The following is a 115,343-nucleotide window of genomic DNA, read 5'->3' as shown; positions in this document are numbered from 1 at the left end:
CAACGCACTTACATCATATTTAAAACGATAAAATGATCCCTGGTGAATTGGCCCGGCCGATTTACCGTTTAGCTTCACCTCTGTGTCGGTCATCGAGCCATCAAAAACAATGTTTATGGCTTTGCCCCGCCATGACGCCGGCACATTAAACTCATACTTATAAAGCCCTTGTTCCTTGCCTCTTAAACTATCCTTAGCAAGACCGTAGTTGTATTTTCCAAAACCCTGAAATTCCCAGTTTGAAGGCACCGGGATCGTTGTCCACTTGCCTGAATTGTTGCCCGCTGTACAATAAAACTGCCAGTTTACGGTATGGTCGCTCCCTGTACCCGACAGGAACAGCTTTTGTGTTTCCTGGGCACGGCTTACCGACCAGTTGATGACAAACAGCAAAGCAATCCATATTTTAAAGCAGGCAGATCTCATTTATATATTCAGTTAGCAGTTAAAGTAAATTTCAAAGGGTTATTCGTGCGAAATGGCGCGGCAGGTAACCCCTCCTTATTATAAAAATTAGGCTGAGCCGACTCCGACCAGGCAAAGCGCGCGGCTACAGGTTTGGCAACCGATTGGGCCGATACCTCAACCGTATTTCCTTTTATTATGGCGGTGGCGGTTACAAAATTTCCATCGGCACCAGCAATGGTGAAATCGGTGAGCGGTTTACCGTCGTGACTTACCAAGCCGACACCCACGTGATCAAACTCAAGGATGATCTTGTCGCCGTTTATTTTCATGCTTTTGTACATCGGGCCCGAAAAAACTACCGGCTTTTTGTAGGTATTGGCAAGTGCCTGTAATTCAAGCCTCCTGCCTATCTCCCATTTAAATGGCGGGTGGATGTTTTTAAGGTCATCATTCAGATCGGTAGTGATAATCATCCCCGTATGTGGGATCTGCAATGCAGCGGCCTGGGCGTCGCGCAATTCGGGTTCTGTAAATGGCGTATAAGTTACCGGCCCTTTTCCCTGGGTGTAATAATAAGGCGCTATCTGCACGTAATAGAATGGCAGCGTTTTATCGCCCCATAGCTTACGCCAGTTGTTGATGAGCGCCTCCATTTTATAGGTATAACTGATGGTTTCGCCTAAAAAGCAATTGCTTTCGCCCTGGTACCATAAAAAGCCCTTCAGCGCAAAGGGGGCAACCGGCTCAATCATTTTGGCGTAGAACTTACCGGGATCACCCTCAATTTTAATGTTGTTGGCCTTAAAATACGGAATGGCATCAAAACCCTCCTGTGATACCCAGGGCTCAATCCTGCTGCCGCTCACCGCCGATGAAATAATACCTACCGGCACTTTCAAATCATTCTGCAGGTTTTTAGCAAAGAAATACCCTGCCGCAGAAAAAGCCCTCAAAGCCGAATCTTCGGCCACACTCCATCCCGAATGGGTAGAATCGGGCTTCAACATATTTTTCTGCGTAACCAGGAAAATCTTGATCTGCGGGTTATGCGCGCGGTCAAGTTCATCAACAGGCGAGTTTGAAGTGCTGGTATCCGGCTTTTTCACTTTGCTGTTTTTGCGCATTTCGTACTGCATGTTCGACTGGCCTGAGCAAAGCCACACCTCGCCTACCAATATATTTTGCAGTTGAATAGTGTTGGTACCTTTTATAGTTAATGTTGATGGTTTGGCTGATGCGGGCATCGCGTCGAGCTTTACCATCCATTTACCCGCCGCATCGGCCGTAGTTGCCTTTGTTTGTTTAGCAAACTTTACTGTTACCTTTTCGCCCGGCGAGGCTGTTCCCCAAACGGGCACGGGAGCATTACGCTGCAATACCATATTGTTGCCCAATATTTTAGGCAAAACAACCTGCGCCCCTGCAAGTCCGGGGCTAAGCAGGCAGATCGTCAACCAACAATATTTTATTAAGCGTAACATTAATAATTGCTTGTTTTAAATGATTTGATGTAGAACACGGCTTGCTTCGCTGCTTCTCCGGCATTTGGCCGGTCGAAATCCTGATCGGTAGGCGTATCTGCATCCGGAAACCTTCGGATATCCCCGGTACGGAACACTACCCGGTTTACGCTTAGCACCGGGGCAAAAAACAGGCCTGTAAGCACATCCTTGCCGTTTACATTCACAGTATAAAAGCGGGTATCGGTATTCAGCTTAATCACTATATGATATTGCGTACCGGCTTCATACTTCATGAAGTTTTTGTTGCGATAGCCGGCCTTGGTCCTGAATTGCCCTGCAGAATCAAGCGTAAGCCTGATAGCAGCCGTGCCTTTTTCATCCTGAAATTCGATATCCAGTGTACCTGTATTATTTTGCCCGGCTGTGATAGTGAAATCGGTCATCAGTTTTTTTGAAACGGGGACAACCCGTTCTGCTTTGGCAAAGTCAAATGGGTCGCTATCTTTTAGGGTTAGGGCTCGTTCGCCATCAGGTGACTTGTCGATAGCGGCAGGAGCCCATTGCGGGCTGTAAGTATTCCATTTTTCCAATTCCTTACCAACTGGCAGTTCGTTAAAGACCTCATTGGCATGCGCGTTCGCCTTTTCGGTAACCGGCACCGGGATAGATGATACCCAGATATCCTCTTTGTTCATGCTATAGGTTACCCAAAGTTTACCATCCGGAGGGATTCCGTTACCCTCTTCAATGCCACGTGTATATTGTGGCCCGTATGATTTATAAGCGCCGCCGTAACGCATAGTGGTGATCTCGCCGTTAACTAACAGCAGGTTGGTATAATCTAATCCGTCCTTACTAACCGATAAGGCCAGCGGCCAGCGAAATTCCGAAGGGTTGTAAACCGTGGCATATTTACCGTCGGATGTGCGTTGTCCCCAGATTTTGGCGTTGGCGGTTACAAAACGCGGTGCGCGGGCGGCATTTGTTGGCCAGGTTTTGCCATTATCAGTACTGATAGCGGTAAGCGCGTATTTCCAAAGCCCAACCACCCGACCGTCTGGCAGGTGATAAAAGTTAAATGCTTTATAATCCTTATGCAGCGGAATTAGCGGATCTTTCCTGTCGGTTTCCTCAACCCATTGCATCATCATCAGCGGGTTGGCCATCAACTCATCGCAAGCTTGTACAAAACCTTTGTCCTTACTTGTTTTATAAAAAGGATACGAGGTATTCTTTTCGTTCCATTTTGGATTGTAATGGATAAAATAGATCGACCCAAATTTGCCGTTTGGCAATATCTCGCGCACTACGCGGCCAATACCCAAGCCATCATTCGGGTCATCATGACCATCCAGGCAAATCCCATAGAAACCAAGCACCAGCAGGCGTTTTGATTTCGACGTATAAAAACCCATACGCTGGTGCATCACCGAATACAGGTCTTTCGCCACGCCTGGGTGCCCCTCTTTGGTAGTTCCATCAGGAATTTTATACTGAGGAAAAACTACCGTTGGTTTTGACCATGCTTCACCACCTTTTGAGGTTATGAGCAGGGTTTGTCCCGGTGGCACGCTTTCGCCTACCTTGTCGCTCAGGTATTCTACATAAAAAGTATTGTTCCAGTAGGCCAGCATGGGCGCATGGTTGTAGGTAAAACCAAACCCATCGGCCAGTTCCGGATGTTCACGGTTAGCCCTGAAGATCTGCTGACTGTGCACGCCTATCACCGGGCTTAATTGCCCGTGATGGTAATCGACATTGGCTAAAGTATTGCCACTGTAATGCACGGTATCCTGCGCACTGGCTATCGCGGCCATCGATAAAAAAAACAATATGATGATGAACTTATTCATGTTTAGCTGCTTTGCTTTGCCCGGCTGCCTGTAAAAGCTGCCTAAGCTGTTTTTGGGTGACTTTAAAAATGGTACCGTGCTTATGCCCTACAGGCACGCTCACGCTATCGGCCAGGTCGGTAAAAGTTTTAAAATCGGTTGTACGCATGGCGCCATATCTTTTTAAACGGTACGAATCATAATAAATCAGCCAGTTATCACCGGCTTTGGTCATGCTGGGGCCTTCACTAAAAGGCTCGGTAAATCGCGGAGTATAATTGCTATAAGGCCCCAGAGGATTATTACTAAAGGCCACGAGGATATTACGGTTAGGCCGGGTATTATCCTTCATCACCAGTGCATAATCATTTTTGGCCCGCTTTACGATCTCAGCATCAATTACGCTAAAACCCGGATCAAGGAAAAGCTGTGAGGGGCTGAAAGTTTTAAAATCTTTAGTTGTGGTGTAATACAGTCGGTGATTGTTATTTTCATCCTCGTGTCCCTTCGGAAAGCGGAATGGTACGGTTGAAGCCCAAACAATGATGAAATATTTGTTATCCTCGTCATAAAACAACTCCGGTGCCCAGGCATTCACCGCGGTGGGCTCATTAGCCATCACCTCAATATGCTCTTCGGCCGACCAATGGATCAGATCGCTCGAGCTGGCATAGCCTATGCCTTTGTCGTTTTTCCAGCCGGTTGTCCACACCAAATGGTAAACTCCATCGGGGCCCTGGGCTATGGATGGGTCGCGCATGATCTTGGCATCGCCAACCTCCGGTTTAATGAAAATATGATCGATGGCATTCCAGTGATAGGCATCATTACTGTATAAAAAACGCAAACCCTCATTAGCAGGCTCATGAAACGAGGTAAAAAGGTACACGCTTTTACTGGCCTTGCACGAAAACATCAATGCAACGGCAAATAGTAAGATGATATGTTTAATCGCCCTTTTCATTTATATCGCATCGATAATGAGCACCCAGTCGTTACCGTTTGATATTTTGCCGGGTGGCTTAAATTTTATTGTTTTAGCTTTCGCGAAGATGCCGATAGCCGTAGTTTGCCCGTTGCGCGGGTTAAACCATGATGCTTTCAGTTTTGTGCCTTCCAGTTTACCAGCATTGATATTAATCTCACGGCCGGTATAGGTATAAACAAAAGCATAATTTTTACCGCGGGCAGCTATTAGCCTGTTATACTTTTCGCCATTATTACCGGCGATCAGCGATTGATCCGGTACACGGTCAAGATATGGACGAGAAAGCATCAGTTTTTTCAGATAAACCATCTGCTTAGCTCCCGGATCATTAATTGAATTATACCAATATCCTTTGGAACCATAAGCGCTGTTCTTATCAGTCGGTTTGTGCATTTGCATCACATCATTATCGCCATAGGTATACCCGCAGGCCCCGGCAAAAACCGACCAGTAACCATAACGCCTTACATCGGCTGCTGTCCAGCGGGGTAGCTTGGTATCATGCAGGCCGTAAGGGATCTTTTCGTACGATGGCTCGGCATCAAGAGTTGGTTTTATGGGTGACAGGTTGTAATCTGTTTCAACATAACGCCAGTTATCTTCGCCGTATTTTAAATCTTTTTTGGAGGTATCCTGCGCGTAAGTACGATGACCCGATTGGAAACAATTGAAATCTAACCAATTCTCGTTATGAAACCATTTTGATGATTGCGTACGGCCACGAGGGTGATAAGTTATCAGATGTTTTCCGTCCAGTTCATGTAAAGTGTTACCAATAGCATTCCAGGTTTTTAATGAATCTGAACCGGCAATGTCGCCGCCATTCATCCAGATCACATTGGGGTGATCGCGGTATCTTTTGGCCAAAAATCCGGCATAAGCTTTTGCTTTATCAGCACCAATATGGCTTTCCTTAACTACCGATCCCCAAACAGGAACCAAGGCAACATATAATCCTTTTTCGGCAGCTTTGGTGATGATCCAGTCGATATGATCCCAATAATCGTATTCGTTTCCCTTGCCAAAGGTATTGCCGGGAGTTGTTTTTGGCAATGTGATATTCTTATTGCTTAGGGCAGAATCGCCATAGGCATTGGTTTCTTTGATGCTATGCACCACCATTACCTGTATCACGTTAAAACCCTGTTTGGCACGGACATCAAGGTATTGCTCGGCCTCTTCTCTTTTCAGTTTAGAGAACAGCAGCCATCCTGTATCACCCAGCCAAAAAAATGGCTTATCACCAGCCATAAAATAGCGGTGGTTAGCGGATATGCTTAAACGAGGCATTACATCGTTGCTTTTGAATGAAAAAAGCAATAAAGCAATGGCAATTAATATGGTAGATTTTTTAAGCATAATTATAAATTTATCAAGTTCCCCTCTTGAGAGGGGGCGCGTTAGGTTGAGCGTTGGCAGGGGTGTGTTTCTTCGGCGTTCATTATCGCTTTGTTAAACACACCCCTCCGCCCCTCTCAAGAGGGGAATCGCACTGGCCCTTTCTTCTTTAATCCCTCTATTTTTTCGAGCTCCCCTCTTGAGAGGGGGCGCGTTTGGCTGAGCGTTGGCAGGGGTGTGTTTCGTCCGCGTTTATTACCGCTTTGTTAAATACACCCCTCCGCCCCTCTCGAGAGGGGAATCGTGCAAGCCCTCCGCTTTTATTTTTTCCTAACCTTTCAATTCCTGCTCAGCCACAAAATTGCAGCCCCATTCCCCTGTCCTTTAATTTCTGTATTTGCAGCACCTTTTATCGTTTCAGCACCGGGTAAAAGCTCGCCGGTTTTAGGGTCGATCCATTGCGCTTTGTAACTAACACCGGCCGATAAATCAAGGTGAATCCCACCGCCATTACTATAAACGATATACCCTTTTGATGAAGCTAACGCCCATTGATCTTTAGGCGAACCCGGCAGCTCGGCAGGTTTCATACCGCTCGCATCGGCTAAAAAAGCTTTATTGGTATTGGCAGGAAGGACCGGCAATGATCCGCCTGCAATAAATATCGCCCAGCCAAAATGATCATAACCATCAGCAGAATAAAGCACAGCTTTATCCGGGTATTTGGTACGGTACTCATGTACCGCACGATAAACCTGCTCAAATGATGAAGCCTTGGGTTTAAAGATGCGGGCTTGCTGGCGCGGGGCTAGGCTTTGGCCGCCAATGGGTTCATAGGCCGTTCCGTTGGCCTGGTAATACCAATAACGAATATCTATAACATTGATGACCGAAGCTGTTGCCGGATTGGACAGGATAGCATCCTGCACATCTTTTGTAGCGCTTAAAGCGATAATCTGTTTCTTTTTATGTGTGGTTTCCCATTGTTTAATGGTTTCTACCCAAAATTTCATGAAATGCAGCGGACCGGTAAACTCCGCTCCAATCTGCTGGATCACCCCGGTATTACCTGCAAAGTTGTCCATACATTTATTGATGTAGGCAATGTGAAGCTTGCGCCTTGCCGGGTCGGTTTCGTCATAAAACTGCTCAGCCATAAACTGGCGTTTGTCGCCGGCATAAGGTACAGGCTCCGGGAAACCGGTGCCATTAATATTATTTGCCGTGCGCCATGGAAAATCGGTATAGTGCGCCCCAGCCTCAATAATATTGTGCTGAAAATAATTTTGGTGAACCAATACAAAACCTTTCTCATCGGCCAAGTCAGCAAATTGTTTCAGGCGGTTCCAGTACCAGGTATTGTATTTAGTCAGGTCGTATTTGCTTAAGCCGTCGTAGGCCAGTTCTTTTCCGCTCCGGGCAAAAGGCAGTTCATAAAACGGAGCCCAAACATCGCCGTCCATCCGGCGGATACGCTCGTGATCATCGCGGCGGCGATCATACCATAAGCCATAGTTGTGTTCAAATACCACGATATTATCTTTCCGCATCCAATCGGTTACCGCGTTAAGATCATCCGTTAACCCTGTGCCGGTTTGGCCGGGTACCCAACGGGAGATGGCGGGTTTAGCTTCCTTTTCAGTATAATCGGGATGAACAGTGCCGTTCCACCACGGGGTTTCAAAATGCTTGCCTGTTAAAACGATGTTACCACGGGTGAGCCAGCCGTTGGTAACACTCATTTTGGGTGCCAATGTAGCAACAGCCGGGCGTTTATATCCTATTTCATCAATAGTTTTGGCACCTGCCGATTCAATGTTAATCGAATTTCTTTTAGGCGACTGATCAATCCAGTTACTGATGGTAAGTGCAGGTTTACGGGCCGCTGCCATCAGTTCGGCTGCCTGCTCAACTGTCGGGCTGCTTGATGGTTCGGTGGCCGGGTACAGGATATCGGCTTGTTTGCTTACATCTTTATTTAAGCGGTTAGCTAACTGCGTGTAATAAAAACTTCTTGGGCTTATGGTGCTGTTTGATGTACTCCAGTAGCCATCACCTGCAAATTGCGCCCAGGTACCAAAAGCCCAGTTTTGAGCCGTTGGCGGCTGATAGCAATCCACACGAGCTGCGGTACAATTCCAGAACAGGCTGTTGGCGGCGCTCCATCCGGCGCCTTGTCCGTCCTGTCCACGGTTCATATAGCTCAGGGGTTGACCATCTATGTTTGCGATATCAAATAAAACGCCCGAGGCCCAGCTATCAATACCTCCGCTAAAACCCAGCGAACCTACCGACATACATTGCACAAAAGCGTTTGGCCCCGGCGCGCAATACCCGGTAGCAAAATCATGAAAACCCTGTTCGGAGTATAAACGTTGAAAAAGGTTTTGCCCCCCCATAGTAAGAAACGTATTACGGCGCTGTCCCCCTATTTCTGAAACCGGAGCAAGCGATTTACAATCCTCAACCGTTACCCGGTTTCCGGTAACACCAACAAATACTGTCGAACCTGCAAAATGCTCAAAGGTTACCTGGCGTACCCAGGCATCGCTAACATTTTCCATTGTGATAGCCATCCAGCGGTGGGCTTCATCTTTTGCGTTTGAAGCATCGTAAGCTGATTGCAGTTTTAAGTTTTCGACCCCCACTTGCACAATTCTGCCGGGCCATTGGTAAGAGGCTATCAAACCACCGCCGTATGCAGTATCCAATGCTGTTGTTAAAGGTGCGTCAAGGGTTATGGTATTGCCATCTATTGCTGTTACCTTGCGGTCCCAGTAAATATCCCGTTCGCCGGGTTTCCAGGCCAGGGCGGTTAAATCGCCACCAAAATGATCGGTTTTGATGGCACTGATCCAGGCTTGTGTGCTCGGGCGATGGATCAAAACCAGATCTCCGGTTTTAATATTTGTGCCATCTGCAATATGTAAAGTGTTGGCATTTACCGGCACATAGGCGTCGGTAATTTTAATTTCTTTAGATGTTTGCCGGTCGTTTTTTCCGGTAACATGGATAAAGGTTTCCCTGTCGGTCCCGGCTGCAAATAGCGTGGTGCCGTTGACGCCCATTCCGCTTCCGCGTAAAACAACGCCGGATGCGTTAATTTTGAGGCTACCATTAACCTGATATACCCCTTTGTTAAGCAATACCGCTCCGCGAAAGCCATCGTTATCGGCAGGTAAACCAGCTACGTAATCTAAGGCAGCCTGGATCCTCAGTGTAGCATCCCCCGCTTTTATGGGCACTACAACTTTTACAGGCACAAAAGGGATAGGCTTTTCGGAAGCCATATATCCGCAATATGAAAAATCAGGAATGCGGTCGCCGTTGGGAGCAACCACATAATTTAGCTTGCCGTTTTTATCGGCAGCAACAGGCGGTTGGGGTTTAGGGGCTTTTTTCTTATCCTGTGCAAATAAGGGGGAATGCATAAACATCCCCCCAGTCATTAAACCAACCCAAAAATAAATCCTTATAAACCTCAATCCCCGCATTATAGTGTCTTTATTATTTTAACGAAGCCAATTTCTTTTCGCCTTTAGCGGCTACTGTATTTAAATATACTTCGATATTGGTATAACCGCCACCATTTTTTGCAGGCAGGGCCGAATCTTTACCATCTTTAGGGTTTAAGCCATGAGCCAGTTCCCAATTGTCGGGCAAGCCATCATTGTCCGAATCTTTGTAAGGCGTGCCTTTATATTCAGGATAACCACCAACCTGCCATGGAGCAGTGATGATACCCAGTTTGTACGAGTCTTTAGGTAATTTACGCACTTTAAACTGGTAAGCAGTATCGGTGTTCATTTCTTTGTAAGTGATCTTACCTGTACGTACCTGTTCGGTGATGCGCACATCAACCGGATCGCGTTTTGGCAGTGTTGCGCCGGCATTAGCGATAACAAATTTAAAGGCATCCTTTGCCGATAGGATAGTCATCGGAGGCATCGGGAACGGAACATCCGATTTCATGTAATCCTTGTATTGGCCGGCGTCAGGCAATTCTTTGCCACCAGGGCCTTCAACCTGGATGCCACCGTTCCACGCATCTTTAGTTACTTCGGGATAACCTTCCATAATATTACCTGATGCATAAACACGACCAAATACTTTTTCCTTCAGCTTGCTCCTGCCCGATTCCGGTTTCAGGATACGGTGACCAACCGGCTCATCTTTAGGTGTAACCGGACCAGGTTTAAAGTAGTTATTGATCACGTTGTAATTGGTGGTATAATCGCCGCCGTCCATTGAACGGTGATGCCAGTTAAATACCACATTGTTTACAAAGTTGTATACGCCATTCCAGCCAACAGATGGGTTACGACCAGTGTTATCTGCCCAAAGGTTACGCATTAATGAACTGTTTTCGCCGCCTGTTGTTGAACCGAAAGCATGGTTCCAGTAATCCAATGATTCTGAGTAGATACAGTTCTGGATGGTGATGTTCACGGTACCCAGCTTTTCTTCTTTCGAGCCATCCCCCGGATCAAACATGTGACGGTACATGGAAAAGTTTTCGTCCAGGCCCCAGCTTGCAGATACGTGATCGGCAATGATGTTGCCCACCGGGTTGCCACCCAAAGCATCATCACGGCGGCCAACATTGGTTTCGCCGCGGCGGAAACGCATATAACGGATCACAACATCATGTGTATTCACCCAAAATGATTCGCCTGCAATACAAACGCCATCACCCGGAGCAGTTTGGCCTTCAATAGTAATATACGGAGCCCTCACGATAATCGGTGTTTTGATGCGGATAATGCCCGCAACATTAAATACCACAATACGCGCGCCGCCTTTTTCGCAGGCCTCGCGCAAAGTGCCGGGACCGCTATCTGCTAAACTGGTAACTACATATACCTTACCACCGCGGCCCCCAAAAGTAAATTTGCCACCGCCCTCGGCACCCGGGAATGCCGGGATCTTAGCCTGCGGCAGGTCGGTTGGACGCGCGGCCCATGGTACATATACCTTGCCTCGCCTTTGATCGGCCTGGATAATGGGCAGGGCAACCGCCCATGCTGAATCTGAACGACGGGTAGCCTCTTTCATCAAAGCCTCACTCTCTGCTTTAACCTTTTCTGGTATTTCCGGGTATTGGGCAAAAGCCGGTTTAGCTAAACCCAATGCCGCTGCTACTAAAAATAAAGCTGTGTGTTTTTTCATATCTGTATTCGTAATCTTCTTTTGTTAAATGGTTAGCAGGCACCCATCGTTCAATTAATTTATTATTGAAGCGGATCAAACGGCCCACCCCAGGTGTTATTTTGCTGTAAATTGATATTATTTAACAATGCCGCCGAAGGGATCCCGAAAAAGTAATCGCCCGACTGAACCGCAATGTTATAAGAATCCATAGTTTTAGTTTTAACGGTGAAAGATGTGCTGTACAGGGCATCCAATGATGCAGCTGCTAAAGCATCTCTTGTACCGGTAAGATAATCTTTACCGCTTGCGTTGTTATTAAGGGTAACTGTAAGCCCCGTTCTCTTTTTACCGTTCAATGTACTTTCGAGCAGTTTACGGCGACGAAGGTCCCAATAGCGTTTACCTTCAAAGGCAAATTCAATTTTACGTTCATTCATGATAGCGTTGATCATCTGGTCAGGGCTCATACCTGCGTCTAAACCGTACAGGTTATCAGCACCAGCTTCAATACCCGCGCGTTTCCTGATGGCGGCAATATTGGTATAACCGGTAGTTACGTTACCTAACGCGGCGGCACATTCGGCCTGGTTCAATAAAACTTCGGCATAACGGATCTCCATCCAATCTGTACCAACATATGGTGTATTTGCCACACTGACGTTAGGGTCAATAGCTTTGCGCAGGTAGAAACCTGAGCCTGTTGCTGATGCCGGTTCAGTGGTTTTAACACCGGAACCATCCGCTTTATTGTAATAAAAGTAAGTCCACAAACGATAAGAGCTATTGCCGTTTATAGGCCAGTTACAACCGTTGTAGGCAATAGTTTTGTTAAACCTTGGATCGCGGTTATCAAAAAACTTTGCATCATCATATGTATACTTTAAGGAGGTACCTGGTGCTTTTCCGTCAAGCATCGGGTATGATTTTACAATATCCCATGTAGGTTGATTGGAGCCGCCTTTAGTACCTAAATAGGCCGGACGAGTCGCGTTATCATAGGTATTGTTATTCTGGTTTTGATCGGTTGATGATGTGTTAAAACCTGTTATCAAAATTGCTTCCGGATTGCTGCTGTTTTCGGTAAACCACATATTGTCATACGAAGGGTTTAAACCGTAGTTATTAGCGGACAATATCTGCATTGCCTTATCATTGGCATCAGCAGCTGTTTGCCAGCGGGCCGCATCATTGCTGGGGTTAAACTGAGGACTTGCATACGTTAGCAACACCCTTCCTTTAAACGCAGCAGCAGCAGCCGATGAAATACGACCGTAATCGCTGCCACTCCATTTGGCGGGCAGATATTTTATGCAGCTGTCCAGATCGCTCACAATTTGTTTAAAACATTCTGAGGTTTTGTTACGAGGCAAAAGCGCCGCGTTTTTGGCGTCCTGACCAATAGCATCAAGCGGTTTTAATACCAATGGAACACCTCCATATAACCTTACCAGGTCAAAATACCTGAAAGCCCTCCAAAAATAAGCCTGTGCTTTATACCTGTTTTTGGTAGAGGCAGGCAAGGTGCTGGCGTCGAGATCCTGCAGGGTTTGGTTAATGTTACGGATCCGGCCGTAGTTATTGCTGATATTCACCGAGGTACCGATGTCACCAACAGTTTCGATGGTAACCGTGCCTTTTACGTATGCGTTATCGCTGTAAAATTCGTCGCATTTGTCGCCCCCGCTGCCAATAGCGCCGCCGGTATCGCCAAACCAGCCAGGCTGGTTTGCTGTATACAGGTAATTGATGTTTAAAATAGCCACCGTTGAGTCATTAAAAATCTGACCGGGGGTGCTGTGTGTAAGATCTTCCTTATCAAGCACTTTTTTACAGTTTGTAAACAGGGCTGATACGATCAAAGCTGCAAATATGGTTTTAAATAATTTCATGTCTTTCAAAGTTTAGAAGCCTAAGTTTAAACCAAAAGATACTGTGCGTAAGTTGGGATATGCCCCAAATGGTGATGAAATATCACGATAATGTTCGGGGAACGGGTTTACAAAGTTGATTGGGTTTGTAGCTACCACATACGCCCTTATGCTTGACATGCCGAGCCTTTTGGTGATGGAAGCAGGCAGGGTATAGCTTAAGTTAGCACTGGAGATATTCCAGGTGAAGGGGCTAACAAACCAAAAATCACTTGTAGCACTCACATCGTCCGAGTAATAAGGGTCGGGATATTTAGCATTTGGATTAGATGGGGTCCAGTGATCGGCCCAGAATACAGGCCTGTTCTGGTTAGCCGTGGCTTGTTTAATGGCGGCGCTCTCAATTGATTGGTTGCCACCCCAGCTCATTCCCATAACCACATTTAAGCTTAAAGTTTTATACGCACCGCCAAAGTTCAGACCAAGATTGTAGTGGTTTGATGATTTCTTACCTAAATAAAACTGGTCGTTGAGATCGTTTTGTTTGATAACACCGTCGCCGTTTTTGTCAACGTAATTGATCATACCAGGTGAAGGCACGTAACCAAAAATCTTAACGTTTTGCGCGCCACCAGCTGCTGCGGCCCTTTCTGCAATGATCGCGTCGGCATCGGCTTGTGTACGGATAATACCGAGTGATTTGTATCCCAGTGTTCCCTGATCGCTTGATTTACCGGTCAAATCCTGAATGGTACCCACCTGCGCTGCAGCGATATCGTATTTAATGTATTTATTATCACTCCAGGAAAAGAACGGGCTAAAATTATAGCTAAAATTAGAACCGATTTTGTCTTTCCAGCTTACAGAGATCTCGTATCCGAAAGTATTGACAATACCATAATTTTCGGCAGATGGCGCTGCGCCTATAGTTACAGGAACTGAAGTGTTCAGCGATGCAAGCATATCATAGCGGTGCTCCCAGAAATAATCGGCCGAAACTGATAAGCGGTTACCCAGGAAAGCGGCATCTAAACCGTAGTTTGTTTTCAGGTCATGGTCCCAGGTTAAATTAGCGTTCGGGATAGCGATATTTAGCAGTGCGCCGAGGCCCCTGTCGCTATTGCCGCCGAAAACAGCACCGCCTTTGTTGCCGGTACCAAACTGGTAGTTAACCGCGTATAAGAATGACGGTGTATTATCAGAACCCAACAAACCTACCGAACCTCTGAATTTCAAAAGATCAACAAAGCTTACTGATTTAAAGAAGTTTTCTTTTGAAACTACCCAGCCTGCTGAAGCCGAAGGGAAATATCCCCACTGGTGGCCCGGTGCAAAGTTGGTATTGGCATCCGCCCTCATGGCCAATTCAACCAGGTATTTATCGGCGTAGGCATAATTTATCCTACCTGCAACAGCTTTACGGCCATATTCCTTCACCAATGTGGCCTGGTTTGACGATTGATCACCGATGGTGAATGTTTGGTTATCTTTTCCGCCTACAATTACTCCGTCGGCTTCGGCAGCTACACCTTCACTATATGACTCATATTGCTCATACAAAGCCAGTGCAGTAATTTCATGCGCCCCAAAACGTTTATGGTAAGTAAGGTTGGCGTTGAACTGGTAATTATCTGCCATTGTAGGGGTAAGGCGCACCCTGTCGCCATTTTTAATAGCTTTTACGCCTACCACAGTTCCTCCCGGAATATGGTTATTGTCGCCTTCGCCCGAGTATTGGTTGTAATAAAACGTTGAGCCATATTGCTTGTTAAAGGCATTATTAAGATTACGGTTGTAGCTAACATTGGCAGTTAAGCCGCTAATACCCGGAATTTCGTAACTCAAATTGGCTAAACCATTAAATACAGTGTTATTGTTACCTGTGTAGTTGTTAGAATTTTGAACAGCAAAAAAGTTAAGGTTATCGTTATTGCTGGTTCCTAAATATACAGGATGCCCGTCGATAAAATATTTTTGCCATGGTGGTGCCTGGTTAAGCGACAGAAAGTCGTTATCGGGGCTTTCGCTGGTACTTGATAGTTTATACCAGTAAATTTTGCTTTTGGCAAGATCTTCGCTCAATGACAATGACAGTTTTAAACCTTTCGCCACTTTTGCATCAACACTGGCCCTGAAGCCGAAGCGGTTGGTATTTACCCCTTTAAAGTTAGAGTTTTGGTTAACATAGTTGGCACCTGCAAAATAGGTAACCTTATCATTACCGCCGGTTATGCTAAGCGCGTTCCTGCTGGTTACTGCCGGTTTAAACGCCTGCTCCAGGAAATTTTGGTTATTAGCTTTAAAATACTCAAGCTCATCAGGCGTATAATATTTTAAGTCTTTATTGCTTAAATCGCCGTTGATATAACCTTCGGGTGTTATGGTGTGGTTATACCTGGTTTGCTCAATATCATTCAAATAAGTAGCCATCTGAAAGCCCGACATCATTTTAGGAAGCTGAATTGCATCGGCAATACCTACTGATGAACTGAAGCTTACCTTTGGCCCGCCGGCCTGGCCGCGTTTGGTTGTTACAACGATAACGCCATTCGCGCCTAAAATACCGTATATGGCAGCGGCAGCATCTTTCAATATCGAAATGTTCTCCACCTCACTTTGATCAAGCAGGTTGAAATCTGCTTCACTACGTTGTACACCATCAATAATGTACAATGGTGTTGTACTTCCACCATTCTTTGCCAGAAAGACTGGGTTACGGATAGTGATGGTTCCGCTTTGGCCTGGCCTTGCAATACCACCGGTAACACTTACCGCAGCATTGGTTCCGCGTAATGCGGCAGCAAGATTAGTGGTTGGTATATCCTGGATAGTTTTCATATCCACCGCGGCAACAGCACCTGTTAAGTGGACCTTCTTTTGAGTACCGTAACCTACTACCACAACCTCATCGAGGGCATTTTGTGATGGTACCATTTTAAAGTCGGCATTCATTTCGCCAATCTTCAGTGTTTTTTCCTGGTAATTGTATCCAAGAAATTTAGCCCCAACCACAATGGCCTGCAGATTAGTAGCCTTAATTGAATATTTACCATCGGCATTGGTGATAGTACCTGTAGTACTGCCCTTTACCTGGATGGCAACCCCTGGCAGGGGAGCACCTTTTTCGTCCGTAACCGTACCTGTTATATTACGGTCCTGGGCTTTTAGCGCGCTGCCTAAGCACAGCAACACCGAAAGTAAGAGGAAAAGTTTTCTCATAAACTTGATAATTTAATTTTCATGATCAGGTTAATTAATTAGTATAATTGGTTTGCCCGGCTAAAGCTTATTTCATGATACCGGGATATTTAGGTTAGTTCAAAAATTATTGTTTTGCTGCCTGCCGCTCTTTGATCCGTTTTTGCCACTCTTCACCCTCCTTTTTCATATCGTAGCCCTGTGCGGATAGGTAATTATTAATGCGGCCCTTAAACTTCCCAAACCAGGCATGTTTTTTCTCTGCCGATTCGGCATCTATAGCATTCTCCCTGGCTTCAAGCAGCCATCCTTTAATTTTGTCTTTTTGCTCCCCGGTAAGGGTAGGTATTTCATCCTGGTAAGCGGTATAAGTGATTGGATAAATGCGGTAGGTCATACCGTCTTTTATTTTATCAACCTCATCAGCGCTTAATTCCTTATTCAGCTTATTGATATATGAGGTATGTAAAACCTTAACCTGCTTAGCCACATTACTATCTACAAGGGCGATTTTGGCATTGGCACCTGCTTTATCATCGGGCATCTGGGTTTTAATATCATTTACTTTCGCTTTACGCGCATCATAAATGGTGTTCAAATCACTGTACTGGGCAACTACAATATCACGCACTTTCTTAAATTTTACCGAGTCGGTGATGCCTGCTCCTGTAATAATTTTGTTTGAACGTTCGGTTATAACTTTTATGTAGTTGTTATCCACTGGTGCCTGCGCGAAAGCCTCACTGATTGCAACTGATAATAACAATATCACTATGTATTTAAAGTGTTTCATGGTTGTTTCAATTGGTTAAATTCTTTACAGTTTTTATAAAAGCCTTAAAAAAAGTATATAGTATCCTGCCATTTTTTACACAATTAATTGTTCATATCACAATTAATCAACTGTTAAAATCTTGTCAGTTCTAAAAGCCTGATAAAAAGTATAATTAATTTTATTGGTTTATATTTCCTGGTATCCTGCAGCCTGATTTACAAGTTGCTTTAACAAATATCAATGGTTAGCCTTTGCCTTTCCTATTTGTATTTATCTATTTATTATACAATCTTATCATAACCCGCTTTTCGTGTTAACGTAATTTTTTGTCAAAAGAAAATTACATTGGTGCAAATTGAGTTTGATTAAAAATTACTACTTTTAAAATATAAACCAGCGCGACGCATACTTAATTGTCCGCTCACCTGCTAATCTTTATTGATTTTTACAAAATGAAGCCCCATTTTCTCAAGGTTGCGGTTAAACCGCAAAATTCATTCAGTATCAGGCATGATATTTTGCCCACCTTCCGGGGTATCTGGCACTACCATCCCGAGCTTGAATTACACTACGTAATAAAGGGCGAAGGGGTTAGGTTTATTGGTGATAATATCAGCAATTTTTCGCCAGGCGAAATCACATTGCTGGGAGAGGCCCTACCACACTGCTGGCGCTGCAAGGATGAATATTTTTTGCCCGAATCCGGATTGAATGTTGAGGTGATCGTGATCCATTTTTTGCCCGACTGCCTTGGTCGTTATTTGTTAAACTTACCTGAAGCGTTCATGTTGCCCAAGCTTTTTGAAAAGGCCAAAAGTGGTATGGTAATTAAGGGTGAAGCAAGAACCGAGCTGGCCAAACTGATGCGGCAGGCGGCTGAAGCTACCAACCTCGACAGGATCATTATCCTGCTATCGATACTTAAAGTGCTGGCCGAAAACGAGGACTTTGAACCGATAACATTATCGCACAGCGACTTCCACCAATCAAACGAATCGGATACTATCCGCCTTAATAAAGTATGCTCCTATACGCTGGCCAACTATAAACAGGAGATCAGCCTGGAAAAAATAGCGGCCATTGGCAACCTCAGTGTCACCTCCTTTTGCCGGTATTTTAAACTGATGACCAAGAAAACGTATTTTGATTTTTTAACCGAGATCAGGATCAGTCATGCCTGCCGGTTTTTGATTGAGGACAAATTACCCACCGAGGTTTTGTGCTTTGAATGTGGTTACAACAACATTTCAAACTTTTACCGTCATTTTAAAAGGGTAACCGGCATGACTCCGCTTGAGTATAAACGCCGGTATATTAAAGGACAAAAGCAGGCAATTTCTGCTTGATTTTTGTTAAGTCTCAAGTCCTTAGTCGAAAGTCTTAAGTCAAATCATGACTTCTTACTTAGAACTTAAGGCTTTCGACTTAAGACTAATAGATACCGATCTCACTTTGAAGTGTAGTGTAATTAGCGTACAGATCTTCTATTTTATTGCGGATGGCCGGCGAAAAGTAACCAACATCGCGCCGGGTGGTGGTTGTAATTTTAAGCCCACGTTTAGTAAGATAATATTTAGCAATAACCGGGTAAACATTGTGCATTACATCCATGTTTTCGGTTAAAAATTCCTGCACCATGGCAACCTCATGCTGCCGCGATGCATCGGCATAATGATCACACAACCAAACAATAAGCTCCGGAAAAAAATTTCCCTGAATGCATGACAACCCGGCCGAACCTGCTATAAGTGATTCAACCGCGTGAACCATATAAGCATCATACAGCCCAAACGCCGGATTAACTTTGCTTGCCTCCAATTTCTGTTTTACCACGTCAATTTTAAGGCAGGTATCTTTATGATATATTACCCTGCCTGTTGCTGCAAAATGATGAAGCTGTTCTGCCGATAATAACCTTTTGTATGGCACCGGGCATTCGTAAAAGCCTAAAGGGATATTTTCAGTATGATTGAACAGTTCAAAAACACGGTCATTAAGTACAGCATCCGGTTCATCGGCATCAGCCAGCAAACTTGTAATGGCAATCACCGCCGAAGTACCTGTATCATATACCTTTTTTATAAAATCGGCTTGTTTTTCAATTGGCCCGCCAAAGGTACCGGTGGCCACGACAGGAACAGCGCCGTCAACAGTTTCAACCACGTGTTTGATAATTGCTAACCGCTCCTCACCACTCAATTCAAACATTTCGCTCGACAGGCAATTGGCAAACACACCAGCCGCACCCGCGCGCAGGTACATTTCGGTTAAGCGGGTCAGCGCTGCATAATCAATAGCACCGTTATCTTTAAAAGGCGTTAACATTACCGGGATAAAACCCTTTTTTGATTGTTCCATTTGATGATTATTAAACTGTTAACTGCCTTGTTTTGGTTAAAAATATTCCCGTTAAAAATATAGCGAGGGTACCCGCAACAATGATCATGTTGGTATTGAGCGTACTGCGAAGAACGGCGTATTGCTCGGGAATGAGTGACGGAAAAGTAAGCCAAAGGATCACCAAAACACCTATGATACTGGCAATGATGGCCTCATGGTTACGGGTTTGCCTGCTGATAATGCCCAGCAAAAACAAACCGAGCATACCTGCTGCAAAAATCCCCGAAAGCTGCCACCATAAATCAAGAATGCTTTTTACCCCTATCATGGCTATCCCGGCGGCCATACCCGCAAAGCCAAAAAGTACGGTACCAATGTGCAGGGCGTTCAATGTATTTTTATCATTGAGTTTCGGCTTAAAGTACCGTTTGTAAATGTCGATGGTAAAAACGGTAGCTGATGAGTTCATGCCCGAACTGATGGTGCTCATGGCAGCTGATAAAATAGCAGCTACAATAATACCAACCAATCCTGCCGGGATTTTGGTAACCATAAAATGCGGCATGATCTTATCACCGTAATCGGCAGGGGTTAATTTGTTCATAAATGCCGAAACATCGGTTGCCGAAGCCGTTGCAGGCAGGCGCTCGATAGCTACCTGGTGCTTAAGGCTTAAGATCAGATCAGGATGCTGGCTGTAGTAAGCATATAAGCATGACCCTATTACAAAAAACAGAAAAGATGCCGGCACATAAATACCAACACAAAGCCAAACTGATTTGGCAGCCTGCTTAGTAGATGTAGCCGCATGATAACGCTGGATATAATTTTGATCCATCCCAAAATTATTTAGATTGATGAAGAAACCGTAGAACAGGATCACCCAAAAAGTTGGTTCGGTAAGGTTCAATGAAAAACTACCCAGACTGAATTTGTGATCAGCTTTGCCAATTTCTACGATCTTATCAAAGCCGCCGGGGATGCTGTTTACGACCAAATAAATGATCAGCAGCGCTCCTAAAGTCTTGATGATGGCCTGCACGACTTCTGTCCAGATCACAGCTTTGATCCCTCCTGATACTGTGTACAGGATAATAGAGATTCCCATTACCACCATAATGGACTTCATAGACAGACCGGTAAGCGCCTGCAGACTTAACGCTATACCAAAAAATACAGATCCCATGCGGGCTATCTGCGTAAGCAAAAAACAAATAACCGCATAAACCCTGGCCCATGGACCAAAGCGTTTTTCGAAATGTGTATAGGCTGAAATATTGCCGGTATTACGATAAAATGGTATAAAATATTTTACGGCTATCCAGGCTGCAAATGGCATCGATAAGCTAAACACAAAAGCGTTCCAGTTGCCGCCGTAGGCTTTGCCGGGTACCCCTAAAAAGGTGTTACTGCTTAAAAAAGTAGCATAAATTGATAAACCGATAGCCCAGCCCGGTATTAAACCAGATGCAACGGTGAACTGCTCGGCATTTTTATTTTTACGCGAAAAATAAAAACCCACCAGCACCATAGCTATAAGGTAAATACCTATAATGGTAAAATCTAACACGGGCAACACTTTCATGCGTTAATCGGGTAGTACAGTAAATTTAATGTTATGGTTTATAAATTGCATAACAAATGTAACGTACTGCTGTTAGCCTTTACTGTAATATTTTCGCCTGCTATTGTAGGATATTATCACCAACAAATAAATATACAAACAAAAAACGCCGCCGCTTGGCTCCGGCTGAGTGGCAACTATTCTCCGGCCTCCGGCCGGTATACACCACACTTGTTTACGGCGGCCAGAGGCCGCTTGATAGCTGCCACTCAGCCGGAGCCAAGCGGCGGCTGCAATTTTTTTCACTTTTTTTTAAAGAATAAAATAATCAGACCTATTGTTATGGGGATAAGGGAAATGAAATATGTATCTAAACCGATCCTTCCAGATTCACCTTCAATTTCCGGGTCATTCAGCATTCTTAAAAAGATAAAGAAAAGAACTCCTATAATTATAAAAACTACACCTGAAACTATTTTTAAGGACTTCATATTCACTTTTTATTTTTGTAATTGTAATTTAAAAGCGATACGGTTACTTTCAATAATTAAGTGAGCCGGTTTCAGTCCACCAGCCGTAGCAGTAATGGTAATTTCCCCGGCAACAGCTTTAGATTGAATAATAGCCAATCCCAAACCATTAAACAGGTGATGCTGATCAGATACAAAAGGTTCCAGATCTGTTTGTGAACCGTTATCCACACCTTTTAGTATTCCCTGCCCGGTTACTTTAAATTTCACCAACTGATTAGCATCGGGCACCGGAACGTTGTTTTTATCCAAAACAGATACGGTAATGTACGAAAGATCTTTACCATCGGCTTTAATTTTATCCCGATCTGCTTTTAGCTGTATTTTATAAGGCTCGCCCGCTGTAACCACTTCCGTTGCCAACACCACTTCACCATTACGGCGCGATACCGCTTTCAAAACTCCCGGTTCATATTTCACACGCCACATCACATGCAGATCTTCGCCATTTTTTTTCCTCACACCTATCGACTTGCCATTCAGAAATGCTTCTACTTCATCGGCATTGTTGTAATAAGCCCATACATCAATCATTTGTCCGGGTTTCCAGTTCCAGTGCGGTAAAAGATGTAAAACCGGCTTATTTGTCCACTCGCTTTGGTACATGTAATAAATATCTTTCGGAAAACCGGCCAAATCAACAATGCCAAAGTACGAACTGCGGGCCGGCCATAAGTACGGGGTTGGTTCGCCGATGTAATCAAAGCCTGTCCACACAAAAAGCCCTGAAAGAAAATCATACTTTTTGATGATCTTCCAGGTTTCCTCGTGCGTTGAGCCCCAATAGGCTGAAACATTATCGTAGGCTGATACCGTCAAATCAGCATTGCCATCCTTCAAAGGTGTTTTGCCATCTTTGGGCCAGCGTCTGATACTATCCGACGGCATATCATAATGCCCCCTTGTTGCCAGGGCCGACATATTTTCGGTACCGATAAACTTTTGACCGGGGTAGTTTTTCTTAAAATCTGCATAAACCTCCTGGTGATAATTTAAGCCAATTAGGTCAAGCGCGCCCGACTGATAAATGAAATTCTTTTTAGGATCGGCATCGCTCAGTGCCGATGTAACCGGCCTGGTATTATCCAGTTGCTTTACAATTTTAACCAGCTCGCGACCAATACTTACACCTGTACTATCAAACTGTTCCCTTATTTCGTTACCAATACTCCAGGCAAAAACGGACGGATGGTTCCGGTCGCGCAAAACCTGGTCTTGCAGGTCCTTTACGTGCCACTCGTCCCAATCCTCGTGATAATCATGTTTGCTTTTTTTCTTCTTCCACATATCAAAAGCCTCGTCCATTACCAGGAAACCCATTTTATCACACAGGTCAAGCAACTCGGGTGCGGGCGGATTATGCGAGGTGCGGATAGCATTACAGCCCATATCTTTTAAGATCTGCAATTGCCGCTCAATTGCACGGGTATTAACAGCCGTGCCCAAAGCCCCCTGGTCATGGTGCAGGCATACGCCATGAATTTTCATCGGCTCACCATTCAGGCTAAATCCTTTGTCTGCATCGAAGTTGAAATAACGGATCCCGGTAGTAGTTGTGTAATCGTCGATAACCTTATCAGCCGCTAACAACTGCAGCTTTACTTTATACAGATAAGGGTGATTTATCGACCATAATTGAGGATTGTTTACCTGAATGCTTTGCTGAATTATAGTGTCCTTTACGGTGGTAGTGACAGATCCAACAATCTTGCCATTATCATCCAAAACAGAAGCTTTAAGCTTAAACTTTGAGTTAACAGAAACCGGCAAAACCGTACGAATATAAATCTCTGCTTTTTGATGATCAACCTGCGGCGTGGTTATAAATGACGACCATTGCGGCAGATGGATTTTATTGGCAGTGGTTAGCCAAACATTGCGGTAAATGCCCGAACCTGTATACCAGCGTGAGTTGGGCTGATCGCTGTTATCTACCCGAACGGCAATCACATTTTGTTGTGTACCGAATTTAAGGTAAGGCGTTAAATCATACCTGAACGAGATATAGCCGTTAGGCCGTTTGGCTAAATAATGGCCGTTTATCCAAACTTCGCTGTTATGAAAAACGCCGTCAAAATCAATGAGAATAGTTTTTGTTTTTGATGATGCAGGGATCAAAAAGCTTTTACGATACCAGCCAATGCCGGCTGGCAATCCGCCTTCAGCCTGTGTAGTAGGGTTTTTACTGTCGAATTTACCTTCAATGCTCCAGTCATGCGGCAAATCAAGCTTTCGCCAGCGGCTATCATCATATTTTACATTGTTCGCCGTCGAATCGTCACCTAAAAAAAACTTCCAGTTGGAGTTAAAACTTTCTGTTTTGCGCACGTTTTGAGCAGATGCAAAACCAGCCACGAAAAGCGTTAAACACAGTGTATATAGATAACGGAACCTCATTTCGTTTTGCTTTTCTTTAAAGGCGCCGCAACAAAGTTCAGTTCGCTTTTACCCAGATCTTTTGATACAGCTACCGCTATACCACGCTGATCGGCTTTGTTTACGGCGCAATAAAAGTGATAAACCACGCCTTTATATTTTACCACACACGATTTATGGGCAAACATGTTATCATAAGGTTCGGACGATTGAATGAGCTTCTCCCCTGTCCAATCAGTCCAGTGCACCAGGTCATACGAGCAGGCAAAGCGGTTAAACACGCCTGAGTCGCCGGTTTTCCAGAAAGCGCCGAAATAAAACATGACATATACATTTCCTATTTGCTGAATGTACGGGTCGCCGGTAATACCGTCGCCGTGATTCAATACCGGGTCTTTACCGAAGCGTTTCCAGTGCAGCATATCATCAGACACAGCCATGCCAATGCGCTCCGCTCCTCGCTTTTTATTAACGCTGTCGCCATTGGCGTTGTAGTACATAATGAACGGGTGACCGGTTAGCTTCTTTTTATCCCAGATCACGGTTTGTTTGTATTGCGTGTGGTTATCCCACCAGCTTACATCTTTATCAATACTTGACAATACCGGGTGATCTAATCCCTGCCACTCGTGAACCGTACCCGGATCTTTATCGGTAGAAGCCACACTTACGGATAGCAAACCTTTCTCATAGCCTTTGCTTTGCCCGCCAAAATACGATAACCAATATTTGCCATTATACTGCTGCAATTTGTACGAGCCGCCCCATTTATAATCCTGCAAACCGACATAACCGGCTTTTTGGTTATTGTCCCATTTGGTAGTATCATCCGAAAATGAAAGGATGCGGCCCCGTGTTTTCCAGTGCAGCAGGTCCCTACTATCGGCCAGCCAGGTTTCATAACCGCGACCGTTAAAAATAATATAGCTCATATACCAGCTGTCACCCTGGCGAAAAACCGTAGGGCAATCAGCCTTCTGGCTATTATCTTCCGGAGCTATCACCAGGCCATATTTGTAAGGCGTTTTAACCTGCTCGTAAATATCTTTCATCACCTTTTCGGGTACTTCCTGGGCATGTGCCCTAAGTAGTAACAAAGTGCAGATAAGGAGTGCAGATGATTTAAAAATGTGTCTCATTTTAGTTTTAATTTGGCGATGAATGTATAGTTGCCTGAACCAGCCTTGATCTCTGCCTTCCCATCGTGATAACCTACAAATTTGATATCATGACGGGTTTTGATATTTTGCCCGTCGACCATTATAGTCGCATTATTTTTTACGGGCAGAAAGATACTTGCAGTAGTATTTGCCGGGATACTTACCTCCAGTTTAAACTGCCCCCGCCCCTTCTCCCAACTGCTTGAAATATTGCCATAGGGCGATTTATAATTAGCCTTAGTCCAGGTTACATTGCCCACAGTTTCGGGCCTGATCTCGATTTTATTAAATGCGATGGCATCATCTGCCGGACGGATCCCGGCCAGGCCGCTGTAAAACCACTCCATCAGGTGCCCCAACATAAAATGGTTGTTGGATACCGAAGGCAATGCCGCCCACGATTCGGTTAAGGCAGTGGCACCGTGAGCCAGTTGATAACCATAGCCCGGCACATCGGCACGACTGTTCATATCATAGATCACATCCGAGCGGCCTTCATCATCCAAAACCCGTAACAGGTAGCGATAACCGATGTCCCCTGCGGTAAGGGCATTCCCTCTGCCGCGGATATCTTTTACGATATTATTCACTACAGCTGCTTTATATTGTGGCTCAACCAAACCGGTATAAACCGACATAGCGTTGGCCGCCTGACTGCCTGTGCCGTATTGTTTAGTGTCAGTATTAAAAAACGTTTTGTTATAGGCCTGTTTTACTTCATCAGCCAGTTTCCTGTAAGATGCGGCATCATCGTTTTTGCCAAGCAGCGTAGCTATTTTTCCGGCTATATCAAGGTCATAATAATACAGCGAAGTTGCCGTAATTCCTTGTGGTGTTAACTGCGAAACGCCGGGAGGATTTGGACCAAGATCATACCAATCGCCCAACCCCTGATACAGCAAATGATTTTTTGATTTTTTATCGAGATAGGCCAGGTAACGCTTGATCATATCATAGTTCTGCGCAAGCACCTCTTTATCGCCGTACCACTGGTACACATACCATGGCAGGATCACCGCGTTGCTCCCCCACTCAGGCGAATCGCGAAAAGGCTCGTCAAACTTTACATATTCGGGTGAGATCTCAGGGATTAACCCATCTTCTGTTTGGGAGATACGCATATCGTTGATACACTTACGTGCCAGACCTACGATGTCATAATTGTAATGCAGGGAACTGCCAACCAGATGTGCTTCCTCCAACCAGCCCAATTTTTCGCGGTGAGGACAATCGGTAAACACGCTGGCCATATTGCTTTTCATGGCCCAGTCAATCAGTTTAAACGTTTTGTTAAACAGCTCATTTGAGCTGACAAAGCTTCCCACCGTTTCAGCTGAGTTACGGGTGTGCAATCCTTTGATATCAACAATTACAGGCTGTTGTTGGGCATTGGTTTCATCTTGCGGAACAGCACCCTGCACCTGCAAATACCTGAAACCGTAATAAGTAAACAAGGGATGCCAGGTTTCAACACCATCGCCCTTCAACACGTAATCATAATAATGCGGACTACCCGAGGCTTTCTGATTTGCGCTGCCGTCCTCATTCAGCAATTCGGCAGGGATAATACGAATGGTATCCCCCTTTTTACCTTGCACAGTAATTTGCGGGGTTCCTGAAAAGTTCTGGCCCAAATCATAGATCCATGCACCATTAGCCAGTTGCTTTTTACTTCGAGGCTTCAACACCTGCATGATCTTCAAAGGCTCCGCCATTTGCGCGCTCAGCCCGGGTATGCCGTCAACCTTGACCACATTGCGCCATTTAGAATCATCAAAGTTGTTGGTATCCCAGCCCGGTTGTTCCAAATTGGCATTATAATCCTCACCTCCATAAATACTGCTGAAAGTAACCGGCGAGGGTGCGGTTTTCCATGAACCATCACTCACCACATTGTCTATCTTTCCATTGTCATACTCCAATATTAAACGACAGATCATTTTAGGATAGCCAAAAGCACCGGTAAGCTTGCGGTAACGCCTGTCGCGCGGGATATAGTAAAACCCGTTGCCCAGCATTACGCCTATGGTATTTTTTCCGGCGGTAAGCTGCTTAGTTACATCAAAAGGCACATATAGTGCCTGTTTATCATATTTTGTCCACCCGGGATCAAGGAAATGATCGTCCACTTTCTTACCGTTCAGGTTCAGCTCAAAATGACCTAACCCGCACAAATAAAGCGTGGCTTTTTTCAATTTGGCCTCAACATTGAAAGCCTTGCGCATTAAAGGCAAAACATCATTGGCCACTCCCAGTTTTTTTGGTCCTTTACCATGATAAAACGGCACAATAGCCGAAGAATCGGGTAATCTGTCATAAGCAATCCAGTCGGCACCGTTCCAGTCTCTTTTTGTAAGCAAGCCCATTTGCCAGCTGGCGGTATTGCTCCATGCCGACGCTTTACCATGGTTGTCCCAAACCATTACCTTCCAGTAATAAGTTTTGGCTGCCTGCATAGGTTTACCAATGCACGAAACCTGTAGCGACGCGTTTGAAAGTACCTTGCCCGAATCCCAGATATCAGCATTGTTGCTTGCCAGTTTAGCCACGTCACCGGCAACCAAAACCCTGTAAGCGGTTTGCATGGTGTTACGGGTATCGCTTTGTATTTGCCAGCTTAGCTTTGGCTTAAGCGATTCGATACCCCACGGATTGGTTTTGTACTCGCATTGCAGGTTTAAAACCTTCAGGCTTTGCGCAAAAGCGCCGAAGGGCAGTAACAAAAACAGCAGGCTGATACTTTTTTTCATGTTAATATTTTATTGCATTTCGATACCCGAAACAGCCAAACCATCAGCCTTAATGCCCGTGATTACCAGCTTATAATTACCCGCGTTGATACTTGTGCCCGTATTGGTTGCAACCGTGCCCGATTTATTTTTGGCAACCGGTTTAAAACTCAGCTCTTCTTCCTTCATCACCGTACCATCGGCGGCCAGTAATTGCATTTTTGCCGTAAAAGTTTGATTGCTCTGGTTATAATATTTTATGCGCAAGGCGTACAGATCGGCAACACCCGGTGTTAACGCGAATGCCACACTGCCGCTTGCCACGCTGTTAAATTTAATTACTTTTTTTCCGTTCAGCGTGTCGGCTTTTAAGCCATCGCCTTTTATCTCAGCCGTCTCCGCCTTATAACTTATGGTTTTACGAAGATCGGTAGCAGGTTGTAGCGAAGTAACGGGCAGTACTACCACGGTGTACATGAACCTGCCTTTGTTTTCGCCTAACGTAACTACATCAGCCTTTTTAAAACGCTTCCTGTAAACAGGTAGCTGATGGCCTCCATCAGCATCTGTTTTTACAAACAAGCCGGTATTTTCATAATCAGCAAGCCATGCTGGTCGTTGCAAGGCGGGCACATCCATGGCAACGTAAACATCGGCATCAGCATTTAAAGTAAAAGCCGCCTCTAAATCTCCCCCGGTAGGGGAGACTTTTAAAGCCCTCCCTTCCGGTGAGGGTTGGGTGGGGCTTATCCAATCGGCCCCGTAAAATATGGGAGGCAGATCATTAAAGGTTACCCCGGCATCAGTATATTGTTTTTGGCCGATATCCATCCAGCTTTTTATCGTCCATTTATTATTGCCTTGCAATTGACCGATTATTCCTTTGCCTCCTTGTTGTGGCTTTGCCGTCTTATTTAAAGTACTGATGGCTATAGCTGATATGATCGCCTCACCTGCTGCTGCGTTTGGAAAAGATACGGTTAGCATCCCGCCTGTAACATGCGCAGTGATACTTTTTTTAAGCGCCTTGTCGTATCCTGCTTCTTTCCAGATATCCAGATTACGGATCATGGTTTTGCCGTTCACAGCTATATCAAATAAACGCCAGCCTGAACAATCCATTCCGCCGCCTGTACCATACCAGGGTTCGGTAAAATATAGTTCGATATGATAATCACCGTCCGGCACCGGGAAGTTGAATTTCAATTTATCCAAACCATACCTGAAAGTCTGGAACAAAGCATCATCAGCCGTATTACCAATTCTATCGAAAGTGCGTTGCTGACTGGCAAAAAACTGGGGCATACCCGGATCATCATCCGTCCATGATGTGGAGCCGGGTTGGTGTTGATTATCCTGATGTTTATCGGCCATCCAGGTATTGCCGTAGGTATCGGCATAATCCGGTCCGCCGCAATTGAGGCGGTACAAATAGTTGTAACCAGCTTCGGGTTTCAGGATAGCAGGATTCTCTTTTGGCAAATGGGGCGCTTGTGGCAGATGGTTCAGCATAATTTCATCATGTGTTACCAGCTTGCCATTAACATATCCTACGGCGTACAACACATTGTATTTGATATCCGCGCTATCCCATTGAAAATGTGTGCCTATGCCCCTCCGCTTTCTTTTGCCTAAAGATTCGTGGTTAATATCATTGAAAAGCTCAACCTCGTCGCAGTTGGAGTAAACAATGATACTATCCTTTTTACCCGGAGTAAGCCAGCGGTTTGGCCAGGTATGCGATACAATGTAAACCATCGGCTCGCTACCTTTAGGCGCATAATTAGCCCGGTACATGTAAAAAGCATCGGTTGGTTGCCCCCAGGGCGTAAACAAGCCTTTGTAATTAATTGGCCCTACCCTATCGAGCTCACGCTGTCCCTCGCCGCCTTGTGTGCGACCGGGGTTTTCATGCGAATAGAGCAGCCACTGAAAATGCCCGGCCACCTGATCTTTTACAGACCCGGCCAGGCGGACTTTAGTTTCCATCAATTGGGTCATGCGATCTTCACTCAGGGGCCCGTTTGCATTGAAAGGGCCTTCGGTATGTAAACCTAAACTACGCCATGCGCCGTATTCCCCCACTAAAATTTGTTTTTTCAAGTCATCGCCGTAGGTGAGCGGATTACCTCCGTAAGTGCCTGTCCAGTTTTGGGGCACGTCCCAATCGGTGCCTTCTCCGCCGTTGCAGGTTGTTATTTTGCGTTGCGATGAGGCTGTGGGGTCAAGCTTACGGATGAGATCGCTGCATTCGCGGGCAAAATCAGCCGGTAACTTGCTTTCGTTCTGTAATCCCCATAATATCACCGAAGGACTGTTGCGCCGCTCCTTTACCCAATCAACCAGTAAAGCTTTGTAATTGGCCCTGAACTCCGGCGAATCATACCAGATATGTGCCGAATATTGCGGCCACCATAAAATGCCCAGCTTATCCCAATACTGCTGATAGGCGAGGTTATGAGGCTGATGAGCATCCCGAAAAGCATTAAAACCAGCTGCTTTTACCTGCATTACCCTGGCTTTGATCTCCTCGGCTTCAAAAGCCTGACTTTTACCCATCAGGTGTTCATATTCAGCAATGCCATTGATAAAAACAGGTTTGCCATTGAGATAAAAACGATTGTCGTTATTATTTCTGCCAATTGGCCAGCTAATCCACCGGATACCGTAAGAGGTTTGAGTTCTGTCAATCAATTTTCCATCGGCCCAAATTTCCGTTACTACATGATACAGGTAAGGTTTTTCTAATGTCCATAGCTGCACGTTTTTAACATCGGAAAATTGTTGACTTACTGTATTAACCTCACCGGCTTTTAATATTTTTTTTGCTTTTGCTTGCGCGATAGTTTTGCCAGCGGCATCAACCATGCTGTTTGTCAAGGTTATTGCAGACGGCTTACCACTGTAGTTTTTAACTTCAGTTTCGAGATTAAGCGTGGCCGATCTTTCACGCACGGTAGTATCATTCCAGATATGTACACCAAAAGGCTCAATCCTGACGGCATTTGTGACCATCAAATGCACCGGTCTGAAAATACCCATCGGCTGCGAACCCTCCGAAAAGCCCGGATCATCAGAGCAGGCACCGCAAACCCAGGGCAGATCTTTAATAAACGAAGGGTGATCGGCCTTAACGCATAACAGGTTTTGTTTGCCTGCTTTGATAGCATCCGTTATATCAATTGTAAAAGATGTGCGTCCGCCGGCGTGGTAGCCTACCTGCTTGCAGTTGAGCCAGACTGTAGCGTAAGAACCAACGCCTTCAAACCAAAGGAAATAGCGCTTATCATTTTGCTTATTTTCAAGAGCGAATGTTTTACGGTACCATGCAGAGCCATGCCGGTTGCCATGTTTCAGGCGGCGATAGCCTCCGTAGATGTCCCAGTTATGGGGTACGTTTACTGTTTCCCATTGGGCATCATTAAAACCGGCTTGCTCAAAACCGGCATTCGCTTTTGGGTTGTTATCATCGGCAATACTTTTCCAGTTGGTATTTAATGAGATATCATTACGCTGTGCGAGAAGGGAACTATGAGAAAAAAGGAGCAAAAACAGCAGCGAGGCGATCAGTTTTAAAAAAGAGAAACACTCCTCTCTGCTCCTCTCAAGAGTAATAGTCAATGAATTGGCAATTCCCTCCCCTGGGAGGGGCGCGTTAGGATTGCGTGTTGGCAGGGAGGGGTTTATACGCCTTTGCAACGACAAGGCATTTCGCTGAAACCCCTCCCTACACCCTCCCAGGGGAGGGAATCGCGCAGCCCCCGGCGCTTTAAACCCAACTATTGTCTTTTTATGGGCTATTATTCTCTCAAGATAGGAATTGCACAATCCCAAAACAGATTGTTCTTTTCCAGTAATTTCGCTGTGATATTTTTGAGTTTCACCCATCTTTTACAATTGTTTCAGATCGGCGTCAAAGCGATAGCTTTTACCTTTTTGAGTTTCAATATTGATGATCTTTCCGGCGTAGTTTAACCGGCAAGTTTTACCCAGCTTGGAGATTACCTGCAGACTTTTCAAGCGCCCATTTTGCCATTCAAAATCCAGCATAAAACCACCTCTTGCGCAAATACCTTTGATGCTACCTTGCGGTAATGCAGTTGGCAAAGCTGGAAGCAGTTCAATAACATCACCCTGACTTTGTAAAAGCATTTCGGCCAAACCTGCGGCGCCGCCAAAATTTCCATCAATTTGGAACGGCGGATGCGCATCGAACAGGTTATGGTAAACGCCGCCTTTCTCCTTACCCGAGGTTACATCCGCGGGCGACAGTAGTTTAGTTAACATCAAATAAGCATGATCCCCCTCGTGCATCCGCGCCCAGATGTTTACTTTCCAGGCGATACTCCAGCCAGTGCCTTCATCCCGGCGGTATTTCATAGATTGTTCGGCAGCCTTTAACAGTTCGGGAGTTTTGAGCGAGATCTCAGTGCCGGGATAGACACCCCACATATGCGAAACATGCCGGTGGGTATCCGTGGTATCGTCCTTATCTTCCAGCCATTCCTGTAACTGGCCGTACCTGCCGATTTTATTAGGTGCTATCCGGCTGTATTTGAGTTTTAATGTATCGGCAAACGCCTTATCGATATTCAACACTTTGGCAGCTTCCATGCAGTTTTTGAAGAGATCGCGGATGATCTGGTGATCCATTGTTGGTCCAGCAACCAAACCTCCGTGCTCCGGCGAGTTGGATGGCGTGCTGATGAGGTAACCGGTTTTAGGATCTTTCACCAAAGAATGCACAAAGAACTCGGCTGCACCCTTCATTTCGGGATAAGCCCGTTTTTGCAGAAAATCCTTATCGCCGGTATACAAATAATGTTCCCATAACTGGTGGCAAAGCCAGGCAGCGCCGCTAACCCAAATGCCATGATTGGAAGCGTTAACAGGTGCAGTGCCGCGCCACAAATCCGTATTATGATGCAATACCCAGCCCGGTGCACCATAGTATTCAACCGCCGTTTCATGTCCGGTTTTGGCGAGATCATCAGCGATACTAAAAAACGGCTGACTGCAAGCCGATAAGTTAAGTACTTCGGCAGGCCAATAATTCATTTCGAGGTTGATATTGGTGGTGAACTTACTACCCCATGGTGGTGTAAGCAGGTTATTCCACAAACCCTGCAAATTCGCCGGACCGCCACCCGGTCGGGATGAGGAGATCAGTAAATACCTGCCATATTGCGCGTACAAACTAATAAACGAAGGATCGGGCGACTGGCTAAACTTCAGGATCCTTTCGTCTGTTGGCAGCTCCGCGTTTTCACCTTTACCTAAATCAATAGAAAAAGTATTGAAATACTTTTGATAATCTTTGATGTGGGCAGCTTTAATGACGGCATAGCTTTTATGCGATAGAGCTGCAATCTGAGCCTTACAGATAGCCTCGGGATTGCCCGAGACATTGTGATAGTTTTTAAAATTGGTTGCAGCTGTGAGGTAAAATGTAGCCTCGTTAGCTCCAGTAACCGATATGTTTTTTGAATCCACTACAACCTTACCACCCGCCGCCTGTACATGCAGATAACTTACGCCACGCAAAACACCACTTTTTACTTTTAAAGACAGCGCGAGTGTATAGTCATCAATTTTACGGGTTACATAGTTTCTATGCAGACTGCTCATTAACGCCTTCAACGTAATTTTACCCGGCTTATCGGCAGTAAGATGTACGGCCATCATCTGATCGGGCGCACTGCTGAAATACTCACGAGTGTAGGTAACACCCTCGGCTTTATAGCTTACATGGGAGGTGGCATTTGCAAGATCAAGATCACGTTTATAATTGGCTACATCCTGTTTGGGAAATTGCAGGTACAGATCGGCAAATGGTTGGTAATCGGCATTGTAACGGGGATATGCGGGTGGGCTATCATCCTGGATAAAATATTTCCATTGACCGGCCAAACTAATCGCATCACTTTCACTTCCTCCGGGATAAACCGATAAAGTTTTAGCGTTGCTTGTAAATCCACCTTTATCGTAAAAATTAACTACCTGTACAGCGATCCTGTTTTCGCCGATATGTACCTTATCAGAAGGGATAATGTATTTCCTGTAAGCGTTACCCGATGTTGTGCCGATGTAATCTCTGTTAAGCCAGGTTCGATCTATATCACGTATCCTGCCTAAACTAATTACGATATTTTTTCCTTTCCAACCAGAAGGAATATTAAAATACTTAATAAACCAAACTGCTCCATCCAAACCTTCAAAACCGGGTGTTATTTCCCAGCCCTGTTCAATTGGCAAATTGATAGTTCTGAGATTATTATCATGAAATAACACGTCCTGCGGTAAATGATACGAACTCATCATATTGAACCATTTCGCCGAATCAACCGCATAAGTGGCTTCATTGCTCTTCATCCCCATAAAATGCTGCTGGGCCAGGGCCTCTGCTTCGGCTTGCTTACCATCTGCAAGGAGCTTGCGGATAGGTTCCAGATATTTCACGGCGCCTTTGTGGTTATAGTCGCGCGGGCCGCCTGTCCATAGGCTTTGTTCGTTGTATTGGATATGGTCTTCAGTAAGGCCGCCGTAAATCATGCCCCCAATGCGGCCATTGCCAATGGGTAAGGCATCAGTCCATTTCTGGGCAGGTTGTTTATACCAAAGCTTCAGGGGCTGTTGGGCAAAAACCTGTACAACTCCAAACAATAAAATCGCAATACATAAACCCTTCCTGCTATTCATAAATATCAGTTAAAAAGCCAGCGTAAATCTTTGATATTACCTTCGTTGCTCAGGCCAGCGTCATATACCGGCACATTAGCGTCAGCATCAACAATGCCTAAAACCAAGGCCGCACCTTTACCTAAGGTAAGCGTATTTGAACCTGCTTTAAAGGTATAGGTATGAATATTTACCGGCGGCAAGCCATCAATTTGAATGGCATTGGCAATTTTAATATCGGCCTGCCCAAAATCATTGGCGCTGGCATCTGTTTCCAATTGCGGCTCGGGCAGGTATTGAGGCATTTTGCTATTGAAAAAGCCAACAAGCAGCTTTACTGGTCTATCATTTTTAAAACTGATTGTTGTGCCGTTCTTCTGCTGACCTGCTTTAGATAGTTTTACACCTTTTAGACCTGCCAGCTCTTTCGCGGTATTTTTTATCAGAGCGGTTGTATCGATATAAACCGTTTCGCCTGAATTTATCTGATAATTACTGACATTATCCTCAAGCTTCACAGGCGCATCTTTCAAAACGGTAACCTCTTTTTGCTTTTGCTGTATTTGAGGCGATTTCAATGAATCGATATTTCTTTTAAAATTATCCAGTTCCTTTTGGTAAACCGGCAAAAGCTCGGCCCAGGTTTTCATTTTGGCATCATTGCCTCCAACCGGGATTTTGCGTTGTTTGGTTTGCATGCTGTTGGCATACAGGTAAGCATTTTCAGTTAGTTTCACCAATTGCTTATAATAATCCAAACTGGTTTGCAACTCGGGTAAAGCCTTTTCCAGATCGGCAACATCATCTGAATATTTATAGCGCAACACCCATAAAGCTGCTTTTGCTTTGTAAGCATAATTATTGGCCATTGCGTTATAGCAATACATATCATTTTTTAAGCGGGCAAACTCGGCTTTATCTTTACTAATTTTCGCTGATGCTTCGTCGATAGCCTCAACAGCTTTTTTCCCTTGCACTATTACACTATCGATAACTTTTACCGGTGTTTCGCCTACGTGCGGCTGGCGCTTCCATTCCCTTTCGGCATATTCACTCATCATTTCACCAACAGGGCCTTCTGAATTGTATAACAGCGAAAACAAACCGTATTTTTCAGGATTTACCAGCTGGCTCATTAGCATGCCCAAGGTCATCGTTTGGCGGTTGCCATCAGTGATGCCGAAACGGCGCAACAACTCGGGTGAGATATTGCCTGATTGTTCATAAGCTCTTAAAATTGCTTCGCCATGAACCTGATCGCAGCCATACTTATCGGCCAATTGCTTTGCCCAATAGCTTATTTCGCCGACCCTTTCCCTTTTGCTATCCCAGGCATAGCGCGACCATGCCTTGTACCAGATCCAATCCCTCTCTAATTGCAACAGGCGCTTACCATCCGTTTTATCTGCTGTATAAGGCCAATCCCAGTACGACGCCTGCGGATACAGGTGCAGGGCATTTGCTCCATAAACAGTATGCATGGCCTGCACACATTTCTGAATAAAATCGGCCGAGCCATAGCGAAAAGGCTCCAGGTTGGCAAGGATATGTACATTTTCTATCTGCACGGTACCGATATTACTCAAAGTACGATGCAGATCAGCCCAGGGACCATGTGGTTCATAAGTAGTAAGCGCCTCGCCGTTGTATTTGGCCATGGTGTACAGATTGTGATATAAAGGTTTGGCGTATTTCATCACTGTGGGCGCATCGGTATCATGCGCACGGAGCACAATCGGCGGCTCATCCGTGCGACCCAAGGCTTTTAACCCGTCTTTTACGCCCGGAATAATGGTTTGCGTAAACCAGTCGATATCATCCTGACCCGCACCTTCCATAGCCTCGCCCAGTGTAATCAACAATCCAACGTGAGGGTATTTTTGTACAAAAGCAGCAATAGATTTACGGGTATAATCGGCAATGACGGGTACGATGTGTCGGTTCCTGTCCTGCGTTTTCAGGTTATTTTTTTCGGCGAAGGGTTTGGATACGATGATGTTATAAAAACCCTGAATAAGCCAGATGCCACGTTTATCAGCTTCCTCGGCCAAAAAACTATAGATCTCTTCGTTTTTTTTGAAAGTAGCGTCATCAACCTCAACAGCGTAAGGATATTCCTTTACCCGTACCAGCGAGGCAAAAGGGTGACCATTCCACAAATACAAAGAGTTCATTCGGTTATGCGCCAACGAATCCAGATAACGGATCCACAAAGCTTTATCATAAAACCATGGGAAATTTTGCGGCGTGTATGGGTACTCATAAGTACCCCGACCGGGAAGTAGCGCAGGCTTTTGCACCCCAATACAGGTACCCCGCAAAACCATTTCGGGCTGATCATGCAGGTTGATATTTACGGGAAGCTTGTTATTTAAATTGATCCTATCCGCCAGTTCAAGACAGCCATAAAGCGCACCTGAATTATCGGCACCTGCTATCAGGAGTTTATTTTTAAGGCCGCTATCACTGATGATAAAGCCCTCTTTTCGGGGTTGACTATTTGCAGCAGCCGCGAATTTCTTAACCGGAGCATCGGTAAGCAGCCCAATAACTATTGCGCTACCGGAAGGCATTGCGCCTTTATAAGTTTGTTCAGTAACTGAATATCCCGCATGCTGTAAAGCCTGAATCAACTTTTGTACGCCATAGCTTATCCTTGCATGATGCTTAGATAAGGTAACAATGGTGACTTTTTTTGACTTTCCCTGTGCGTTTAAATTTGAATGAAAACAAGAGATTAATATAAGCAACAGCAGCAGGAAACGGTTAAACATCTTCATTTTCATTGGTATTTAGACAGGCGTACGCAGAGCCGGTTTTCAATATTTGAAGCGAATTAGCTTCTTAAACCTACTCTTTAGTTTTGAACTTAATTGGTTGTATAGTATTCAAAAATATCAGTACGCTGCTGCAATTTCATCTGATATTTTCTCTATCTACTATACGATATTATCATCATTAAAGCCAACAAGCCAATAAAAGAGAGAAAATGAGTCAGGATTTAACCCGGGAGTTTCACCAGTACATGTTTCAGTTGCGTACTCCGGGATATTGCCTTACCATCGGCATAAATGATAAAACCTTTGCCTTTGTGATATTTAGTACCGGTTTTATCCCAAACTACGCTGATAGTATGCCCGTGATAAAGCACATTATCCAGCGCAAACCATTTCCATTGGTTTTGGGGGATGAGCGGGAAAATTTCGAGTAGATTATCTTCACGAGGTTTCAGGCCAACGAGATTGCTGATAACCAAATCGCAAAAACCGGAGTGGTTGTAATAGCTGCTTCTTGGGTTATCCCCTTTAAGCCAGTAACCTGTTTTTTCATCCTGATACTCGCCCAAATAAGGCAGTCCGCGTTTGATGTGCGAAAGAGCATATTTATGCAGTTCATTATAAAAAATACCGGGTGTCATAGCGCCTTTATTTTGATAAGCCGTAAGCAGGTTAGCCAAGCCCTTTAATGTTTGCGTAGTGGCAAAAGGCCATACCGCACCGTCCCACTCGCAGCCGTGCCCGGTACCATGGGTACGGAATAAAGGGTGCCTGCGTTCGGCAGTGGTAATGCCCCATGGAGCGTTAAAACCTTTGATATCGGTTAGTTGATCCCATTGTTTGGCATAAACAGGTTTATCATCGGGCAGGTTAAAATACCAGGGGATAAAGCCCAATTCCTCGCGGGCGTTGGCAAAATGCCCGTCGGGTTTACGTACTTCAAAAAAGAATGCGCTGTCGTTCCACAAACTATCCTGCACCAGTTTTTTTAGGTCGATAGCTTTTTGTGTGTATTTTGTTTTTAGTGAATCATTGCCGGTTAGGGCCGCCATTTTTGATAGTGCCACAGCATTGCCATACATGTAGCTGTTAATGGTAGGGCGGATGTTTTTCACCTTACGCCCCCCGCTAATACTTTCCTCCATAGCGTCGCGTACATCAAACTGCCAGAACAGTTTGGAAGGCAGCTGCTTTTCCGTTTCCCAAACGTGATAATCAGTATTGAGCAAAGGCAAAGCCTGTTCAACAATTTTTTTATCGAGGTTTACGAGATAATAATTATAAACAGCATCATCTATCCAACTACTGAAAGCATGCAGATGCGGCTTCTTTTGTTTGGGATCGACATATAGCCAAAAGTTGATGTATTGGTTGATGTATTGCGGATCATGCAGCCAGCGTCCTTCATAAATCTGGTGACCAAGCGCGCTGCTTGAACTATTGTAAACGCCGGTAAAGCTAACGGGCGTTATAAATTCGGTAAAAATGAAACCATCGGGCGTTTGTTTCAGATGTTTTCTGAACGTCCACCACCGGTAATAGTAGATCTTTTGAATGGCCGAGTCCGGGCAATCAAATAAAGGTACATTTTTGGCCAGCCATTCGTAAGCATGGTCATTGGTGACGTAGTTCTTTACCGTTTCGGTATCGGTTTTATTAAAGCTGTTCACATAGGTTTTCAGTTTATCAAAACCCAACACATGCTTTTGTTGCGCAAAAGCACTTCCTATCACGCAAAAAAAGAACCCGGTAAAAAACGTCTTCTTTATCATCATTTAATTTTTTTCTGTAGAGACGCATAATTGCGTCTCCCAGAGGACGAGCCGATTGCAAAAGCGTCTCAAACAAAGCCGCTTGCCCCGCGGGAGACGCAATTATGCGTCTCTACATTTATTTAAACAGCTTCCTATACCTCTACAATAGCTTTAATAACGCCATTTGCCGGGTTAAGCCAGCTTTCAAACTGATCTTTAACTTCATCAAAAGTTACCCGGTGGGTAATATAGGTTTGCGGGTTTACCAAACCATTTTTCATGGAACGGATCACGTGTTCAAAATCCTCGCGGGTAGCGTTGCGACTGCTCATCAACGTGCTTTCACGTTTGTGAAACTCGGGGTGACTTACAATAAGTTCGTCTCGTTGTAAACCAACCAACACATACCTGCCGCCATGCGCCAGGTACAAAAACGCGCCGTTTATAGCCTTTTGATTGCCTGTAGCATCAATCACCACGGTAGGCATATCGCCATTGGTGATCTCTTTCAGGCGCTCATTCACATCTTCGTTTTTTACGTTGATGGTATAATCAACCTTCAAATTTTCGCTGCAAAAATTAAGACGCTGTTCGTTCACATCGGCAGCAATGACTTTTGCTCCTGCAATGCGGGCAAATTCCATAATACCCAAACCTATAGGGCCGGCGCCAATAACCAGTACAAATTCGCCCGGCTTTACATCGGCCCGTCGTACCCCGTGGGCACCAATAGCAAGGGGCTCAACCAAGGCCAGTTCGTCAAAGCTCAAACCTTCGCCATGAACCAATAAATGTGATGGTACCTGCAGGTATTCGGCCATACCGCCATCGGTATGTACGCCGCAAACCTGGATATTTACACAACAATTTGGTTTGCCCGAGCGACAAGCGATACAATGCCCGCAATTGAAATACGGGATAAAAGTAACAGCCTCACCTTTTTCAAAGCCTTCGGCATCTCCGGCTTCAATCAGTTCGGCCGCAAGTTCGTGGCCTAAAATTCGTGGATAGCTAAAAAATGGCTGAGTACCTTCAAAGGCATGCAGATCGGTACCGCAAATGCCTATACGTTTTATTTTAAGCAGTGCATTACCCGGTTTTAATTGGGGTACATCAGCAGTGCCATAATCCAATTGACCGGGTGTTGTACAGGTTAGTATTTTCATTAGTGTTAAGTTAGTAGTACTAAGTCTGAACTCAAATTCAGGCTTTTCTTTTTTTTATGCTTAGAATCTGTTTAAAATGCAAAATATTCATTACCGTTGGTTAAAACCAACGGTAAAAAAAACTAAAATATTCTGGCTTTAGCCCAACTCTATAAGCGAATTTGGGCTGAAGCCCTCTTTTCGCGGCTCATTATTCCGTTGGTTAAAACCAACGGCGATGAAGTTTTATCTATGCTCATCTACCGGGTGTTCGTGTCTCCACGAACACGGAAATAAATATCAAATTAAAGTGAAACCCCTCTTTTCCAGGGAATAAAATCATCCTGACCGTGTCGTACAGCATGAACTTCAATTTCGCCGCTGGCTACTTTTACCACATAATCCAGTATGCGTTCGCCCGCCTGTTCAATGGTTTCGTCACCTTCAACAATAGTACCGGTATTGATATCAATAATATCGCTCATTCGGTTAAATAATGCAGTATTAGTGGCGATTTTTACAACCGGCGCTATCGGGTTACCTGTAGGCGTTCCTAAACCGGTAGTAAACAATACGATATTAGCGCCCGAGCCAACCTCGGCCGTGGTCGATTCCACGTCGTTACCCGGGGTACACAACAGGTTTAGCCCCGGCTGTATTACCTTTTCGGGATAATCCAATACATCGGCTACCGGTGATGTACCTCCTTTTTTGGCTGCCCCGGCAGATTTAATGGCATCAGTGATCAGGCCATCCTTAATATTACCCGGCGACGGGTTCATGTAAAAACCTGAACCTGCTTCTTCGGCCCGTTGGCTGTAGGTACGTACCAGATCGGCAAAGCGCTCAGCTTTAGTTTTATCCAAACAACGGTCAATCAGGTTTTGTTCAACCCCGCAAAGCTCCGGGAACTCAGCCAAAATAACTGAACCGCCCATGGCTACCAGCAGATCAGATGTGTAACCGATAGCCGGGTTTGCCGAAATGCCCGAAAAACCATCCGAACCACCGCACTCTAAACCAATGGTCAGCTTGCTCAAGGGAGCAGGTTTACGTGCAGACTGATTTGCCTGCATCAAACCGGCAAGCGTTTGCCTGATAGCCAGCTCCATTAAATCGGCTTCTTTACCTGTTTTCTGCTGATCTAAAATGTAAAGTGGTTTGTTAAACTCCGGCGAGCGTTTATTGATCTCCTCCTGTAGTGTTTTTACTTCTGCATTCTGGCAGCCAAGACTTAAAACCGTAGCCCCGGCAACGTTAGGGTGCGTTATATAACCGGCCAGCAAACCGCAAAGCGCAGTTGAATCCTGGCGGGTCCCCCCGCAACCGCCTGTATGCGTTAGAAATTTAATCCCATCAACATTAGGGAAAACTTTATTACCGGCGTTTTGAGCGGTGTCGCTACCTATTTCGGTATATAAAACCTCGTCTATCTCCGCGCCTGCTTTGATCTTACCGATCAACTCCTGCGCTTTGATCTCGTATGTTTTTTTGCGACCATAACCCAAAGGTTTTACCAGGGCCTCCTGCAATACTTCAATGTTACGGTTTTCGCAAAACACCATGGGTACAACCAGCCAATAATTCGCGGTGCCCACGCTGCCATCTCCGCGGTGATAGCCGTTAAATGTTTTACCCTCCCATTTACTGATATCAGGCCTGTGCCAATCAGTATGGCTTTGGCCTGTTAAAAAGCTGTTTGCCGCATGTTTTACATTGGCGGTACTAAGCAACCCTCCTACCGGGATCAGGCTTTGCGCCTTGCCGACCAATACGCCATACATGATAATTTCGCCGCCTTCGGGAATTTCGACTATAGCGAATTTATGCTTTGCCGGGATCAACTCTTTTACTATATAAGTTTCACCTTTGTAAGTAACCTGCTCGTTAGCCTGCAAATCGGTTAGTGCTACAAGCACATTATCGGCAGGGTGCACTTTTAATATATTCTGTTTCATCTGTCCTCCTATTTAAATATCGCTTATTTCCAGTTTTCCCTGTTCGTTAATAAGCTTAAACTGTGCTGTCACTGCTTCTGTAAAGCCGGGTAACGTTGTCAGATCGGTATCCCAAAGGCTTTTATTTTTAAGGATAGCTGCAATCGCTGTTTCCGCGTCAGCGCCGTTCCATGCTTTGCTCAAATTAGGTGCCTGGTCGTCAGTTACCACGTAATTATCCGAATGTGCTGTTCCGGTATATTTACCATCAGCCGTCTCGGTAATCTGCATAAAGCGGATAAAAGCTGCAAAACCAAGAGCCATCATTTGAGGCGCCTTATTATTTTGTTTGTAATAGTTCAATAATAACGGAACAACCCGCATTTTAATTTTAGTAGCGTACTGCACCGAAATGCTCAGCCACTCGTGCCTGATGTTAGGATTGCGGAACCTGTCGAGCACCTTGTTACCAAAATCACGGGCTACGTCTTCATCAATCTGGTATGGGATAGATGGCATGATCTCCGTAAACATCAGTTGAGTGATGAATTTGGTAAAATGCGCATCATCCATTGCTTCCTTCACTGTTTTAAAGCCGGATAGATAGGCTACGGCACAACTCAAGGTATGCGTTCCATTGAGCAGCCGGAGTTTCAACTCCCTGAACAGTTCAATATCAGGCGTGATTACAACACCCTTATCAGCCTGGGCAAAAGATAGCACTTCGGCTATTTTTTCATCGCCCTGAATAGCCCAAAGACTATAGGTTTCAGACATGATGCTGAGGTTATCGATATAACCGCGCTCGGTTTCCATGGCGTCACTTAATTGCTGATCCGGCCTGCCGGGCACAATCCTGTCCACCAGCGAGTTGCAGAAACTATTGCTGCTCTCCAGCCAGTCCATAAAGGCGGGCTCCAGTTTATTCAGGTGGGCAAGTTCCAATACTATGGCTTCCAGCTTTTTACCGTTATCAATAATCAGTTCGGTTGGGATGATCACCAAACCGGTATCGGGCCTTCCGTTAAAGGCCCTGTAACGCTCATATAAAATAGCCAGCAATTTGCCGGGGAATGATGCCGGCGGATGTTTACGTACATCTTCCTTCACCAACTGGATTCCAACTTCTGTGGTGTTTGAAATCACCACCTGTAAATTCTTGCTTCGTGCTATCTCCAGGATCTCTTCCCACTCGCTTGAGGCCGAAAGCACCCGGCTGATCGCCGAACAAATTACCTGCTCATTAACTTCTTCACCATTTTCAATGCCTTTTGAATAAATGGTGTACAAACCATCCTGCATATCGAAATCCGTCGTTGAACCTTTGTCGGTGGATTTAACAACCGCAACCCTGCCGTTGAAGATTCCGGCACGGTTAGCCTTGTCGATAAAATAATCGGGCAGGCCACGCAATAACACGCCGGTACCAAATTGCAGTACCTTTTCGGGCAGGTCGAATACATTGGCAGGAGGTAATTCTGCCGCCGGTACAGTTGTTTTGTTGAGGTTATATCTTGATAATATCATGTTCTTTTGAATTGTAATAAGTTACTATTTTTTTGTTTGAGGAATCTGCTTCACCAGCCAGCCTACCAAATCGTTGGCTGCTTTAAAGTTGTCATAGTCGGGTGGCAGCTTTCGGCCATCTGTATATTCGTTATAAAACCAGGGGTCGCCAACGGCAAACACAGTGCCTTTACCATATTTGGCGGTAGCTACAATTACATCTTTACCATTGATTAACTGCGAAACGGCGGGACTGGTTAATTGCAAAGTACTTAGCTCCTTAATGTAAACTTTACGGGCTGTTTTAAAGATGCTGTTATCCGCAGGAATATTTATTGCCCCTTGCTCAAAGTTACGACCAACTACACGGTTAACACTATTTTGATTAAAGCTGATACCAAATTTCGCCATTAGCTTGTTCAGATGTACAAATTCGGCATTACCGGTATCGTTATTTAAAACAACCAGTATCCCGCCATTTTTAACCCAGTTACTGATGGCTTTAATATGTGGTTCTTCGATATATTTAGCGTCCGGATTTTCTTTAGGAATATCAGGATCAACAATAATATAAGCAGCCGCTTTTTTCAGATTGACATCATCAGGTGCTTCATTTAAAGTTTGAGTATGTAATCCGTGATTATTGAAGATCTCCCCGAAAAACGAAAATCCATTATTATCCTGTTCCTCCCATTTGTAGTGGAACGGAATGTTTTTACCGGTAACATCTTTATGATATTCGTTATTGAAATAGCTATCTAAAAGTACGGTTTTGCCTTTACCTGCATTCAGATTGGCTAAACGTTCCATCTCTACACTGGCCAGCATAAATGAACCAACACCTTTGGTTTCGTTGGTGACAGTCTTTACTCCGGTATAGTATTCGTAACTGCCATCGCGATATGGTTCGCCGCCTACGCCTACAGCACCTGCCGTGCCTTTCAGGTTTACCTGTCCATCGGCATCGGTTTCGATAAAGTTTTTGATGATGCCATCATAAGCCTTTCGGGCAGCAGGCAAATATTTTTGAGGCAGATAGCCTTCCCTTACACCTTTAGCTAACGTATACACAAACATGCACGAAGCCGATGCTTCCAGGTAATTACCTTTTTTGTTACCCTTGTCGAGCACCTGGTACCACAAACCCGTGCCCTGGTCCTGGCAAGCTTGTATAGCCACCGCAAGGCGGTTTAAAATGGCAACGAGTGCCGCTCGTTTAGGATGATTGGCCGGGAAATACGGCAGCACATCAACCAGTGCCATAGCGTACCAGCCATCGGCACGGGCCCATAAACTGGCCGAAAGACCGGTTTGCGGGTTAGCCCAGCGATCTTTTTTGCTCTGGTCCCAGGCATGATACAACAACCCTGTTTTAGCATCGCGCGCATGCTGCTCCATCCAGATAAACTGATCGGCTATCTGATCAAAGTCCGCATCCTCATGGTAAACGGAAGCATATTCGGCATAAAAAGGCTCGGCCATGTACAAGCCATCGAGCCACATCTGATTAGTATATCTTTTTTTATGCCAGAAACCACCTTCGGGTGTTTTTGGTTGTTCGTCCAACTGTTTGCGAAGTAACGAAGCAGCTTTGTAGTATTTTTCAGTACCTAATACTTGTTGCAAAAACAACAGGCTCCGGCCGGATAAGATATTATCCAGCGTATAATCTTTAGCCTTGTAAGTACGGATGGATCCATCTGCCCCCACATACCTGTCCATCGCTTTTTGGATATAAGTAAAATATTCACTCCGGGTCGATTGCTGCCAAACGCTTTGCAGCCCCTGCAAAACAATCCCCTGGTCATACGACCAATTGGCGCCCGGTAACGAATCTGCCCAGATATATATAGCCGTGTTAGCCATCCGCTGTGACCATGGCAGCGTTTGTGCCCTTAGCCCCAGGCCCGCGAACAGGAAAGCACATAATAATAATATTTTCTTCATTATACAGCTCATTTTATTGACATTACATCCCAGTTATCATTCCCGGCAAGAATATTATTCAATGTATATTTTTTCATTTCGGCCTCAGTTAATTGGTGCGACCATGGCGCACGTTTGCTGATATTGGTGCCGCTGCTTTTATATTCGGCAAAAAAGGCGGTCTTTTCATTTTCCGGGTTACGCCAGTTATCCCAGCCCTGGGCGCAGATGTAGCTTCCCATTGTTGTATTGATAAAAACAGATCTGGCGTATGGCCGCCAGGGCCTGCCCAGGTAAACCTTTGTTACAGAGGTATCAGCTGCTTCAAGCCGGCAGTTTAAAAACACAAAACCAAATTGCTGTCGCGGTGTAGTTGCGGGAGCTGTAATAAAAGAGTTTCGGAGACTTTTGATCACACAGTTTTGGAAAACCGCAGTGGCTTCGCCGAAAATAAAATCGGTTGTACCTTCCATATAACAGTCTTTATAAAACTGGCGGCTGTTTTCGGTACCGGCATAAAGCGTATCCTGGTTGCCAAGCAGCCGGCAATTGATTATGGCACACCTGTCGCCCTCAACATGTAAAGCCACGGCCTGTCCTACGGGGCCTGCGGCATTTGCTATGGTTAAATTCCTGGCGATGAAATCATTTCCCTGCACCAAAACAGTGTAGGAAGTATAGGTTGTAAACTCGGCTTTTCCGAAGGCATCCTTACCCTGCGGGTTTGCTTTGCCCGAGAAATCGCTGTTGGTTATAATGGTGTTATCTTGGCCATCGCCTATCAGTTCGATATTACATTTCCAGGAGGGGATTACCAGTTTTTCGTGGTATACTCCGGCTTTTATGTAAATGCTAACCCTTTGCTGCGACAGGTCACGCACAGCATTTACAGCCTGTTGAATGGTTTTGAAATCGCCACTACCATCCAGTGCTACGGTAAAACGCTTTGGATATACAACCGCCTGCGCCAGCAATAGTGCCGGAGCAAAAACAATCCATATCAATAGCGCCGCTCTCTTCATTAATTTGAACCGGTTATTGCATTTTTGGTTGCTCCTGAAGCAAACTCAGCTTTGTTCTTAGCCTTGACGGCATCTGTATTCAGTAATTTTATTTGCTGCGACTTTTTACCGCTGACCTTAAACAACAACTCTGTATTGCCATAGGTAATATGATCAAACGCAAGGTTGTTGCTATTTTGAATATTTATGAGTGGGCTGGTTTCTTTGCTTTCGAGATGGATATTTTTCAGGAAGATGTTCTGTGCTTCTATTACATCTGCTCCTTTAACAGTTTTGAAGGTGCTGTTTTCGATGTGGATGTCTTTGATCCCCATTTCGGGTAGCCCCCGGATCATAAGCGCTTTTTCAGCACCGTTGCATACTACGTTATTTACATAAAACTTGCGAAACGAAGGTGTAGCTTCGGTTACCGGCACAACAGCCCGGTCATTTATATCATCCGCTTCGCCGGGCGATTTACCTCCGTAGTACATATCAAAAAGAATAGCCTCATGAAGAATATCCTTCATGGCAATATCCTTAATAAAGATATTTTCAACTACGCCTCCCCTGCCGCGGGTGGTTTTAAAACGCAGGCCAATGTCAGTACCAATAAACGTACAGTTAGACACGAAAATATTACGCGCCCCGCCCGACATTTCACTACCTATCACAAAACCGCCATGGGCACGGTAAACCACGTTATTCCGTACAATGACATTTTCAGTGGGCTTACCGCGTTTGCGGCCTTCTTCATCCCGGCCCGATTTAATACAGATGCCATCATCGCCGGCATCAAAAGTGCTGCCTTCAATTAACACATTCCGGCATGATTCTACATCGATTCCGTCACCGTTCTGGGCATTCCAGGGATTCCTGACCCTTGCGTTCTGTACGGTAAGATCTTCGCATAGTAAAGTATGGATATCCCATGCGGGCGAATTTTGAAGTGTAACGCCCTGCAGCAATACTTTTTTACAATTGGTAAGCACCAGCATATTAGGCCTGAAAAAATCTTTAAAAGGTTCGTTGTCAGCAATTGTTTTACCGTTACCTATCACCCCTGCTCCGGGTGTTTTTAACCCCTTAACGTAACTTTCAGAAGGATACCATGATTTGCCGTTTTCACTCACCACCCCACCCGAGGCTACTAATTTTTTCCATTCGGCTTCGGTAAGCCTTTCTTTACTGATAGCCCGCCAAACATCGCCGTGACCATCAATGATCCCTTCGCCGGTAATAGCGATATTGGTAAGGTTGGTACCCGATATCGGCGATTCATTGCGCACAGCGGCATGGCCTTCATAGTTACCTTCAACCAGTTTATACTGAGTTTTATCATCGGTAAACTGCAACAGCGCCGCCCTGCTTACGTGCAGGTTTACATTACTCTTCATCACCAGCGGCCCGGTTAGCCACAAGCCTTGCGGAATAAGCACTACCCCGCCCCCTTTGGCGCTACAGGCGCTTATCGCTTTATTGATACTTGTTGTATTTAACGTAATGCCATCCGCTTTGGCTCCGTATTTTAAAATGTTGATGGTATCCTTTTTAAATTCAGGTTTATTTACCCGCGGCAAATGTTGCCAGGAATACTGCTGACCCTGTACCCGCGATGTGACGCAACCCGCCAAAAGCAAAACCGCTATCCCTATCCTTGTTTTTACTACCGACATGTTTTTATTTTAAAACAGCTATTTATCGCCCTATAATTGGTGAAGGAACATTAAATCCTAAACAAGATTAAAGGCTGACGGCAATAAAAAAAAGGATTTGCCCAACTAAAACCGCGCAAACGTTCCCAGAAACGTTTGCGTAAATTTGAGCGGCCTAAAAGGAGTACCGGATTGCTTCAGTAAAACTCAAATCAACTCCGGTTTATGGTGATTTTATTTGATACCGCGCAATTAGGAAGCCGACCAGTGCACCATATCATAAGGATAATTTGGATGATTAGCGTAACCGCTATCATCAAGCCCCAATATCTTAGTTATCGCGCCTGCCTCCCAGCTCCAGTAGCCTTTATATGAGCCTTCTTTTTTGTGGTTTTCATACCATGAATCGTCTTTATGCAACCTGTACCATTTGTCGAGATAAAGTTTCATTTCGCGCTCCGCATCGGCTTTAGGCATTTTTGTTAAATCATAAATATCCCTGTAAGCTTCGGTAATAAGCGTATCCGGCTGCGGGCCGCTCCCCGGCTTTTTGGTGTTGATGATATACCATAGTAAAGCATCCGGTGTCCAGGTTGGGTAACTGGAACCACTATCCGACTGGCGAATATAATTAATAACGGGCTCGTATACCTCGTCGGGTACATCAAGTAGGCTGCCTAAGGCTACCATATCAATCATATCAGCATAGAACGCGTCGGCATCCCAACCTTCTCCGTAGTATCCGGCAGCTGTTATATATTCATTATAACACAGGCTGATATCATTCCCGGCAGAATAGTTTAAATAAACCAGGTCAAGATGTTCCATAGCAAGCACCCAGTTGTTTATCGGGCGAAACTTTTCCTGCTGCTTCAGGGTGACATTTTGTTCCTGGTACATTTTTATTATCGACTGCTTCTTATCAAACATTTTTTTAAAGAAAGCAGCGTCTTTATATTCTGCTCTTAACTGCGTTTCGGGTGTTGCCGTGGTTCCACCTCCGCCAAATAATTTATCAAAAAAACCCATTTTATAAATTGTTTAAATTTATGAGAACCATCCTGCAATTGATTTACCAATGCCGCTTCCGGCCAGGCCTCCGATAACCCCGCCAACAATACCACCAACCACCGTACCAACCCCGGGACATATAGCAGTACCTATCATTGCACCTATTTCGGCGCCGGCTATACCGCCGGCAAGGCCACCGGCAGCACCGCCTACCGCTTCTTTTGTTTTTTTGCCAAAACCGCCCTCTTCTTCATACGCCGAATAGATACTTACTGCATCAAGGGCGATACCAACAACTATAAGCCCCCGGCCGGCAACTTTGCCAGCCACACTTAAAGCCGGAGAACGTGCAATTGCCTGGCTTGCCTTAAACAGGCCGTCATTTGCGCCAGTGGCAATTCTGCTATTACGTACCGCCTGCGAAAAATTAGATTCGGACAAGGCTGTAAGAGGTTTTGAATTGAGCATGGACGACCTGACACCATTCATAAAATTGCCTGCCCTGCTGGTTTTTATCTCCAAAGCCTCACTTTGTCCGCGGGTAGCTTTAAAGCCGTTGGAGTTTATAGTTTCTGACTGCATGGTTCCGTCGGGCTTAACCCTGATCACCTCTCGGTTCAGGCTGCCATCTGTATTTGCCAGTCTAACCCCTGCTTCGTCTGCCGGGTTTATCGCCCCGTTATTGTCGATGTGATTTCGCGTCCATCGCTCACTTAACTCGCGGCCGGTTGTCGTATTTTGTATCGATGCTGTATTGTATTTACCGTCTGTAATTTTATACCCATTATCTTTGGCGTAAGCTCCATCAATGCCCGAAGCCGTAGGTTTATCAATATCAATTACAGGGTGCTCGCTTCTTACATCGCGAAAACCTTCCTGCCGATGATAAACGTTGTCCTTCATCTCCCCGTAATTACCATGCCTGCGGTAATCACTTTCGCTGTTGCTCCGTACCAGGCTTATCTTGCCGTTTTCAACATCATAAATGGTACCGCGCTGTAATATATCAAGGGTGTTGGTGTACGAACCATAGTTGAACGTTCCGGCACCGGCACCCGTAACAAGCGCCCCGGCTGTGCTCATACCGCTTGGCGCATTAAAGTCAACACTTATTTTGCCGCCTTGTTTGCATAACAGGTTCGCATCTTCAAATAATAATTTGTAGCCGTTAACCTTAACACCTTTATTGGTCTTGTCCCAGTAAATTGGGTCAAATTTGCAGCTGCCACCCGTTACCGAACACCTGCCCATAGGCAAAATATTTTCACCCGGTACCATATCGGCCTCACTGGCCAGGAACTCACCATAAATTTTCGTGTTGTTATGATGCGTTACCTTTAACCGCACAGGAGCCGACCCTTTATCGCACTTAAGGCAGCTATTGTTTGGAATATATTTTTTTGACATCGGATATTACTTTTTGTTAGTACTAAGCCTTCAGCCTTATACATGCAGTACACTGTTGCTTAACTCATTCTTATCAACGCGTTCCTTCGGAAGCTCATGCTGTTCAATCCGCCTGCATTGATGTGCCGTTACAACAGTATAAAATGAGGGCACATGTAATTGCAAAAACAAATCGGCCTCCTGTAGTATGTTGTTTTCAAATTTGTAAATCTCTTCCATTTCGGTCTGCAGGTCAACCTTCAGGTTATAGGTATTGGTAAGGTCTTTTAGCATCCTCACTAACACAGGTCTTTCAAAGCTTTCTTCGTCAACCTCGGCTTCGTTAGTTATGGTTACGGTGTTGCCTTGTTGCTGGGTAAAACTGTAGATGACGAGCGGCAGGTCAATTGTGCCGAAAAAACCTTTCAGTATCAGGGAAGAGCTTTCATTGGCTTGCCATTCCCTGTAAAACGGTTGAAAAAAGCACCGGTAATGGCTGTACCCCATAAATGATTGCAGAAAGCGTTTAGGATCCTGCAGCAATTTGTCTGTTTCGGACAGCATTACATCGATACCATCCTGCTGACGATATTTTTTGGCAATTTTTGACCGGAAGCCCTGCTGCCAGCAATTAGCGATACTATTAAAATTATTGATGCCGATAAATTTCCCTTCCAGATCTGTTATGATCTGTACCGGCGACTGGAACCATTCCATATCTGCTGCCCATTCATGGATCAGCGCCGAACCATCCATATTTTGCTCAAACAGGGTATATTCATAAACCCGTTGCTTATCGTCATGGCTAATGAGTTTTATTTCAATCCACCTGTCCTGCACAAACTCAAGTACTTTTGTGCCAATTATGGTACGGTTGGATGAGCTAAGCTGGTACCATGAGCTTTGAGCTGTATTTACCGGTAATATATTCATGATCATGATTGGTTAATTTCAACATCGCCTGCTATAATATGCGCAAGACTGCCGCCGTTGAGATGCATTTTGTCGGTCGAGCTGATCTCGGCCGATTTGCTGCTTGATGAAAGTTTGCCGGCCGCAGCATCAAAAGTGATGTCTTTGGCGGATGCGGAGAGTTTGATACTTTCGGTTTCGCTGGTAAAGGCAATATCTTTTTTCGCATTTGTAGTAATACCTTCATCCTGCGCCGCTACCGCTATCGATTTTTTGGCTGTAACATTGATAACACCGTCACCCCCGCCTTCTTTAGCCGGCGATGATGTTATGTTAATGCTATTACCCGCGTTAATGTTAATATCTTTTGATACCAGCGTTAAGGTGTTTGGCGCATAAATGGTTACCGTACCGTCGCCATTAAGGGTTACCACGTTACCGCTGGGATCTTTAACGTTAATGCTGCCATTGCTATCGTCCAGTATCACGGTGTTGCCGCTTCGGGTAGTAAGCGCTTTGGTTTTATTGGTTTGACTGCCGCCCGTACCTGTTTTACCACTAAACATGCTGCCAATAATAACTGGGCGGGCAATATTACCCTCCTCAAATGCTACCAGCACCTGGTCGCCAATTTCGGGGATAAAAACAAACCCGCGATTCTTGCTTACTTTATCCGAGCTGCCTGCATCAGGCGAAACTACCCTAAGCCACTCGGTAACATCATTCGCGGTACATTGCCATTTAAATTTTACTTTAACGCGGCCATGCCCATCCGGGTCGGCATTGTCGGTAACATCGGCCAGCTGCATATCCGGGTTTGGCTTTTCGGCTTCAGCAACCGGGATACGCTCCGTATCGGCAGTAACGCCTTCAAACGTATTTTGGTAATGGCCAACACCGTCGATCTGGTGATAAACCGCCGTAACCAGGAACTTGCCAAAATCCTGCAATTCAAAAGCACCTGTGCCCCTTACACTCATGCTTACATTAAGTATTTTGCCCAGGCCCACCATGGGGTTGTCGCCATTGCCTACAATGGTAACCAATTCGGATATCAGCGCTTTTTGCTGGTTATTAACAAAATCATCTATTTCTTTTTTGTTATTTACCCTAACAGCCAATGGTTCATTATAAACTTTGCTGAAAACTTTGTTTGACGCGCTGATGGCATGCGAAAGATCCGGCGTACTGCCCGAAGAGCCTTGCGGCTCCGACGAAAGCAGTTCATCCTGCCTGGGGTTGTAAGCAAACTTGTTATGCTTTAAAGGCGCTATCTGCATTGCATATTGCAGGCTGTGCAGATCACGCCCGTAAATTAGAGCAACCTCCTCCAGCTTATCAGGCTTACCGAAATTTAGTTTAGCACCATCGTAATAAAACCATTCGTAATACTCGGCCGAAAGACGGTTGATAAACTCAAAATCGCTTTCACGATATTGAATGATATAATCAATAGGCGAAGTATTGGTTGGTTTGATATTGAGGTTCAGATCATTTGCAGGTGCATCCTGCGTAGCTAACTGAATAATGCTGCTCAGGCTTTTGTTAAGGTACGAGCCGAGATCGGGGCCCCGGTCAATCAGGATGGTCGGACTAAAGCCGCTCACCAGGATATCGCCATGAAACCCATGGCTTTGCGAAAGCTCTACCTTGGTAACAATGCCGCTAAATTTATTTTCGCCGCTATCGGCTGTGCCAAATTGCACGGTAATGTTTTTACCAATAAAGTCCTTTGAGTTTTCGAGCGTAACAGCGTTGTACTCTTCAACCATATCATGGTTAAACCTGAGCTGAAAAGTATGGTGCTCATTAAAACGCTGGTCAAGGTTAAAGGTAGAGAAATGGGTGATCTGGGTACCTTCAATATTGATATCTACTTTTAGTTTCTTTTCCATAATTCGGCTATAAAATCCATTAACCTTTAACAGGCCATGGGCTGTAGTAACTTATAATTTTATATTGCCCGTTAACTTTGCCAAAAACAAACCCGTACGATGTTTCCCTGCCATTTTTTTGCTCATATTGTTGCTGCAACTCGTAAAGCTTGCTACCTTTATCTGTAACTTTTGCAATAACTTTATAATAGTTTTCGTCGGTAGCGGCGTCAATTTCCGACAGATCGTCTTCTGTGCTTTTGGGTATAAGACGAAGCGCGTCAGCATTCAATATAGTAGGCTCATACTGTGGATATTCTGCTCCGCTAACCAGCCCTTCAGCAGGGTTAATCTTAGCAGATCGTAAATCTTCGTTCGACCATTGGGGTGTTGTTTGCAGCGGGAAGTAAAACATGCCGGCCAGTTGCTTTTTATTTCTTTGCAGGGCAGCGGCTTTAAACTGTTTCAGGCAGGCTCGGAACAACTGCTCGTCGGTAAGGGCCGACTTATGTACGGTTCGGGAGGCCGACTTAGCTATGGTTTTGACAGTATCAGCAACCGGGGCTTTAGGGTTACCACTGCAGCCCACGGCCGAACCTGCCAACCCGGTAGCAAGCAGTAATAATACCATATATTTAACGATCCTTTTCATTGGTTAATTTCTGGGAATACTAATCAGCGCCCTGTCTTCCATGCGTTTAAGGATAACTGCCGCGCCCATTTGCTGGGATACCGCTTCGGCATCAAAAACACCGTCTTTGACATATTTGCCCTTGACATACTGGTTCGAAAAACTCCAGAGGTAAGGCGTGTGAATGCCCTTTTTGTTATAACCGAAACCATTATATCCCTCCAGCTTTTGCAAAATAAACGGCAGGCTCCAATTGGTTACCTTATCATACTTCATCAGTTTAATAGCATCAACAGCGCTCTCCTCAAAAGTAAACGGAGGGCCATGACCTACCTTTGGGCGATTGGCGGGCACCTGTACCGTGTAACCGGTAAGCGGATCGCCGTTGTGCAGGTGTTTTTTGAAACTGAACGAACACTCCATATAATGTACGCAGGCAATAAAATACCAGGGGATAGCTCCGCCGCCGCCAAAAAGGTTCATAAACGCGAACGGATCGTTTGGGGTAAACCTCCCGGTGTCAAAAAAATTAGCTCCCAAAAGGCCGGTTGTCATCTGCGGTTTGGTCATCATATCCAAAACACTTTCGGGTTTGGCATTAGCCGCCGTTGGGTTTAATGATAGCGGTGTAGTGTTATAACGATCAAAAAAAGGAGTGTAGACCGATGCGAAAAGATTTTTATTTCCGGCAGCCGACGGCGCATTAGTACCAAGGCGTACCAGGTTTGAAATACTTTCGTAACGGGGGCGGTTTACGGTTACCTTTTCATCGATGATCTTATCGACAGCAGCAATTTTTTCCTTTTTAATAACACAGGTATTAAAAAGCTGCACGTATTCCATGGGGGTTGGAACCGACGATTTTTTCACCTTTTTCTTTGTAGTGGGTAAGGCTGGGTTTATTATTCTCTTCTTTCTTTTCATAAGGTTTATAACTGAACCTAAACAAAAGCTGTAAAAAGAACACGGAGGAAAATATGTTACTATCTCCTCCGTATCTTTTTAAAAGACAGTACAAATCAATTGTACTGATATATTATTTAGGCCAGTCGTTTTCGTGCTCGGCGTTGCCTATTTTCAGCTTACGCGCCGATATCACAAAGCTTAACGACATTGGGTTGTTACCGATAATCGATATCCCCTCGTTATATTGAATGATGTAACCATCCTCAAAATTAAGCTCCTTCATTTTGGCATCTTCTTCAGATTTTTTGAAGGTAATAGTGCCGTGGATTGGTTTGTACTGACTGTTCACCATTGATTCGATAACCGAAGTATCTTCGGTTGATTCAACCTCAACCTGGATAGTACCACCATATACACCTGATGACGGACGGCCTTTTGAATCAACGTCCCTGTTTAATGAATAGCTGCATTGCAGCACATCGAATTCTTTCGATCCTAAACTAATTCTTGCTTTGAAAGCCATGATCAATAAAGTTTTAAGTAGATAAATAAATTAAGTGCCCCTTCGGCACAAACAGATAACAAAATCGGCCGGGCTTAGTTTTTACCTGGCCAATCGTTCACGTGCTCGGCGCTTCCCAGTTTCAACTTGCGGGCCGAGATCACAAACTTCAAACTCATTGGAGTTGCGCCTGTAATGTCGATACCTTCAGAATACTTCACGATGTAGCCATCTTCAAAAGACAACTCTTTCATTTTAGCGTCTTCCTCAGATTTTTTGATCAGCAAAGTTCCGGCAATCGGTTTGTACTGGTTGTTAACCATTGATTCGATAATGGAGGTGTCTTCAGTCGACTCGATCTCGATATCGATAGTACCGCCGTAAATACCCGAGGACGGGCGTCCTTTTGAGTCTACATCGCGGTTTAATGCATAGGAGCAAGTGAGCACATCGTAGTCCTTGCCCGAAAAATTTAATCTTGCTTTGAAAGCCATAATGATAAATTTTAAGAGGTTAATAATTTAAAGTAGATGCTTTGCGCATTACTTTAATAACTACAATGTAATTAATTTATTGTTTTGAGAAAATATTAAATATTTATTTAAATAAGTTTTAACCCAAAAGAATATAATTTTTGAATCCACTTTTTACTGTACTCATTATCGAGGTTATAGAGATGCCCGATGGTACTGGTATGCACAGGCTTGATGCCGCGCTTTTCGAGGGTTAGTTTTTTTACTGCCAGATAGGTTGGCTTCATATCAACCTGCCAGTCCTGCCAGGCAGCTTCATCCAATATAGAAACCACACGTCCTGACCGGCCATTGAAATTAACCGACGAGCCGCTGATAAAAACCTGGTCGGGCATAAAAACGCGATCAAAAAAACCTTTAATTTTTGAGTTGATCGAATCTTTATAAACCGGGCAAAATATAACCACATGCGATGCCCATTTTATCGCGTTTACAGCTTGCACCAGGTCGGGTTCGGGCTCGTTATTGCTTAGCGTGAATTGCTTGTTGGGATTAAATTTAAGATCGGCGATGGCTATCTCTTTTACTACAGCTTCGGCGGCCTGGGCCCCGTCTTTATAGGCATTGATCAATGCCGCTGTTGTTGGTGTTTTATCTATATCTGCATTAATGATCAATAGCTGCCTCATCAATGCAAACATAAACCATATTTAACAATAAATAAAGTTAGGCCTTCGGTTAAATTAACCTAAAATGCACACAGCGCTGGTTTAACGGTTGAATCTCGCTTTTAAAACCCACCTCCTAACAGGAGGCACCTACGGAGCCAATATATTGTTTTGCACATATCCGATATCGCTCCAGTAGGTGCTTCCTTATTTTAAAAGGGATTCATTACCACTTCACAACGTTGTGTACCGCGATATTACTGCTGTTTATATTCGCTGTTCCACGTTGGGCTTGCATCCTCACCTTTTTGCCCGTCAAGCTTTACCACAAAGCTTTTAGCGGGAAAATATGGCGTGATATTAATATCAAGGTGAATGCGGTCCTTTTGCTGTTCATCGCGCTCAAACCTGATTATTTTGAAGCGTTCGATAAGCCTGTCGGGCCCCTGGATGTTATCCAAAAACTTCACAATTTGCGAGCGCAGGTCCTGCTCTGTTTTTGAAGTCCAGTTTTCAAAAGCGCGGCGGTTCAAAAAGTCGAATAATACTTTGGTGATATAATCAAATACCCTCACTACCGAATAGGTTTGCAAACCGATATTATCGCCGTTAAACAAAGTTTTGGCCGAGAATGCCATTACCTTGCCGTACTCATTCACCATAGGTACCAGGCCAATGCGCTCCAGGTGCGAGATCTCGCTCTTTTTAAGGTCAAAGCGTACACCATCCACCTCGTTAACCGCTCCATGTTTTTTACCGGCGGTAACCTGCGACATCAGCGTATAATACATTTTACCCGCCAATGCTGCCGAGCCCGGGATATATAAGTCATCCTCTTCACCCGCTTCGGCAACTTTGCCGCGGCCTACCAGCCAGTTACAAGTCATGATGGTGTTTGATTTAAAGGCATCGCCGCCGGTTAAATTGGCTGATGTAAACAGGTCTATCACATCATCCGGTTGTTCAAGATCCGCAAAATCGGTCACCAGCATTACTTTATTATCATAGGCTATTTTTGACCAGCGTTCAACTACTTTGTTTGAGCCAAGGTAGCCGGGCACAACCAGGATTGAATAATTTTGACGAAGATCCAGCCTGTCATAATTTTGCTTGAGTTCATTTGCAGCATATTCAATAAAGCGCGGATTATCAAGCTCTTTCAACTGATCGATCGTGGCATTCATTAATACCACATTCTTCAGCTTATCCTGTTCGGTGTTTTTATAAAACAAATGCACTGTGCGGTAAGCCTGTTCAAGCTCGCGGGTGCTTTCCAATACATTGAGTAAATTTTTGTTCAGGTTTTCTTCAACGCTTTGCAGTTTTTCGGCGCTTTTCTGAATAGTATCGCTAACCGATTCGCCGCTTTCCAAAGCTTCTATCCATTGATTAAGCTTCAGCTTAAGTTCTTCGCGCTCCCCTTTCTTCTCATCATCAGTTAAAAAGATCTGTTTACGGGCTTTGCGTTCGGGGTTCAGGTTTTGAAGGCCATCAATAGTAGCTTCCAGCAAATCAAAACCACCAACTTTTGATAGTTTATCTAAACTGGTTGATAGAGGTGCCGCGCCGCTTCTTTCTTTTATTTTAAGAGCCTGGTCTGTTGAATTTTCATTCAGGATCTGCTCGTTTGGTGTTGCCATGATCGTGTTGTTAAATGTTTAGGATTAGCTAATTATTGGTCAAGCTCGGTTACTATATTTTTTAACGCCTCAATAAAGGCCTGTTTGGTTTCGGCGCTATCAAGGGTTGACTTCAGCGTTTTGTTGGTTTTCAGCTGCTTCATGATATTGAGGTACATCTCGCGCTGAATATTAAGTTTATGCAGGTATTTACTTTGTTGTACCAGGTTTTTGGGGGCAAAATCGCCAAGATTGTTAAAGTGCAGCGTTTCGGTAACATTTGATCCGTTTTCTCTTTCAAGCTCAACACTTACTTTTGGCTTGTAATGAGCAAAAACCTCTTCAACATTTTTAAGTCCCTCAACCTTCTCAGGTCTCAGCGGCTCATTATCAGTTAATTTTTGAATAAACAAAGTTTTATTGGGAGCTATCTCACCAAATGCTTCTGAGGAACCAACTTTTGTTTCGTTTCCCCCTATTTCGTAATTAAACATAGCTTTATTTAATAAATGATAAGTATGAAAGTGTTTATGTTATAATGCAATAACTATAAAATTGTTTTTAACAGTATGTATTTCAGTTAAATTACTTAACTAATGCTCCACAATAATTCAGTATCATCACTTTTTTTATCTATGGCGATAGTATTTCCTTTTTTCAGTTCGCCCGAAATAATATAGCGTGATATTGGCCTGCGCAATTGGTTACGGATCACCGCCGATAGCTGCCGTGCACCATATTTGGGTGTAAAACCGCTTAAAGCCAGCATATTTTTGGCTTCGGCACTTAACTGCATGTTTATGCCCATTTTTTCAAGCGCCTGTATAAGGCTTTTGAGCTGGATCTCAAAGATGCGTACTACATTTTCTTCATGTATAGGTGCAAAGGGTACAATTTCTGATAACCGCGCCAAAAACTCCGGCCTGAACTTATTGGCCATCACTTCCATCAATTGGTTTGATGTAGGCATATGCCCCCGGCTAATTTGCTCAGATACCCACTCGCTGCCAATGTTTGAGGTAAATAGCACCAGCGCGTTTGAAAAATCGCCTTGCTTGCCCAGCCTGTCGTGCATATGCCCTTCATCCAGGATCTGTAAAAAGATATCAAATACCGATGGGTGTGCCTTTTCAATTTCATCAAACAGCACAACCGAATAAGGTTGCTGCCTTATTTTGTTTACGAGCAAGCCGCCCTCTTCATACCCCACATAGCCCGGCGGCGCGCCATACAGCAATGCGGCCGAATGCTCCTCCTTAAACTCCGACATATCAAAGCGGATCATCGCTTTTTCGTCATTAAATAAAAACTCGGCTATTGATTTGGCCAGCTCCGTTTTACCGGTGCCTGTTGGGCCAAGCAAAAAGAATGAGCCGATGGGCTGCCCTTTTTTGTTCAGTCCGCTCCGCGATTCGAGTATGGCATCAGAAACGGCTTTCAACGCCTGGTCCTGCCCAACAACCCGTTTTTTCAGGAAGCCTTCCATGCCTAAAAGCCTTTCTTTCTCTTGTGCCTGGATCTTGCCTAACGGAATGCCTGTTTTATAGGAGATAATAGCGGCAATATCATGTTTATCTACTACCTCGGTTTTATTTTGAGCCAATTCCTCAAGCCGGCTCAAATTGCGTTCAAAGTAAGCGATGTATTCATCAGGCGTTTCAAAAGTATCAACCTGGGTTTCATCTTCCAGCTGACCTAACAACACCGCGCTTATTTTATTGCGATACACGGTGTAAAGCCATTTGTACGCTCCGATCAAATCACCCGCATCATTCAGTGCTTTTAATTCGTTCAGTTCGGTGCGGAGTTCGGAAAGGGCAGTATCGGTGGTATCGTTCATTAAACGGATAGCAGCCATGGTACGGTCGAGCAGGTCGAAGGCAGAGTCGGGCAGGCGACGGTCTTTCATATACCGCTGCGCCAGTCTAACGCACTCTTCGGCAGTATTATCGTCTATCTTTAAGTTGTGGTGCTCCTCATATTGGGGCACCAGTTTTTTAAGCATTTTTATAGCTGTAGGCGTATCGGGCTCATTTACCTGCAGCACCTCAAACCGGCGGCTAAATGCCTGTTCGGGCTCAATCACTTTGCGGTATTCGTCGATAGTAGTGGCACCAATCACCGTTATTTCGCCCCGGGCAAGCTCCGGTTTCAGCAGGTTGCCAACACCGCCGCCTATCGGCCCTTTATTATCGAGCAGGGTATGGATCTCATCAATGAACAGGATCGCTTTTTCAAACTGCTTTATCTCGCGCAGGATGTTTTTTAACCTGTCTTCAATTTCTCCTTTGTAAGATGCCCCCGCGATCAATGAACCCAGATCAAGTTCAAAAAGCTGTACATTCTTAAGCGATGCCGGTACCTGTCCGTTTACAATGCTAAGCGCGAACCCGTCAACCAGGGCTGTTTTGCCAACGCCCGCGTCGCCGGTGATCATTACATTGGGCTTGGTGCGCCGGCTCAGGATCTCCATCACCATCCGTGTTTCGCGCTCCCGGCCTATGATAGGATCTACCTTACCCTGTTTGGCCAGGCTTGTGCGGTCTACACAGTATTTGAGTAATGCTGTTGTTTGTTTGGGTGCATCGCTGCCGTTTGTGGCCTGCGCAGAGGGATTTACCGCATGGTTAACATCCTCATTACTCAAATAAATATCCAGTAACTCGCGTTCTTTTACCGGGAAGGATTTTAGCTGGTTAGCATCAAAACCCACATTGGGCTTTATTAACGCAATCAACACACAAACGGGCGTAATCAAATCCTGGCCTAATTTTATGCGCACATTATCGGCTTCTTCAAATACCTGCTTGACCTGGCTGTTACCTAACATTTCGTCGGGCACGGTTAACGCAGCCGAATAATCTTCAATGCGCACTTCGGCCCAATCGCTTATGTAAGCCGTGTCCTTCCCGATGGATTGAAGCAGGCTCTTCAACCCCACTTCCTGGTGCATCAAGCCTTTTAAAAGGTGGGCCGGACCGAATTCCTTATGGTGATATTCTTTGGCTAATGACTGCGCTACCCGCACCGCCGTTTTCACCGACTCGCTTAAATTAACTATATTCATATGCTATTGCAGGTTAGCCTGGGTTATATAATAATAGGTTTTGCCGTTTGACGTAAAGTGTTGGTTGGTAATAGCAGCCTGTTTAATAACATCACTGCTATGGATCAAATAGTGGATATATGCCTCAAATTGCGCCTGCGGCATATCATCGTTATGTTTAAGATCATTCACCTTTTTATTATAGAAATCTTTTTTGCCGGGTAAGGGCAAACTGGTAACCCGCAGAAAATAATCGGCCAGGGTCATGTCTTTAATATCACCGCCAGATAAGTTAAGTCCTAAATGCTTGGCAGCGATATCAACGTAGTTATCAACCAATTTTGAGCGATAATCGGACGCGTCCCGCTGCAGGTTTTCGCCTATCATGAGCGACAGCAGATCTGTCAGCTGCTTATAATCCTGCTCGTTCAATATCAGCAGATATTGCAGCTGCCCCTTGCTTTCGTTTACCAGGTTCCTGGGTGCTTCGGCGCTGAGGTAATATTTGAAAGCGTTATGCGGCATATTGTTTCCCAAATCGGTTGATGGCTGCCCCTGCTGCTGCATAACCAGCGGCTGTACATAACGGTTTTCGCGCCCGGTAAGCCTGAATGCGCTGTCGAGCGTATGGATCTGGTTACGGATATCATAATCGGTTTCGCGCATCAGGCGTTCAACTGCCAAACTCATGGCCTGGTTTGATTTTACTACTCTCTTGGGCGGAAATACCACAGCGCCCTGGATCAGGCTCTTTTTGGGATAATCGAGGTAGAAAGAAACCGAATCGGACAGTGATGTATTGAATTGCTGCACGTTGGTAAGGCCTTCTCCATTCACCATGCGCTGTTTTTTATAATCGGCCAGCTTTACCGCAGATTGTGATACAATTTGTCTTGCCTGGATTACGAAATCATTGTAGATAGGGTTATAATCGCTAAATACCTGGATAGCTAACAAGCGGGCGTTGGCGGCCGCTATCTGACTGGCCACCGTATTAACCCCTACCGAATTACGATCTAAAGCACCGGTGGCACCAATCAGGATGACCAGGTTGGTTTCGTCCGGATGATTGCCAAACAGGCTTAACCCCGTGCGGATGCCGTCAAAAACAGGTTGGGAACTTATCACCGGGGCGCAGTTACCTGTTACTGTTGACTGCGATTCGAGGTATTTTACCAGGTTACGATAATCGGCACTGAGCGGGGTTGACTGGATGCCCCCGGTTTGACAACCGGACGGGTTACGGTAAACTACAGCCCCATATCTAACCTGGTTACCCCTGGCATGCGCATCAAAAATATCTTCAAATGATTGAATAGTGCTTGTAATACCTGAAAAATAATTGCGCATAGGGCTACCGCCATCAACCACAAACACAATGTTAACGTGGTGAACATTGTTACGGATCTTGAGATAATCCTTATATGCTAAATGCCCGCCTTTGATATTGAGCACACTGTTATGGCTTTTATCATAAACATCGGTTGCGAAGCCGAGGCTAAGATTACCCGAAGCAGATGAGCTTACAGGCATGCTCAATAACAAGGGAGCATTATCGGCCAGTAAGGGGTCAAAAGCAAAATAGCCCGTACCTCCCTTGCTATTATTGGTTTTCAGGGAACTGTTGATATACTTCGCAATAGAATCATTGATCAACGGCTGATTTTCCCTTGCCGACCCGATATATAACCTATCGCCCCAGCTATGAACGGCGTCGGCGGCTATCCAGCCATAAACACTGCCAGCTGCATTATCGGCAATTAACTGCGGATCGGACCCTACCAATACTTTTTTCCCGTCGTCAGATTTTTTGTATACATAAACCACATTGTGCAGCGCCACTTTGGTTTTTTTCTGGCTTTGATCGGGACCGGCAAAAATGTATGCCGAATCAGTTTTGTCATAATAATAATCGGGCATAGTAAGCGGACCGGCACCACTTATAATGGTGATATATTTTTCGGGATAACCATTTGTGCTGGTAAAAGCCGACTGCCAGGGCAACACCTTTGAAATGCTGATCCATCCGTAACTTTGCGAGCCTTTTTTATTGGTAAGCTTTTTACCTTGTACCATGCCGGCCTGGTACTTAATTAGTTTTATAAACCCGTTTTTTTGTTCACTTACATAAAAAGGCTCCATGAAACTTATTTTTTTCATTACCAGCGTTCCGCCCGGCGAGGTATATGTATAATTTTCGGCCCTGTCCGAAAACACGATCCACGGCAAGGAAGTACGGTCGTCGGTATTGTAAATGCTGGTACGCTCATCAGGTTTTTCAAAAGCTTTGGGTAACGTTACCACCGTTTTGCCAAGCGATACCGGCGATTGCGCCCGGGCCGCAATTACTATACAGGTTAAAAAAATGAAGCTTAATATATTTTTCATGTTGGTTGATGCAAATAGGTTTTAAAATGGATTTATCTGGGCCTCTTTTCGGGGGCGGCAGTGGTTGCATGCTGCCTTACCGAAAGCATGCTTGAACAGTTTGATTTTGGCTTTAGGGTAACTTGTGCTTCGTCAACACTGATGCCACCTCCAAAAGTTAACCGCATACAGTAGGAGTAAAAGTCAGTCCGTTTGCTCTCACCGTTATCTTCAAGATTTACGGTAACTTTCTCGTCTCCGCAGAAATATCTCCTAACCAGGTAATAATAATGGCGGTTAAAATCACGGCCGTTGGCTATGGCCTGCAGGTGTGCCCTGATATCATCGATTACACGACGCTCGCTTTCACCTGGGTTTACGATCTGGTTGGCAAATGTTGAATCGGGGTTCGTAATACGCATGCGGTGATAGACCGGGCGCCTGCTTTTATCCGTGCTCAGTTTGATGAAATAGGTACCGGGGTTGTGAAAGGTGTAGAGTGCAGTTGGTCCTTTAACATCCACCCGGCCGGTTTCCCCAAACGACCATTCAAAAATCCGGGCATTACCCTGCGCCTCAAGCCTTACCTGTTCATTTACAATCCCTTGTGTGGGGCCGTTAATTGTAATCAGGGTATCGGCAGCTATGGTTGGGGTACTATCTTTTACGCTAACCGGGAATTGCTGCGTTAAATTGCCGTCAACGGTAAGCCGTATGATATAGTCGCCTGTTTTTTTAAAGTGGTAGCTCCCGTTTTGCTGAGTTGATTTATCGCCATTGCCAAACTCCCAAAGCCAGTTTTTTGCATTAGCCGTATTATCCGAGTAAACCAGGTGCTCGTCCAGGGCTATCTCATCCTTCAGGATACGGGCGTTGATCACTCTCTTTTCAAACAATGAACTCCGCAGCAGGAAAATGATACCGGCAATAACAACTACACCAGTAAAAATGTATAGAAAGGTGTAGGTGTTCCGGTTAGTATCGACGGGCCTCCCGTCGTTGTAATCGTTTTTCATTTTGCTTAGGTTATATATGGTAGATGTATGATGATGCTTACCGGGCCATGCTCATGTTTTGCTGCAATTGCCGCTGTGCAATGTGGCAGTCATCAACCGATCCTTTTATGTTCCTGATATCGTTATAATTGCCCGTTAGTTCGCGCTTATCATAAAAAAGTGCCTGCAACAGTTTTGAAGCGTGGATAAAGCATTTATACCGCGCATCATATGGGCGGCGGTTGTAATATGACTTTATGGCACCTATTGAACCGCTGATATCATTCTCCAAAAAAACGGCCTGCACGTTGGGGTTAAACTTTACTATTTTATGATACGTTGTATCAACGGTTGGTAACGCTTCGGTAACAAGGCTTTCAAACTGCTCTTCTTCGTTTACTTTTTTAGCAAACTCGCTTTTTGATACTAACCCTTCGTTGCCATAATTATAAAATATAGCCACGCACAATATCACCGACGTTACTAAAAACATCCCCATGAAAAACAAGAATTTTTCTCTCCGTTCTTTTAAACTAAATTTTAACATATGGCTTATTAATGCGGATAGTGATGGTTTAGCTGGTTAATAGCCGATTTATTTACCCGGCTGCACGACTCTAACTGTGAGCGAAGGCTTTCAATCTGGAAACGTGTGGTAAAAAGCGAATCTTTGATACTGGCAATGGTTTCAATATCGTTGCTGAGCTTTTTATACAACTCAAAACTTTTAAGCGGGTAAGGGTTACTTTGCAGCCGCTCCCGGATATGCTGATTGCTCTCCTGGATATCATTAAGCAGTACCGTTTGGTTATTAAGCTCCTGCGAATTCATTTTTGCATACTGCGAGAGTTGCTGCATGCGCAGGAGGATCAATTCAAAGCTGTTATTGATATCGGTACGGAGCGCTATCAGCTGATCTGTTTTTTTAACGCGGGCATTTAATAATTCAAGCTCACGGCCCGAGGTTGCAAAAAAGAAGTAAACGATAATGATGGCAAAACCCAGTAATGTAATAAGGTACATCATGAATTTGCGATAAGCCCGGTTTAGGTCGCTATTGTTTACAGGTTTCATCTAATATTATAGTATCGGTTCGGTTTATTTACAGCTAAAAAAGCTGCATTTATAATATTTAGCTCATATTTATTAATTAACCAATAGTGTAATAATTATCAAAAAATCAATACTTTATCAACTATTTGTAACCAATAAAACATATCTACAACTATTTTTGAAAATAAATGTTTATAAAAAGTTAAAATTTAACACAGACGCAATCCAATAATATCATTTATGCTAAACCCGCTTTATTCAAAACCGCTCCGCTTTAGCCATATCAATAATGGCCAGGACCTTGATAAACAAGACCTTGGCGCGTCTATATCGCAATACATCGAACTCATTATTTTTACCCGTTTTGGCGAGCACCGTTACAACCCCGAATTTGGCTGCGAGATTTGGGATATGGATTTTGAACTCATTATGAGTGAGACTATTTGGGAAGAAAAGCTGAGGCAATCGTTATTGCGCTCTATCAGCAAATTTGAAAATAGGATTTATGATATTGATATCAGCGTGAACATTACCGAGATCAACAAATTTTACCCCTTGCGCAACGTGAGCGAGATAAAAAAGAAAGTAGATATAACCATTAAAGGCAAACTGAACAAAACCGGCGAAACATATTTGTTCAAAACTGCATTATTCCTAAGCCCGCTATCAGCATAAACCTATGAGCACTATATTTTATAACTCAAAAGAAGAGATCAGGAACCGCATGCTGAAGAACGCTACCGAGTTTTGGGGCGTTCAAAACGTAAATGATGTTGATCCGCTGGTAAAGCTTTTGATTGAAGCCCTGAGCACCGAATTGTTTAATTTAAACAACGATGTTAAAAACCTGGAGCATCGCATCCTGAACAAAATATCCAGGATCCTGGCCTCCGACTATTTAACGGCTCCCCTTCCCGCCCATGCCATATTAAAAGGTAGACCCATCGAGGCTTCAGAAGTATTGAACATCGGCAACCATTTTTATTTCCGGAAACAGTTGGCAGCGGAGGTTGGCAAAACCAGCCCGGAACAACTGGACATTTATTTTACACCTGCTGGTGCTAACTCTGTATTTAATGCAGAAATAAAATACAGCTTCAACGGGGGCAGGCTGCAGGAACATATTGAAAATGGGCAGAAGAATACATTGCTAAACGTCCGCACTGGTGCTTTTGGCGAACCTAACACCCTTTGGATAGGCATTGAAACAGCAGTAGCATTGAATACTTTTAAAAATGCAGGAATCTATTTCGACTGGCCTGTTTACATCAGCAATACCGATTTTTACAGCCTGCTCCAGGTAACTAAATTTTATCTGGATGGTTCACAGCTTGATACTGAACCTGGCCTCATTTACGCTGATGAACAAGCCGACGATCAGAAACCTGTTTTTTATGATCAGCATATCATTAACCTTATAACGCGGGACATAAGGAGCTATTACAACAATCATTTTATTTCGCTCACCGATGAGCGGCTAAGTAATATTACCGCCTTCAAAGCAAACTATCCGGTTGAGTTGCTGTCGTTTTTTAACGAGCAGGATCTGAAAACGCTTAAACCCTGCTTGTGGTTCAAAATCGTATTCCCGGCGGCAATCCCGGCAAATGCCATTGATGAACTACAGTTACATTTAAACTGTTTCCCGGTAATGAGCAGGCGGCTTCACCAACAGAAATTCAGGATCAAGGAGATCAGCGATATCATCCCAATAAAACCAGGCGCTTATGATCATTTTTTATCGATCCATGAGCTGCATGACGACAATGACGTTCGGTATAACGAGATCCCGTATAGTCAGGCCGGTATTAATTATGAGGGCAGTTACTCCATCAGGAATGGCGGCGCCGAGCGTTTTGATGCACGTAACGCCAGGCAAACTATCGAATACCTGTTTGAGCTGCTTCGCGACGAAAAAGCGGCCTTTGCCGCATACGGAAGCGACTTTTTAACAACGGCCCTAAAAACACTGGAGCAGAATATCTCCGTTATCGAAAAAAAGTCCAAAAGCTCAAAAGATAATCATGAACTGGTAAATTACCTGGTACTAAAACCGGCAAACAAAGCGGCCATGTTATACCTCAGTTTTTGGACAACACTTGCCGATAATGCCAACAATATCCGCAAAGGGTCAAAGCTGCAACAGGCGGAAACCATTAAACTTAAGCCGGATAGTTTAAGGCTCCTTACCACGACCACCGGCGGCCGGAACAGCCTTGGGGCTTCCGAGCGGATCCAGGCTTATAAATATGGCCTCACCACTAAAGACCGCATAGTTACCCTTGCCGATCTAACAAGTTTCTGCAGATATGAGCTTGGAACAAAAATCAAAAACATCCGCGTAAGCAAAGGAGTAAGTATCTCAGCCAATCCCAGAGAAGGTTTTATTAAAACAACCGATATTTATATAACCCCGGCCGATCATGAACTTTCGGCACAGGAATGGGCCACGCTGCTTGAGCTGCTAAAATCAAAGCTGCAAAGCCGGAGTGTAATGGATGTTAATTATAGGGTGTTTGCGGAGTAAGATATACATATTGTACCGTCATCGCCCTTGTGTTCTTTTGTTATTAGGTGACTGGGCCTGCAAATCGCGCAGAATCACGGCCTGCATTATTTTGTCCCGCTTGCCCACCCTGCCCTATCGCGACATCGTAAATAACGCATAAAGCGGGATAATTTTAAAATATCCCGTTTTATGCGTTTTATAGAAAATCTTACAACGCTTTCTCTTTCGGCACAAAATCATTCATCACCGCCTCGCGGATCAATGCCGGCGGCAGGATCCCTTGCGACAGGATGAAATCATGGAAATGCAAAGCGTTGAATTTGTTGCCTAATGCAGCCTCGGTATCTTTGCGCAGGGCAATCATTTTGGTAAAACCATAAAAATAGCTATTGGCCTGGCCGGGAGCGTTAATGGTATAACGCTCAACTTCCTGGCGGGCAAAGGCACGCGATTGTACTACATCGTTCATCAATACATCAAGCGCCTGTTGCTGGGTTATCTTACCAGCCTGCAATTCAGGATCAAGGAAGGCGCGCGCGGCCCTGAGCAAGCGATAATCTAACGAAACCAACTGTCCTTCTAAAGGCATGTAAGGGCGGGTAATGTATTCGGAATATAAGCCCCAGCCTTCCACATTGGTGGAGTTAAAGGCGTACAGGGCGCGTGCCTGTGATACCCCTTCTTCCACCATTTTATCAAACTGTAATTCGTGCCCCGGCCTTGCTTCATGGGCTATGATGGTCCACGAGGCGGCATCAAAAGTAAAGTCATCGTACTTGTCTGTAGCTTTTTCGCCGGGTGATGCGGGCATGTTTAATGGCAGTACAAATACGCCACGCTGGCCGGTATTATTCAGAAACGGCGGTGGCACCATGTGTGGGGCCGGGCTCTGCGCAGTCTCGGCGGCCGTAGCTAAACGGATAATAGCCGGGCGGTTTGGCAGCGTTACCAGTTGATGATCGCGAATGATGCCTTCAATATCTTTTAAATGCTGCTCGTACAGCGGAATAATAGAATCTCCGTGGATCTGCTCTTTTTTAAGTTCACGAATTACAGCCCGATAGTCACCTGAGGGCAGGCCACGTTTTTTGGCTATCTGCCCGGCAATAGGCTTCATCTCGTCCTGGATCTGATTGAACAGGGCATGTGCCATTTCAGCTACTTTCGCAGGGGGAATATCTATACCATAAGCTTCGAGGTTCATAGCATACTCTTCGGGTGGGAGCCTGAAATCTGTACGGGCTTTCACCAGTACGTTTGCTTTTACCCATTTGTCATAATCTTCCAGCTGTTTTTTCAGGGTGGCATAAGGTTGTTCCCATCCGGTCACCTTGTATTTGGTACAAAGCTCGGCGATGCCGCTCACGATACTCGCATTGCGCGACAGATCGGTTTCCATGCGTTGCTTTGACGGATAGATCATGTTTTTGCCGCCCATCTGGTGCTGCAGGCGTTCCCTGTAAATGGTTGTCAATGGTTTATAACCTTTTTCCAGTCCTGCATATTTACGGATACGCATTACCGCTGCCTGGCGACGGGCTTCGGGGGTTTGATCGTCAAGCAGTGTTTCCAGTCCGCTGTAAATGGTTGAGGACGCATTCAAAAAAGGGACCTGGCGGCTCAACTCAAAGTCCTGCTGGCGAAAACCCAGTTTGAGGTGGGTTATAATGATATTGATATCCTGTTGAATAAAAGTATTTTTTTCAGTCTTAAGGGCTTCGGTAAGTTTAGCGACAACGGCCTCTTCATCCTTGCGTTCGGCCATGATGTTTTGGAGGGTTGGTATAGCTATGTCACTGTCATACTCGGCCAGGCCTTGTGATGATCCGTATTCGGGCGAGTATTTTTTATCCAGATCAATAATGATTTTGGTATACTCATTTGATTTGGCTACCCATGCTTTTGTTTCGGCTGATTGCTGCGCCCGGGCATTAATGCCGATACCAGTCAATAGCACTAACAAACCGGTGCTTTTAAGTAGATTTTTGTTCATGGTCAATTTAAATTATGAATGGCAAGTTACTTAATTTGACCGTTGATATTTTTGATTACGTTGATTTCGCTGATAATAGCACATTTTGACTCTTTCGGCATTGCTGGCGACGACATCAACAACGGCACAACGATATACGTTAAATGAAACAGCCTGTCTTTTCGTAGCGAAAAGACAGGCTGTACAACAGATCAACGCAATAAGCGTAATCAATCAAAAAAATCAACGGTTAAAAGCGGTACCCTAAAGTAAGGAATGCATTATTGTTAGTTTTTTTCAAATCGGCAAAAGGACTGGTTGCACCTACCTCATAAGGGAAAATGGTTTGCTTGCCGGTTACCCTGGCGTAAGTAGCGTCAACAAAATAAGCACCAAAATGAAAGCCTATACCGCCGCTAACTGTTTTAATATCACTGCCAAGGTCTTTCATCGGGTTACCCTGCTGGCTGTAACCGCCGCGCAGATAAACGAGGCTGTTCACGTTTACTTCGGCGCCCACATGAAGGTTCACTGTTGAACGGTAAAGTGATTTGATATCACTGTTGTCACCATCGGCAGTATAACTGTCGTTACTGCTTAAATGAGTAGTGGTATAATCGATATATTCAACATCGCCGCTTATGAAACCATATTTGCCTATGAAAACAGACGCGCCACCTGCTAATTTTAACGGCGTACGCAGATTGTAGCTTAGCTGATATGGTTCGGATTCGTTTTGATGACTCTTGCCACCTGTGTATTGCGTGGCAAGCCCTTCGGAATATGAATCATCAATATTATAAAACGTTGGTGAGGTAAATACAAAGCCCAGGCGTAAAGCTTGTATAGGTTTATAAATAATACCTAATTTGGCGTTAAAGCCCGAGCCTTTGGTGCTTTGGTCTTGCGCAAAAGTGGATGAAAAGTCGGTAGGGTTGCCGCCATTGGTTATAATGGCGTTGCCATTTTCGGTAAACCTGGCGTGCGAATTATACCTGATATCGGTAATAGCCAGTCCCAAACCTAAGTAAAGCTTATTGCTGTAATTGGCACCGAACGAAAGGTTAAACTCCGACTGGCCGCCGGTACGGGTAATCCCCGCCAATTGCCTTACCGGAACATTCACTGTGCTTGAATATGAGTTCGGGTCTGATGCCGGGCCGAAATTATCGATCAGGACATGATCATATGCCCATCCATCAAGGCCCTTAGGGTTAACACTGCCATATTGAGATACTTCGCGCTTGGCAATACCGGCATAGTAATCAGAAATAGAACTGGTTTGGTTTGTACCGCCGTAAGCAACGTTTTCATAAAAGTTATTGGTACGGCTGTAGCCCGCGCCATAATTGATGCTTAGCCAGCCTTTGCTTTTGTCGCGCCCACGGGTAGTTAGTTGCTGATAAAATACGATGGCTGCGTTGCTCATGTTCACATCGTTACGGTTGGCGCTGCCTGCCTGCCCAAAAAAGCTGGAGCTTATTTTGGAGTTATCATACTCAGGGGTAATACTAACCTCCGAGTGTGTAAAAAAGCCTAAGCCGGCAGGATTGCCGCTAACTGAGCTTAAATCGCCGCCTACAGCTGTGCCGGCGTTGCCAATAGCTTTGATACGTGAGGTTGAACCGGTTTGAAAGGTTGAAAACCTGATGGCATCCTGTGAGTATTGCGCAAAACTATCTTTAGTAATTGCTACTATAGCAATTATGCTTAGTAAATACTTGATTTTCATAAAATTCAGGTAAATAAAATATAAGATTTAGGTTTATGGTCTTGATGGTCTGCCGCCACCGCCGCCACTGCTGCTGCCGGTGCTGCGTGAACTGCCGCCGCTTGAGCTTGGTGATGGCGTATACGATGGTTGCTGCGATGTACGTTCAACCTGTGGCTGTCTGTAAACCGGCTGTGCATCACGGGTAGGCGCCGCGTCCGTACGGGCCGGGCGTGCATAGCGGGTGCCATTGTTATTATTATAACTGTTATTTCCGCTATTGCTGCTGCCGTTACTGTAAGTGTTCGTTCTGCTGCCCAATGGTCTGTTACGGCCTCCGGGAATGTAGCCTATACCGGAAGTGGCACTGCTGACAGGGCGGCGCCCGCTGCCTGCAAAAGGATTGCCATTACCACGATAGGGCCGTGCTGTACCTGACGAAGCATAGCCTCCACCATAGTAACCGCCATATCCACCGTATCCATAACCGCCGCCGTAATAACCACCGTATCCATAACCTCCATAACCCCAGCCACCATATCCGTAGCCTAATCCCCAACCGCCATATCCCCAGCCAAGGCCGTATCCGTATCCTGGTCCCCAGCCACCATAGCCTCCATAACCGAGGCCACCGTAATAGCCGCCTAAGCCACCATAACCAAGGCCGTAGTTGTAATAAGGATAGCTATTATATGCTGAATAAAAATCATCGTAATAACCAAATGGGGAAAAATAACTGAAACGGTTTATACGTGCCGAATAATCATCGTAGTAAAAGTAATCATCGTCGTCATCGCTATATCCATCCTCTGCAACCGGGGTTTGGTTGTAAGCCGGCTGTTGTGCATAAACAGGTTCATCGCCCGCTCGTGCATCAGAAAAATAAACGTTGTCATTACTTTGGTTTGATGCAAGCTTGGTTGTAGAGCAGGAACTCAATGCCATGGCACCGATGATAAACATTCCTATCGCGATGTTCCGTTTCATATGCAGGTTAGTAAAAAGTTCAAGGTCAAATAAGTTTTAAATTTATAAATTTGGCAGCAATATACAACAATTACACAAGTCCAAATTCTATCCAATCAATATGAGCAAAGGTGTTATTAGTAAAGACGAAGATTATTCGCAATGGTTTAACGACTTAGTAATTAAATCTGACATGGCCGAGTATTCGCCGGTTAGAGGCTGTATGATCATTAAACCGTACGGTTATTCGATATGGGAAAAGATCCAGGCGGTGCTTGACGAGATGTTTAAAGACACCGGCCACAGTAATGCTTATTTCCCTCTTTTAATACCCAAGTCGTTCTTTAGTAAAGAGGCCAGCCATGTTGACGGTTTTGCCAAAGAATGTGCTGTTGTAACTCATTACCGCCTCAAAAATGATGGCGAAGGAAATATTATTGTTGACGAAGAAGCCAAGCTTGAAGAGGAGCTCATCATCCGTCCGACATCAGAGACTATTATCTGGAACACTTACAAGGGCTGGATCCAATCATACCGCGACCTGCCTATCCTGGTTAACCAGTGGGCCAACGTAATGCGCTGGGAAATGCGTACCCGTTTGTTTTTACGCACCAGCGAATTTTTATGGCAGGAAGGCCACACCGCGCATGCAACGGCTGAAGAAGCGGTAGCCGAAACCGAGCAAATGCTGAACGTATATGCCGATTTTGCCGAAAACTGGATGGCATTGCCGGTAGTAAAAGGCCGTAAAACTGCTAATGAGCGTTTTGCCGGTGCTTTGGATACCTATTGTATTGAAGCTTTGATGCAGGACGGTAAAGCCTTACAGGCTGGTACATCGCACTTTTTAGGACAAAACTTTGCCAAAGCGTTTGACGTGAAATTCACCAATAAAGAAAATAAGCTCGATTATGTTTGGGCTACTTCATGGGGTGTTTCAACGCGTTTGATTGGCGCACTGATCATGGCGCATAGTGATGATGCCGGTTTGGTATTGCCTCCCAAAATTGCTCCTATCAAAGTTGTTGTGGTACCTATCTATAAGCACCAGGAAGAGCTTGATAACATTTCGGCGTACGTAGCAGCCCTGAGCAAAGAACTTAAGGCCAAAGGCATATCAGTTAAATTTGATAACCGCGATACTCATCGCCCGGGAGCTAAATTTGCTGAATACGAACTGAAAGGTGTTCCATTGCGTGTAGCGATAGGCAGCCGTGATATGCAGAACGGAACAGTTGAACTGGCCCGCCGTGATACCAAAACAAAAGAAACCGTTAACCAGGAAGGTCTTGCACAAACTATCGAAAACCTGCTTGAAGAGATCCAACAAAATATCTATAAAAAAGCATTTGATTTCCGTGCCGAAAACACCACCGAGGTGGACACCTGGGATGAATTTAAACGCATGCTCGATGAAGAGCCAGGTTTTATCAGTGCACACTGGGACGGTACATCCGAAACCGAACAAAAAATAAAAGAGGAAACTAAGGCGACAATCCGTTGCATACCTTTGGATAATAAACAGGAAGAGGGTAAATGTATCTTCACCGGTAAGCCATCTACGCAGCGGGTGTTATTTGCGAGGGCGTATTAGATTTGTAAAGTCCATAGTTTATGGTCGATAGTCCATAGCTATGAATAATTGTTTTTTTACTATGGTCCATGAACTATCGACTATGGACCGTGCTTACAGCACAACCATGAAATTCGCAACTAAAGCAATACATGCAGGGCAGGAGCCCGATCCAACTACTGGCGCTATCATGACGCCGATATATCAAACATCAACCTACTGGCAAAAATCGCCGGGAGATAATAAGGGCTATGAGTACTCGCGTGGTACCAACCCTACCCGTAAAGCGCTGGAAGATTGTTTGGCTGCCTTGGAAAATGCAAAGTTTGGCTTAGCGTTTTCGAGCGGAATGGGTGCAACTGATGCGGTGATGAAATTGCTTGCGCCCGGCGATGAGGTTATTACCGGCAACGATCTTTACGGAGGCTCGTACCGTATTTTCACCAAGATATTTGCTAACTACGGCATTAAGTTCCATTTTTTAGATCTGTCTGATCCGGAGCTTGTTCGCGCTCATGTGAATGATAAAACCAAGTTGGTTTGGATTGAAACACCAACCAATCCTACTATGCGCATTGTAGATGTGGAAGCCATCGGTAAGATCACCAAAGAAAAGAATCTGCTTTTTGTGGTTGATAATACCTTTGCATCACCATACCTGCAAAATCCTATAGATCTGGGTGCTGATATTGTAATGCATTCGGTAACCAAATACATTGGCGGCCATAGTGATGTGGTGATGGGCGCATTGATGCTGAACGATGAGGATCTTTATAAAAAGCTCTGGTTCATCTACAATGCCTGCGGTGCTACACCAGGACCTATGGATAGCTTTTTAGTTTTGCGTGGTATCAAAACCCTGCACCTGCGCATGAAAGCTCATTGCGAAAACGGAAAGCAGATAGCCGAGTTTTTGAAAGATCATCCAAAAGTTGAAAAGATCTACTGGCCGGGCTTTACCGATCATCCTAATCATGATATCGCCAAAAAACAAATGCGCGATTTTGGTGGCATGATCAGCATCGTATTGAAAGGTGCCGATCTGCAGGAGACTTTCCGTATTGCATCATCATTTAAAGTGTTTTCATTGGCCGAATCATTAGGAGGAGTTGAATCATTGATCAATCACCCGGTAAGCATGACCCACGGCTCAATTCCTAAAGCCGAACGTGAAAAAGCAGGCGTAGTTGATAACCTGCTGCGCCTGAGCGTAGGTGTAGAAGATATAGAAGATTTGCTGGAGGATATTAAACAGGCGTTAAGCTAAAAAATGAGCCTTTAATCAAAACTTTCTTATGGGGGATTGGATAAAGGAAGCTATTGCGTTTTGGGATGAATGTGAAGTAAAAATGAAGCCACCCGCAACTGCTGCGGATTTCGAGAAAGCTGAAACTATTCTAAGTTTTAGCTTTCCCGATGATTTTAAAGCGCTTTATGCTGTTGTAAACGGGTTTGATGATTATGAATGGCAAGAGTATATGTTTTCTTTTTGGTCACTCAATAGGATTATAGAAGAATTTGTCGAAAGCGAGAATAAGAATATTATAGGCTTTTGTGATTTTTTAATAATGAGCCACGTTATTGGCTTTAAGCGAAATGCAGTGGGCATTTTTAATGATTACTCAACCGACTACGAACCTATTGCTCTTACTTTTATGGAAGCAATAGGTATGATAAACAGTGGTTCACGTGAAATATATTAAATGTGAACATTTCGGCACATGGATATAGGATACAATAAGAACAGTTACCCCTTTAGGGGGGCAGGGGGCGAAGCTCTCAAAGCCTTCCTCGACGCTAAGGTTGCCCAATACAATCGCCCCGAATTTATTGAGAATGATCCGGTAACCATCCCGCACATGTTTAGCCAAAAGCAGGATATCGAGATCATGGGTTTTTGGGCTGCCACACTGGCCTGGGGACAACGGGTTACCATTATCAAAAAATGCAAAGAACTTATTACGTTGATGGATGGCGCGCCTTATGATTTCATCATCAATCATGAAGAGCCTGATCTGAAAAAGCTGTTAAAGTTCAAGCACCGCACTTTTAATGATGTGGATACTTTATATTTTATCGCTTTCTTCAGGCAGCATTATGAGCGCTTTGAGTCCCTCGAAGACGCGTTTATTCCCGAAGATGGCGATTACTCCCCCTTTAGGGGGTTGGGGGGCTTTCGATCATATTTCTTTTCTTTGCCCGATTTTCCGCATCGTACTAAAAAGCATGTATCGTCGCCATCGCAAAAATCAACCTGCAAAAGGCTGAATATGTTTTTACGCTGGATGGTGCGGAAGGACGATAACGGCGTTGATTTTGGCATCTGGAACCGCATCAAACCAGCCGATCTGATCTGCCCGCTTGATTTGCATGTTGACAGGGTATCGCGCAAACTCAATCTTATCGCCCGAAAACAAACCGACTGGCAAACCGCCGTTGAGCTAACCGAAAGGCTTCGCGAGTTTGACCCGAACGACCCGGTTAAATATGATTTTGCCTTGTTTGGGTTGGGGATTGAAGAGCGTTGGGGCGCGCAGTTTTGATCATTTATCGGTTATAAAGTGGCTGGTTTTTGCTCAACTACAACTATGGGTTTGGGTTCTTCTACTCGACGCATACGCACTAATTTACCATCATCAAAATAGTAATACATGTTTGCAATTACCCTTTGGGCATCGGCTTCAACAGTACGCTTGTAAATAGAATGGCCTGGTGTGGCTTCGACCAGCGAGAGGTTAAACCGTTGAGAGGCTGTAAAATCTTTTTCGCTCATGCCAAGTGCATATTGCGGAACGCCCCCATTTTGTAATACGCTGCAGCTTGTAATGACGAATAACAATGAGATGATTATGAATGACCTTTTCATTTGTGTGTTGTGATTTGGTTAGTAATACTGTGTTGTACCAGTATGACTTGTCACAAATGGAAAGGTTTACTAAACATCTGTTTGAAGATGCGATGTTGCAGTGTATCAGGTTTATTAAATTTTAAAGCTTAATCTTCTACGCCTCCTCCTTAAAATAAACCTTATAATAATTCATCGCCCTCCCATCGTCAAAACCTTTCTCAATCAGTTCCTTATCGCCATGAATATAGATGTGGAAGTTTTTATCAAGCTTTAAAACGCTTTTGTAAATACGAGCCTGCTTCTTTACCGCATTTTCTGATATAATAAAATTATCGGCAATAGGGCTGTCAAATTCCTGCTCGTACTGGTTTTTGAAAGTTTTGAATGATTCAATGGCCTGTTCGTTGCCGATCACTTCATTCGAAAACTCCTCCATATCAAAGGTTTCCTTTTCTTTAAAATACTTCATGGAGCGGTTCAGCAGGTCGATCTTATCGGCCTTGCTCATCTCAAATTCTTCGTCAATTTTTTCAGTGATGAAGTTTTTGTAAATGCCTAATGTGTTATTGGTTTGGTTGAAACTATCATTACGGATCTTTAACTGCAGAAAATCATCCTTCCAGAAACGGGCAGCTTCCTGCCCGCCGTTGGTTTTATCAACAACCACTACCTTGTAGCCGTTTTCTTTTTCGATATTGAAGATCAATACACCTTTATCCAACTTATTGATGTTGATGGCGTCCTGCTCATAATCAACCTGGAAACCGCCTTTGTCTGGGTAAACTTTAAGGTAAGTTTCCTTGGTTTCTGACTTGAAGATACCGATGGCATCCAGTGGGTTGCCTTCAATTTGAACTTTATTAAAGTAAACCACGTACAGCTCGCCGCCTTTAATGTTAGGGTGATTGGTAACCTTGTACAAATGTTTCGCTATTTTCTCAGATGCCTCGTGAAATTTAGTGTTGTCATCAAATACCTGTGTGGTAAAGTGATGCAGTTCGTTCAGTTCCAGGTCGCCACTGCTGTGCATCAGGTGATAAACCTCGTTAGCCTTTTCAAAAGGTTTCAGAAAATATTGCATAAGCAGGTTGGGAATAATCTCATCCTTTAATTCCAACGGCTGTTCGGAGAGTGCATACATCTCTTCCTGCGACTGATTACCAACGTGATGTACCGAAATAGTTTCGAGTGAAGCTTCAAAAAAAGTTACCATAATTGCCTGCGAAGGTAAAGATTTTAGTTAATGGTTCATGGATCATAGCTCATGGTGTGCCTGCGTTTTTCATGTTCAAGTCATATGGAGATGGATTAGAAGGAGTAGGTGAGAAAAATCACCGCGAAATAACGACCTTTGCACTTTGGTAAATTAGGCGGGCTTAGGCTATGATCTATGAACCATTAACCATCAACTAAAAAATGACAGATAATACCGATACCATAGTTGCCCTTGCCACACCAAACGGCGTGGGCGCCATTGCTGTGATTCGCCTTTCGGGCCCTGATGCCATAAACATAGCCAACAGTGTATTTAAAGGTAAAGACCTGAGCAAACAGGCATCGCATACTATCCATTTCGGCAGCATTGCCGATGGCGATTTGATTTTGGACGAGGTGCTGGTATCGTTGTTTGTTGGCCCGCGGTCATACACCCGCGAAAACGTGGTTGAGATCTCATGTCATGCTTCGGGTTATATTATTGAAAGTATCATTAAGCTGTTCATCAAAAAAGGTGCACGGTCGGCCAAACCCGGCGAATTTACGCTAAGGGCATTCCTGAATGGTCAGCTCGACCTGAGCCAGGCCGAGGCTGTTGCCGATCTGATCGCCTCCAATTCCAAAGCATCGCAGCAGGTGGCCCTGCAACAACTTCGCGGAGGTTTCAGCACTCAATTACAGGCCCTGCGCGAGCAACTGGTAAACTTTGCTTCGCTCATTGAACTGGAACTCGATTTTGCTGAGGAAGATGTAGAGTTTGCCAACCGTGATCAGCTGAAACAGTTGATCCACGAGATTACCAAAATTGTTGGCCGGTTAATTAATTCATTTGAGTTGGGTAACGCCATTAAAAACGGTGTAAACACGGTAATAGCAGGCAGACCAAATGCGGGCAAATCAACCCTGCTGAACGCCCTGCTTAATGAAGAGCGTGCCATAGTGAGCCACATCCCCGGAACCACAAGAGACACGATTGAAGAGGTGCTGAATATCCAGGGCATTAATTTCAGGCTGATTGATACTGCCGGGATCCGGGAAGCTACCGATGCCATTGAACAGATAGGCGTACAGCGCACCATGGAAAAGATCAGCCGGTCGGCCCTGTTGGTTTACGTTTTTGACGCCGCCAAAATTACTATTGAAGAACTGAATAGTGATATCGCCAGCCTACAAAAACCCGGGGTTACCATGTTAGTGGTAGCCAATAAAGCAGATTTGTTAAATAAGTCGGAAAGCCAGCAAGTCGAAAAGTCCGAAAGAAGCTTAGCTGATTTATTCGCTAATGCTTACAGTTTCGGGGAACGAAGTTTATTCACTTCTCCATCCCCTGACTTTCGGACTTTCGGACTTCCGGACATAATTTTTATCTCCGCCAAAGAAAAACATCATATTGACGATCTGAAACACAAGATCTACTCCTCTGCGGTAAAAGACCAACTCAGTGGTGACGAAACCCTGGTAACCAATATCCGCCACCTCGAAGCCTTACAAAAAACTGAAGAGGCGCTTGTAAGGGTATTGGGCGGTATTGATGGCAGCATAACTTCCGATTTTTTGTCGATGGATATTAAACAGGCGCTTCACTACCTCGGTGAGATCACCGGTGTTGTTACCACAGATGATTTGCTGGAGAATATATTTAGTAAGTTTTGTATCGGCAAATAGGCACGCAGAATAACACATACTAACGATAACTTATGACAAATAAATTCCTCATTGTTAATAAGTTATATTAACTCTTCTTGTCCAAATTCTTGGATATTTGACCCTGTTTTACTGACTTTTGTAACTCAGATGTAACCCAAATCTCTCTTTAGCGTGTTGCCGCAAAATCGAGTGGAAATTAAGTCGCTTAGGTCGCTTATTTACGCTTATTGATGCTTAACCACTATTAGCAGGGAAATTATGGGTGACTTCTCGACCAAAATTTGACAGGAAATTTTAACGGACATCATCCGTATTAAATTCTCCGGTTATTTCTCTTGATTGATTATCAGCAGGTTACAAACGCAAAAACAATGCTAATTTCCGGCAAAAGAGAGGAAAGAAAAGTAGGATCAAAAAACAAAAGATGAGTTCAAATTTCACCGTAAAAAGGATTTGCGAACATTGCGGGAGTACTTTTACCGCCAAAACTACCGTAACCAGGTTTTGCAGTATTAACGAAATAATTGATGGCGACAAAGGGGTAGTTTTAAAAACTCTTGAAAAAATTGCTGCCTTTTTCGGGCTAAAATATTATGAAATGGGCAATCCGAATTTTCCTATTCCCCCCGAGGACAAATTGCCCACTACCACAAAGTTGGTAATTGCAAAACGGAAGGTAGAGGGAGAACCTAAGAAATATAGTGATCACAGGTTAACAGAAGCGTTGGACGCAGTCCTAAGCGGAAGTTACTTGGAAGAACCAAGAACATCTAAGCAAATACTAACCCAACTCCCAGAAGACGTAAGAACTGCTATTAAAAACGAAGCCCGCCGAATTACTGACTTGTTAAAGCGGGAACCTCGCTGCTTTTTAGTGAAAAAATTCAAAATTGAGGGATCAAGGGAGTATTGATATCTGCTAATTGAATTTGCACGGCAATAGCGGCAATTTGGGACTAGTATAGCAGATAAGTTAAAGGTTGTTCAGTATCGCTGATTAACTAATTCAACTTAACATAGCGCTTACTTTTTTTCGCAATCTAACGGTTTCAATAAAACCGGTTTTATAACGAAATCGCATATCGTAGGCTATTTTTAACAACATTCCAAATACTACCCAGTATATAGAGAGACTTGAGTTTGGTTTGATCGCGGATATACATACAAGAGTTACAATCGCTAAAAAAAGGTGCCTAAAGCCAAGAAAAGCGATATTGTATGGAACTTTGTTTGAATTCATTAACCGTTGTTTAAATAACGGTTTACTGTATTCTTTTGCCCTTTTTTTGTAACTCAAATTATAGTTGTAGGTTTCAAATCTTTTGTTGAGATTTTTAAAAGATTCTCCTTGCCCCCCATTATTAAGAAACTCCTTTAATGTTGGCAACGTAAGCATCATAATTGAATAATATGATTTCACCGTTTCAAATGTTTGCATGCGACTGACAGGGTCGGATATACAATTAAAAGCCCATATATCTGCATGATATTCCGCTTCCAGTATCGTCGCATCATGGCTGCTAAACGCATAATAAAAAAGAGCTAAAGACAGCGGAAATATCAACCAGTAATTGCTTGTAGAAAATAAAAAGATGATTAAAACAACGATACATTGAAATATGGCTGTACTTCGCCTTGCCATTATTTTCGAATTACCTAAAGTTGCATGACCGAACTCATGCAATATGCCAAACCGTTGGTAGCTGGTCATTTTTGATAACCTCTCGCTTAAAAATATATAAGTTGGAGTATATAGCGAAGAATAAACAACATTTCCAGCCGCAAGTAAATTAGTGTCCTTTTCCAATGCAAAAAAACGCACCAAACCTTCAGGTATGAAGTCGTTATTTATTTTTTGCATATTCTTGCGAAAGAAAGGTTTCGCTTGAATACTAAAAAACGTATCAAGTTTTTGATTGCCGAATATTTCCTTCATAATTTCTTCAGCATCCATTTCATAAATGCATTCTTTTAATTTACCATCTGGCCCTCCAAATGATTCTATTAGTTTGCACAGTTCGATGTGACTTTGAAATTGTTTAAATACTTGTTCAGATGCAAAAACTATGACATAAGAAAGCAACATACAAAACACCAATGCCCAAGAGGGATGAACGCAAAATCCTAATAACGAAAAAAAAAGCAAAGGTTGATTCGGAATGGAAGAAAGTGTCAATTTTAGCAGCTCAAAAGGTAGTAGAATGTACTTGAGTTTCATCCCTTTTGAAGTTCTTCAATTAATTTCAAAACAGCGGTCACGATACTTATTATTGATTTGACTTTTGTAATCTGATTAATTCTTTCTTGTTTGACGGATTTTTTAACCTTTTCTTCAATTTGATCAGGCGACTTCAAGCCGCTATTATAAAGTGTAAGGATCGTTTTGGTAATAATTGCAGCGGTAGACAATACTTCTATTGCAATACGTGCATCAAACTTGGTACTTCCTTTAGTTTCAAGAAGCATCGTTTCAGGTTCGATATCATTATTTACATAAGTAATAACCTTACTGGTGGTCTCATTGCCAACAGGTTCAGTCCAAATACTAAACTCTTTTGAAATAAGGCGATTCGCCAATGTTGAAAATTCCATCGCAAATATGTTAGGTATTTTGATTCTTTTAGAGAAGCCACTAATATTGCAATATACTATTTTCTTATCTTACAACTAACTTAAAAGTTTTTTTAATATCTAATAATTACCACGTTACTTGACCTCGTCGGAGTTAGGACATACCTTTTTGAAGTATACCAAAGATTACTTCGAGCTTATAGTCGCTGCTATCACCGTACCATTTCATATTCTAACCAATATTTTCTTTGCCAGTGAACGCTTACGGCTAACAAGCAACTTTAGTATTGTAAATTTGCCTTCTAAGCATCAAAGCAACTGGAGAAACTAATGAGCCGAGTCGAAAGTTTATAATAAAGGCAAGCAATCTTTTACCCTCAATATATATTTTGAGCGTAAGAAAGTTGTTCAAAAGAAAAATTTATAGTAGTTACATTTGCTTTAGCCTCCGATTTGCCTGTGCTAAGCGCAGCCATACCCGCAACAGGAGTGTATGCCAATTGTTGAATATTTAAAAAAGCGGCTTCTAAGCCATTAGAGGTGGGCTTGTAATAAAGTGAAAAATATTTATTTTTTAAAAGTGTCCCTGCTTTTGCGATGAAATGATATTCCTCCGGTACGCCATTCGCATTTAAAATATCTTTTGTTATAACATTAAAATCCCATCCACATTCAAAACCACAACTATTGAACAATTGATAAGCTTTGCTTTCATCACCATTCTTTCTTCTATCACTCATGCATTTTAAAATATTACAAGGGCAAACGTTTACTATTGTTTTTTTAGTTTCAGCTTCATAATTACTGCTAAGAATAATGCTTCCATCTCTGGTTGGTTGATGTTCAAGATGAAACTTTAATTTTTCAACCTTCTCCTTTGCTTTTTTTATCTTAAACAATCTGTATCCGATAAAAAGGTCAATTCCACCTACAACAATTTCTTTTTCATTGCCCTTATCGAATTCACCTTCAATATCTACTTTAGTAAATAGCTTGCTAAGTTCTGCTTTGGCATTATTTAAGTTTGCTTTTTTTATAGTTAATTTAATCTTGTTAACCTTTAATGCGTCGTAAATAATCGAGTTACCGACATTGTTTTTTAGAATATTCACATCGTTAAAACCAACGATGCTCAAGGAAACCAAATCTAAAGATTGAGTAGATAGCGACTTAAAATATCCGCCACTTTTTAGAAAACTTAGCACTCCAAGTTGCAATTTTGTACTATTGGTATCTGAGCTTAAATAATTTAAGTTATCGAATGATTTCGTAACTATTATTTGTTGTTGAGAAGCCCCAAGCCCTACTGGACCAGTAACATCGTTCCAAGCAGCACCAACTGGCACATTGACTCTTGGTAACGACATCAATTTAAATCCCGCAATAGAAGTAGTGGAAACATTAATTTGCCCCTTACTGAAATGGCAATTAAAAACTATAAAAATAGAGATTAACAGGATTTTGCACATAGCGATAATGTTTACAGGTTAAAATTTCATCAGAGACAATATAGAAAATATTTCTTGGTTCTCAATACTTTACAAGCATTGTGCTAATATTTTGCTTTTGGTCGGTGTTTTCACCGCCCCATTTCATTCTTTAACCAAACTATAAAGCTCCATGTGATAAGGGACTTTTTAATAATGTGATAAATATTTCTCTGCCAGTGAAAAGCTAACGGCTAACAAGCGATTTTAGCATTGCAAATTTGATTTAAAAGCATCAAAGTAACCGCGCAAAGGCATTTCCTAAACTGCAGTAACGCCAATTATTTTTATCAACTCCTGTTCCTTATCATAACCATACTATTCGATATGTTCGCCAAAACTGAAGATAAAGGTAGATGACCTGGAAAAACCTTTTTATAAAAAATTATCATACTGGACTTCAATCGTAACGGTATTGATCGCGGTGTTTGGTTTTGGCTTGCAGAGTTATTTATCAAACATTCAAAATGCTAAGGCAGACCTTGATACCAAAATAGCTGAAGCAAAAAAAGATACATTAGACAGGCAAATTAAATTATATAATGATAGTCTTGGCAGGATCACCCATAGAGTGGATTCGGCCAATAAGTTGTACAAACAGGTTTCGGAGGCATATATAGAAGTAAAGAGTGCAATGGCATTTTCGATGAATGGCCTCAGTGAACTATCACAAAACAAATTTCAAACGGCAGACGATAAAGTATCCGGCGTTTATTGGAAACCAATTTTAAAACCATATTAAAAGCTGCGGTCGTTAAAATTTATTATTTACCTGCCCTCAAAGGAAAAGCAGAAAGTATCAATAAATTATTGACAGCAAACGGCGTACAGTCTAACTTAGATACCGCACCTTATGATATTTCGCACTCAAATAACCAGGTGGTATATTATAACGATCCGCAACTGGATTACAGTAAAGCAGCACTGTCATTGTTGAATAAAAACGGATGGCCTAATTTTGAATTAAGAAAAAGCAGCAAAGCAAACGTATCAACACAGTTTTTTAAAATCTACCTGACGAGTTGAAGTTTGCTTGTGGCCAGTGTTAACACCTCACTATATACCGTAAACGGTTTGCCTTGATTGAAACATCCATTGCAAATGTCGGTTCATATTTTTATAAACAAAGTTATTTTAAAGCATTGCCCAACGATATTCTGTTCTCCCAACACGATAATTGTATTCGTTTATCAATAAATGGTAATAGATACTTCCGTACCCCTGCTTTAATTTCGATAACTTCCTGCCATCAGCAAAACACTAACTTTTGTAGTGAAAAAAACAGTGTTAGTGGCCGAATATAGTATAGCTATATTTGGCTATTTTTTTGACAATTTAATTTTAAAATAATATTAATTGTCGTAATTTCAATGGCACAATCCACATAATACTCTATACCTATGCCTTTATGCACAACTATTACAGCTTTAAGAGCTTATACCAATTTTACCGATGTCGTTTTTGTACAGGGATATAGCTTGACCAGCGACGGCGGCGAAGGCCTTTTTTACTGGGACAGTACGGATAGCGTTTCGCCTGATAATGACGGTACAATTATCAAAGTTACTGGGGTGAGCAGCGGAAGATGGAAACGACTATATTCAGATTGCCTGAATGTTAAATGGTTCGGCGCAAAGGGTAACGATATCAATAATGATCAGCCATTCCTGCAAAAAGCCATTGACGCCGCACAGACCTTAAAACAAGCCTTAAGGTTGCCTGCCGGCAATTATTACATCGCCTCCGGCCTCGTTATCGGGAACATCGGTAATCCGACAATCACCGAAAAAATAACCGGGGACGGAAGAGCGAATACGGCCATCACTTATGATTCAACCGTTGCAGGGTTTACGGCAATAACAGTTCTGGGTGGCTCAGGCGGTCTGACCTCCGGTTACCTGAAGGATATCACTTTTAAGGACAAGATTGTTCCCGGCCCGAATACGCCCCCTTCTGTTGCGACCGCTGTAGAAGTTGCCGGAAAGGGAGGTTACCGGATCATTAACTGTTCTTTCGCCCGTAATAAGCTGGGCATTTATCTTCATAACAGGGTTATACACGAATTTACGGAATTCGTCGTAGCCGAACGGTGCGATTTTACAGTAGAATGCCTGCAGTCACTTCGCTATTATAATGAACCGGGAGTCGACAGTAGTTTTCACGGGTCCGGTCTTTTACGGTGTACAGTAAATATAGCCGACGTAAATAAACTTCCGGTCATAACGATCGACGGCAGTGCGTACCCTTACAATGCGCCGATGGATCTTCAGGTATGGTCCCTGGGAAGCGGGCAAACTGTGGTTCAAAACAATTCTTCCCGGATAGCACAATTCCATGGTGCTATTACATTTGAAGGTGGATATGACCCCGTTCAGCCTGATCAATCGGACGCTTGCAAAATTTTCAGAACCGCTGCGGCTCAGATATTTCATGTTGGTACAGTTCAGGGAATAACCTGGTTTAACGTTGGGGATGTAACACTTACAGACGCTCTGAATGTAACGGGCACAATGACGGGAAACCTCGTACGATATAATAAAAAGCCCTCTTCGAAAACTATAACCTTGAATCCGGGAGACAATGACACGGGAATAAACGTGGGGGAGTTTACAGACAGCGACCTCCTCAGGGTCACCTTCCAGGCGCCGAATTTTGACTGGCGTGATTTGCTGTGCGGTACCCACGACGGCTACGGGGGGCCTGCCGGCTATATCAATATTCTCGCCGCGATTAGACACTTTAATAATTATGGTTACCCGGCTCCTGTTTATACGGTCAACGCTTTGGGAAATCTGGTTATCTCTATGACAGGCATCACATCGGGAACCATAAAGGTAATCATCAACCTCATGCCCCTAACAAAAGTGCTGTAAAATCGGGGAATAAAAGCGTCGTTGGATGTATAACGAAATCTTGATTAACAACCAGACTAATTTCTGCTCTTGGTCGGTGTTAACTCCGCGCCATTTCCTGCAAACTGCAGTGTGAAAAGAAGTCCTGCATATTTGTGAATCGTTCAGCAAAGATCAAGTTTGAATAATGCCACAGCACTCAGTACCCCCAGCTTAAAAGATGTAAAAGCCCCGTAGAACTCGCTTCCCGGGGCTTTTTTTAAACCTTATCACAAATCAATATTTCATTGATTTTTCTACAAATCTACAAAGACCGTTCTAACAAATAGCCTTCTTGAGATTATTTGGAAAAAATGGGAATTTAAACCCGTGAAATTCTACTGTTGAGGCACCCATGCCTTACTGTTGGAATGATACATCATTGACTTAAAAGGAGATATTTCAAATCCAACAACATAAGCAGAACTATCTTTTGTTATCGCATAAAGAAAAGGATAATTATCAGGTAAGTTGAGATTCATATCATCCATATATTGGGGAAGTTATGGTGTTCTTTTTTATACGCTTCAACCTTATCAATTAAATAGCCAGCCTGCTTCTCCATGTTATTTAACTCTCGTGCATATTGAATTATTGGCCAATAAATAGCAGCGGCAACAATAAACGAAATAGAAATTACTATTATTAATATCAGTTTGCGTTTCATTCTAGGATGGCTTTTAATCGTTGAGCAAGATAATTAAACAGTTATTTTCCAAGATCCCGGCCTGCAAAAATGATTTTCCCATCTTTCGGTTCATGACTTCGCCTCCACCATGTTGGTCATGCATCGAGCCAATAACCGTCTAGTTTCCGCCCTCAGCCAAACTTGCGTCAAGTGGTTTTTCATCGTGGATTCTTTTTCGTACAACGACAACCAGACTGCGTCAGCTATTTCTATCTTAGTTTCTTAATTTGGAACTAAACCATCTAATTTAGATTTCTATCTACTTCGTCTTTCTATTCTTTATTTATTTCCACTGCCAACTATATTAAGTTGACGGCATACTTAACCAACATGTTGAAATATTACTATGATTCCAGATACGAAACAAGCAATACCAATAATTAGTAATTTAATATCTGAACCGAGGATACTTTCTCGTCCCTTCAAGATATTTTGTCCCTTTATATACGTTAACCAAGCGCCATAAATTGACACTGCGACTCCTCCAATGATATATATGTAATTCATACTGTTAATGTTTTTTTGTTTTAGGTTTAAAGAACTCCTGTACGTATTTATTATTTTGCGGATTACCTTTTGGCTTTTGTAAAACAGGCTTTGCCACAGACGTATTATCAGCCGCCAATTTATTTTTAACTTCATCTACAACCATGTCAGTTACTTTGCTATGAGCAAACATTGTTGCCCCTAGCACAAGTTTGCCCGTTTTGGTTATTGCCTTAGAGTCTTCTACAACCTTACCTAAAGCGCCGTACGCTTGATCTAAGACAATCGATGCTGCTGCACTTCCATAATTACCCTTAGACACATCATTGACAACCGAAACACCCGTGCTTGTTGAAAGCATTCCTTCACCTGCTCCGATCATAGGTACACCGAATTCAGGAAATCCTAAAAAACTAGACGCATATCCAACTCCTACTGTGATAGTACCACTTAATGATAGCGAACTTGAAAGATCGTCCGCACTTATGAATGGTATATTAGGATTATTATTGGGCTTTAGCCCGTTATTGTAACGACCGTTTGGTGCTTCTGGATGATCGATATTATTATTAAATATATGTTGTCCTGCTATTGTTGTATCCCTACCATCTGGGTCAATAAATCTAATAGGATTATCGACTGCATAATTATATGGTGTCCACCGAAGGTTTTTTTCCGCCAGAGGATCGACACTTGTCCAACGTGCGATTAGAGGATCATAAAACCTTGCGCCATAGTCATAAAGCCCCGTCTCTTCCTGCAGCTCCTTATGGTTATAAAGGTACTCATTTTTGGGAGATATGGTTTGTTGCATGGACTGGATCCCATATCCAAATGCGTAGTAATCATTCTCCTGTAACAGTTTTACTGTTTGCTGGGCGTTGTCAGCTGGATCAGGGGTTAAGGTTACCCTGGTGTTGCCCAAATGATCTTTCAGATCATACTCATACACATAAGCTAAACCGGTGTACCTTGCCCTGCCTTCTTCAGTTTGAATGAACGCGACCGTCGTAGTGCTGTTATCATACTGTATCCCGTTGTCGTACTCTGTGATGGTGGTATTACCGCCTGCGGTCAGTATTTTTCTCAGTTTGTTGCCTGATGCGTTATAAACATACGTCACCGTACTGCCGTCACCTTTGGTGATCGTTTGCGGCAGGTTGAGCAGGTTATAGGTAATGCTGCTGATACCTTTGTTCAAATCTTTCAGTTCATTGCCGTTTCCGTCATAGGTATACTCATTAGCTTGTTTTACCGGGTCCTGAAAGCCAGCCGTTCCCGCGTAAGACGATGCATCGTCAACCTGGGTCACCTTATAATTGCTATAGGTATATGCCAGTGTATCAATCTGCATTTTGCCGCTGATATTATCGTATCTGCCCAGGCCCCTAATGTTTCCCATATTGTCATAGGTCACATTCTCCCCATAGAGGTTGTCTTTGGGATTGCTGGTGCTCGTTGTCGATACTGCCGAGCGGAGACGATTCAGGTTATCATAGCCATAATCGTAGGTTTGCTTCACCGGTGTTATGGTTGTTCCGCCGATGACAATAGGGGCCGATTTCCATACCGCGGTGGCAATATTGCCGCCATATTGTTTGGCTGCCGTGGTGGCGCCGTCATAACTTAATTCTTCCCCAAACTTATCGCTGGAGTCATTGTTGGTCAATCCCCCGTCACTGTTCAGGTTCGCATTGTTGATGCTGCTCAGCCAACCCCTGGGGTTGTAACGGTAATCGATGATCTGTAAATAATTTGCCCCGCTGTTAATAGAATGCAGACGTTTAAATCTCAACTGGCCGACTTCATTATAATCTGTTCGGGACAATAAGACTGTCGCTTGCGTGGCATTGCTGCCGTCACGCATCTGGTTATTATTGGCCAATTTACGGCCCACATGATCGTAGCTGTAACTATTATTATCCGTCAGCGTCAAGGTACCGGCTGTGCCGGCTGCATTCTTCAGGTAGTGTCTGCGGCTTACAAATGTCGGAAGTTTCAGGAAGTTATACGTGGTAGAAACGTCATCATAATTGTATAAGCTCAGCGCTGATGATCCACCCACATAATGCTGACTGAAAGTCCTGATCACCTTTCCTTCATCATCGTAATACGGCACGCTCCACAAATAATCACCCGTAGTATTCAGTACCAGTGTTTTTGATGCGGTAAGCAGGCCCTGGGTCTGTTTGCTGTAACCAACTGTTGTATGCAGGTCATAATTGCCGGGAAAACCGGGGATACCCACATAACTATCATAGTAATTTACGTTTAAAGTTGTTGTCCATGCTTTAGGCCAGGTGTTTGCTGTATAACCAATGCCGGTGCTTACCGGCGTTTCCCACTGCTTGCTGGTGGTATCTGCTACCGTCTGCAAGGCTGCGTGATTGTCCGTCCCTGCGGTCGATCCCGTATGCTGATAAATGCCGGTCAGTACTGTTCTTCCCAGGGCATCATACTTGGTGATCGTCCATTCCTGCGGCGATTTCATGCGTTGCACCGAATCCTGAATCGCTACCGGCTGGTCCAGCTTATTATAAATAATGTATTCCCAACCTTTGCCCGGGATCTTCTTTTGTACTAACCTATTCAGGGCGTCATAGCGGTACTGGTAGCAACCGTTATCTATTGTCGACTGGCTCAGGGCTGTCGTAGCATCCGGATCCGCCCCCGGAGGTAACACAAAGGAGAGATTGCCCAGGTCATCGTAGACATAATAGGTGGACAGCATTTCTGCTGTTTTAACCGGGGAGGCTGTCGTTCCCGTTATTTTTAAATTATAAGTGCGTTTCAATACCACGTGGCCTTCTTTGTCCTTGTATTCTTCCATGGTATTGAAACAGCCGTCGCCCGGTTTCCAGTTCTCATTCCGGGTAATCGCTACAGATAACTGGTTGTTGCTATAGACTGCAGTGTTATTTGTCCGTCCAAGTTTGCGGCTTTGATTGGGATTGATTGCAGCCGTGTATAATGCCACTCGTCTGCTACCATTATTACCCGTTACGGCAGAAGTAAAGGTACTGTCGGTATTATTGGAGATCACCACCCGTACAGAGTGATTGTTGCTGCCCGTGCCTGTTGTGCTTGTCAATTGCCAGGCGGCGCCCGGTGCCCCCTGTTCGACAACCCGGTTCAGCGGTGATGGCTCAAACGCGGTTTGTGCGAATGGGAACGCCGTGTTCGGTATACCGTTAGCCTGCTGCGTTACCGTGGTTGCTGGATTTCCGGAGGGGTTATAGAATTGCGCAACACCGAAACCGGGATTCAGCGCGTCTGCCCTGTAGGCACCATACGCTGTAGAAGAAGCAGAATAAGGCAGATACTTTATAACTTCCCTTCCGAACTGATCATATGCAAAAGGCTGGACAATATCTTTTGCCGACGGCGAAGCTTGTCGCTGCACGGTTTGCAACGGCCTGCCTAAACCGTCCAGGTACTGGATAGTTGTTTGTACCGAGTCCTTGTTTGTTTTTAGCCCTTCAAGCCTGGTGTCCGTGTTGATACCCGATTTATTCGGCGTATAGGTCACAATATAATTCTGATCCTGGCTCGGACCAGGTATCACCGCCGCCGCGACTGTGATCGCCAGCGGTGCCGTAGCAGAATTGTAGTTATTGTTGGCGATGATCGTATAGGTCGCCTGTGCGGTAACTGCCGATGGTGTACCGCTGATCACACCTGTTGCGCTGTTCAGCGCCAAACCTGAAGGTAATGCGGGGCTTACCGTAAACGGCGTGGCCACGATCTTACGGATCAGGTCCGTCGTAAAGTCACCCACATATACCAGGCCGCCGGCATTGGCCGCAATCGCAAAGGGCAGGTTGAACGTCGATGCGGTACCGGCTCCGTTTGTGCTTCCTTGCCCGCCTGTACCGGATAGCGTTGTTACAATGCCCGCTGAGGTGACTTTCCTGATCCGGTTATTGGCTTCATCTGTTACATACAGGTTCCCCGCCTTATCGATTCCAAGGCCCGTAGGTGCATTGAAGCTTGCTGCAGTTCCCGTACCATCTGCGAAAGATGCCGTACCGCTGCCCGCTAATGTCGTCACCACGCCTGTCGGGGTCACTTTCCTGATCTTTGCCCCAACCCGGTCCGCTACATAGATATTTCCCGAGGCATCCGTCACCACACTGAAAGGCTGGTTGAATGTAGCCCCTGTGCCTGTGCCGTCTACCGAACTGGCAGTACCACTGCCCGCAAGCGTGCTGACCACACCTGCCGAGGTAATCTTTCTGATCTTGTTATTGAAAGCATCCGCTACGTACACGTTGCCGGAACCGTCTACCGCCACACCGCACGGGTAATAAAAGCTTGCAGAGCTTCCCGTACCGTCAGCGCTTCCCTGTGCGCCGCTCCCTGCAAAAGTTGTAACAACACCTGCCGGCGTGATTTTTCTGATCGCGTTATTATCCTCATCGGCAACGTAAATATTACCGGAAGCATCAGCCGCCAATCCTACCGGATGATAAAAGCTCGCCGCTGTTCCCGTTCCGTTCGTGAATCCCTGAGATCCGCTTCCCGCAAGGGTCGTTACGGCACCGGCCGGTGTGATTTTTCGGATCAAATGCGAACCTCCTTCGGCCACATAGATATTTCCTGATGCATCTACCGTAGCACCGAGCGGCTGGTTAAAGCTTGCGGATGTACCGGTACCGTCCGCCGAACCGGCGCTTCCCGTCCCCGCGAATGTTGAGGTCTGCCCCGCTGCGGATACCGCGCCGCCGACTGTGGGACTCAGCGCGGTAATTGCCGTTCCGGCCGAATAGGTCTGAGGGCCGGCATAATTGATCGTTAGCGGCGTAATGATGGTCACATCCAAAGCAAATATGATGGCCCCGGTATTTGCTGAATAACCCTCCGCAACCACATAGTAGGTCCCCGGCGCCAGGTTGGTAAAACTCAGCGATGACCGGTTGCTTGTACAGAGCGGACCACCGTCATCGTTGCTTGCTATCTCCGTACCGCTGCTGTTGAGCACGTGCAGGTAGGTATCAAAATTGCTTTCGCACAATGATACATTAACGGAGTTTGTGGAGCCTCCGATGGTAAAACTGTACCATACCTCCGGTGATGCCTGTCCGTAATTATTGATAAAACCATTGGCTGTCGAATTTGTCTTCGTATCCGAATAACTGCCCGATACACTGTAGCTTCCCGCATTGATCGCGGTGCCCATCGTGGTTCCCTGGGCGAGGATCCGGTTAGCTATGCCCGCAAACAACAGCAGCAGGCAAAATATCTTTCTCATTGTAATAAGGTTGAAGTGTATAGTGTGATTGTTATCAGTTCGTCTTCAGGGTTGTGTCCCGTTTCCAGGTACGCTTCCGCTCTGTCGTCGGTATGATCAGGTTACGCTGCGCCTCCGGCAGCAGCCCCTCCAACTGACGGTTCTTCTCATCCATCAGTGAATCGATCGCGGTGCGCTTCTGCCGGTCGGTCAGTGCCTCATTGCTTAAAACCAGCTTTAACGCCTGTTTGTAATTGTCCTGGATATCGCTGGCCCTCCGTGCTGTCGAAGTATCGGTCTTCAACAGGTTCCTGATATAACTTACCCGGTTTATTTTTACACTGTCAGCCTGCTGAGCAGAACTTTTTACTATGCTTACCGCCATCATGATGATGACTATGATCGTTCTTTTCATTCAGGTATATTTCTATTGTTCCTTGTAGTGGTATTCATCGTGTTTGACAATGTTTCCGTCTTTATCCTTAACATTTTTCAGACGCTGAAAATCATCATATTCATAATAAGTAGTCAGGTTTTTAGCATCTGTTGCACTGGTCATCCCGATCAGCGGTAAATAGGTATAGGTGCTCATTTGTGAATCGACCGGATAGATCCGGATATCATCATAGGCAGAACCGCCGGTAAGCGTATATGAACTGCCCGTATAAGGGATAGCATTTTGGAGTAGCCAGGAACCGTTGCTGAGATACCAATAGCTGATTACATAACTCCGGCTATTGGGACGCGTCCAGTTTACGGTATAACTGCCGTTATAAAATCTTGTGCCGGTATGGCCTGTCCCTGTGGTTACATTGGCCGCAGTGCTTTCTTCAAAGTTTTCAGCATAAAACTCATTGCTTGCGGCATTGGCGATCACTACGACCGGATATTGCTTGTTATATCCCCATTGATAGCTTTGGTAAGGCCCGTTCACTTTTTGCTGTTGGAGTATATCGCCATAAGCATCATAATTATTGAAACGCGTCCTGGTAACAATGGGATTGGTCAGGACCTGCTCGTCTACGGTTTGAGGCAACAGCAATTTACTGTTACCAAACCAGTCATAATAGTTGATATTGGCCAACGCAAGCTGATTACCGTTTTTGAGCTGCTGAAAGCGCACAACCGGCGAAATGATGTTCCTGTCCATCATCTTTTGATAAACGTTCCCGGCTGCTGCAAAGTCATGCGGATATTTGATAACGTTAGTCAGGTTGTCGCCGGTACTGGTAAACTGTTCTGTTTTTGTAGGGAAATTATGGGTACTGTCTTCGTAATACGAGTTGTGAACATCGAAGTATTTCCTGCCTGCATCATCCCATGTTGTGTCAGCCTGCGTTTTCAAAAGCAATGCCCCGGTACTCGTCGTGACTTGGTATAAATAAAAATGGGCACCGTAAATAGGGTTGAGCGGTCCGCTCCTGGTAATTGTGGTATCACCATAGATTTCGCACGAGCCTTCTTTGATGTACAGCGGTTTTACCTTCAGGCCAATTGTCTGATCGCTTCGGTGAAAGTCATAGAAGTTTTGCTGTACATGTACAGGCGTGTAGCTTCCGTTTTTAAGCTTATAGGTCGACCGTTTTTTCAGGAAACCATTAAGCCAGGAATTGGACGTAAGCAAAACACCGATTGTTCCAAAATCACCCAACTGCGATCCCTGCACGTCCTGTTCTACGGCATATTCATATACGATTTTCCCGTTCCGGGTATTTCCGGTACTATCGACATCAAATTCGGTTACCTTATCATAAGCGACGGGACTTCCACTGAACTGCGTTGCGGAATATATGCTATTGGCATGGTAAATATATGATTCATCGCCGAGCATCGTCGCACAGGTTTGCGGAAAGCTTGAAAAATGAGATTCGAAATACGTTTTCTCATAATTTGGCAGCAGATAGGATGATGGTGTTAGCAGGATACCTGCATTGTCTGAAACACCGTAGTTAAAAAACTTCCGGCTAATGAAACTGCCATCATTATCATAATTAGTGATGCTCTTTACCCGGAGCCCGCCGCCTTTGCCAACGTCATGAATTGTTGAAGTTCTACTCTGAACCCAGGTCACCGACATCCTTACTCGCACTGAAGCATTGGTCGTATAGGTAGAGCCAGTAACGACATAGGTATGGCCGGGTATAAGCGACACAGGTACGTTATCTTGAGAAATTGTTTGGTCACCATGAATGTTGGTAACGCGCAAGACTTCCTGCCCGGTAGTTTGATCGAAAATAATCGCCCGCGGATAATCCGTAACGCCTTGCTGAGCGCTGAATGTCGAAATATACACCGAGTATCGGTATTGTGAAGTAGTATCTCCGAGGGTAAATGTATCCTCCGTAGTTTGATGCACACCATCATGTAAATCAACACCGGCGATTATTGTTTGATCAATCCTATGCGGATCGGTGAAATATGTATGCGTCTCAAACTCAAACACTGATTTGCCTTTGGTCGGATACTGTATTGATTTAATCATACACGCCTGCATCTGGGTTGTATCTGGATACCGGTTCGCTTGCCCGATATTGTAATAGGCGTTTTGGTAATACACCGTTTGGGCAGGCATCAGAGAAGTATTAGTAGTCTTGTTATTGCTATACCCCCACGAGTCTTGCGCATAGGATTCATTGGGAGGAATCGGAATGTCGTTATACGCTACCCTGTATGATTGGCGCTGGCTACCGCTCACCGGAAGTACCGCGACCGAATCAAGCCGTAGGCGGTAATTCCTCCCGTCCGGCGTAGTATTGTACGGATTCGAAAAGAAATAGGACTGGTACAGCTTCATGCCTCTAATCAACTTATATGAGCCGTTTTGGAGTGTATATACCTTTACGCTGTCCAACCGCATTTCGGATGACCGGTCGCTACGGCCGGAAGCGTTGACAAAACGCACTTTTCCACCCCTCCACCTGATTTCTGAAGGATAAAGTTCTACGGGATGGCTAATTGTATGAATGGAACTGTTAAGCTGATTTACAAAAGTATTGCTGCCCGGCTCTTTCTTAACAGCAAGCGTATGGGTGAAGTTATGGGAAACCTCCGAATTACCACCAAGTACCGATTGATAACTAATGTAAACAGTGTCGGCCATCGTATGGTCGATGATCTTCGACAACCGCCAGGAACTTACGTAGTCCGTTGCAGCACCCGGCGATTCTGAAGGACTGTAGGTAGTTTCGCGCTGGTCGAAGATATAGGTTATCCCGTTTTCCGTGGTGATCTTGAAATCGGTGCCGTTGACTTTTTCGATCCGGTTGTTCGTAACGGGAATCTGAATAAACGTGCCGTTCTGCTTGTACATGAACTTCCCGCTGCTTCCGCCGACATCGTACGAAAACACATCTGGTTCCGTTTCCTTGATATTGTCCCGGATATCCTGGATCATCCCTGCAAATTTGTAGCTTTTCGCTGAACCGTAAAACGTGAAATTGTAGTAATTAAATACCGAATCGGTCGGTACGCGTAAGAAACCGCCGTAACTGTCCTCGTCTGGACGGCCGATCATGTTCCTGGAAACCATGCCAATCCCGTTGAGCGCCCAGCTTAACCCTACGCTCGACGCTATCTCATCCACCCGAACGCCCCCAGCATGATAATCGAGCGATAGGGGCAGCCGAATTTTACCTACCGTTATGTCGTAAATTGGGATATTGATTGAAGGAACACCTGTAGCGTAGCTAACAGGAACATTGCCGAATTTGCCGATACTTGCCACATCAGGGGCAGTAGTATTTACCGGGACTACGTTTTGAAAATCGTGGGCGGATGATTGCGCTGAACAAAGGGAATACAAAAACAGCGACGACAACGTTAGTATGATGCGTTTCATTATGAAGTGATAAGGTTATATTGAACACTTATATTTTTGCTTATACGTGTGAAACGCATAAGCGCACTAATATACAACGATAGTCAAAACACAAAAAATAAATATAATATTTTTCTTTTTCAAAGCCTCGAAGGATTCACTCCGAACCACTGGATATTGAACATTCCAGAATAAACCCTTTTCCATCTCCCGGTAACAACAGTCGAGACTTTAGTTATAGTTCCGTCATTGCGGGTTCCGAACTCACCGGATTCCAGTAAAACATCCCCTCCCCGTTATCATCGGCAGCACTGTATCCTCCGACAAAAACAGATTCAATTCCACAGGTACAAACAAAAGTTCTCAGTGCAGTATAATTGGTAATATTAGCCATGATGCGATATGATTTAGTAACAGCAAATATAACGTTGCACGGCTTAAAAAATATAAAAGCCCCTTAGAACTCGCTTCCCGGGGACTTTTTCTAAACCTTATCACAAATCAATATCAGATTGATTTATGGCAAATGTACAAACTATGATTTATTGTTAGCTGTGGTTAATTTAAAAAAGCCATCTCATTTGAGTTTGTGATCAACGGATAGCGAACCGAAAGAATGTTCATGTAAACGGTCTGTAACGAAATTATAGTGACGCAGCACTTTCGGTTTTAAATAAACCCGGATAAACTAACTTTGAAAAAAAAACAGCAAAGCCAATGTTTAACGCAGCTTTTTAAAGCTACTTAACGAGCTATACTTGGTTATTATAAGGCAATATGCAATTTTAAAACCGCGGGAAATTTTATATGACCATTTTAAATATTAATCATATTTACCTGAATAGCTCATTAGCTGACTTGCCGGCGAAGTCTGGAAAGACGTACCGGGTTTTGAAGGCTCATACCAGGCATCCAGCCTCGGAAGGGTAAAATCACTGGACAGGACTGTACCACACCCTCGAAAAGCGATGTCTGCAACACTCTCAAAAGATCAAGCAGCAGATTCATCCGAAAATGCACATCGCCGCTCTCTCAGGAGCTAGATTGTTCGTTCTGATTCGCCAAGGAAGCTATATTCTTGTGGTGTTAGGTTATGTGCATCGGATATTAAATATTTAAATAACCGCGGCGGCAACTTCGTCCCGCCGTGGTTCTCCCTCGGTGGTTCCCTGCCTCTCCCAATGCTTGGAAGGAATACTGGACTAGGCCATTCTTGCATTATTTCATAATGCTATTAGGCCTTTTATGAAGCACCAGTCGTATGCTTTTGTTGGAACTCGGTTAGATAAGTTCGTACTAATGGGGTAAGCCTAAATAGATCCGTATCGTCCTCGACATCCCAAAGAGCCCATCTATTAAGCAGTTCGTTGAACCTACCCGCATCTCTATCCAGAAGCTTTTCTATCCTATCCCATAGATATTTATCATGATCAGAGTGCTCTCCAAGATACTTATCATATGAATAAAGAATAAGTGCTATGAATGCGTATCTTATTTGAAACCAAATATCAAGCATCTCAGCCAAATAAAGAAACTCGATTATCCGATCACTATCAGCTACTTCCAGAGGCCACTCTTGCTCATCGCCGCTTGCTTTTAGATGCAGTAACTCATTTACTTGTGTAATTGTCTCTTTATTGAAAAACATATGCAATTTAATATTGAGGGTAAGTTGTATAAATATTCCCTTTGTCTGGGACAATTCGAATGGAGTTAGGTACACCGAACGAACCATCCGGGTTGACCATTCTCGCGGGAATCCTTTCAGACATTCAGTTGTTAGTCACAAGACACAACAACGGCTACCCGCAGAACACCAACGAAGGCGGTAAAAGCTAATAACAGATTATTCATTTACAAAAAATGCCAGATGTTGATTTCATCCGACATTATGCACTTTTATTTCTTTACATACTTACCACAAGGCACAGCCTTGCGGCAGCTGGGGGCTACCATGTTGGGCACACTGGGCACCGTACGCCAGCAAAGGGTAACTACCTTGACTAGAAAGCGTCGATATTTCATGTAATTGATATAAAGCCTCCATCTATTTCATAGTTTCTCTTCGTTGATAAATCCTCTCCATGAAAAGCATTAACTATTTCAACATAATCAGCTGTTATATGCGTTATAAATACCATGTCGAAATGCATAATAGACTCATATTGCTTTTTACTCTTCAAATCAACAATATTAAGAGTAAAATAATTGTCTTTCCGCCATTTCCCTATATTGTGATATCTGACAAATATTAACCTAGAATAATCGGGGTCATAAAGTACGTTATCAACGATACAACCTGTCGATATAAGTTTGTTGTCTATTTTTAAATCTCCTGTCCAAGGTCCGCCCATGCTGATAACTTGGTCAATATTATCTATAACTACGTTGTGGTGTGGTGTTTCTATAACTATCATTAGGGTATGGGTTTAATAAATGGAGTTGGTGTTGGGGTATAAATTTGTAGCCAGGTCCCGAAGCCCATGCCTTTTTGAGGGCCAACCAGTCCGATTTGAATTTGGCTCCCAGCTGGTATTACTTGGGGAGTCCATGGTCCAAGCTTTGGCTGGAACTCCGGTGTTATCTGCAACATATTTCTTCCAAAATTTTCTGTTTTGGTAAGTGCCTCAGGAGCTATTGTACTCCATTTAAAAGTGCCATATTTAAACGTATTCTCCGATGCATAAAGGCCAACACGTATGTCCATAGGGGTTGTAAATTTGAATGAACCAAACAGAAACCCTTCAGATGTTGTCAAAGATATACTTCTGCTTACATTTGCTGCAACCCCAAATCCCTTACTAATTAAAATGGTTTCCCCGGCCTTTTCCAATCCGTAACCAAAGCCATGTCCTAACTGGTCTTTATTCATAGTAGGAACCTTTGATGCTCCTTCAAATAGACCTATTACCTTCGTCGCAAAGTTCGAGCGGTTTTCAAACGAAGGAATCATACTTTCTATGCCCTTCCCAACATTTAGCCATCCTTGCCCAGTGCCCAAACTTTTGAGAAATTTAAGGGTGCTATTACCACCATCTTTGATTCCCTGCCATGAATTTGACAAAAAACCTTCACCCTTCAATATTGTATCTCTTCCGTCAGGGTCAGTTAGGTTAATAGGGTTATTGTAAACCATAGCGTATGGTGTCCATTCATTATGTTTTTCAATCAGTGGATCAACACTTGTCCATCTAGCAATTACAGGGTCATAAAACCGTGCGCCATAATCGTATTGTTTGTTGAGCACTTGCTGCTCTTCTTTACCATTGTAAAGGTATTTGTTTTCATTACCAATAACCGATACCGCGGCACGTAAGCCAAAAGCGTAGTAAGCATCCTGCTGAATAATCCTTGAGGATCCCTGGTATTCATCGATAGATCCCCATACGTTGCCCTGTTCATCAGCCAGGTCGTAAATATATTTATATTGCCCCCCGTTTGGTACGGCGCGGCCTTTAGGGGTTTGAACAAAGCTGATGCTTCCATTAACATAAACAATTCCGTCTATATATTCATAAACATCGTTCCCGCTTGGGTTATAAATCGTATTTCTTAGTTTTTGAGCGTCAGCGGTGTAAACATAATCTGATTTTAGTGTAGAACCGGCTTTTACAGTGCTCGGTAAATCCAGCAGGTTATACTCCAGAGACAGGCCGCTCCCGTCGGTGGTGGCATTTCCGTTTTGATCGTAATCGTAGGCCCTGCTGAAGTTTGTTCCGGTGATAGAAGCTATCTGGTTACTTAATCCGCTGTTTTTATAGGTATAGGTGAGTGTGCCGTAACCCACACCTGTTCTCGTGAGGGTGAGAATATTACCATTTTTATCATAAGTAAGTGTTTCGTTGCGCGCATTTTGATAGCTTATGGCACTGGTTAACCGGTTCAGCTTATCGTACACAAACGATTTACTGTCATACACTGAACCCAACGACACACTTTTAGAATTAAAATTGCCATTGTATTGAGGTCCATATTCAGTACCATAACCAATATTATGTTGTGACGAGTAAGAAAACTTTGGAAGGTTTCGCGCTGTATAATAACTGTTGATGGTTTCAATAAATGAACCGCCGTTATTTACCGAATGCAATTTGTCGAAATTTAAATGCCAGAGATCCGAATACTTCAACTGTGATAACAACGTTCGTGTGCCCCCGTTGATGGTTTCCCAGGTGTTGATCAATTTACCGGTATGTCCGTATTCAAACTCTACCAAAGAGGAGAATGCCTGTACATTGTTTACTTTATGCACGCGTAACGTGGTTAAAACGGCTCCGTTGAAATCATAGGTGTTTGTATAATCATCGTAATTCCCCGTATTCGGCGTACCGCCCCCTTTATAATGCTGCTTAAAGTTGCGGACTACGTTACCTTTTTTGTCATAATAAGTTACATGCCACAACATATTTGTTGTACCCAAAATAGCTGTTTTAGTCCCCGTTAGCAGTCCCCTGGTCATCCCGATATCGCCGCTGATCGGATATGGATTGCCTCCCGGAAACTGGTAGTTATCATAATAATTTATGGTTAAATTAGTAATACCTGAAGTGGGATACGTAGCGGAGGTATATCCGGTTCCCGTTGTCGCAGCATAGATCCTGTCTTCGAACTGTACGGCTACGCCATTGGCGGCCAGTTGAATGTTTGCTCTTGTATCGTTAAGGAAGCAGGTGCCCGTAAGTATCACCCTTCCCTGTCCGTCGTATTTGGTCACCGACCATTGCTTATCGGGGGTCATTGCCCGTTGCCTGCCGTCCTGGGTCAAAATAACCTGGTCCAAATCATTATATACAAAATATTCCCGGTCCTTACCCGGGAGTTTCTTTTCTATCAAACGATGGCGGCCATCGTACATGTACTGGTAGCAAAGGTTATCAAGCACAGATGGTGAAATAGCCGTGGTATTGTCGGGTTCTGCTTTGGGTGGTAAAACAAAAATCAGATCACCAAAGTCATCATATACGTAATAAGTCGAGTATTTTTCGATGTTGGTTCCATTGCTCATGTATTGCCTGCGCAAAATAAGACGGCCATCTTTGTCATGGTACTCCCTGGTTATTCCGGATTCTCCGTCTGCGGGAGTCCAGTTTTCATCCTTGATAGTCGTTTCTACAATTTGCAGGCTTCCGTAAACAGCATTATTATTAACACGATTTAAAGTGCGGGCACCGGTTGCCAGGTCGATATTGGCTGTATAAAGCGCCACATCTGACCCCGAGTTATAGCTGGTTTTTATGGTATGACCGCTGTTATAGTAGTCACCCGTCAACTGCCCCTCAGGCCCGTAAGCGAAACCTTGTTCAACTACCCGGGTATCTTCCGAATCTTCTATCCTGGCTTTAGCAAAAGGATATGGGTTTGATTGTATACCGAATACGGGCTGAGATACCTTTTGATGAAAATAATAGGTTTCGGCTACTGCGTTGTCACGAAAAACGCCATGATCATCTGTACTGAAAAGAGTAGTATAGGGTATAAATTTGACAGGTTGCTGGCCTGCATAATTATAGAGATAGGTCTGAACAATATCATTATACTTTGGTGTTGCTTTTAAGGCTACCGTCTGTTCCGGCCGCCCCATCGCGTCCAGATATTCGATCGTAGTACTCAATTCAGATGCGTCATAATTTGTCGAAAAGTTCGAAACACCTTCTTTGCGGGCATTGTAGGTTTGAATATAGTTGTGATTGGCACTCGGACTTTGCGCGGTCGTTGAAAATATCACGGCCTCGAAACTAACGCCAGGAGCGATTGAAAATCCATCTTTCAGGGTGATGCTGACGGGATCGACATACTTGCCCGAATAACTGGAACCAGCCAGTTCAATCTGCGCCATTAAATTCGAACAGAACAGGCAAAAAAAGGATAACAAGACTATTTTCTTCATATCGTGATGTATTTAGGTCCAGGGTTTGAATTAATTTCAAAAGCATTTGGTTATTTATCGCCAACACACAGCATACGGACGTACACCATTTGGCAATTGATCTTTATTTTTTAATAAATTGATCCGATCAATTCGCAGCAATTCAATTCTTAAGGTTATAGATTGTTCTCGTCAGGATGTTACCGTCCAAATCCTTCACCTGCCATAAGCGTTGCATCGGATCATACTCGTAGTAAACAGTTCTGCCATTTACGTCAGTAGTGCTGACCATTCCTAAGATCGGGTCATAATTGAACGTTTTTACACTGCTGCTTATCGGGTGCAGACGTAGTTCATCGATGTAACCGGAACCCGAAATACTAAGTGCCGAAGATCCGGTCACTTCGCGTTCATAGTATGTCCATCCGCCGGGGTACGTTCGTTTAACAGATGCCGTACCAATTGTTCCACCGGTAATAACAGGCGTCCCGTTCTTTGACCAGTAGCTTAAGATATAGGTGATTGCAGTATTGAGAGAAGCTTTGCTTATAGCCCCGCCGGAGAGGCTGTATGCATACCTCCCAGTAGGCGAAGCAACGATCCCAACATTAGCCGAATTATACTGCCAGTTACCCTTTTCCTCATCTTCAAAGCCGGAAAAGGCGATATCATTGAAGCTGTTATACGTCGGATCATTAAATCTTGGAACGGTAAACTGCGCCAATGGATTGATTCGTTTGCTATCCCATAACGTGGTGATCCTGGCACTGGCAGGTATGGCAGTTTGTTCAAAATTATTGAGCCTGGTTGTTCTTTGCTTAAGCTCGTAACGACTGTCGTTCAGGCCGGTATAAGCAGAAAAAACAATCGGTTTATTTCCTGTATTCAAAGCATAACTTTCATTATTATATAAAAGGTTTGCCGGGTCAAGGCTATACCGGGTTGCTGAACCGCCCAGAATATATTCGTTAGTACCAATATCCATTATCGACAAGGTTTCGATAGGGGTGCCACCCATTCCTTTACTGATCAACAACGAAGCATCAGCAGGCGCCGGGGATGGGAAATCATTTGGATAGCGCATTCTTACCTTCCTGTTCTTACCCATGGAATTGGTTTTTGTAACCATCATTGGCTGCATATGGCTAATGTTGCCATACCAGTAATCTTCCCGGGAGATTTGCATTACCTGCGCGTTACTATTATATTCTTGTTTTTCATGCCAGGATAATTTATAACAATTGGACATCCCGTCCATATTAAGCAACTGGCCATTATATTTATCGGGATAAAAAGTACTCTGTGATTCGGTCTCTAATGCCATATAGAAATAAGCATCAACGGCGACCGGCTTCGCAGGGTCCGGGCTGCAAGAAACATTAATCCATTGTTGTGTAATGCTGTCGTAAACCTGGTCGCAATGCTGGAACTTATCCGCTGAATTATAATATGCGTATTTGATACCGTTAACGCCTCCGAAATAAGCGTTCGTCGCACTGCCCAAACTCGGGGAAGAGTATCGGTCCCAAGTGAAATTTTCAATCGAAGCCTTATCAAAAAAAATACTTCCGTTAACCGTGCTTTTCCGGGTTATATACTTGATGATCTGCTTGGGTTTATCCAGCTTCACGTCATATTTAACACCAGGATTAATGTATCCGGTAGGAATCGCCATAGCCTCGGCATCTCCCTGAATATAATCCTGGATAATGTCACGGGATGGCGGCTCAAAAAAATACTGGGTCTTATATTGGTTTGTTGTCAACTCCGCGCCGATTGTATCTTTGATCACATACTCGGCTACAGATCCGTAGGTGGCATAGCTTCCCCCTGAGTACGTCATATCATTTACCGGATGCGATAACAGTGACAAATCCTGCACCTGCATAGGTGTCGCTGTACCCAGGGCGTCATTATATTCATAGAGCACATTTGTTGTCAGGGCGGTTAAAGGGTAATTGACCATGCCAATCCCGGACTCCAGGTCCGTGGACGTTTCGGATGTTCCCATTCCGTATTTATATATCTTCTTTAAAAGCGTTTTTCCTGACAGGTTATCCTTATGGAGGATTGACTTTATTCTGAACCCTCCGCCCGTACGTGTCTCTGAAGTATTGGCGGTTAACGAGGTCCATCTGGTATGTCGAAATGTATGAGGCTCATACTCATACTCGATTCGCTCACCGGTGGGGGTAATAACACTTGAAAGTGTGCCTTTGACCGCTTCATTAAAGACAAATTCCCGGTCAGCAAAAGGCATATCGTTTGTACCCATACCGAACAGCAACTGAGCTTCCCTGCTTTTTTTGGGTATCCCGGTAGCGGTTTGACCACTAGAACCGAGAATGGGGTAATGCTTTTTGGTTTGCAGGCAAAGCATATTTGCCGGATTCTCTATTAAATGTTTATTGGTGATTTTCCCGTTGTAAAAGCCCCATCGGTCGACGGCATATTCATCCTTAGTCGTATTGGTCGGAATACCGTATTGATCATACCCTATGGGTAAGTAATCACTCATATAGCCGAATTTCCAGCCATAAGCGTAGACCAAATTGGCGTCGTACACTTCGATCTGAGCTAAATAATGTCCGGCAATGTATTGGCCGCCCGGTTTTTTGCTGCCATACGTAAAAATAAAAGTTTTTAACACGGAGAAGTTACCCCCGCCGTTGTCCTTCATTACTTCCATTTTTTGCAAGGCATAACCGTTATTATTGTACGGCTGTGGCGCTTCATAAGTGAAGCTCACTTTTCCTCCCGGAAAATTGATTTGAGCCAGCCTTTTTTCCGTCACGCTTTCCATTGTTTGCGTGAGCATTGGCTCCCGTGTATGAAATGAATTGGTTTTCGTGAACGGATAATTGTTCGTATAAACATCCCTTGACACGGGCACCGTCATCAACGTCGATATTTTTCCTGCGGGCTGAGGGGGGTTAGCGAAATAATCGAATGTAACCTTCTGTTTATGATTAGCTGATGATATGGCAATAACGGGTTGCTCGTAATCGTAATCGGGATAGGGCTGCACCCAACTATCGTCATAAGCATAATCAGGACCTTGTTTAGAATGGAAACTCCTCTTGCTGATCGAACGCCTTGCGGCGGAACCAAAGTTGTAATACAGGCCGTCACCAAACGTCAAACCATCATCAGTGAACTTCATTAACGGGTTGTAAGGATAAGTAAGCTGAACTCCTGTCGGACGCATCATGCTTCCGCTGCCGGAAGGGGTGGATATGGCATAAGCATCCCAGGCTCCATCCGTCTTACCTTCTATCGCATTATACAGGAAAGCGCGGTGGGTGCTGTTGTTAACAGGGTCCAGAGCTCCCCCTATCCCGGCGCTTGGCATCGGGTTTCCGCCTGTCAAATAATTCATACCTTCGGAACCGTTATCCGGCCGTCCATTAATCTGAGCAACCATCCCCCCCCCCGCATTGAGTTCCCAACCCATTCCTACTACACTGGGTCGCTGGCCCGGCTTAATTCCTAATGCACTGTAATTTATTGAGATAGGTACCCGGATATCATTTACCCGGATCTCATAAAGCGTGATCCCGACTTTTAAGGTTCCGGAATTGTATTCGACATTATCATATCCTGCTGCATTAAACAATTTGCCGGTCTGCGGTGCGTCACCTATTGCACTGGCTCCGCGCTTTGGTAACGAAGCCTGGGCGTAACATTGGTTGACCGACACTAAGAGTAAGAAAAACAGGATAATTGTCAGGAAGATTTTAATTTTCATATAGGTGATAAGTTGGTACAAGGTGGATTTAATAGGTGATTAAAACTAACCAGGCTTAATTACAGAAATTAACGCAAAATGATGTCAGGATCTGCAGCGGTCCAATGGCCCTGCCAAAACCCAAACAGAAGAAGTACGATAGTATAGGTCAGCTTTTACATAAGTTAATAGTGGGCCGGACCTAAATTATTTTAGATTTCTTTAACGCTCTCATTTGCTTTTTTAACGCATTGATCTGTTGCTGCTGATCTTTTATTTGTTGCTGATGTTCGATCAGATACAAAGTCAATTCCTCTACCTTTTTCATCAACAACTTGTTCATTTCACTCACATCAAGTCCGTTCTTGGCCATCTCTTGCTCCGAAGGAATTTCGGGTAAATGTTGATTTTGGTCGATATAAGTTTTAACTTCTGATAAGGAAGGGAGTTGGTAAGAGGGCTTGAAAACATAGTCTGGCCAGGCAGAGTTAAGTTTTACTGTGACTGAAGTCGCAATAAAGCTACCGTTCACTGCAAGTTTATAGCCTTTGGTGTCTGACGTACCAATACCTACATTACCCGCATCTCTTTGTAAAGACAAAATCCCTCCAGTCGTAGCTCCTCCGCCAATAAACGTTTGTAATAATCCGTAACCCGCTGCCCCTCCAGCTGTTCCCGATATACGAAGGTTGGAGTGACTATCGTCTCCCGTAACTATTCCGTAGATATCAGTATTCGTGTATACATGAAATGGAGCAATCGGAGTTACGGTACCAATCCCAACATTACCTACAGAGCTTGGCCCGTTTGCAACTGCATTAATAACAAGTGTTGGAAGCGATGGATTTCCTATACCAAACTTACCCGCTCCCATACCCCATCCTCCGTGGCTTAAATACACAGAGGTCCCGTTATAAATAGTTTGGATACCGGTCTCCGACGTGTTGTTCAAAGTAAGTGGATAGCTTGGGGTTGTTGTTCCGATTCCTACTTTTCCGCCATTATAATAGATGTTTGCTCCATTCGCGGTCCATTGGGCAAAAAGACAGTTCGATATAAAAACGAACAGTGTTGTGATTAAGGTTAGCCTTTTCATGAGTTTAGTTAGAATTATTGTATTGTCCCTGGTAATTGATAATCAGTGTTAAGCGTCAGACCAAAGCTTTGACTTGCCTGGTGGGGCAAAAATTGTTTCTCGTGGTGTTTAAAGCGTGCAGTTGTAGCTTCTTTATGAGATCAGCAACCGTTATAACTGATCGTGAATTGATGAAAGCTATTTTTGTAAATGCTGTTGCGCAACTGTACCAGATGCTCTTTTTTAAGGAAAGTAGATCCTTGATTAATGGCCGCTATTGAACAAAAATCAGGATTGCAAAGGAAGATTAATGCAGATTTCATGTGACAAGTAAGGTTATTTCAAAATTCCATACAATGATATATAATCATATTTAACAATCAAAGGTATTATCGAAAATTTATGCTGTTTCCAGGCTCGCGCGTTTATTTATACAGCAAAGGCAGGATGGCTGGTGGTTCAGGGTGAAGCACCGGACACGTTTGCAAATTTTTACCCGTCGCTATGCTTTTGATAAACGGTTTTTCCGGGGTGGGCCATCGTAGAATAAATTTAATATCCAGCCACCTCTTCTTTAAATAGCCAAACCAGGAAAGGTCTCTGTGTTGAAAGACATAATCAACAGGCTAAAACAAATTAGAAATGATGTTCGACCAAGGATCGCCGATGGCTTATTTCACCATTGGGTCGACTACTACACATATATCCAGCAGCAACCTAAGTTACGGCGGCTTGGCTTGCAGCACCAGTTTTACTGTGCAGGTTCCCAACAAAAGTGCAACCTTCAACTGGACATCTCATGTTGACCAGAGCATGCCCACGGCTGATTTTTCTCAAATCCACACTTATTTGCAATATCAGGGTTAAAAAATCCGGGTTTACGAGGCAAATGTTGATTTCGGTCGATATAACTCTTAATTTTGTTAACGATGGGAGCCGATGTTCTTTTTTTAATACGTAATCATTCAGGTCGATTACTAAAGACTTAGCATGAACGCTACCGTTGACGGACAGCTTCAGATCGGGTGTTAGGGTGGATAAACCAAAGCATATTGACCCCTGTCGACCGATTTTAATCTGACCACATTCTATTATTGTAATCAAACACTTAGGAATGCAAACGAAATTGGTGAAGCAGGGTCAACCAAAATGGTTTTTCCAACCTACTTTACGATAACTTCAAAAAGCACGTCCAGTAATATCATCCTGCTATCAGAGATGCCCTCATTCCTTGTTGGCGCCCGAAGCGAACAGGAACGGATCCCACCCGTCCCGTTTGCTTGCTGTAACTGGTTCAGCAATTTCAGCAGTGAAAAATAATCGCCGGAAAAGGTCAGTTTTTGAAGGATATATTTTTCCGTATGATAGTTTTTATCCTGTAAGGGTGCGCTTACAAATTTGACGTTATTTTTTTCTGCCAGGAAGGCGATGGCATTGATCGCGCTGCTCCTGTACGTCAGCGTATCTGCACGGTACAGACTGATGATCCTGTCCAGATTAGCATTTTTCCGGTCCGTATACCCGGGTTGCTCAGTCGCATTGTTTTGTTGTGCGAGTTGCTCCCGCAGTTGTTTATTCAGGCTTTTGGCATGGAGCATATGCTTGAAGGCCAGGCCATAGCCTGCAGCAGCCAGCAAGACTGTCCCCAAGACCAGCAGATAAACTTTTTTAAAAGGCCAGTATCTCAGCATATCAATAGGTTAGCGTTATCGTGAATATACCTGTATTGAGTTCATTGTTGAAGTTGTAGCTTTCCAGTTCCACGTTTTTTGTCCATTTCTTTGATTTCAGCCGGGCTGCCCATTCATTGACCGGTATGATCTGCGCCGACTCCCCGCGGATTAATATCTTCCGTTCCCGGAATTTTATTCCACCAAATCCATGGTCAGCAGCGGCATCGACCGGATTGATGCTGATCTCTTTCAACGTAATCTCGGGTGGCATCATTGCCGCCGCCTGATCAATCAAACTGCTTTTATTAATCCCGCCGTCCCAGCCAAGCTCTTTCAACAACGATTCTTTCTGCCTGATTTCGTCATTCAAGGCTTGTTGATCCGTACTTGTCCTGGCCGAATTGCTTACTTCGGCTGCAAGCCTGGTATTTTCAGCATTCAGCCCTGAAAGCCACACAAAATTGCCCAGCAGCAAAACAAAGAAAACCAGCAGGATGGCCATACCGTTTACCTTAAATTTTCTGTCATTGATTAGTCTGTCAAATGCCGATGCCAGAACGGGTACATCTGCCTTAACTGCGTCAAGTTTACCCGACAGCAGCAACTGAAAAGCTGCCGCATATGGCAGCAACAGTTGTTGGTCTAATACTTCGCTTTCTACTTTAATGGTATAAGGTGCCTGGAATTCTTCATGAAAGCTGACCTTTTCCCAGTTTTTGTCTGCCGATCTTGCAATTTTTATACCTGCAAACAAGATTTCTTCATCATAGATATTCAATTGCGGCAGGATATGTACTATTGGAAATGGCCCAAGGCTCAGCATAAGCGGGGAAAGCCCCTGCTCCGAAATAGCTTCCAACCATTTGTCGGCCTCTGTTTTGCGGATCACGGACACAAAAGAATACTCGCCGGAAGGAAAATGCTGTACGTAAAAATCATCTATGGATGCGTTAGGCAATACGGAGGAGAAGTTCGAAGGGGTAATGTCCTCTATCCTCTCCAGTTGTTTATACAGCACCCCCCTGCCCGAGATATTAACACTGAGAGGTATACCCGCCTTAACTTGTTTTTTTATTACCGGCAAGCTTACCCCGATAAGTTTGTTTTCAAAGGAAAGATTTTTACCATCGAGTGATAGCTGGCAGCAATTAACTGTGGCGCTGCCATCTTTGCTAATAACAATACCCAGTCCTGCTGCCTCCTTAATTCCGTAAAAGCGATCCAACACTGCCATATACCTATCTGATAATGGTCGATTTAATAAACAATACGCTTACTACTTTTGATTTGGTTTTAGTCCTGCTGCTGAAGATCCATTTTAATACCGGGATCCTCGACAGAATAGGAATACCTGAGCCGCTTTCATCACTCTCCGTCCTCTCAATGCCGCCCAGTACAATGGTGTCTTCACTATGTACCCGCAAGCTGGTCTCGAACTTGCTGATCGACTGGGGCGGAGGTGAGCCGTCTGTTGGAATAGAGGTGAAGTCAGAAATATTGACGCTGATGCCAAGCGTAACCTCATCATTGCCCGACACGAGCGGTTTGATCCCAATCGACAGGTCGGCATTCACCGCCTCGTACACGTTGGAAAAAATGGATTGCGTCGCCGTCGTTGTGATCACATTCTGGGTTGTATTTTTATAATATCTTTTACTGCCGATGCTCATTTTAGCGGTATGCCCGTTCAGGGCGACCAGCTTGGGTACTGAACGAACATCGACATTATTGCTTTCCTCCAGCGCTTTGAGGCTGATATAAAAATTGGGGGTCACCCGGCCCAGGTTGATAGAGCTGTTTTTACTCAGGCTGCTCAGGAAGCCGTTGATCGATTTGGCCCCAAACGTATAGTCCAGGCCGGAAAGTACTGTTCCCCCTGTTTTTACACTATCGGAAACACCCGCAGAGATCCCGGTGGATATGGTATTGGATTTATGAATATCGATCAATGTCACCTCCACCAACACGCTTGGCACCAAAACATCCAACTGCTTGACAAAAGCTTCTACCTCGTTGATTTGAGCGTCCGACCCCGATACGAGCAGGATGTTCTGTTCACGAAATTCTTTGATCTCCAGGCCCCGTTTCCAGTCAGACGGGATCATCATCATCACCGTATCGATCGCGCGGTTCTGCAGGTGGATCGCCCGGTAAGACCTTAAACCCTCCTGTTTGCGGTCACCGATAATATAGATCCCTCCTTCGGCATGGAAAGTGTACTCCGTACTTTTAAACAGGAGGTTGAGGAAAGTATCATAACTTACGTCCGTTACATGCAGCGTAATATTTCCTTTGATCTCCGAGTAGATCGAATAGCTTTTGCCCGTTTCCTGCGAGGCTTGTTTAACCATGTCGTTAATTGGCGCGTTGACCGCATCAGCGGAGATCAGCTTTTGCCCGTTTACTATCCTCACGTACAAACCTGTCGCGCCCCCAGTAACAGCGCCAGCCGGCCGGAAATTTTTACGGACCGACGTATTTCTATCGCCATTGACATAGAGTTCCTCGTTCTCCCCGAGCGGTTGAAAAAGGTAAAAGCCATCTGCAGTCTTGACCATTTTTAATTCATTAGTGTAGGCCAGCTTTTCCAATGCTCCTTCAAACGGAGCGCCGGCAATAAAGGCCGTAACCAGCTTACCCTGTAATGAGCCCGGCACGATCACGTTTTTGCCGGAGACCTGGCTGATCTTTTTGGCTACCGCGGGCAGACTGTCATTCTGTAATTCAAGCGATAAGGTGTTATCAGTCTTGTTATACTTCGCGTTGATATCCTTTACCGGCGGCTTTACAAAACGATTGGGGTCCTGAAAGGGGGTCACGTAAATAATCGTTCCCACTACCGAGATATCCAGGTTATACTTTTGCGCCAGCAACATGAGAATATTGGCTGCTGTCGCATTGTTAAATGTATCGTAAACGATTACTGTCAGCGCCGGGTCAACGCTGATATTCAATTCATTGGCACGTGCCAATGAATTCAGGTATTCCCGGATCGAAACCCCGCTAACCCTCAGTTGTACACGCTGGCTCAGGCCAGGCACCTTGCCTGCCAGGTCATCCAGTTTCTGATGGATCCCTTGGATGCGTTCCGTTTCCTGAGCCATAGTTGGGCTCAGGCACCCGGCAGCAATGATAAAAAATAAAAAAAGTAAAAATCTTTTCCCCATATCTCCTTAATAATTAAATAACAGCGGGTAAATCTCATCAATTGAAGTATGTCCCTCGCTGAATACCTGAAATGCATTTTCTGCCAGTGTATGGATGCCGCGGTCCGTCAGTAGCCGGTGGATATTAGCGTTTCCTCTCTTAATCTCTTCGGCCAGCTCAAGATCAATCGGGATTACTTCATAAATCGCTTTCCTTCCTTTATAGCCTGTATAGTAACACTGTTCACAGCCATGCGGCTTGTAATGATGTGCTACATCACGTGAAGGCCGGTATTGGCGCGGATACATCGAGTTGTCAAAATCATGCAGCGTTTTGCAATGCGGGCACAATAGCCTGATCAAACGTTGCGCTGCCGTGGTGCTTAATGTGTTCGCCACCAAAAAAGGCGGGATCCCCATATCGATCAGGCGCGACACCGTTCCCCAGGCTGAATTGGTATGGATAGTTGACAATACCAGGTGACCGGTCAGTGCCGCCCTGATCGCCATATTGGCGGTTTCCGGGTCCCTGATCTCGCCGACCATGATCACATCCGGGTCCTGCCGCAGGAACGTGCGCAACGCAGCCGCGAAACCCAGCCCAATTGATTCTTTCAACTGTACCTGGTTGATCCCCTCCAGCGTATATTCCACCGGATCCTCAATGGTCAGGATATTCCGGGTCTCTTTATTCAATAACTTTAACGTCGCATACAATGTGGTTGTCTTCCCTGAACCGGTAGGTCCGCTGATCAGCAGGATACCATTGGGGCGCTTTACACCCTGCAGGTAATTTTCCAGGTCAAAACCCGAAAACCCAAGGCTGTTCAGATCGATATCTGTCGCATCATTGTTTAACAATCTCAACACCACCTTTTCACCATATAAAGTTGGCAATACGGAAACACGGATATCAAACTGGCTATCCCCGCTTTTAAAGTTGATCCTGCCGTCTTGTGGCAGCCGTTTTTCGGCAATGTCCAGATTGGCGTAGATCTTGATTTTGTTGATCAGTGCCGGGTAATCGTCATTTTTAAGCAGGTAACGCTCTACCATCATGCCATCAATCCGGATCCTAACCCGGCATTTATGCTCATACCGTTCAATATGGATATCGCTGCTCTTCAGATTTTTCGCTTCTGCAATCAGGTTTTCGAGAAAATCATCGGCATGGTTGCTCAATTGCAGTTGGGTGGTACCCTCTACAGCGTTATCCCGCAGGTAATACTTGGAAAGCAGCCTGGCGATCATACCGGCCTCAATCGGCTCCAGCAACACCTCTTTACCCAACAGCACCTCCAGTTCGGCAGCGAGGCTATCACCTTCCGCTCCTGCTTCACAATACAATTCCATTCGGAGGTCGGTACCGTTTTTTGGAAGAACACGGTAATGCCAGGCCTGCTCCTTGCTCAGCAAATGGATATTTTCGGTTAATAATAAAATCTCTTCCCCGCTTCTCATAATAAAAGCATATGACGCAACCAGTTATCAGCTGTCACATCGAAGTGAAAACACCACCAGTCGGCCATCAAAAATAGAATCAATAAAACAGATTGAAACCCTGCAAGGGGGATGTGGCCCGCGTCTTTTGCTAAAATGAGCCGCCACAACAACCAGCAAAACAATACCACAATCAAACTTGCCACATAAAAAAACACGAAGTTTAATACTGACAAATAAAAAGCGGCAGCTAAAAAGAACAGAATATCCCCCCAGCCCAAAAGCTGCTGAGTAATATCGATGATCCGCCCATCTTTGAGCGAAAAGTATATGGTCAGCACAGCAAGTTGCAAACCGACAAAAAGTAGATTGAAAGTAACCGGTTCCCAGTAATCTTCCAGTCTACGAAACCTGAACCAGTGCATACCGGCAAAAGCAACCGCTAACAAAGGGAACCAAAACCAATATACCGACCGGCTCTTAAAATCCTGCACTGCCAAAGCGCCAAGCACCGTCAGGATGATCAATTTTAAAACCAGCGACACCTCAATCCGGGGTTACTTCTTTCAGGTTCTTGTCCTGGTCAATTTCCCAAACATTAAAAGTACCGTTACCGTTAAAATCAACGACTGCCGTAGCTTTGGCTGTAAAGCCGGTGTTAGAGGCGTTGGTGATCTCGACCCGGTAATTAGCTTTGGCATCCTTTCCCTCCGTACTCAGTTTTTCCTGGATAAAACCCAGTTCGGTAAGATCTTTGGAATATTTGGAGTGCTCGTAGAAATAATTTTTTTCTAATACCTGTAAATGATTGAGCTGTAATTTGGCCTCAGTACTTTTGGCCTTCGTAATTAAAGGAAGCAGGTTGGGCAATACCAGTAAAACCAATATCCCGATGATTACCAAAACGACGAGGATCTCGGTAAGCGTGTACGCGGCAAGGCGCTTTTGTGATTTTAATTTAGGTAACTTCATTATCAAATTTCAGCACTAAGCTAACAAATATTTATTTTGATGCAAATGTTCTCATTTAATAATATTTGATTTTCAGCTGGTTAAAGTTTATTTATTGCGTGTTAAAATGAAGAATATTATTCATCACGAACAAGTTACCCCCGTATAAGCATCTATCGTTTCCCATTGCACAGAAAAGCCTGCTAACCTTGGGTTCAAAATCATTGTATGCCTTTTCACGAATTATTTTTAATTTAGTCGAAATGAAACTTAGACCAGCACAGATCCAGTTTACCTTGTTTGCCCTGTTGA

The 115,343-nt window shown here is 44.3% G+C and carries 78 protein-coding genes and 1 pseudogene (2 of these 79 cut by a window edge); 15 read left to right on the top strand and 64 right to left on the bottom strand.

The features are described 5' to 3' along the window. From FHW88_RS02760 to FHW88_RS02715, 10 genes are all read right to left on the bottom strand, one after another. Window positions 1-426, bottom strand: the 5' portion of a protein-coding gene (locus FHW88_RS02760; RefSeq protein WP_176622985.1) for a glycoside hydrolase family 2 protein. 2,361 nt of this gene lie to the left of the window's left edge; the window shows 426 of its 2,787 coding nt (coding positions 1-426); it begins with the start codon at window positions 424-426; its stop codon lies beyond the left edge, outside the window. An 8-nt stretch (window positions 427-434) separates the two neighbouring features. Further along, window positions 435-1,889: a sialate O-acetylesterase gene (locus tag FHW88_RS02755; protein ID WP_255485199.1), complete on the bottom strand. Its 1,455-nt coding sequence runs from the start codon at window positions 1,887-1,889 to the stop codon at window positions 435-437. After that, a complete protein-coding gene (locus FHW88_RS02750; RefSeq protein WP_176622983.1) occupies window positions 1,889-3,724 on the bottom strand; it encodes a six-hairpin glycosidase in 1,836 nt (611 codons plus the stop codon). The genes FHW88_RS02755 and FHW88_RS02750 overlap by 1 nt, the downstream gene beginning before the upstream one ends. Next, window positions 3,717-4,667, bottom strand: a complete 951-nt coding sequence (locus tag FHW88_RS02745; RefSeq protein WP_176622981.1) for a glycoside hydrolase family 43 protein — start codon at window positions 4,665-4,667, stop codon at window positions 3,717-3,719. Before FHW88_RS02745 ends, FHW88_RS02750 begins: the two co-directional genes overlap by 8 nt. Beyond that, complete coding sequence (locus FHW88_RS02740) at window positions 4,668-6,050, bottom strand: glycoside hydrolase family 140 protein (RefSeq protein WP_176622979.1); 1,383 nt, start codon at window positions 6,048-6,050, stop codon at window positions 4,668-4,670. Between the two features lie 317 nt (window positions 6,051-6,367). Further along, entirely contained in the window at window positions 6,368-9,460 is a 3,093-nt protein-coding gene (locus FHW88_RS02735; protein WP_255485198.1) for a DUF6298 domain-containing protein, read from the bottom strand. A gap of 76 nt (window positions 9,461-9,536) precedes the next feature. Next, window positions 9,537-11,198: a polysaccharide lyase gene (locus FHW88_RS02730; RefSeq protein ID WP_176622976.1), complete on the bottom strand. Its 1,662-nt coding sequence runs from the start codon at window positions 11,196-11,198 to the stop codon at window positions 9,537-9,539. Window positions 11,199-11,260: 62 nt separating this feature from the next. Beyond that, window positions 11,261-13,069 (bottom strand): RagB/SusD family nutrient uptake outer membrane protein, encoded by a 1,809-nt coding sequence (locus tag FHW88_RS02725; protein WP_176622974.1) that lies wholly within the window; start codon window positions 13,067-13,069, stop codon window positions 11,261-11,263. Window positions 13,070-13,081: 12 nt separating this feature from the next. Beyond that, entirely contained in the window at window positions 13,082-16,267 is a 3,186-nt protein-coding gene (locus FHW88_RS02720) for a SusC/RagA family TonB-linked outer membrane protein (protein ID WP_176622972.1), read from the bottom strand. 106 nt (window positions 16,268-16,373) lie between these two features. Beyond that, entirely contained in the window at window positions 16,374-17,039 is a 666-nt protein-coding gene (locus tag FHW88_RS02715; protein ID WP_176622970.1) for a DUF3826 domain-containing protein, read from the bottom strand. A 434-nt stretch (window positions 17,040-17,473) separates the two neighbouring features. On the opposite strand from FHW88_RS02715, the gene FHW88_RS02710 reads away from it, so the two are divergent. Beyond that, window positions 17,474-18,367 carry an AraC family transcriptional regulator gene (locus tag FHW88_RS02710; protein WP_090531643.1) on the top strand — a complete coding sequence of 298 codons (894 nt, stop codon included), beginning with the start codon at window positions 17,474-17,476 and terminating at the stop codon, window positions 18,365-18,367. 85 nt (window positions 18,368-18,452) lie between these two features. Here the strand turns inward: FHW88_RS02710 and FHW88_RS02705 are convergent, their stop codons facing one another. The 31 genes from FHW88_RS02705 to FHW88_RS02555 form a co-directional block, all read right to left on the bottom strand. After that, window positions 18,453-19,379: a dihydrodipicolinate synthase family protein gene (locus FHW88_RS02705; RefSeq protein ID WP_176622968.1), complete on the bottom strand. Its 927-nt coding sequence runs from the start codon at window positions 19,377-19,379 to the stop codon at window positions 18,453-18,455. A gap of 10 nt (window positions 19,380-19,389) precedes the next feature. Beyond that, the gene (locus FHW88_RS02700) at window positions 19,390-20,946 is read right to left on the bottom strand and encodes a sodium:solute symporter (RefSeq protein ID WP_176622966.1); all 1,557 of its coding nucleotides are present in this window, start codon (window positions 20,944-20,946) and stop codon (window positions 19,390-19,392) included. Window positions 20,947-21,425: 479 nt separating this feature from the next. After that, a complete protein-coding gene (gene galB / locus FHW88_RS02695) occupies window positions 21,426-23,852 on the bottom strand; it encodes a beta-galactosidase GalB (protein ID WP_176622964.1) in 2,427 nt (808 codons plus the stop codon). After that, a complete protein-coding gene (locus FHW88_RS02690; protein ID WP_176622962.1) occupies window positions 23,849-24,970 on the bottom strand; it encodes a glycosylase in 1,122 nt (373 codons plus the stop codon). Before FHW88_RS02690 ends, galB begins: the two co-directional genes overlap by 4 nt. Continuing rightward, on the bottom strand, window positions 24,967-27,741 hold the full coding sequence (locus tag FHW88_RS02685; RefSeq protein ID WP_176622960.1) for an alpha-L-rhamnosidase: 2,775 nt from the start codon (window positions 27,739-27,741) through the stop codon (window positions 24,967-24,969). The genes FHW88_RS02690 and FHW88_RS02685 overlap by 4 nt, the downstream gene beginning before the upstream one ends. A gap of 9 nt (window positions 27,742-27,750) precedes the next feature. Next, a complete protein-coding gene (locus tag FHW88_RS02680; RefSeq protein WP_255485197.1) occupies window positions 27,751-31,419 on the bottom strand; it encodes a malectin domain-containing carbohydrate-binding protein in 3,669 nt (1,222 codons plus the stop codon). Window positions 31,420-31,611: 192 nt separating this feature from the next. Continuing rightward, the gene (locus FHW88_RS02675) at window positions 31,612-34,419 is read right to left on the bottom strand and encodes a glycosyl hydrolase family 95 catalytic domain-containing protein (RefSeq protein ID WP_176622956.1); all 2,808 of its coding nucleotides are present in this window, start codon (window positions 34,417-34,419) and stop codon (window positions 31,612-31,614) included. Window positions 34,420-34,424: 5 nt separating this feature from the next. Continuing rightward, a complete protein-coding gene (locus tag FHW88_RS02670; protein WP_255485196.1) occupies window positions 34,425-37,178 on the bottom strand; it encodes a hypothetical protein in 2,754 nt (917 codons plus the stop codon). 221 nt (window positions 37,179-37,399) lie between these two features. Beyond that, complete coding sequence (locus tag FHW88_RS02665) at window positions 37,400-38,950, bottom strand: MGH1-like glycoside hydrolase domain-containing protein (protein WP_176622952.1); 1,551 nt, start codon at window positions 38,948-38,950, stop codon at window positions 37,400-37,402. Between the two features lie 131 nt (window positions 38,951-39,081). Further along, window positions 39,082-40,095 (bottom strand): zinc-binding alcohol dehydrogenase family protein, encoded by a 1,014-nt coding sequence (locus FHW88_RS02660; protein WP_176622950.1) that lies wholly within the window; start codon window positions 40,093-40,095, stop codon window positions 39,082-39,084. 284 nt (window positions 40,096-40,379) lie between these two features. Then, entirely contained in the window at window positions 40,380-42,032 is a 1,653-nt protein-coding gene (locus FHW88_RS02655) for a UxaA family hydrolase (RefSeq protein ID WP_176622948.1), read from the bottom strand. Between the two features lie 12 nt (window positions 42,033-42,044). After that, window positions 42,045-43,538: a tagaturonate reductase gene (locus FHW88_RS02650; protein ID WP_176622946.1), complete on the bottom strand. Its 1,494-nt coding sequence runs from the start codon at window positions 43,536-43,538 to the stop codon at window positions 42,045-42,047. Window positions 43,539-43,562: 24 nt separating this feature from the next. Beyond that, window positions 43,563-45,464, bottom strand: a complete 1,902-nt coding sequence (locus FHW88_RS02645) for a glycoside hydrolase family 105 protein (RefSeq protein WP_176622944.1) — start codon at window positions 45,462-45,464, stop codon at window positions 43,563-43,565. Window positions 45,465-45,472: 8 nt separating this feature from the next. After that, complete coding sequence (locus FHW88_RS02640) at window positions 45,473-46,465, bottom strand: pectinesterase family protein (RefSeq protein ID WP_176622942.1); 993 nt, start codon at window positions 46,463-46,465, stop codon at window positions 45,473-45,475. Further along, window positions 46,465-48,120: a glycoside hydrolase family 28 protein gene (locus tag FHW88_RS02635; RefSeq protein ID WP_176622940.1), complete on the bottom strand. Its 1,656-nt coding sequence runs from the start codon at window positions 48,118-48,120 to the stop codon at window positions 46,465-46,467. The genes FHW88_RS02640 and FHW88_RS02635 overlap by 1 nt, the downstream gene beginning before the upstream one ends. Before the next feature lie 231 nt (window positions 48,121-48,351). Further along, window positions 48,352-49,128: a PoNe immunity protein domain-containing protein gene (locus tag FHW88_RS02630; RefSeq protein ID WP_176622938.1), complete on the bottom strand. Its 777-nt coding sequence runs from the start codon at window positions 49,126-49,128 to the stop codon at window positions 48,352-48,354. An 18-nt stretch (window positions 49,129-49,146) separates the two neighbouring features. Beyond that, window positions 49,147-50,517, bottom strand: coding sequence for a PAAR-like protein (locus tag FHW88_RS02625; protein ID WP_090531678.1), 1,371 nt, complete (start codon window positions 50,515-50,517; stop codon window positions 49,147-49,149). Window positions 50,518-50,553: 36 nt separating this feature from the next. Then, complete coding sequence (locus FHW88_RS02620) at window positions 50,554-51,429, bottom strand: hypothetical protein (RefSeq protein WP_176622936.1); 876 nt, start codon at window positions 51,427-51,429, stop codon at window positions 50,554-50,556. Between the two features lie 2 nt (window positions 51,430-51,431). After that, window positions 51,432-53,303, bottom strand: a complete 1,872-nt coding sequence (locus FHW88_RS02615; RefSeq protein ID WP_176622934.1) for a type VI secretion system Vgr family protein — start codon at window positions 53,301-53,303, stop codon at window positions 51,432-51,434. Window positions 53,304-53,322: 19 nt separating this feature from the next. Further along, a complete protein-coding gene (locus tag FHW88_RS02610) occupies window positions 53,323-53,934 on the bottom strand; it encodes a hypothetical protein (protein WP_176622932.1) in 612 nt (203 codons plus the stop codon). Between the two features lie 3 nt (window positions 53,935-53,937). Continuing rightward, window positions 53,938-54,837 (bottom strand): hypothetical protein, encoded by a 900-nt coding sequence (locus FHW88_RS02605; RefSeq protein ID WP_176622930.1) that lies wholly within the window; start codon window positions 54,835-54,837, stop codon window positions 53,938-53,940. A 112-nt stretch (window positions 54,838-54,949) separates the two neighbouring features. Then, window positions 54,950-55,342 (bottom strand): type VI secretion system tube protein TssD, encoded by a 393-nt coding sequence (gene tssD, locus FHW88_RS02600; protein ID WP_090531686.1) that lies wholly within the window; start codon window positions 55,340-55,342, stop codon window positions 54,950-54,952. 74 nt (window positions 55,343-55,416) lie between these two features. After that, on the bottom strand, window positions 55,417-55,815 hold the full coding sequence (gene tssD / locus FHW88_RS02595) for a type VI secretion system tube protein TssD (RefSeq protein ID WP_090531688.1): 399 nt from the start codon (window positions 55,813-55,815) through the stop codon (window positions 55,417-55,419). Between the two features lie 107 nt (window positions 55,816-55,922). Then, window positions 55,923-56,495, bottom strand: a complete 573-nt coding sequence (locus FHW88_RS02590) for an NAD(P)H-dependent oxidoreductase (protein ID WP_090531690.1) — start codon at window positions 56,493-56,495, stop codon at window positions 55,923-55,925. A gap of 224 nt (window positions 56,496-56,719) precedes the next feature. Further along, window positions 56,720-58,102, bottom strand: coding sequence for a DUF5458 family protein (locus tag FHW88_RS02585; RefSeq protein WP_176622928.1), 1,383 nt, complete (start codon window positions 58,100-58,102; stop codon window positions 56,720-56,722). A 32-nt stretch (window positions 58,103-58,134) separates the two neighbouring features. Continuing rightward, the gene (locus FHW88_RS02580) at window positions 58,135-58,575 is read right to left on the bottom strand and encodes a type VI secretion system contractile sheath small subunit (RefSeq protein WP_176622926.1); all 441 of its coding nucleotides are present in this window, start codon (window positions 58,573-58,575) and stop codon (window positions 58,135-58,137) included. A 95-nt stretch (window positions 58,576-58,670) separates the two neighbouring features. Further along, entirely contained in the window at window positions 58,671-61,148 is a 2,478-nt protein-coding gene (locus FHW88_RS02575; protein ID WP_176622924.1) for an ATP-dependent Clp protease ATP-binding subunit, read from the bottom strand. Window positions 61,149-61,151: 3 nt separating this feature from the next. Beyond that, window positions 61,152-63,515 carry a type VI secretion system protein TssR gene (gene tssR / locus FHW88_RS02570; RefSeq protein ID WP_176622922.1) on the bottom strand — a complete coding sequence of 788 codons (2,364 nt, stop codon included), beginning with the start codon at window positions 63,513-63,515 and terminating at the stop codon, window positions 61,152-61,154. A gap of 32 nt (window positions 63,516-63,547) precedes the next feature. Continuing rightward, window positions 63,548-64,510, bottom strand: a complete 963-nt coding sequence (locus FHW88_RS02565; protein WP_176622920.1) for a PKD domain-containing protein — start codon at window positions 64,508-64,510, stop codon at window positions 63,548-63,550. 37 nt (window positions 64,511-64,547) lie between these two features. After that, window positions 64,548-65,036 carry a type VI secretion system transmembrane protein TssO gene (locus FHW88_RS02560; protein WP_143020843.1) on the bottom strand — a complete coding sequence of 163 codons (489 nt, stop codon included), beginning with the start codon at window positions 65,034-65,036 and terminating at the stop codon, window positions 64,548-64,550. A gap of 8 nt (window positions 65,037-65,044) precedes the next feature. Next, window positions 65,045-65,563, bottom strand: a complete 519-nt coding sequence (locus FHW88_RS02555) for a type VI secretion system TssO (RefSeq protein WP_091172388.1) — start codon at window positions 65,561-65,563, stop codon at window positions 65,045-65,047. A 219-nt stretch (window positions 65,564-65,782) separates the two neighbouring features. On the opposite strand from FHW88_RS02555, the gene FHW88_RS02550 reads away from it, so the two are divergent. Continuing rightward, entirely contained in the window at window positions 65,783-66,217 is a 435-nt protein-coding gene (locus FHW88_RS02550; protein ID WP_091172390.1) for a GPW/gp25 family protein, read from the top strand. Between the two features lie 4 nt (window positions 66,218-66,221). Further along, a complete protein-coding gene (locus tag FHW88_RS02545; protein WP_176622918.1) occupies window positions 66,222-68,069 on the top strand; it encodes a type VI secretion system baseplate subunit TssF in 1,848 nt (615 codons plus the stop codon). Between the two features lie 190 nt (window positions 68,070-68,259). On the opposite strand, the gene FHW88_RS02540 is transcribed toward FHW88_RS02545, so the two are convergent. From FHW88_RS02540 to FHW88_RS02530, 3 genes are all read right to left on the bottom strand, one after another. Then, window positions 68,260-70,044 (bottom strand): DUF885 domain-containing protein, encoded by a 1,785-nt coding sequence (locus FHW88_RS02540; RefSeq protein WP_176622916.1) that lies wholly within the window; start codon window positions 70,042-70,044, stop codon window positions 68,260-68,262. Between the two features lie 229 nt (window positions 70,045-70,273). Then, window positions 70,274-71,755 carry an OmpP1/FadL family transporter gene (locus FHW88_RS02535; RefSeq protein WP_176622915.1) on the bottom strand — a complete coding sequence of 494 codons (1,482 nt, stop codon included), beginning with the start codon at window positions 71,753-71,755 and terminating at the stop codon, window positions 70,274-70,276. Window positions 71,756-71,788: 33 nt separating this feature from the next. After that, entirely contained in the window at window positions 71,789-72,721 is a 933-nt protein-coding gene (locus tag FHW88_RS02530) for a hypothetical protein (protein ID WP_176622913.1), read from the bottom strand. 100 nt (window positions 72,722-72,821) lie between these two features. Between FHW88_RS02530 and proS the strand changes: the two genes are divergently transcribed. From proS to FHW88_RS02510, 4 genes are all read left to right on the top strand, one after another. Continuing rightward, window positions 72,822-74,294: a proline--tRNA ligase gene (gene proS / locus FHW88_RS02525; RefSeq protein WP_176622911.1), complete on the top strand. Its 1,473-nt coding sequence runs from the start codon at window positions 72,822-72,824 to the stop codon at window positions 74,292-74,294. 106 nt (window positions 74,295-74,400) lie between these two features. After that, window positions 74,401-75,540: a cystathionine gamma-synthase gene (locus tag FHW88_RS02520; RefSeq protein ID WP_176624877.1), complete on the top strand. Its 1,140-nt coding sequence runs from the start codon at window positions 74,401-74,403 to the stop codon at window positions 75,538-75,540. A gap of 28 nt (window positions 75,541-75,568) precedes the next feature. Continuing rightward, window positions 75,569-75,976: an SMI1/KNR4 family protein gene (locus tag FHW88_RS02515; protein WP_176622909.1), complete on the top strand. Its 408-nt coding sequence runs from the start codon at window positions 75,569-75,571 to the stop codon at window positions 75,974-75,976. Window positions 75,977-75,994: 18 nt separating this feature from the next. Next, complete coding sequence (locus FHW88_RS02510) at window positions 75,995-76,816, top strand: TIGR02757 family protein (protein ID WP_176622907.1); 822 nt, start codon at window positions 75,995-75,997, stop codon at window positions 76,814-76,816. A gap of 11 nt (window positions 76,817-76,827) precedes the next feature. Here the strand turns inward: FHW88_RS02510 and FHW88_RS02505 are convergent, their stop codons facing one another. After that, window positions 76,828-77,139 carry a hypothetical protein gene (locus tag FHW88_RS02505; protein WP_176622904.1) on the bottom strand — a complete coding sequence of 104 codons (312 nt, stop codon included), beginning with the start codon at window positions 77,137-77,139 and terminating at the stop codon, window positions 76,828-76,830. A gap of 136 nt (window positions 77,140-77,275) precedes the next feature. Next, window positions 77,276-78,334 carry a nucleoid-associated protein gene (locus FHW88_RS02500; RefSeq protein WP_176622902.1) on the bottom strand — a complete coding sequence of 353 codons (1,059 nt, stop codon included), beginning with the start codon at window positions 78,332-78,334 and terminating at the stop codon, window positions 77,276-77,278. Between the two features lie 203 nt (window positions 78,335-78,537). On the opposite strand from FHW88_RS02500, the gene mnmE reads away from it, so the two are divergent. Further along, window positions 78,538-80,001, top strand: coding sequence for a tRNA uridine-5-carboxymethylaminomethyl(34) synthesis GTPase MnmE (gene mnmE / locus FHW88_RS02495; protein WP_176622900.1), 1,464 nt, complete (start codon window positions 78,538-78,540; stop codon window positions 79,999-80,001). A gap of 406 nt (window positions 80,002-80,407) precedes the next feature. Beyond that, the gene (locus FHW88_RS02490; RefSeq protein ID WP_176622898.1) at window positions 80,408-80,896 is read left to right on the top strand and encodes a hypothetical protein; all 489 of its coding nucleotides are present in this window, start codon (window positions 80,408-80,410) and stop codon (window positions 80,894-80,896) included. A 93-nt stretch (window positions 80,897-80,989) separates the two neighbouring features. Here FHW88_RS02490 and FHW88_RS02485 read toward each other — a convergent pair whose 3' ends face one another. The 3 genes from FHW88_RS02485 to FHW88_RS02475 all read right to left on the bottom strand — a co-directional run bounded on the left by FHW88_RS02485 (window position 80,990) and on the right by FHW88_RS02475 (window position 84,023). Then, window positions 80,990-82,201: a hypothetical protein gene (locus tag FHW88_RS02485; protein ID WP_176622896.1), complete on the bottom strand. Its 1,212-nt coding sequence runs from the start codon at window positions 82,199-82,201 to the stop codon at window positions 80,990-80,992. Continuing rightward, a complete protein-coding gene (locus tag FHW88_RS02480) occupies window positions 82,198-82,575 on the bottom strand; it encodes a hypothetical protein (protein WP_176622894.1) in 378 nt (125 codons plus the stop codon). The genes FHW88_RS02485 and FHW88_RS02480 overlap by 4 nt, the downstream gene beginning before the upstream one ends. 356 nt (window positions 82,576-82,931) lie before the next feature. Further along, complete coding sequence (locus FHW88_RS02475) at window positions 82,932-84,023, bottom strand: hypothetical protein (RefSeq protein ID WP_176622892.1); 1,092 nt, start codon at window positions 84,021-84,023, stop codon at window positions 82,932-82,934. 433 nt (window positions 84,024-84,456) lie between these two features. On the opposite strand from FHW88_RS02475, the gene FHW88_RS02470 reads away from it, so the two are divergent. The 3 genes from FHW88_RS02470 to FHW88_RS02460 all read left to right on the top strand — a co-directional run bounded on the left by FHW88_RS02470 (window position 84,457) and on the right by FHW88_RS02460 (window position 86,914). After that, the gene (locus FHW88_RS02470) at window positions 84,457-84,783 is read left to right on the top strand and encodes a hypothetical protein (protein ID WP_176622890.1); all 327 of its coding nucleotides are present in this window, start codon (window positions 84,457-84,459) and stop codon (window positions 84,781-84,783) included. Further along, window positions 84,756-85,067: a hypothetical protein gene (locus FHW88_RS02465; RefSeq protein ID WP_176622887.1), complete on the top strand. Its 312-nt coding sequence runs from the start codon at window positions 84,756-84,758 to the stop codon at window positions 85,065-85,067. Before FHW88_RS02470 ends, FHW88_RS02465 begins: the two co-directional genes overlap by 28 nt. A 374-nt stretch (window positions 85,068-85,441) precedes the next feature. Continuing rightward, on the top strand, window positions 85,442-86,914 hold the full coding sequence (locus FHW88_RS02460; RefSeq protein WP_176622885.1) for a glycosyl hydrolase family 28-related protein: 1,473 nt from the start codon (window positions 85,442-85,444) through the stop codon (window positions 86,912-86,914). A 496-nt stretch (window positions 86,915-87,410) separates the two neighbouring features. Here FHW88_RS02460 and FHW88_RS02455 read toward each other — a convergent pair whose 3' ends face one another. The 4 genes from FHW88_RS02455 to FHW88_RS02440 all read right to left on the bottom strand — a co-directional run bounded on the left by FHW88_RS02455 (window position 87,411) and on the right by FHW88_RS02440 (window position 97,174). Continuing rightward, entirely contained in the window at window positions 87,411-87,599 is a 189-nt protein-coding gene (locus tag FHW88_RS02455) for a hypothetical protein (RefSeq protein WP_176622883.1), read from the bottom strand. 532 nt (window positions 87,600-88,131) lie between these two features. After that, window positions 88,132-93,357 carry a DUF6443 domain-containing protein gene (locus FHW88_RS02450; RefSeq protein ID WP_176622881.1) on the bottom strand — a complete coding sequence of 1,742 codons (5,226 nt, stop codon included), beginning with the start codon at window positions 93,355-93,357 and terminating at the stop codon, window positions 88,132-88,134. 34 nt (window positions 93,358-93,391) lie between these two features. Then, window positions 93,392-93,751 (bottom strand): hypothetical protein, encoded by a 360-nt coding sequence (locus tag FHW88_RS02445; protein WP_176622879.1) that lies wholly within the window; start codon window positions 93,749-93,751, stop codon window positions 93,392-93,394. Window positions 93,752-93,763: 12 nt separating this feature from the next. After that, complete coding sequence (locus FHW88_RS02440; protein WP_176622877.1) at window positions 93,764-97,174, bottom strand: hypothetical protein; 3,411 nt, start codon at window positions 97,172-97,174, stop codon at window positions 93,764-93,766. 857 nt (window positions 97,175-98,031) lie between these two features. Here FHW88_RS02440 and FHW88_RS30370 point away from each other — a divergent pair. Beyond that, a pseudogene (locus FHW88_RS30370) lies at window positions 98,032-98,196 on the top strand (NUMOD4 domain-containing protein); the annotation flags it as partial. A gap of 200 nt (window positions 98,197-98,396) precedes the next feature. On the opposite strand, the gene FHW88_RS02430 reads toward FHW88_RS30370, so the two are convergent. The 5 genes from FHW88_RS02430 to FHW88_RS02410 all read right to left on the bottom strand — a co-directional run bounded on the left by FHW88_RS02430 (window position 98,397) and on the right by FHW88_RS02410 (window position 107,842). Beyond that, window positions 98,397-98,801, bottom strand: a complete 405-nt coding sequence (locus tag FHW88_RS02430; RefSeq protein WP_176622875.1) for a hypothetical protein — start codon at window positions 98,799-98,801, stop codon at window positions 98,397-98,399. A 373-nt stretch (window positions 98,802-99,174) separates the two neighbouring features. After that, a complete protein-coding gene (locus FHW88_RS02425; RefSeq protein ID WP_176622873.1) occupies window positions 99,175-99,570 on the bottom strand; it encodes a hypothetical protein in 396 nt (131 codons plus the stop codon). Beyond that, window positions 99,570-103,040, bottom strand: coding sequence for an RHS repeat domain-containing protein (locus FHW88_RS02420; RefSeq protein ID WP_176622872.1), 3,471 nt, complete (start codon window positions 103,038-103,040; stop codon window positions 99,570-99,572). The genes FHW88_RS02425 and FHW88_RS02420 overlap by 1 nt, the downstream gene beginning before the upstream one ends. 142 nt (window positions 103,041-103,182) lie before the next feature. Then, the gene (locus tag FHW88_RS02415; protein WP_176622870.1) at window positions 103,183-106,767 is read right to left on the bottom strand and encodes a hypothetical protein; all 3,585 of its coding nucleotides are present in this window, start codon (window positions 106,765-106,767) and stop codon (window positions 103,183-103,185) included. A 181-nt stretch (window positions 106,768-106,948) separates the two neighbouring features. Continuing rightward, complete coding sequence (locus FHW88_RS02410; protein ID WP_176622868.1) at window positions 106,949-107,842, bottom strand: hypothetical protein; 894 nt, start codon at window positions 107,840-107,842, stop codon at window positions 106,949-106,951. A 621-nt stretch (window positions 107,843-108,463) separates the two neighbouring features. Here FHW88_RS02410 and FHW88_RS02405 point away from each other — a divergent pair. Continuing rightward, complete coding sequence (locus FHW88_RS02405; RefSeq protein WP_176622866.1) at window positions 108,464-108,688, top strand: hypothetical protein; 225 nt, start codon at window positions 108,464-108,466, stop codon at window positions 108,686-108,688. A 296-nt stretch (window positions 108,689-108,984) separates the two neighbouring features. On the opposite strand, the gene FHW88_RS02400 is transcribed toward FHW88_RS02405, so the two are convergent. The 6 genes from FHW88_RS02400 to FHW88_RS02375 form a co-directional block, all read right to left on the bottom strand. Then, a complete protein-coding gene (locus FHW88_RS02400) occupies window positions 108,985-109,512 on the bottom strand; it encodes a hypothetical protein (RefSeq protein WP_176622864.1) in 528 nt (175 codons plus the stop codon). Between the two features lies 1 nt (window position 109,513). Further along, window positions 109,514-110,728 carry a hypothetical protein gene (locus tag FHW88_RS02395; RefSeq protein ID WP_176622862.1) on the bottom strand — a complete coding sequence of 405 codons (1,215 nt, stop codon included), beginning with the start codon at window positions 110,726-110,728 and terminating at the stop codon, window positions 109,514-109,516. 4 nt (window positions 110,729-110,732) lie between these two features. Beyond that, complete coding sequence (locus FHW88_RS02390) at window positions 110,733-112,598, bottom strand: type II secretion system protein GspD (RefSeq protein WP_218117117.1); 1,866 nt, start codon at window positions 112,596-112,598, stop codon at window positions 110,733-110,735. Between the two features lie 69 nt (window positions 112,599-112,667). Continuing rightward, window positions 112,668-114,101, bottom strand: coding sequence for a GspE/PulE family protein (locus tag FHW88_RS02385; protein WP_176622860.1), 1,434 nt, complete (start codon window positions 114,099-114,101; stop codon window positions 112,668-112,670). Beyond that, window positions 114,098-114,625, bottom strand: coding sequence for a hypothetical protein (locus tag FHW88_RS02380; protein WP_176622857.1), 528 nt, complete (start codon window positions 114,623-114,625; stop codon window positions 114,098-114,100). The genes FHW88_RS02385 and FHW88_RS02380 overlap by 4 nt, the downstream gene beginning before the upstream one ends. A gap of 1 nt (window position 114,626) precedes the next feature. Beyond that, window positions 114,627-115,052 (bottom strand): type IV pilin protein, encoded by a 426-nt coding sequence (locus FHW88_RS02375; RefSeq protein ID WP_176622855.1) that lies wholly within the window; start codon window positions 115,050-115,052, stop codon window positions 114,627-114,629. 242 nt (window positions 115,053-115,294) lie between these two features. Here FHW88_RS02375 and FHW88_RS02370 point away from each other — a divergent pair, with 242 nt between their 5' ends. Beyond that, window positions 115,295-115,343, top strand: partial view of a hypothetical protein gene (locus tag FHW88_RS02370; protein WP_176622853.1) — the 5' end (the start) only. The gene runs 911 nt beyond the window's last position; 49 of the gene's 960 nt are visible here — the first part of the coding sequence; it begins with the start codon at window positions 115,295-115,297; its stop codon lies off the right edge, out of view.

Origin of the sequence: Mucilaginibacter sp. SG538B (assembly GCF_013376065.1) — a bacterium.
Classification (GTDB): Bacteria; Bacteroidota; Bacteroidia; order Sphingobacteriales; family Sphingobacteriaceae; genus Mucilaginibacter; species Mucilaginibacter rubeus.
Note: the sequence above shows the minus strand (reverse complement) of the source record. Positions and strands in the feature narration are given on the sequence as shown.

Coding starts and splice junctions, on each gene's coding strand:
- FHW88_RS02375 (WP_176622855.1), bottom strand. CDS start 115,052: ATGAAGTTACCTAAATTAAAATCACAAAAGCGCCTTGCCGCGTACACG.
- mnmE (WP_176622900.1), top strand. CDS start 78,538: ATGACAGATAATACCGATACCATAGTTGCCCTTGCCACACCAAACGGC.
- FHW88_RS02750 (WP_176622983.1), bottom strand. CDS start 3,724: ATGAATAAGTTCATCATCATATTGTTTTTTTTATCGATGGCCGCGATA.
- FHW88_RS02530 (WP_176622913.1), bottom strand. CDS start 72,721: ATGAAACGGAACATCGCGATAGGAATGTTTATCATCGGTGCCATGGCA.
- FHW88_RS02610 (WP_176622932.1), bottom strand. CDS start 53,934: ATGAAAAGGATCGTTAAATATATGGTATTATTACTGCTTGCTACCGGG.
- FHW88_RS02710 (WP_090531643.1), top strand. CDS start 17,474: ATGAAGCCCCATTTTCTCAAGGTTGCGGTTAAACCGCAAAATTCATTC.
- FHW88_RS02635 (WP_176622940.1), bottom strand. CDS start 48,120: ATGTCGGTAGTAAAAACAAGGATAGGGATAGCGGTTTTGCTTTTGGCG.
- FHW88_RS02420 (WP_176622872.1), bottom strand. CDS start 103,040: ATGAAGAAAATAGTCTTGTTATCCTTTTTTTGCCTGTTCTGTTCGAAT.
- FHW88_RS02405 (WP_176622866.1), top strand. CDS start 108,464: ATGATGTTCGACCAAGGATCGCCGATGGCTTATTTCACCATTGGGTCG.
- FHW88_RS02390 (WP_218117117.1), bottom strand. CDS start 112,598: ATGGCTCAGGAAACGGAACGCATCCAAGGGATCCATCAGAAACTGGAT.
- FHW88_RS02575 (WP_176622924.1), bottom strand. CDS start 61,148: ATGAATATAGTTAATTTAAGCGAGTCGGTGAAAACGGCGGTGCGGGTA.
- FHW88_RS02520 (WP_176624877.1), top strand. CDS start 74,401: ATGAAATTCGCAACTAAAGCAATACATGCAGGGCAGGAGCCCGATCCA.
- tssR (WP_176622922.1), bottom strand. CDS start 63,515: ATGAAAAATATATTAAGCTTCATTTTTTTAACCTGTATAGTAATTGCG.
- FHW88_RS02615 (WP_176622934.1), bottom strand. CDS start 53,303: ATGGAAAAGAAACTAAAAGTAGATATCAATATTGAAGGTACCCAGATC.
- FHW88_RS02455 (WP_176622883.1), bottom strand. CDS start 87,599: ATGAAACGCAAACTGATATTAATAATAGTAATTTCTATTTCGTTTATT.
- FHW88_RS02700 (WP_176622966.1), bottom strand. CDS start 20,946: ATGAAAGTGTTGCCCGTGTTAGATTTTACCATTATAGGTATTTACCTT.
- FHW88_RS02480 (WP_176622894.1), bottom strand. CDS start 82,575: ATGGAATTTTCAACATTGGCGAATCGCCTTATTTCAAAAGAGTTTAGT.
- FHW88_RS02385 (WP_176622860.1), bottom strand. CDS start 114,101: ATGAGAAGCGGGGAAGAGATTTTATTATTAACCGAAAATATCCATTTG.
- FHW88_RS02625 (WP_090531678.1), bottom strand. CDS start 50,517: ATGTCAAAAAAATATATTCCAAACAATAGCTGCCTTAAGTGCGATAAA.
- FHW88_RS02755 (WP_255485199.1), bottom strand. CDS start 1,889: ATGTTACGCTTAATAAAATATTGTTGGTTGACGATCTGCCTGCTTAGC.
- FHW88_RS02475 (WP_176622892.1), bottom strand. CDS start 84,023: ATGTGCAAAATCCTGTTAATCTCTATTTTTATAGTTTTTAATTGCCAT.
- FHW88_RS02630 (WP_176622938.1), bottom strand. CDS start 49,128: ATGGGTTTTTTTGATAAATTATTTGGCGGAGGTGGAACCACGGCAACA.
- FHW88_RS02550 (WP_091172390.1), top strand. CDS start 65,783: ATGCTAAACCCGCTTTATTCAAAACCGCTCCGCTTTAGCCATATCAAT.
- FHW88_RS02690 (WP_176622962.1), bottom strand. CDS start 24,970: ATGAGACACATTTTTAAATCATCTGCACTCCTTATCTGCACTTTGTTA.
- FHW88_RS02565 (WP_176622920.1), bottom strand. CDS start 64,510: ATGAAAAACGATTACAACGACGGGAGGCCCGTCGATACTAACCGGAAC.
- FHW88_RS02500 (WP_176622902.1), bottom strand. CDS start 78,334: ATGGTAACTTTTTTTGAAGCTTCACTCGAAACTATTTCGGTACATCAC.
- FHW88_RS02605 (WP_176622930.1), bottom strand. CDS start 54,837: ATGAAAAGAAAGAAGAGAATAATAAACCCAGCCTTACCCACTACAAAG.
- FHW88_RS02620 (WP_176622936.1), bottom strand. CDS start 51,429: ATGAATATATTACCGGTAAATACAGCTCAAAGCTCATGGTACCAGCTT.
- FHW88_RS02415 (WP_176622870.1), bottom strand. CDS start 106,767: ATGAAAATTAAAATCTTCCTGACAATTATCCTGTTTTTCTTACTCTTA.
- FHW88_RS02540 (WP_176622916.1), bottom strand. CDS start 70,044: ATGAACAAAAATCTACTTAAAAGCACCGGTTTGTTAGTGCTATTGACT.
- FHW88_RS02665 (WP_176622952.1), bottom strand. CDS start 38,950: ATGATGATAAAGAAGACGTTTTTTACCGGGTTCTTTTTTTGCGTGATA.
- FHW88_RS02425 (WP_176622873.1), bottom strand. CDS start 99,570: ATGATAGTTATAGAAACACCACACCACAACGTAGTTATAGATAATATT.
- FHW88_RS02590 (WP_090531690.1), bottom strand. CDS start 56,495: ATGTTTGCATTGATGAGGCAGCTATTGATCATTAATGCAGATATAGAT.
- FHW88_RS02640 (WP_176622942.1), bottom strand. CDS start 46,465: ATGAAGAGAGCGGCGCTATTGATATGGATTGTTTTTGCTCCGGCACTA.
- FHW88_RS02460 (WP_176622885.1), top strand. CDS start 85,442: ATGCCTTTATGCACAACTATTACAGCTTTAAGAGCTTATACCAATTTT.
- FHW88_RS02490 (WP_176622898.1), top strand. CDS start 80,408: ATGAGTTCAAATTTCACCGTAAAAAGGATTTGCGAACATTGCGGGAGT.
- FHW88_RS02675 (WP_176622956.1), bottom strand. CDS start 34,419: ATGAATAGCAGGAAGGGTTTATGTATTGCGATTTTATTGTTTGGAGTT.
- FHW88_RS02655 (WP_176622948.1), bottom strand. CDS start 42,032: ATGAAACAGAATATATTAAAAGTGCACCCTGCCGATAATGTGCTTGTA.
- FHW88_RS02535 (WP_176622915.1), bottom strand. CDS start 71,755: ATGAAAATCAAGTATTTACTAAGCATAATTGCTATAGTAGCAATTACT.
- FHW88_RS02555 (WP_091172388.1), bottom strand. CDS start 65,563: ATGAAACCTGTAAACAATAGCGACCTAAACCGGGCTTATCGCAAATTC.
- FHW88_RS02745 (WP_176622981.1), bottom strand. CDS start 4,667: ATGAAAAGGGCGATTAAACATATCATCTTACTATTTGCCGTTGCATTG.
- FHW88_RS02660 (WP_176622950.1), bottom strand. CDS start 40,095: ATGAAAATACTAACCTGTACAACACCCGGTCAATTGGATTATGGCACT.
- FHW88_RS02515 (WP_176622909.1), top strand. CDS start 75,569: ATGGGGGATTGGATAAAGGAAGCTATTGCGTTTTGGGATGAATGTGAA.
- FHW88_RS02580 (WP_176622926.1), bottom strand. CDS start 58,575: ATGTTTAATTACGAAATAGGGGGAAACGAAACAAAAGTTGGTTCCTCA.
- FHW88_RS02450 (WP_176622881.1), bottom strand. CDS start 93,357: ATGAGAAAGATATTTTGCCTGCTGCTGTTGTTTGCGGGCATAGCTAAC.
- FHW88_RS02410 (WP_176622868.1), bottom strand. CDS start 107,842: ATGAAAAGGCTAACCTTAATCACAACACTGTTCGTTTTTATATCGAAC.
- FHW88_RS02670 (WP_255485196.1), bottom strand. CDS start 37,178: ATGAAGATGTTTAACCGTTTCCTGCTGCTGTTGCTTATATTAATCTCT.
- FHW88_RS02510 (WP_176622907.1), top strand. CDS start 75,995: ATGGATATAGGATACAATAAGAACAGTTACCCCTTTAGGGGGGCAGGG.
- FHW88_RS02545 (WP_176622918.1), top strand. CDS start 66,222: ATGAGCACTATATTTTATAACTCAAAAGAAGAGATCAGGAACCGCATG.
- FHW88_RS02430 (WP_176622875.1), bottom strand. CDS start 98,801: ATGTTTTTCAATAAAGAGACAATTACACAAGTAAATGAGTTACTGCAT.
- FHW88_RS02650 (WP_176622946.1), bottom strand. CDS start 43,538: ATGATATTATCAAGATATAACCTCAACAAAACAACTGTACCGGCGGCA.
- FHW88_RS02560 (WP_143020843.1), bottom strand. CDS start 65,036: ATGTTAAAATTTAGTTTAAAAGAACGGAGAGAAAAATTCTTGTTTTTC.
- FHW88_RS02400 (WP_176622864.1), bottom strand. CDS start 109,512: ATGCTGAGATACTGGCCTTTTAAAAAAGTTTATCTGCTGGTCTTGGGG.
- FHW88_RS02730 (WP_176622976.1), bottom strand. CDS start 11,198: ATGAAAAAACACACAGCTTTATTTTTAGTAGCAGCGGCATTGGGTTTA.
- FHW88_RS02725 (WP_176622974.1), bottom strand. CDS start 13,069: ATGAAATTATTTAAAACCATATTTGCAGCTTTGATCGTATCAGCCCTG.
- FHW88_RS02505 (WP_176622904.1), bottom strand. CDS start 77,139: ATGAAAAGGTCATTCATAATCATCTCATTGTTATTCGTCATTACAAGC.
- FHW88_RS02485 (WP_176622896.1), bottom strand. CDS start 82,201: ATGAAACTCAAGTACATTCTACTACCTTTTGAGCTGCTAAAATTGACA.
- FHW88_RS02685 (WP_176622960.1), bottom strand. CDS start 27,741: ATGAAAAAAAGTATCAGCCTGCTGTTTTTGTTACTGCCCTTCGGCGCT.
- galB (WP_176622964.1), bottom strand. CDS start 23,852: ATGAGGTTCCGTTATCTATATACACTGTGTTTAACGCTTTTCGTGGCT.
- FHW88_RS02445 (WP_176622879.1), bottom strand. CDS start 93,751: ATGAAAAGAACGATCATAGTCATCATCATGATGGCGGTAAGCATAGTA.
- FHW88_RS02440 (WP_176622877.1), bottom strand. CDS start 97,174: ATGAAACGCATCATACTAACGTTGTCGTCGCTGTTTTTGTATTCCCTT.
- FHW88_RS02645 (WP_176622944.1), bottom strand. CDS start 45,464: ATGAAGAAAATATTATTATTATGTGCTTTCCTGTTCGCGGGCCTGGGG.
- FHW88_RS02735 (WP_255485198.1), bottom strand. CDS start 9,460: ATGCATTCCCCCTTATTTGCACAGGATAAGAAAAAAGCCCCTAAACCC.
- FHW88_RS02705 (WP_176622968.1), bottom strand. CDS start 19,379: ATGGAACAATCAAAAAAGGGTTTTATCCCGGTAATGTTAACGCCTTTT.
- FHW88_RS02720 (WP_176622972.1), bottom strand. CDS start 16,267: ATGAGAAAACTTTTCCTCTTACTTTCGGTGTTGCTGTGCTTAGGCAGC.
- FHW88_RS02585 (WP_176622928.1), bottom strand. CDS start 58,102: ATGGCAACACCAAACGAGCAGATCCTGAATGAAAATTCAACAGACCAG.
- FHW88_RS02395 (WP_176622862.1), bottom strand. CDS start 110,728: ATGGCAGTGTTGGATCGCTTTTACGGAATTAAGGAGGCAGCAGGACTG.
- proS (WP_176622911.1), top strand. CDS start 72,822: ATGAGCAAAGGTGTTATTAGTAAAGACGAAGATTATTCGCAATGGTTT.
- tssD (WP_090531686.1), bottom strand. CDS start 55,342: ATGGCTTTCAAAGCAAGAATTAGTTTAGGATCGAAAGAATTCGATGTG.
- FHW88_RS02715 (WP_176622970.1), bottom strand. CDS start 17,039: ATGAAACACTTTAAATACATAGTGATATTGTTATTATCAGTTGCAATC.
- FHW88_RS02740 (WP_176622979.1), bottom strand. CDS start 6,050: ATGCTTAAAAAATCTACCATATTAATTGCCATTGCTTTATTGCTTTTT.
- tssD (WP_090531688.1), bottom strand. CDS start 55,815: ATGGCTTTCAAAGCAAGATTAAATTTTTCGGGCAAGGACTACGATGTG.